The sequence below is a fragment of the Streptomyces sp. A1136 genome (assembly GCF_004795055.1).
Classification (GTDB): domain Bacteria; phylum Actinomycetota; class Actinomycetes; order Streptomycetales; family Streptomycetaceae; genus Streptomyces.
In genome coordinates this window covers 1-115,343 of the sequence record NZ_SSBJ01000009.1, presented here as the reverse complement: position 1 = coordinate 115,343, position 115,343 = coordinate 1, and the positions used below count along the sequence as shown (strand labels likewise).

At 70.5% G+C, this 115,343-nt stretch carries 100 protein-coding genes, 4 tRNA genes and 1 pseudogene (1 of these 105 running past the window's edge); 31 read left to right on the top strand and 74 right to left on the bottom strand.

Annotation, left to right across the window (positions count from 1 at the left end; all coding sequences use genetic code 11):
• The 6 genes from rplB to E6R62_RS11270 all read right to left on the bottom strand — a co-directional run.
• Nucleotides 1–795, bottom strand: the 5' portion of a protein-coding gene (gene rplB / locus E6R62_RS11295) for a 50S ribosomal protein L2 (protein ID WP_136213227.1). It extends 42 nt beyond the left edge of the window; 795 of the gene's 837 nt are visible here — the first part of the coding sequence; it begins with the start codon at nt 793–795; the stop codon falls past the left edge of the window.
• 40 nt (nt 796–835) lie between these two features.
• On the bottom strand, nt 836–1,159 hold the full coding sequence (gene rplW, locus E6R62_RS11290; protein ID WP_037792012.1) for a 50S ribosomal protein L23: 324 nt from the start codon (nt 1,157–1,159) through the stop codon (nt 836–838).
• Nucleotides 1,159–1,809 carry a 50S ribosomal protein L4 gene (gene rplD / locus E6R62_RS11285; RefSeq protein WP_031152736.1) on the bottom strand — a complete coding sequence of 217 codons (651 nt, stop codon included), beginning with the start codon at nt 1,807–1,809 and terminating at the stop codon, nt 1,159–1,161. Before rplD ends, rplW begins: the two co-directional genes overlap by 1 nt.
• Nucleotides 1,810–1,814: 5 nt before the next feature.
• Nucleotides 1,815–2,459, bottom strand: coding sequence for a 50S ribosomal protein L3 (gene rplC, locus E6R62_RS11280; RefSeq protein WP_007265899.1), 645 nt, complete (start codon nt 2,457–2,459; stop codon nt 1,815–1,817).
• 14 nt (nt 2,460–2,473) lie between these two features.
• Nucleotides 2,474–2,782, bottom strand: a complete 309-nt coding sequence (gene rpsJ / locus E6R62_RS11275) for a 30S ribosomal protein S10 (protein ID WP_003948644.1) — start codon at nt 2,780–2,782, stop codon at nt 2,474–2,476.
• Nucleotides 2,783–3,243: 461 nt separating this feature from the next.
• Nucleotides 3,244–4,452, bottom strand: a complete 1,209-nt coding sequence (locus E6R62_RS11270; protein WP_136213226.1) for a hypothetical protein — start codon at nt 4,450–4,452, stop codon at nt 3,244–3,246.
• A 148-nt stretch (nt 4,453–4,600) separates the two neighbouring features.
• Here E6R62_RS11270 and E6R62_RS11265 point away from each other — a divergent pair, with 148 nt between their 5' ends.
• The 5 genes from E6R62_RS11265 (at nt 4,601) to E6R62_RS11250 (ending at nt 12,288) form a co-directional block, all read left to right on the top strand.
• A complete protein-coding gene (locus tag E6R62_RS11265; protein ID WP_136213225.1) occupies nt 4,601–5,224 on the top strand; it encodes a hypothetical protein in 624 nt (207 codons plus the stop codon).
• Complete coding sequence (locus tag E6R62_RS11260) at nt 5,224–9,801, top strand: putative T7SS-secreted protein (RefSeq protein ID WP_240801609.1); 4,578 nt, start codon at nt 5,224–5,226, stop codon at nt 9,799–9,801. The genes E6R62_RS11265 and E6R62_RS11260 overlap by 1 nt, the downstream gene beginning before the upstream one ends.
• 431 nt (nt 9,802–10,232) lie before the next feature.
• Nucleotides 10,233–10,667 carry a hypothetical protein gene (locus E6R62_RS11255; RefSeq protein ID WP_136213224.1) on the top strand — a complete coding sequence of 145 codons (435 nt, stop codon included), beginning with the start codon at nt 10,233–10,235 and terminating at the stop codon, nt 10,665–10,667.
• Nucleotides 10,664–11,113, top strand: coding sequence for a contact-dependent growth inhibition system immunity protein (locus E6R62_RS42175; protein ID WP_168714027.1), 450 nt, complete (start codon nt 10,664–10,666; stop codon nt 11,111–11,113). The genes E6R62_RS11255 and E6R62_RS42175 overlap by 4 nt, the downstream gene beginning before the upstream one ends.
• 302 nt (nt 11,114–11,415) lie before the next feature.
• A complete protein-coding gene (locus E6R62_RS11250; RefSeq protein WP_136213223.1) occupies nt 11,416–12,288 on the top strand; it encodes a helix-turn-helix domain-containing protein in 873 nt (290 codons plus the stop codon).
• Nucleotides 12,289–12,476: 188 nt separating this feature from the next.
• On the opposite strand, the gene tuf is transcribed toward E6R62_RS11250, so the two are convergent.
• The 4 genes from tuf to rpsL all read right to left on the bottom strand — a co-directional run bounded on the left by tuf (nt 12,477) and on the right by rpsL (nt 16,832).
• Nucleotides 12,477–13,670, bottom strand: coding sequence for an elongation factor Tu (gene tuf / locus E6R62_RS11245; protein ID WP_136213222.1), 1,194 nt, complete (start codon nt 13,668–13,670; stop codon nt 12,477–12,479).
• A 151-nt stretch (nt 13,671–13,821) separates the two neighbouring features.
• Entirely contained in the window at nt 13,822–15,948 is a 2,127-nt protein-coding gene (gene fusA, locus E6R62_RS11240; RefSeq protein WP_136213221.1) for an elongation factor G, read from the bottom strand.
• 39 nt (nt 15,949–15,987) lie between these two features.
• Entirely contained in the window at nt 15,988–16,458 is a 471-nt protein-coding gene (rpsG, locus tag E6R62_RS11235; protein WP_007265894.1) for a 30S ribosomal protein S7, read from the bottom strand.
• A 2-nt stretch (nt 16,459–16,460) separates the two neighbouring features.
• Complete coding sequence (gene rpsL / locus E6R62_RS11230) at nt 16,461–16,832, bottom strand: 30S ribosomal protein S12 (RefSeq protein ID WP_007265893.1); 372 nt, start codon at nt 16,830–16,832, stop codon at nt 16,461–16,463.
• A gap of 440 nt (nt 16,833–17,272) precedes the next feature.
• On the opposite strand from rpsL, the gene E6R62_RS11225 reads away from it, so the two are divergent.
• Nucleotides 17,273–19,720 (top strand): YfhO family protein, encoded by a 2,448-nt coding sequence (locus E6R62_RS11225; protein ID WP_168714026.1) that lies wholly within the window; start codon nt 17,273–17,275, stop codon nt 19,718–19,720.
• A 72-nt stretch (nt 19,721–19,792) separates the two neighbouring features.
• On the opposite strand, the gene E6R62_RS11220 is transcribed toward E6R62_RS11225, so the two are convergent.
• The 10 genes from E6R62_RS11220 to E6R62_RS11170 all read right to left on the bottom strand — a co-directional run bounded on the left by E6R62_RS11220 (nt 19,793) and on the right by E6R62_RS11170 (nt 33,183).
• A complete protein-coding gene (locus tag E6R62_RS11220) occupies nt 19,793–23,692 on the bottom strand; it encodes a DNA-directed RNA polymerase subunit beta' (protein ID WP_136213219.1) in 3,900 nt (1,299 codons plus the stop codon).
• Between the two features lie 97 nt (nt 23,693–23,789).
• Nucleotides 23,790–27,272 (bottom strand): DNA-directed RNA polymerase subunit beta, encoded by a 3,483-nt coding sequence (gene rpoB, locus E6R62_RS11215; protein ID WP_136213218.1) that lies wholly within the window; start codon nt 27,270–27,272, stop codon nt 23,790–23,792.
• A 619-nt stretch (nt 27,273–27,891) separates the two neighbouring features.
• Nucleotides 27,892–28,278 (bottom strand): 50S ribosomal protein L7/L12, encoded by a 387-nt coding sequence (gene rplL, locus E6R62_RS11205; RefSeq protein ID WP_136213217.1) that lies wholly within the window; start codon nt 28,276–28,278, stop codon nt 27,892–27,894.
• Nucleotides 28,279–28,388: 110 nt separating this feature from the next.
• Nucleotides 28,389–28,919 carry a 50S ribosomal protein L10 gene (gene rplJ / locus E6R62_RS11200; RefSeq protein WP_030710304.1) on the bottom strand — a complete coding sequence of 177 codons (531 nt, stop codon included), beginning with the start codon at nt 28,917–28,919 and terminating at the stop codon, nt 28,389–28,391.
• A gap of 273 nt (nt 28,920–29,192) precedes the next feature.
• Entirely contained in the window at nt 29,193–30,074 is an 882-nt protein-coding gene (locus tag E6R62_RS11195; protein ID WP_240801608.1) for an LppX_LprAFG lipoprotein, read from the bottom strand.
• Between the two features lie 204 nt (nt 30,075–30,278).
• The gene (gene rplA, locus E6R62_RS11190; RefSeq protein ID WP_030154662.1) at nt 30,279–31,007 is read right to left on the bottom strand and encodes a 50S ribosomal protein L1; all 729 of its coding nucleotides are present in this window, start codon (nt 31,005–31,007) and stop codon (nt 30,279–30,281) included.
• An 87-nt stretch (nt 31,008–31,094) separates the two neighbouring features.
• Nucleotides 31,095–31,529 (bottom strand): 50S ribosomal protein L11, encoded by a 435-nt coding sequence (gene rplK / locus E6R62_RS11185; protein ID WP_136213216.1) that lies wholly within the window; start codon nt 31,527–31,529, stop codon nt 31,095–31,097.
• A gap of 165 nt (nt 31,530–31,694) precedes the next feature.
• Nucleotides 31,695–32,639 (bottom strand): transcription termination/antitermination protein NusG, encoded by a 945-nt coding sequence (gene nusG / locus E6R62_RS11180; RefSeq protein WP_136213215.1) that lies wholly within the window; start codon nt 32,637–32,639, stop codon nt 31,695–31,697.
• An 84-nt stretch (nt 32,640–32,723) separates the two neighbouring features.
• Nucleotides 32,724–33,005: a preprotein translocase subunit SecE gene (gene secE / locus E6R62_RS11175; protein ID WP_030298162.1), complete on the bottom strand. Its 282-nt coding sequence runs from the start codon at nt 33,003–33,005 to the stop codon at nt 32,724–32,726.
• A 105-nt stretch (nt 33,006–33,110) separates the two neighbouring features.
• Nucleotides 33,111–33,183: transfer RNA gene (locus tag E6R62_RS11170), tRNA-Trp, on the bottom strand.
• A gap of 202 nt (nt 33,184–33,385) precedes the next feature.
• Here E6R62_RS11170 and E6R62_RS11165 point away from each other — a divergent pair.
• Nucleotides 33,386–34,612, top strand: a complete 1,227-nt coding sequence (locus E6R62_RS11165) for a pyridoxal phosphate-dependent aminotransferase (RefSeq protein ID WP_136213214.1) — start codon at nt 33,386–33,388, stop codon at nt 34,610–34,612.
• 183 nt (nt 34,613–34,795) lie between these two features.
• Entirely contained in the window at nt 34,796–35,815 is a 1,020-nt protein-coding gene (locus E6R62_RS11160; protein ID WP_136213213.1) for an adenosine deaminase, read from the top strand.
• Here E6R62_RS11160 and E6R62_RS11155 read toward each other — a convergent pair.
• From E6R62_RS11155 to E6R62_RS11115, 9 genes are all read right to left on the bottom strand, one after another.
• Nucleotides 35,805–36,221: a hypothetical protein gene (locus E6R62_RS11155; RefSeq protein WP_136213212.1), complete on the bottom strand. Its 417-nt coding sequence runs from the start codon at nt 36,219–36,221 to the stop codon at nt 35,805–35,807. The two genes, E6R62_RS11160 and E6R62_RS11155, sit on opposite strands and share 11 nt — an antisense overlap.
• A gap of 15 nt (nt 36,222–36,236) precedes the next feature.
• Nucleotides 36,237–37,292 (bottom strand): UDP-N-acetylmuramate dehydrogenase, encoded by a 1,056-nt coding sequence (locus tag E6R62_RS11150; protein ID WP_136213211.1) that lies wholly within the window; start codon nt 37,290–37,292, stop codon nt 36,237–36,239.
• 118 nt (nt 37,293–37,410) lie between these two features.
• A complete protein-coding gene (locus E6R62_RS11145) occupies nt 37,411–38,916 on the bottom strand; it encodes an MFS transporter (RefSeq protein ID WP_240801607.1) in 1,506 nt (501 codons plus the stop codon).
• A gap of 88 nt (nt 38,917–39,004) precedes the next feature.
• Nucleotides 39,005–39,631: a TetR/AcrR family transcriptional regulator gene (locus tag E6R62_RS11140; protein ID WP_136213210.1), complete on the bottom strand. Its 627-nt coding sequence runs from the start codon at nt 39,629–39,631 to the stop codon at nt 39,005–39,007.
• Nucleotides 39,632–39,787: 156 nt separating this feature from the next.
• Entirely contained in the window at nt 39,788–40,216 is a 429-nt protein-coding gene (locus tag E6R62_RS11135) for a MaoC family dehydratase (RefSeq protein WP_136213209.1), read from the bottom strand.
• Nucleotide 40,217: 1 nt separating this feature from the next.
• Nucleotides 40,218–40,670, bottom strand: a complete 453-nt coding sequence (locus E6R62_RS11130; protein ID WP_136213208.1) for a MaoC family dehydratase N-terminal domain-containing protein — start codon at nt 40,668–40,670, stop codon at nt 40,218–40,220.
• Between the two features lie 95 nt (nt 40,671–40,765).
• Nucleotides 40,766–40,930 carry a 50S ribosomal protein L33 gene (gene rpmG / locus E6R62_RS11125; RefSeq protein WP_003956487.1) on the bottom strand — a complete coding sequence of 55 codons (165 nt, stop codon included), beginning with the start codon at nt 40,928–40,930 and terminating at the stop codon, nt 40,766–40,768.
• Nucleotides 40,931–41,019: 89 nt separating this feature from the next.
• Nucleotides 41,020–41,092 (bottom strand) — tRNA-Met (locus E6R62_RS11120).
• A gap of 48 nt (nt 41,093–41,140) precedes the next feature.
• A tRNA-Thr gene (locus tag E6R62_RS11115) sits at nt 41,141–41,213 on the bottom strand.
• A gap of 421 nt (nt 41,214–41,634) precedes the next feature.
• Between E6R62_RS11115 and E6R62_RS11110 the strand changes: the two genes are divergently transcribed.
• The gene (locus tag E6R62_RS11110) at nt 41,635–42,951 is read left to right on the top strand and encodes an amidohydrolase family protein (RefSeq protein ID WP_136213206.1); all 1,317 of its coding nucleotides are present in this window, start codon (nt 41,635–41,637) and stop codon (nt 42,949–42,951) included.
• 75 nt (nt 42,952–43,026) lie between these two features.
• Nucleotides 43,027–43,683: an SDR family oxidoreductase gene (locus E6R62_RS11105; RefSeq protein WP_136213205.1), complete on the top strand. Its 657-nt coding sequence runs from the start codon at nt 43,027–43,029 to the stop codon at nt 43,681–43,683.
• Nucleotides 43,684–43,797: 114 nt separating this feature from the next.
• Here the strand turns inward: E6R62_RS11105 and E6R62_RS11100 are convergent, their stop codons facing one another.
• Entirely contained in the window at nt 43,798–44,196 is a 399-nt protein-coding gene (locus E6R62_RS11100) for a DUF3574 domain-containing protein (protein WP_240801606.1), read from the bottom strand.
• Nucleotides 44,197–44,345: 149 nt separating this feature from the next.
• Between E6R62_RS11100 and E6R62_RS11095 the strand changes: the two genes are divergently transcribed.
• A complete protein-coding gene (locus E6R62_RS11095) occupies nt 44,346–44,861 on the top strand; it encodes a hypothetical protein (protein ID WP_240801605.1) in 516 nt (171 codons plus the stop codon).
• A 118-nt stretch (nt 44,862–44,979) separates the two neighbouring features.
• On the opposite strand, the gene E6R62_RS11090 is transcribed toward E6R62_RS11095, so the two are convergent.
• A tRNA-Tyr gene (locus tag E6R62_RS11090) sits at nt 44,980–45,061 on the bottom strand.
• Nucleotides 45,062–45,261: 200 nt separating this feature from the next.
• Here E6R62_RS11090 and E6R62_RS11085 point away from each other — a divergent pair.
• The 3 genes from E6R62_RS11085 to E6R62_RS11075 all read left to right on the top strand — a co-directional run bounded on the left by E6R62_RS11085 (nt 45,262) and on the right by E6R62_RS11075 (nt 48,948).
• Nucleotides 45,262–45,750: a YajQ family cyclic di-GMP-binding protein gene (locus E6R62_RS11085; RefSeq protein ID WP_136213204.1), complete on the top strand. Its 489-nt coding sequence runs from the start codon at nt 45,262–45,264 to the stop codon at nt 45,748–45,750.
• Between the two features lie 408 nt (nt 45,751–46,158).
• Complete coding sequence (locus tag E6R62_RS11080) at nt 46,159–47,592, top strand: SulP family inorganic anion transporter (RefSeq protein WP_136213203.1); 1,434 nt, start codon at nt 46,159–46,161, stop codon at nt 47,590–47,592.
• 33 nt (nt 47,593–47,625) lie between these two features.
• Entirely contained in the window at nt 47,626–48,948 is a 1,323-nt protein-coding gene (locus E6R62_RS11075; RefSeq protein WP_136213302.1) for an APC family permease, read from the top strand.
• Nucleotides 48,949–49,231: 283 nt separating this feature from the next.
• Here E6R62_RS11075 and E6R62_RS11070 read toward each other — a convergent pair whose 3' ends face one another.
• The 12 genes from E6R62_RS11070 to E6R62_RS11015 form a co-directional block, all read right to left on the bottom strand.
• Entirely contained in the window at nt 49,232–49,624 is a 393-nt protein-coding gene (locus tag E6R62_RS11070; RefSeq protein ID WP_136213202.1) for a YccF domain-containing protein, read from the bottom strand.
• The gene (gene htpX, locus E6R62_RS11065; RefSeq protein WP_136213201.1) at nt 49,621–50,484 is read right to left on the bottom strand and encodes a zinc metalloprotease HtpX; all 864 of its coding nucleotides are present in this window, start codon (nt 50,482–50,484) and stop codon (nt 49,621–49,623) included. The genes E6R62_RS11070 and htpX overlap by 4 nt, the downstream gene beginning before the upstream one ends.
• Before the next feature lie 213 nt (nt 50,485–50,697).
• Entirely contained in the window at nt 50,698–52,260 is a 1,563-nt protein-coding gene (locus E6R62_RS11060) for an NADH-quinone oxidoreductase subunit N (RefSeq protein WP_136213200.1), read from the bottom strand.
• On the bottom strand, nt 52,257–53,810 hold the full coding sequence (locus tag E6R62_RS11055) for a NuoM family protein (RefSeq protein WP_136213301.1): 1,554 nt from the start codon (nt 53,808–53,810) through the stop codon (nt 52,257–52,259). Before E6R62_RS11055 ends, E6R62_RS11060 begins: the two co-directional genes overlap by 4 nt.
• Before the next feature lie 38 nt (nt 53,811–53,848).
• Complete coding sequence (locus E6R62_RS11050; RefSeq protein ID WP_136213199.1) at nt 53,849–55,855, bottom strand: NADH-quinone oxidoreductase subunit L; 2,007 nt, start codon at nt 55,853–55,855, stop codon at nt 53,849–53,851.
• Nucleotides 55,852–56,226, bottom strand: coding sequence for an NADH-quinone oxidoreductase subunit NuoK (gene nuoK / locus E6R62_RS11045; protein ID WP_136213198.1), 375 nt, complete (start codon nt 56,224–56,226; stop codon nt 55,852–55,854). Before nuoK (E6R62_RS11045) ends, E6R62_RS11050 begins: the two co-directional genes overlap by 4 nt.
• Complete coding sequence (locus tag E6R62_RS11040; protein WP_240801604.1) at nt 56,226–56,885, bottom strand: NADH-quinone oxidoreductase subunit J; 660 nt, start codon at nt 56,883–56,885, stop codon at nt 56,226–56,228. The genes nuoK (E6R62_RS11045) and E6R62_RS11040 overlap by 1 nt, the downstream gene beginning before the upstream one ends.
• Nucleotides 56,882–57,490 (bottom strand): NADH-quinone oxidoreductase subunit I, encoded by a 609-nt coding sequence (locus E6R62_RS11035; RefSeq protein ID WP_136213197.1) that lies wholly within the window; start codon nt 57,488–57,490, stop codon nt 56,882–56,884. The genes E6R62_RS11040 and E6R62_RS11035 overlap by 4 nt, the downstream gene beginning before the upstream one ends.
• Nucleotides 57,490–58,458: a complex I subunit 1 family protein gene (locus tag E6R62_RS11030; protein ID WP_136213196.1), complete on the bottom strand. Its 969-nt coding sequence runs from the start codon at nt 58,456–58,458 to the stop codon at nt 57,490–57,492. The genes E6R62_RS11035 and E6R62_RS11030 overlap by 1 nt, the downstream gene beginning before the upstream one ends.
• Nucleotides 58,455–59,474: an NADH-quinone oxidoreductase subunit C gene (locus E6R62_RS11025; RefSeq protein WP_136213195.1), complete on the bottom strand. Its 1,020-nt coding sequence runs from the start codon at nt 59,472–59,474 to the stop codon at nt 58,455–58,457. The genes E6R62_RS11030 and E6R62_RS11025 overlap by 4 nt, the downstream gene beginning before the upstream one ends.
• Nucleotides 59,471–60,094, bottom strand: coding sequence for an NADH-quinone oxidoreductase subunit B (locus E6R62_RS11020; RefSeq protein WP_136213194.1), 624 nt, complete (start codon nt 60,092–60,094; stop codon nt 59,471–59,473). Before E6R62_RS11020 ends, E6R62_RS11025 begins: the two co-directional genes overlap by 4 nt.
• Nucleotides 60,085–60,492, bottom strand: a complete 408-nt coding sequence (locus E6R62_RS11015) for an NADH-quinone oxidoreductase subunit A (RefSeq protein ID WP_136213193.1) — start codon at nt 60,490–60,492, stop codon at nt 60,085–60,087. The genes E6R62_RS11020 and E6R62_RS11015 overlap by 10 nt, the downstream gene beginning before the upstream one ends.
• A gap of 157 nt (nt 60,493–60,649) precedes the next feature.
• Between E6R62_RS11015 and E6R62_RS11010 the strand changes: the two genes are divergently transcribed.
• The 5 genes from E6R62_RS11010 (at nt 60,650) to E6R62_RS10990 (ending at nt 67,618) form a co-directional block, all read left to right on the top strand.
• Nucleotides 60,650–61,876 (top strand): sensor histidine kinase, encoded by a 1,227-nt coding sequence (locus tag E6R62_RS11010; RefSeq protein ID WP_136213192.1) that lies wholly within the window; start codon nt 60,650–60,652, stop codon nt 61,874–61,876.
• Between the two features lie 369 nt (nt 61,877–62,245).
• Complete coding sequence (locus E6R62_RS11005; RefSeq protein ID WP_240801603.1) at nt 62,246–63,535, top strand: sensor histidine kinase; 1,290 nt, start codon at nt 62,246–62,248, stop codon at nt 63,533–63,535.
• Between the two features lie 173 nt (nt 63,536–63,708).
• On the top strand, nt 63,709–64,368 hold the full coding sequence (locus tag E6R62_RS11000; protein WP_136213300.1) for a response regulator transcription factor: 660 nt from the start codon (nt 63,709–63,711) through the stop codon (nt 64,366–64,368).
• A gap of 234 nt (nt 64,369–64,602) precedes the next feature.
• A complete protein-coding gene (locus tag E6R62_RS10995) occupies nt 64,603–66,552 on the top strand; it encodes a 2-oxoacid:acceptor oxidoreductase subunit alpha (protein ID WP_136213190.1) in 1,950 nt (649 codons plus the stop codon).
• Nucleotides 66,545–67,618 (top strand): 2-oxoacid:ferredoxin oxidoreductase subunit beta, encoded by a 1,074-nt coding sequence (locus E6R62_RS10990; RefSeq protein WP_136213189.1) that lies wholly within the window; start codon nt 66,545–66,547, stop codon nt 67,616–67,618. Before E6R62_RS10995 ends, E6R62_RS10990 begins: the two co-directional genes overlap by 8 nt.
• Before the next feature lie 52 nt (nt 67,619–67,670).
• On the opposite strand, the gene E6R62_RS10985 is transcribed toward E6R62_RS10990, so the two are convergent.
• The gene (locus E6R62_RS10985) at nt 67,671–68,033 is read right to left on the bottom strand and encodes a helix-turn-helix domain-containing protein (RefSeq protein WP_136213188.1); all 363 of its coding nucleotides are present in this window, start codon (nt 68,031–68,033) and stop codon (nt 67,671–67,673) included.
• Nucleotides 68,034–68,127: 94 nt separating this feature from the next.
• Between E6R62_RS10985 and E6R62_RS10980 the strand changes: the two genes are divergently transcribed.
• From E6R62_RS10980 to E6R62_RS10970, 3 genes are all read left to right on the top strand, one after another.
• A complete protein-coding gene (locus E6R62_RS10980) occupies nt 68,128–68,985 on the top strand; it encodes an SDR family oxidoreductase (RefSeq protein ID WP_136213187.1) in 858 nt (285 codons plus the stop codon).
• A gap of 133 nt (nt 68,986–69,118) precedes the next feature.
• Nucleotides 69,119–70,102: an EamA family transporter RarD gene (gene rarD / locus E6R62_RS10975; RefSeq protein ID WP_136213186.1), complete on the top strand. Its 984-nt coding sequence runs from the start codon at nt 69,119–69,121 to the stop codon at nt 70,100–70,102.
• Nucleotides 70,103–70,307: 205 nt separating this feature from the next.
• Nucleotides 70,308–71,660 (top strand): M28 family metallopeptidase, encoded by a 1,353-nt coding sequence (locus E6R62_RS10970; protein ID WP_136213185.1) that lies wholly within the window; start codon nt 70,308–70,310, stop codon nt 71,658–71,660.
• 46 nt (nt 71,661–71,706) lie between these two features.
• On the opposite strand, the gene E6R62_RS10965 is transcribed toward E6R62_RS10970, so the two are convergent.
• The 4 genes from E6R62_RS10965 to E6R62_RS10950 all read right to left on the bottom strand — a co-directional run bounded on the left by E6R62_RS10965 (nt 71,707) and on the right by E6R62_RS10950 (nt 74,889).
• Complete coding sequence (locus E6R62_RS10965; RefSeq protein WP_240801602.1) at nt 71,707–72,123, bottom strand: hypothetical protein; 417 nt, start codon at nt 72,121–72,123, stop codon at nt 71,707–71,709.
• Nucleotides 72,120–72,323 carry a hypothetical protein gene (locus E6R62_RS10960; protein ID WP_229873387.1) on the bottom strand — a complete coding sequence of 68 codons (204 nt, stop codon included), beginning with the start codon at nt 72,321–72,323 and terminating at the stop codon, nt 72,120–72,122. The genes E6R62_RS10965 and E6R62_RS10960 overlap by 4 nt, the downstream gene beginning before the upstream one ends.
• A 96-nt stretch (nt 72,324–72,419) precedes the next feature.
• On the bottom strand, nt 72,420–73,667 hold the full coding sequence (locus E6R62_RS10955) for a sigma-E factor regulatory protein RseB domain-containing protein (protein WP_136213183.1): 1,248 nt from the start codon (nt 73,665–73,667) through the stop codon (nt 72,420–72,422).
• A gap of 211 nt (nt 73,668–73,878) precedes the next feature.
• Nucleotides 73,879–74,889: a polyprenyl synthetase family protein gene (locus tag E6R62_RS10950; protein ID WP_136213182.1), complete on the bottom strand. Its 1,011-nt coding sequence runs from the start codon at nt 74,887–74,889 to the stop codon at nt 73,879–73,881.
• 282 nt (nt 74,890–75,171) lie between these two features.
• Between E6R62_RS10950 and E6R62_RS10945 the strand changes: the two genes are divergently transcribed.
• Complete coding sequence (locus E6R62_RS10945) at nt 75,172–77,205, top strand: CocE/NonD family hydrolase (protein WP_136213181.1); 2,034 nt, start codon at nt 75,172–75,174, stop codon at nt 77,203–77,205.
• Nucleotides 77,206–77,314: 109 nt separating this feature from the next.
• On the opposite strand, the gene E6R62_RS10940 is transcribed toward E6R62_RS10945, so the two are convergent.
• Nucleotides 77,315–78,133, bottom strand: coding sequence for an HAD family hydrolase (locus E6R62_RS10940; RefSeq protein ID WP_136213180.1), 819 nt, complete (start codon nt 78,131–78,133; stop codon nt 77,315–77,317).
• Nucleotides 78,134–78,273: 140 nt separating this feature from the next.
• Between E6R62_RS10940 and fahA the strand changes: the two genes are divergently transcribed.
• Nucleotides 78,274–79,497 carry a fumarylacetoacetase gene (gene fahA / locus E6R62_RS10935; protein WP_136213179.1) on the top strand — a complete coding sequence of 408 codons (1,224 nt, stop codon included), beginning with the start codon at nt 78,274–78,276 and terminating at the stop codon, nt 79,495–79,497.
• A 109-nt stretch (nt 79,498–79,606) separates the two neighbouring features.
• Here the strand turns inward: fahA and nuoN are convergent, their stop codons facing one another.
• From nuoN to E6R62_RS10865, 14 genes are read right to left on the bottom strand one after another with little or no spacing between them, the layout of a single operon-like run.
• Entirely contained in the window at nt 79,607–81,262 is a 1,656-nt protein-coding gene (nuoN, locus tag E6R62_RS10930) for an NADH-quinone oxidoreductase subunit NuoN (protein ID WP_240801601.1), read from the bottom strand.
• A complete protein-coding gene (locus tag E6R62_RS10925) occupies nt 81,259–82,878 on the bottom strand; it encodes an NADH-quinone oxidoreductase subunit M (RefSeq protein WP_136213178.1) in 1,620 nt (539 codons plus the stop codon). Before E6R62_RS10925 ends, nuoN begins: the two co-directional genes overlap by 4 nt.
• Before the next feature lies 1 nt (nt 82,879).
• Entirely contained in the window at nt 82,880–84,820 is a 1,941-nt protein-coding gene (nuoL, locus tag E6R62_RS10920) for an NADH-quinone oxidoreductase subunit L (protein ID WP_136213177.1), read from the bottom strand.
• A gap of 12 nt (nt 84,821–84,832) precedes the next feature.
• Nucleotides 84,833–85,132, bottom strand: a complete 300-nt coding sequence (nuoK, locus tag E6R62_RS10915; RefSeq protein WP_007265827.1) for an NADH-quinone oxidoreductase subunit NuoK — start codon at nt 85,130–85,132, stop codon at nt 84,833–84,835.
• On the bottom strand, nt 85,129–85,941 hold the full coding sequence (locus E6R62_RS10910) for an NADH-quinone oxidoreductase subunit J (protein ID WP_136213176.1): 813 nt from the start codon (nt 85,939–85,941) through the stop codon (nt 85,129–85,131). Before E6R62_RS10910 ends, nuoK (E6R62_RS10915) begins: the two co-directional genes overlap by 4 nt.
• Entirely contained in the window at nt 85,938–86,555 is a 618-nt protein-coding gene (gene nuoI / locus E6R62_RS10905; protein ID WP_136213175.1) for an NADH-quinone oxidoreductase subunit NuoI, read from the bottom strand. Before nuoI ends, E6R62_RS10910 begins: the two co-directional genes overlap by 4 nt.
• Nucleotides 86,548–87,915 carry an NADH-quinone oxidoreductase subunit NuoH gene (gene nuoH, locus E6R62_RS10900; RefSeq protein ID WP_136213174.1) on the bottom strand — a complete coding sequence of 456 codons (1,368 nt, stop codon included), beginning with the start codon at nt 87,913–87,915 and terminating at the stop codon, nt 86,548–86,550. The genes nuoI and nuoH overlap by 8 nt, the downstream gene beginning before the upstream one ends.
• A complete protein-coding gene (locus tag E6R62_RS10895; protein WP_136213173.1) occupies nt 87,912–90,419 on the bottom strand; it encodes an NADH-quinone oxidoreductase subunit G in 2,508 nt (835 codons plus the stop codon). The genes nuoH and E6R62_RS10895 overlap by 4 nt, the downstream gene beginning before the upstream one ends.
• On the bottom strand, nt 90,416–91,789 hold the full coding sequence (gene nuoF / locus E6R62_RS10890; protein ID WP_136213172.1) for an NADH-quinone oxidoreductase subunit NuoF: 1,374 nt from the start codon (nt 91,787–91,789) through the stop codon (nt 90,416–90,418). The genes E6R62_RS10895 and nuoF overlap by 4 nt, the downstream gene beginning before the upstream one ends.
• The gene (gene nuoE / locus E6R62_RS10885) at nt 91,789–92,556 is read right to left on the bottom strand and encodes an NADH-quinone oxidoreductase subunit NuoE (RefSeq protein ID WP_136213171.1); all 768 of its coding nucleotides are present in this window, start codon (nt 92,554–92,556) and stop codon (nt 91,789–91,791) included. The genes nuoF and nuoE overlap by 1 nt, the downstream gene beginning before the upstream one ends.
• A complete protein-coding gene (locus E6R62_RS10880) occupies nt 92,553–93,887 on the bottom strand; it encodes an NADH-quinone oxidoreductase subunit D (protein ID WP_136213170.1) in 1,335 nt (444 codons plus the stop codon). The genes nuoE and E6R62_RS10880 overlap by 4 nt, the downstream gene beginning before the upstream one ends.
• Nucleotides 93,887–94,609, bottom strand: a complete 723-nt coding sequence (locus E6R62_RS10875) for an NADH-quinone oxidoreductase subunit C (protein ID WP_136213169.1) — start codon at nt 94,607–94,609, stop codon at nt 93,887–93,889. The genes E6R62_RS10880 and E6R62_RS10875 overlap by 1 nt, the downstream gene beginning before the upstream one ends.
• Nucleotides 94,606–95,160 carry an NADH-quinone oxidoreductase subunit B family protein gene (locus E6R62_RS10870; protein ID WP_007265818.1) on the bottom strand — a complete coding sequence of 185 codons (555 nt, stop codon included), beginning with the start codon at nt 95,158–95,160 and terminating at the stop codon, nt 94,606–94,608. Before E6R62_RS10870 ends, E6R62_RS10875 begins: the two co-directional genes overlap by 4 nt.
• 15 nt (nt 95,161–95,175) lie before the next feature.
• A complete protein-coding gene (locus E6R62_RS10865) occupies nt 95,176–95,535 on the bottom strand; it encodes an NADH-quinone oxidoreductase subunit A (protein ID WP_030379754.1) in 360 nt (119 codons plus the stop codon).
• Nucleotides 95,536–96,311: 776 nt separating this feature from the next.
• On the opposite strand from E6R62_RS10865, the gene E6R62_RS10860 reads away from it, so the two are divergent.
• Nucleotides 96,312–97,163, top strand: coding sequence for a C40 family peptidase (locus tag E6R62_RS10860; protein ID WP_136213168.1), 852 nt, complete (start codon nt 96,312–96,314; stop codon nt 97,161–97,163).
• Between the two features lie 443 nt (nt 97,164–97,606).
• Nucleotides 97,607–97,921 (top strand): hypothetical protein, encoded by a 315-nt coding sequence (locus E6R62_RS10855; RefSeq protein ID WP_136213167.1) that lies wholly within the window; start codon nt 97,607–97,609, stop codon nt 97,919–97,921.
• Between the two features lie 8 nt (nt 97,922–97,929).
• Here the strand turns inward: E6R62_RS10855 and E6R62_RS10850 are convergent, their stop codons facing one another.
• On the bottom strand, nt 97,930–99,213 hold the full coding sequence (locus E6R62_RS10850) for a geranylgeranyl reductase family protein (protein ID WP_136213297.1): 1,284 nt from the start codon (nt 99,211–99,213) through the stop codon (nt 97,930–97,932).
• A 109-nt stretch (nt 99,214–99,322) separates the two neighbouring features.
• Here E6R62_RS10850 and E6R62_RS10845 point away from each other — a divergent pair, with 109 nt between their 5' ends.
• On the top strand, nt 99,323–99,853 hold the full coding sequence (locus tag E6R62_RS10845; protein ID WP_136213166.1) for a GNAT family N-acetyltransferase: 531 nt from the start codon (nt 99,323–99,325) through the stop codon (nt 99,851–99,853).
• Nucleotides 99,854–99,914: 61 nt separating this feature from the next.
• On the opposite strand, the gene E6R62_RS10840 is transcribed toward E6R62_RS10845, so the two are convergent.
• The 6 genes from E6R62_RS10840 to E6R62_RS10815 form a co-directional block, all read right to left on the bottom strand.
• Complete coding sequence (locus E6R62_RS10840) at nt 99,915–100,814, bottom strand: glutaminase (protein WP_240801619.1); 900 nt, start codon at nt 100,812–100,814, stop codon at nt 99,915–99,917.
• 98 nt (nt 100,815–100,912) lie between these two features.
• Nucleotides 100,913–101,605 carry a demethylmenaquinone methyltransferase gene (locus E6R62_RS10835; protein ID WP_136213164.1) on the bottom strand — a complete coding sequence of 231 codons (693 nt, stop codon included), beginning with the start codon at nt 101,603–101,605 and terminating at the stop codon, nt 100,913–100,915.
• Between the two features lie 116 nt (nt 101,606–101,721).
• Nucleotides 101,722–102,366 carry a hypothetical protein gene (locus E6R62_RS10830; protein ID WP_136213163.1) on the bottom strand — a complete coding sequence of 215 codons (645 nt, stop codon included), beginning with the start codon at nt 102,364–102,366 and terminating at the stop codon, nt 101,722–101,724.
• A 7-nt stretch (nt 102,367–102,373) separates the two neighbouring features.
• On the bottom strand, nt 102,374–103,573 hold the full coding sequence (mqnC, locus tag E6R62_RS10825; protein WP_136213162.1) for a cyclic dehypoxanthinyl futalosine synthase: 1,200 nt from the start codon (nt 103,571–103,573) through the stop codon (nt 102,374–102,376).
• A gap of 149 nt (nt 103,574–103,722) precedes the next feature.
• Nucleotides 103,723–105,477 (bottom strand): serine/threonine-protein kinase, encoded by a 1,755-nt coding sequence (locus E6R62_RS10820; RefSeq protein WP_136213161.1) that lies wholly within the window; start codon nt 105,475–105,477, stop codon nt 103,723–103,725.
• 357 nt (nt 105,478–105,834) lie between these two features.
• A complete protein-coding gene (locus tag E6R62_RS10815; RefSeq protein WP_136213160.1) occupies nt 105,835–106,698 on the bottom strand; it encodes a menaquinone biosynthetic enzyme MqnA/MqnD family protein in 864 nt (287 codons plus the stop codon).
• Between the two features lie 237 nt (nt 106,699–106,935).
• Here E6R62_RS10815 and E6R62_RS10810 point away from each other — a divergent pair, with 237 nt between their 5' ends.
• Nucleotides 106,936–107,139 (top strand): cold-shock protein, encoded by a 204-nt coding sequence (locus E6R62_RS10810; protein ID WP_007265804.1) that lies wholly within the window; start codon nt 106,936–106,938, stop codon nt 107,137–107,139.
• A 215-nt stretch (nt 107,140–107,354) separates the two neighbouring features.
• On the opposite strand, the gene E6R62_RS10805 is transcribed toward E6R62_RS10810, so the two are convergent.
• Nucleotides 107,355–109,067, bottom strand: coding sequence for a lytic transglycosylase domain-containing protein (locus tag E6R62_RS10805; RefSeq protein ID WP_206308707.1), 1,713 nt, complete (start codon nt 109,065–109,067; stop codon nt 107,355–107,357).
• A gap of 415 nt (nt 109,068–109,482) precedes the next feature.
• Nucleotides 109,483–109,866, bottom strand: coding sequence for a DUF4440 domain-containing protein (locus E6R62_RS10800; protein WP_136213159.1), 384 nt, complete (start codon nt 109,864–109,866; stop codon nt 109,483–109,485).
• Nucleotides 109,867–110,058: 192 nt separating this feature from the next.
• Between E6R62_RS10800 and E6R62_RS10795 the strand changes: the two genes are divergently transcribed.
• Together E6R62_RS10795 and E6R62_RS10790 are read left to right on the top strand one after the other, a co-directional pair.
• Entirely contained in the window at nt 110,059–110,841 is a 783-nt protein-coding gene (locus E6R62_RS10795) for an SDR family oxidoreductase (protein WP_136213158.1), read from the top strand.
• 40 nt (nt 110,842–110,881) lie between these two features.
• Nucleotides 110,882–113,458, top strand: a complete 2,577-nt coding sequence (locus tag E6R62_RS10790; protein ID WP_136213157.1) for a bifunctional FO biosynthesis protein CofGH — start codon at nt 110,882–110,884, stop codon at nt 113,456–113,458.
• A 22-nt stretch (nt 113,459–113,480) separates the two neighbouring features.
• Here the strand turns inward: E6R62_RS10790 and E6R62_RS10785 are convergent, their stop codons facing one another.
• Nucleotides 113,481–114,605, bottom strand: a complete 1,125-nt coding sequence (locus E6R62_RS10785) for a cation diffusion facilitator family transporter (RefSeq protein ID WP_136213296.1) — start codon at nt 114,603–114,605, stop codon at nt 113,481–113,483.
• A 188-nt stretch (nt 114,606–114,793) separates the two neighbouring features.
• Between E6R62_RS10785 and E6R62_RS10780 the strand changes: the two genes are divergently transcribed.
• A complete protein-coding gene (locus E6R62_RS10780) occupies nt 114,794–115,195 on the top strand; it encodes a ribonuclease domain-containing protein (protein ID WP_136213156.1) in 402 nt (133 codons plus the stop codon).
• Nucleotides 115,196–115,241: 46 nt separating this feature from the next.
• Here the strand turns inward: E6R62_RS10780 and E6R62_RS40790 are convergent.
• A pseudogene (locus tag E6R62_RS40790) lies at nt 115,242–115,343 on the bottom strand (tyrosine-protein phosphatase); the annotation flags it as partial.

The window sequence follows — 115,343 nt, the reverse complement described above, 5'->3', positions numbered from 1 at the left end:
GCTCGAAGCCTTCTTCGGCGAGCGAGTACGACCCTCCTTCTGACCCCACGGGGAGACCGGGTGGCGACCACCGCTGGTCTTGCCCTCACCACCACCGTGCGGGTGGTCAACCGGGTTCATCGCGACACCGCGGACGGACGGGCGAACGCCCTTCCAGCGCATGCGGCCGGCCTTGCCCCAGTTGATGTTCGACTGCTCGGCGTTGCCGACCTCGCCGACCGTGGCGCGGCAGCGCGCGTCGACGAGACGGATCTCACCGGACGGCATGCGGAGGTGGGCCATGGTGCCCTCCTTCGCCAGCAGCTGCACGGACGCACCCGCGGAACGGGCGAACTTCGCACCGCCGCCGGGACGCAGCTCGATCGCGTGGATGGTCGTACCGACCGGGATGTTGCGCAGCGCCAGGTTGTTGCCGGGCTTGATGTCGGCCGTCGGGCCGTTCTCGATCCGGTCACCCTGCTGCAGACCGCGCGGCGCGATGATGTAGCGCTTCTCACCGTCGGCGTAGTGCAGCAGCGCGATGCGCGCGGTGCGGTTGGGGTCGTACTCGATGTGCGCGACCTTGGCCGGCACGCCGTCCTTGTCGTGACGACGGAAGTCGATCACGCGGTAGGCGCGCTTGTGTCCGCCACCCTGGTGGCGAACGGTGATCCGACCGGTGTTGTTACGGCCGCCCTTGCTGTGCAGCGGGCGAACCAGCGACTTCTCCGGCGTGGACCGCGTGATCTCGACAAAGTCGGCGACGCTGGAGCCACGACGGCCCGGGGTCGTCGGCTTGTACTTGCGGATACCCATTTCTCAGTCCTCGTCCGATTCCGGACGACTCAGGACTCCGTTAGGAGGCCTGGCCGCCGAAGATGTCGATTCGGTCGCCCTCAGCGAGGGTCACGATGGCGCGCTTGGTGTTGGCGCGCTTGCCGAAACCGGTCTTGGTGCGCTTGCGCTTACCCTGACGGTTGATCGTGTTGACCCCGGTGACCTTGACCGAGAAGACCGCCTCGACGGCCTGCTTGATCTGGGTCTTGTTGGCGCCAGGCGCGACGATGAACGTGTACTTGTTCTCGTCCAGCAGCGCGTAGCTCTTCTCCGAGACAACCGGCTTGATCAGCAGGTCGCGCGGGTCAGTGAAGGTCTTGCTGGTAACGGTCGCCTCGGACATCAGGCGTCGCTCCCTTCGGTCTCATCGGCCTTGGGGCCAGACACGAAGGACTCGAGCGCGGCCTGAGTGAAGACCACGTCGTCAGAGACGATCACGTCGTACGTGTTCAGCTGGCCCGGCTCCAGGATGTGAACCTGGGGCAGGTTGCGGGCGGACAGCCACGCGGCCTCGTCGGCGCGCTCGACGACCAGGAGCAGGTTCTTGCGCTCCGAGATCTTGCCGAACAGCGTCTTGGCGGCCTTCGTGGAGGCGGCACCCTCGACCACGCCGGTGACGACGTGGATGCGGGAGTGACGCGCGCGGTCCGAGAGGGCACCGCGGAGGGCGGCGACCTTCATCTTCTTCGGGGTCCGCTGCGAGTAGTCACGCGGCTGCGGGCCGTGGACGACGCCACCGCCGGCGAACTGCGGAGCGCGGGTGGAACCCTGACGCGCGCGGCCGGTGCCCTTCTGGCGGTACGGCTTGCGGCCACCACCACGGACTTCGCCACGGGTCTTGGTCTTGTGCGTGCCCTGACGGGCAGCGGCCAGCTGTGCGACGACGACCTGGTGGATCAGCGGAACGCTGGTCTTCGCGTCGAAGATCTCCGCGGGGAGCTCGACGGTACCGGCCTTGTCGCCTGCCGGCGAAAGGATGTCAATGGTGCTCATTAACCTCAAGCCCCCTTGGCCGCGGTACGGACCAGGACGAGGCCGCCGTTCGGACCGGGGACTGCGCCCTTGATGAGGAGCAGACCCTTCTCCGCGTCTACCGCGTGGATGGTCAGGTTCTGGGTGGTGACGCGCTCGTTGCCCATACGACCAGCCATGCGCATGCCCTTGAAGACACGCCCAGGGGTGGCGCAGCCACCGATCGAACCGGGGGAGCGGTGCTTGCGCTGCACACCGTGACCGGCGCCGAGGCCCCGGAAGTTGTGCCGCTTCATGACACCGGCGAAGCCCTTGCCCTTGCTGTTGCCCGTGACGTCGACCTTGACGCCGGACTCGAACACCTCGGCAGTGATCTCCTGGCCGAGCGTGTACTCGCTGGCGTCGGAGGTGCGGAGCTCCACCAGGTGGCGGCGCGGGGTCACGTCGGCCTTGGCGAAGTGGCCCTTGAGGGGCTTGTTCACCTTGCGCGGGTCGATCTCGCCGAAGGCGATCTGGACCGACTCGTAGCCGTCGATGTCGTTCGTACGGACCTGGGTAACGACGCAGGGTCCGGCCTTGACCACGGTCACCGGGACGACACGGTTGTTCTCGTCCCAGACCTGGGTCATGCCGAGCTTCTCGCCCAGGACGCCCTTGATCTGCTTTGCCATCTTCTCGACGCCTCTCAGAGCTTGATCTCGATGTCAACGCCGGCCGGAAGGTCCAGGCGCATCAGCGAGTCAACGGTCTTGGGGGTCGGGTCGAGGATGTCGATCAGGCGCTTGTGCGTGCGCATCTCGAAGTGCTCGCGCGAGTCCTTGTACTTGTGCGGCGACTTGATGACGCAGTACACGTTCTTCTCAGTGGGCAGCGGCACCGGGCCCGCGACCGACGCACCAGTGCGCGTCACCGTCTCGACGATCTTCTTCGCCGAGGAGTCGATGACCTCGTGGTCGTAGGCCTTGAGCCGGATGCGGATCTTCTGTCCCGCCATGGCTACTCCGTAGTCCTGTCTGTTGTGGAAACGCTCTGGCTCCCGGGCGGCTGTGGATCTCTCCACCGCTTCCCTCCGACCCACGCGGTCGGGCGTGTCGCACTCCCTCTACAGAAAATTCCCATACGGAAATTCCCTCGTCCAAGGGGGTGCGGTCCCAGGACCGCGCTTCGGGGGAGAAACACCCACCGGGTGCCTGGTGGGCCCCGTGCTGACACTTCCCAGAAGATTCCCGTACGTCCGCCACCATTGCTGCCCCGAGGGACAGATAGAGACGACGAGTACTGTGGGACTCGCTTCCGGTCCTCCCGGCGGGAGGCGCGCAGCATCGGCACTCAACCGAGCAACTTGAGTAGTCTGCCACATGAGACACGTACTGCGCCAATCGGGCGCAGAACAATACCCCGCCGCGCGGACACGTCAAACCTGCCACGCGACGGGGAGCCCTTGCGGGGCCCGGGTCAGGAGCGGGAGACCGTCCCGCACTCGTCCTGCGAACCCTCGCCGATGCTCTTGCTGCGGTCGTACGGATCGACGCGCGGGCCGGAAGGCGCCTTCTCCGACCCCGCCGGCTCGGCCGGGTCGGAGAAGAACGAGGGGTGTACGTACCCGTCGTACCGGTCGCAGGCGCTGTTGCCGAGGTCCTGCCGGTAGGACGTGAGCCGCACCGTGCCGGGCGTCACCCGCCACTGGCCCGGGTCGGCGACCGTCAGGGTGAGTTCGCGCCGCACGATGGTCCGAGCGACGTCCTCCGGGTTCCCGCCCACCTTCACGAAGGGGTGGACGAAGGAGTAGTCCGCCTTCACGTCGGCCCGTCCGGGCTCCTTCCCCGGCTCCACCCACATGCGTCCCCGCACCTTGACCACGTCGCCGACGGGCTTCAGTTCGGCCGGGTTGTACCGGGTGAACAGGCTCAGCGGGTCCCGTTCACGCGTCGGCTGCGCGAGGGAGGCGTCCAGATGCTGCCGCAGCTCCTCGTCCTGCGGGTCCAGAAGTCTCAGCGCCGCCTCCGGGCGCTCACCGCGCAGCACCGCGGGGTCCAGGTTGGTCGCGACCAGGAACTGCTTCGCCTTCGCCAGCGCGTCCGCGACCTGGCCCACGGACATCCCCCCGACCGCCGTCGCCTCCGGAACCTCGATACCGGCGGCGCCGTCCGCCCACTGCGACGCCGGTGAGCCGCGGAAGGGCTCGCGGAGGGTCGGTCGGTCGGGGTACTCCTGCGAGGGCGCGGCCGAGGGTCGCGCCGTCTCGGCGGCCGGCGGGGCGGCGTTCGCGGCCTTCTCCCGGGCCTCGGTCTTGCCCGTGAGCCGGTCGATCACCAGCTCCGGCCGTACGGCCACCAGCGCGAGCGCCGCGATGGCCACGATCGCCGCGGTCGCCTTGAGCCGCCGCTTGCCCTTCCCGCGGCCTTCCCTCTCCTGCCAGGCCGGCCCGGACCGCCATCCGGCGGGCTCGGCCGCCTGCCGGGCCTTGCGGGCCTTGCGCCCCTTCCAGCCCCACTCCCGCGCGACCCGCTCCTCGTCCTGGCGGCGCAGCCGCTCGGTCACCATCCGCGCCCGCGCCGACGGCTCCTTCGGGACCTCCCCCACCCCGGCCTCGGCGTCCCGCACGAACCGCGCCCACTCCTCGTCGGAGACGCCGGTTCTGCCCGCGTCGTCGTTGCTCCCCATAACCCCACCTTGAGATGTCCACACCATGCGCTGCGGAGCCTCTCACACCCCCGGACCAGCCGTTTTCCGCCCCTGACCAAATACGCACCTCCTGACAGCCGCCTGTCCGAGGCGCCGCTTACCCTTGCTCGAACCATGGGGGTGGATCTTGAACGCCGACAACGGCAAAGACCTGGAGATGGACCCGGTCGCCGTCAAAAACCTCACGGACGGACTGCGCGGGGCGATCGCCGAACTGCGCGAGTTCGCCCCGGACGCCGGCGCGACGGTGGGCGCGGGGCTCGAAAAGCTCACGCTGACCGGCATGGAGGCCGGCCACCCGGACGTCACCGCCGTCTTCCACGACCTCTGCACGCGCTGGGACTGGGGAGTGCGCGCCCTCGTCGAGGAGGTCAGTGGCCTGACGGCCGCGCTGAACATCTCGGCGGGAATGATCTGGGAGGAGGACCAGTACCGCAGGGGCACGTTCAAGGTCGCGGCCAACTCCCTGATCGGCGATCCGCACGCCGACGAGGACACGGTCGAGAACACGTCCTGGGACGAGATCAAGGCACCGTTCGGCCAGGAGACCCCGGAAGAGGCCAGGAAGGCACGCGACGAGTTCCGGCAGCAGTGGGAACAGGCCAAGCGGGACGCCGTGACCAAGGGCAACGGTGCCCGCTTGTTGGACGGGGCGGCCGATCTCGGCCGGCTGGACCCCGCGGCCCTCGCCCTCGTACGGGAACGGGCGCGCCAGGCGGAGCACGGCGCCCCGCAGCCGGGTGAACGCTGATGGGGCGCGACCTGCAAGGGTGGCTGGACGCCGGTAAGAAGGCCGTGGGCGAGGGCGTCGAATGGGTGGGCGACAAGACGGGGGCCGGGCTCGACGGAGTAGGACTCCACGAGGCCGCCGATGTCGTACGGGACGGCGCGGACAAGGTCGCGAACCGGCTCGGCGCGGAGGTCGAGGAGGCCGAGCTGGGCCACACCGACGACCCGGAGAAGCTGATCCACGGCAGCCCATCCAAGCTCCGGGCGACCGCCTCGCACCTGGCGGACTTCCAGGCGGCCTTCGACAAGACCGGCGAGGGCCTCAAGGGCCTCGACGAGGACGGCATAAAAGGTGGGACCGCCGAAGGCTTCCGACTGCTCGCCCAGAAGCAGCCGCCGAAGTGGTTCAAGGCCGCGGACGCCTTCGAGTCGGCCGCGGGGGCCTTGAACCACTTCGCGGACACGGTGGAATGGGCCCAGGGCCGCGCCAAGGAGGCGTTGGACGAGTACGAGACCGCCGTCAAAGCGTCCGAGGCGGCCCGCGACACGTACAACAAGCGGGTCGACACGTACAACGCGGCGATCCGCACCAAGCAGGACCCGCTGCCGCCCCGCCCGACGGGCTTCACCGACCCCGGAGCCGACGGCATCAAGGCGGCCCGGGAAAAGCTCGCCGAGGCGCGCTACCAGCGCGACGAGGCAGCCCGAACGGCTGTCCAAGCGCTGACGAAGGCGCGGGATGCCGCTCCGCCCCTGCCGTCCTTGGCCAAGCAACTGGTCTACGAGGGGGCCATTCGGGGACTCGGGCTGGAACACCAGGGCGGCGGGTTCATCAAGGGGCTGGCGGGCACGGTCGACTTCTTCCGTGCGGTCGACCCCCTGGACCCGTACAACCGCATGCATCCGACCGAGTACAAGATGCGGCTCAGCGGCCTGGGTGTCGGCATGTTGACGATGGCCAACGACCCCGTCGGCGCCGGTTCCCTGATGTACGAGCAGTTCATGAAGGACCCCGACGAGGGCGTCGGCAAGATCTACGGCGAGTTCGCCGGATCGAAGGGGGCGAGCTCGGTCACCGGCGCCCTCCGCAAGTCCTCCGTCCTGAGCCGGCTGGCGAACGGCAGACTGCCCAAGCCGCCCAAGCTCCCGGAAGCGCCGGAGGCCGGACACACCCCCTCGACCCGTGAGGCGCTCAACGGGAACGAGGGGCCCGGCGCCCGCGAGAAGAGGAACGTCCCCTGCGAGGGCGACCCGGTCGACGTGGCGACGGGCCGGATGCTGCTGCCGCAGACGGACCTCGTCCTGCCGGGCTCGTTCCCGCTCGTCTTCACCCGGACCTTCGAGTCCTCGTACCGCTCGGGCCGCTGGTTCGGTCCCACCTGGGCGTCGACGGTCGACCAGCGCCTGGAGATCGACGCCGCGGGCGTCATCCTCGTCTGCGAGGACGGCAGCCTGCTGGCCTACCCGCACCCGGAGCAGGCCGGCCCTCCCGTCTTCCCCTCCCACGGCCGACGATGGCCGATGACCCTCGACCCGGACGGCGACTACACGGTCACCGACCCCGAGTCGGGCCAGGTACGCCATTTCGCGGAGGACGGCCTCCTCACCCAGCAGGACGACCGCAACGGCGCCTGGATCGCGTACACGTACGACGACACGACGGGCACCCCGCTGTCGATCTCCCACAGCGGCGGCTACGAGCTGCGCCTGACCTCCTCGGACGGTCGAATAACCGGCCTGGCCCTGGCGGACGGGACCGAGGTCCTGCGCTACGGCTACACGGACGGCCACCTCACCGAGGTCACCAACTCCTCCGGCCGACCCCTGCGCTTCGGGTACGACCCACTGGGCCGGATCACCTCCTGGACCGACACCAACGACCGACGCTTCGACTACGTCTACGACGAGCGCCACCGGTGCATCGCCCAGTCCGGTACGAACGGCCACCTGAACATCAGGTTCGCCTACGAGGACGGCGTCACGACGCTCACGGACTCCCTGGGCCACCGCAAGCGGTACGTCACCGACGACCGAGCGCAGGTCGTCGCCGAGATCGACCCAGCCGGGGCGACCACACGCTTCGCGTACGACCGCTACGGCCGCCTGCTTTCCCGTACGGACCCTCTGGGCCACACGACCCGCCTGACGTACGACGAGGCCGGTCACCTGACGTCCGTGACCCGCCCGGACGGCAAGGTCTCGCGGGCTCGGTACAACGCCCTGGGCCTGCCGGTGACACTCGTGTCGGCGGACGGTACGACGACGACCCACGCGTACGACGAGCAGGGCAACCGCACCTCGACCACCGACCCGTCCGGCGCCACCACGCACTTCGCCTACGACCCGCGCGGCCACCTGTCCTCGGTGACGGACGCCTTGGGACACACCACGACGTTCCGTTTCGACCCGGCGGGCCTGCTCGTCTCGGCGACGGACCCTCTCGGCGCCACCACGACCTACACCCGCGACGCCTTCGGCCGCCCGGTCACCGTCACGGACCCCCTCGGACGCACGACCCACCACACCTGGAGCACCGAGGGCCGCCTGCTCCGCCGCGTGCACCCGGACGGCACGTCGGAATCCCGGACGTACGACGGCGAGGGCAACTGCCTGACGCACACCGACGCCGCGGGCAGGGTGACCGTCAACGAGTACGGGGACTTCGACCTCCTCACCGCCCGGACCGGTCCGGACGGCGCACGCCACACGTTCGGTCACGACACCGAGCTGCGCCTGACGGAGGTCACCAACCCGCAGGGCCTGATGTGGAGTTACACGTACTCCCCCACGGGCGAACTGTCCGCGGAGACGGACTTCGACGGTCGCACCCTCACCTACGAGTACGACGCGGCCGGTGCCCTCGCCGCCCGGACCGACGCACTGGGCGCACGCACCACGTACACCCGCAACGAGCTCGGCCAGGTCACCCGCAAGACGACGGCGTCCGGCTCGACGGTCTACGGCTACGACGCCCGCGACCGCTTGGCTTCACTGACCTCGCCGGAGTCCTCGATCACCTGGCTCCGCGACGGGACGGGCCGGGTGCTGGCGGAAACGGTCGACGGCCGCACGCTCACGTACGCCTACGACGCCCTGGGCCGCCGTACGACCCGCACCACGCCCAGCGGCGCCGAATCCCACTGGACCTACGACGCGGCCGGCCACCGCACGTCCCTGACGACAGCCGGCCGCACGATCACCTTCGAGCGCGACGCCGCCGGGCAGGAACTCACCCGCAGCCTCGGCCCCGCGCTATCCCTCACCCACGAGTACGACCTCCTGGGCCGGCTCTCCTCCCGGACGGTGGTCGGCCGGGACGGCCGTACCATCCGGCGCCGCGGCTACAGCTACCGCGCGGACGGCTACCTCACCGGGATCGACGACTCCCTGACCGGCCCGCGGACGTTCACCCTCGACGCGGCCGCCCGCGTGACGGCGGTGGACGCCGGCTCCTGGTCGGAGCGGTACGCCTACGACGAGGCGGGCAACCAGACCCACGCCAGCTGGCCCGAGCGCCACCCGGGAGCCGACGCCCAGGGCGGTCGCTCGTACACGGGCACCCGCATCACCCGCGCGGGGGCGGTCCGCTACGAGCACGACGCACTCGGCCGGGTCACCCTGCGACAGAAGACCCGGCTCTCCCGCAAGCCGGAGACCTGGCGCTACGAGTGGAACGCGGACGACCAGCTGTCGACGGTCACCACCCCGGACGGCACCCGCTGGCGGTACACGTACGACCCCCTGGGCCGCCGCACGGCAAAGCAGCGCCTGTCACCGGCCGGCGCGGTCGTGGAGGAAACCACCTTCACGTGGGACAGCGCCACCTTGTGCGAACAGTCCACCGGCCCGGTCACCCTCACCTGGACCCATCAGGGCCTGCACCCGCTCACCCAGTCCGAGCACATCGACGACGACACGGTGGACGACCGCTTCTTCGCCATCGTCACCGACCTCGTCGGCACCCCGACCGAGCTCCTCACCGAAGACGGCACCCAGGCGTGGCGCACCCGCGCCACCCTCTGGGGCACCACCACCTGGAACCGTGACGCGACGGCCTACACCCCGCTCCGCTTCCCCGGCCAGTACTTCGACCCCGAGTCGGGCCTCCACCACAACCTCTTCCGCACTTACGACCCCGAAACGGCCCGCTACCTCACCCCGGACCCCCTGGGCCTCTCCCCGGCCCCCAACCCCTCGACGTACGTCCCCAACCCCCACACCTGGTCCGACCCCCTGGGCCTGGCCCCCGACGGCTGTCCCGAGGAACTCGGCGATGTGACGCCCATTTACAAGGCCCCTCAAAGAGGGATGGGACACGTTCAGGAAACCCTGGGATTCTTGGAGGAGCACTTCCCAGGCGGTCCCCAAGACCCGTACATGAATGGACTAGCATATTTCGCCAAGGAACGAGAGCTGGCGGAAGTTTACGCCAGGCATTATGGTGAAGGAGTCATAGAAATAAGGATTCCGACAGCTGAGTACTTGAAGAGATTCGCCGGGTTCGAGCACCCTTACGAGGGCGGCCCCCTCACCGAACTCGAAATACCCAACAGCACCGTCGAGCAACTTAATGGATATTGGCGGAAGAGACACAAGTGACAGACGAGACAGGCTGGGAACAAATAAAGCAGACGCACCCTCTGGGCACCCATCTACGGGGCACGGTACGCGCCAGGTTTCCCTTCGGCGTATTCCTGGAAATCGCACAGGAACCGACTGTCAGGGTCTTTCTTGACGTCGCCTCGTATGCACCGGAGTCGCCCGCAAAGGGCGTTGTGCCACTACCTGAGGTCGGGACAATGGTGGACGGCGTAGTCGTGGATCACATCGACCGCGATCAGCAGATCCGCATCAGGGTTGGCCAGCCACCTTGGCAGGTCGAGCACGCGGGGCCATAACCGCCTCTGGGGTGGTCCTCAGCGGAACACCTTTCTGAAGACCATCCAGTGTGAGTGCCTCCCTGATCGTGGATCCACACGACGGTAACCGCATCAGCACCTCCTTTTCCCTCGGAAAGAGTCACACCCCGCATGCTCGTGCAATTCACCGTTCGACCGGGTCAGGGCGAGGCGAGCGGATTCGACCTCGGCGACATGCAGTGGACCGGCGAGCTGGGGGAATCTGGATCTGCAGGCCAGTCACCCGACCAAGGAATGATGATCTACCCTTCGGTCACCCAGCTCCTTGATTACCTCGGCAACCTCTTTGCAGGCCGGACACAGGTCGGGGTGTACACGGGCACCGACACCTCCTTCAAGCTGACGTTCAGAAGAATCAAGGAGGGCATCAGCGTCGCCGGTCCGTCCGGCCCCCTTTCGCTCCTCCCGCCCGACGAGCTTGCGGGGACCGTGCTTTCAGCGGCGGAGGAACTGGCACGGACGCATCTCGGCTCCCTGCCCTCAGACGGCGTGGCAGACGATTATCTGGCCGCCCTCAATGACTTCCGGCTGCTGGTGGCGCCATAAAGGTCGGGGCGAGAAAGGAGACAAACGTTTCGAACGGTCAACGCAAACCCGACCGCACCCTGGAGGAGCTCGACGGGCAACGCTGGGGGGAGCCTCCCGCCGATGCCACCAGCTTGGTGCGATCCGTGCACGGTCTGCGGCGCCGCCCCGTCGCCAGTCTGAATGCCGGCGAACTGGCGCGCTTGATCCGACAAGGCGTCGGGGTTCGATGGCTGTTGCCGGTTGCCCTGGGCATCTTGGAAGACACCGCCCCGAACCAAGCGGCGGGAGGGTTCTACGACGACGACCTCCTGTCGGCCGTCCTGACGTGCGGATCGACCACGTGGGCGGCGCAGCCCGAGCTCGTCAAGCGAATGCAAGAGGTTCTGGCGTCACTCCGGGACATATCTCCCTACCTCTGTGACGACGTAGAGCGATTCCAGAGGGATACCCGGCGGGGCCGCTGACGCCGCATGCACGAACCCCCGCATCGCGGGGGCCCGCGATGCGGGGGGCGGCGGGGTGGTGGGGTTAGAGGTATGGGGTGAGTACTCGGGAAGTGAAAGGACCTCGCCAGACCCCTCCAGCCTCCCGAGCGGGCGGCTGGGGGGCGCTTCGCTCGGATGGGTGAACCGGGCCAACTCGGCTGGCTTTCACGGGGGTTGCCGGGCATATGCTCGGCGCGACAACTCCAGACATACGTCGGCCCCCGACGGGACTCGCAATCCCGGTCGGGGGCCTGGCCAGCCAGGAAGCGAACGCCTTCCCGATGGATACCCAGAAGCCTAACCCCGTCGTGCTCGCCTCCGGGCGCAATCGCGGCGATGCACCCCGATCAGGTGTCGTCCACGTCAACGTGCGGCACACCCGCCGCTTCACCGTGGTCGGCAACCACCTCGCCCAGCACGCCGAGATGTCCCTCGTGGCGATCGGCCTGGCGCTCCACATCCAGTCGCTGCCCGCCGGCACCCGCATCGGCATCAAGGACCTCGCCGCCCGCTTCCCCGAGAGCGAGCACCGGATCGCCCGCGCTCTGCGCGAGCTGGAGGTGTACGGCTACCTGGAGCGGACCCGCGTACGGCTGCCCGGCGGGCAGGTGATCACCCGCACCGTGTCCTACAACCGCCCCGGGTGCGCGGAGGTCGACGAGAACCCCGCCCCGCCGCCCGCACCGGCGCCCGTGGCCGCGCCGGTGGCCGACCCCCCTCCCGCGGCGCCCCCGGCCGCCGCCCCCGAACCCCTCCCCCGGCCCCTGAACCGCGACAACCCCTGGCGCCACGAGGCCGCCGTCACCGTCCTGACGGACCTGCGCCGCCTCGACTCCCGCCTCCTGCTCGGCCGGCAGGACATCGAGCGCCTCGCCCCCGCCGTCGAGGCCTGGCTGGAGCGCGGCGCCCGCCCCGGCGGCATCACCGCCGCCCTCACGGCCAACCTGCCGCCGCAGCCCCGCAACCCGGCCGGACTGGTGGCGTACCGGCTCGCCGCCCAGTTGCCGCCGGCCCTGGCAGACGTACCCCGCCCGGCCGCCCACGTCCCGCCGGACCCCTTCCAGACCTGCGAGGACGAGGCCTGCGGCCTCGCCTTCCGGTCCCGGGAGCCGGGCCTGTGCGGGGAGTGCCGGGCGGAGGCGGGCGCCGCGTAGACACCGGGGCCCGGCCGCGTACGCACCCGACCGGGGCCGCGTACGCACCCGGCCGGGCCCCGCACAGCAGCCGGCAACGCCCCGCGGGTACGACGAAGGGCCCCTCCCCCACCGCCGGAGCGGTGGGGAAAGGGCCCCTCTGTCAAACGTGGTGCCCGCTCGCGCGAGCTACCAGGTCAGAACACGAATTACTTCGTGATCTTGGTGACCTGGCCGGCGCCCACCGTACGACCACCCTCACGGATGGCGAACTTCAGGCCCTCTTCCATCGCGACCGGCTGGATGAGGGAGACCGTCATGTCGGTGTTGTCACCGGGCATGACCATCTCGGTGCCCTCAGGCAGGGTCACAACGCCCGTCACGTCCGTGGTACGGAAGTAGAACTGCGGGCGGTAGTTGTTGAAGAACGGGGTGTGACGACCACCCTCGTCCTTCGACAGGATGTACGCGGCGGCCTCGAACTCGGTGTGCGGCGTGACCGAACCGGGCTTGATGATGACCTGACCGCGCTCGACGTCCTCGCGCTTGATGCCACGGAGGAGCAGACCGACGTTCTCACCGGCCTGGCCCTCGTCGAGGAGCTTGCGGAACATCTCGATACCGGTGACCGTGGTGGTGGTCTTCTCTTCCTTGATACCGATGATGTCGACGGTCTCGTTGACCTTCAGGACACCACGCTCGATACGGCCGGTGACGACCGTACCGCGACCGGTGATCGTGAAGACGTCCTCGACCGGCATCAGGAAGGGCTTGTCGGTGTCGCGCGGCGGGGTCGGGATCGACTCGTCCACGGCCTTCATGAGGCCGAGGAGCTTCTCGCCCCACTCCTTGTCGCCCTCGAGCGCCTTGAGCGCGGAGACCTGGACGACCGGCAGGTCGTCGCCCGGGAAGTCGTACTCGGAGAGCAGCTCACGGACCTCGAGCTCGACGAGCTCCAGGATCTCCTCGTCGTCCACCATGTCGGCCTTGTTCAGGGCGACGACGATGTAGGGGACGCCGACCTGGCGGGCCAGGAGCACGTGCTCCTTGGTCTGCGGCATCGGGCCGTCGGTGGCGGCGACCACGAGGATGGCACCGTCCATCTGCGCGGCACCGGTGATCATGTTCTTGATGTAGTCCGCGTGACCCGGGCAGTCGACGTGGGCGTAGTGACGCGCCTCGGTCTGGTACTCGACGTGCGCGATGGAGATGGTGATACCGCGCTGGCGCTCCTCAGGAGCCTTGTCGATCTGGTCGAAGGCCGAGGCCTCGTTCAGGTCCGGGTACGCGTCGTGCAGCACCTTGGTAATGGCGGCCGTGAGGGTCGTCTTACCGTGGTCAATGTGACCGATGGTGCCGATGTTGACGTGCGGCTTAGTCCGCTCGAACTTCGCCTTCGCCACGGGGGTCCTCCTGGAGAGTGGTTCTGGTACGCCTGACAGATCGGCGCCAGGTGATCTTTGCTGGGATGCCAGTCCCTCCGGGCAACAAGAGCGGTTGCTCCTGTTGCCCTAGAGGTACCGGTGACAAGCCTAAAGCGTGAGCTCCGAAGAGTTACTCGCCCTTGGCCTTCGCGATGATCTCCTCAGCGACGTTCCGGGGAACCTCGGCGTAGGAGTCGAACTGCATCGAGTAGCTGGCGCGACCCGAGGTCTTGCTGCGGAGGTCTCCGACGTAGCCGAACATCTCCGAAAGCGGCACGAGGCCCTTCACGATGCGAGCACCGTGACGCTCGTCCATGGCCTGGATCTGGCCACGACGAGAGTTGATGTCGCCGATGACCTCACCCATGTAGTCCTCGGGCGTGGTGACCTCAACGGCCATCATCGGCTCAAGGAGCACGGGAGAAGCCTTGCGCGCGGCCTCCTTGAAGGCCTGCGAACCGGCGATCTTGAACGCGAGTTCGGAGGAGTCGACCTCGTGGTAACCACCGTCGAGAAGAATGACGCGGACGCCAGTCATCTCGTAGCCGGCGAGGATGCCGAACTTCATGGCTTCCTGGGCACCGGCGTCCACCGACGGGATGTACTCACGCGGGATACGTCCACCGGTGACCTTGTTGACGAACTCGTAAGCCGCCTCGCCGCCCTCGATGGGCTCGATCGCGATCTGCACCTTGGCGAACTGACCGGTACCACCGGTCTGCTTCTTGTGGGTGTAGTCGTGACGCTCGACGGACTTGCGGATCGTCTCGCGGTAGGCCACCTGCGGCTTGCCGACGTTCGCCTCGACCTTGAACTCGCGACGCATGCGGTCGACGAGGATGTCGAGGTGAAGCTCGCCCATACCACCGATGATGGTCTGGCCGGTCTCCTCGTCAGAGTGAACCTGGAAGGAGGGGTCCTCCTCCGCGAGACGCTGGATGGCAACACCCAGCTTCTCCTGGTCACCCTTGGACTTGGGCTCGATGGCGACCTGGATGACCGGGGCCGGGAAGTCCATGGACTCCAGGATGACCGGGGCCTTCTCGTCGCACAGCGTCTCACCGGTGGTGGTCTGCTTCAGGCCCATGACGGCGACGATGTCACCGGCGCCCACCGACTCGATCTCCTCACGCTTGTTCGCGTGCATACGGTAGATCTTGCCGATGCGCTCCTTCTTGCCCTTGACGGAGTTCAGCACCGCGGTGCCGGCCTCCAGGCGACCGGAGTAGATCCGGACGAAGGTGAGCTTACCGAGGTGCGGGTCGCTCGCGATCTTGAACGCGAGGGCCGACAGCGGCTCGGAGTCGGCCGGCTTGCGCTTGACGACGACCTCCGCGTCCTTGACGTCGTGGCCCTCGATGGCCTCGACGTCCAGGGGGGAAGGCAGGTAGCGCACGACGGCGTCGAGCAGGGGCTGGACGCCCTTGTTCTTGAACGCGGTGCCGCAGAACACGGGGGTGACGGTGGTGTCGCCACCCTTGCCGGACGCGATGGTGATACGACGGACGGCGGCGTAGAGCTGCTCCTCGGTGGGCTCGGTGCCCTCCAGGAACAGTTCCATCATCTGCTCGTCGTTCTCGGCGACCGTCTCGACCAGCTTGGCGCGCCATTCCTCGGCGGCCTCGGTGTGCGAGGCGGGGATGTCGACGACGTCGTACATCTCGCCCTTGGAGGCCTCGGCGGACCAGACAAGAGCCTTCATGCGGACCAGGTCGACAACGCCCTGGAAGTCCATCTCGGAGCCGATGGGCAGCTGCATGACGATCGGGGTCGCGCCGAGGCGGTCCACGATCATGTCCACGCAGCGGTGGAACTCGGCGCCGGTACGGTCCAGCTTGTTGACGAAGCAGATGCGCGGCACGCCGTAACGGTCGGCCTGACGCCAGACCGTCTCGGACTGCGGCTCCACACCGGCGACACCGTCGAAGACGGTGACGGCACCGTCGAGGACGCGGAGCGAACGCTCCACCTCTACGGTGAAGTCGACGTGACCCGGGGTGTCGATGATGTTGATGGTGTGGTCGACCTCGTCAAGAGGCCAGTGGCAGGTCGTCGCGGCAGACGTGATGGTGATACCACGCTCCTGCTCCTGCTCCATCCAGTCCATCGTGGCAGCGCCGTCGTGGACCTCACCGATCTTGTACGACACACCGGTGTAGAACAGGATGCGCTCGGTGGTGGTCGTCTTGCCCGCGTCGATGTGGGCCATGATCCCGATGTTGCGGACCTTGGCCAGGTCAAGCGAAGTGGTAGCCATAAGGCTTCGGTCTTCTCTCGGTCTCGATGTGGGGTGGGACTACCAGCGGTAGTGCGCGAAGGCCTTGTTGGACTCGGCCATCTTGTGCGTGTCCTCGCGCTTCTTGACGGCAGCGCCAAGACCGTTGGAGGCGTCGAGCAGCTCGTTCATGAGGCGCTCGGTCATGGTCTTCTCGCGGCGGGCGCGGGAGTAACCCACGAGCCAGCGCAGCGCGAGGGTCGACTGGCGGCCCGGCTTGACCTCGACCGGAACCTGGTAGGTCGCGCCACCGACACGGCGGGACTTGACCTCGAGGGACGGCTTGACGTTCTCCAGCGCGCGCTTCAGCGTGATGACCGGGTCGTTGCCGGTCTTCTCGCGGAGGCCTTCCATGGCGCCGTAAACGATGCGCTCGGCGGTGGAGCGCTTGCCGTTCAGGAGGATCTTGTTGATGAGCGAGGTCACCAGAGGAGATGCGTAGACCGGGTCGATGATGACCGGGCGCTTCGGGGCGGGGCCCTTACGAGGCATTCTTACTTCTCCTTCTTGGCGCCGTAGCGGCTGCGGGCCTGCTTGCGGTTCTTGACAGCCTGGGTGTCAAGCGCACCGCGGATGATCTTGTAACGAACACCCGGCAGGTCCTTCACACGGCCACCACGCACGAGCACGATCGAGTGCTCCTGCAGGTTGTGTCCCTCACCCGGAATGTAAGCGGTGACCTCGATGCCGGAGGTCAGACGCACACGCGCGACCTTACGGAGCGCCGAGTTCGGCTTCTTCGGGGTGGTCGTGAACACACGCGTGCAGACGCCGCGACGCTGGGGCGAAGCCTCAAGCGCGGGGGTCTTTGTCTTCTCGACCTTGTCCTGCCGGCCCTTACGGACCAGCTGCTGGATCGTAGGCACTACTTCTCCGGTTTCTGTGTGCCGTGTAGTGAAGCTAACCTGGAACGTTGCCGACCCACGCGGTCGGGTGTGTCGGATCCGGTGGAGCTCCGCGCGAGCGGAGACACATGGATCGCGGTGGCTGATGTGGCTCTTATGCGGTTGATGGACACGCACGGGAGCCCAGGCACACCCCAGGCACAAGGTCTGAGCGTACCCACCGCATCCACTCCGGTCAAAACAAAAGCCCGGCGCCCCCCACCCGGCCTCCTCCCGACAGACCCGCAGGCCAGACGCGGCAAGGGAACGGGGCCCGGACCTGCCTTCCGCGCCGGCGCGGATGTGCGCGACCCGCGCGCATGTGGTACGCGATCGGCCGCTCCCGCGCCGCCCTAGACTGACGAGTCGGACAAACCGCCGGCCGGCGAAGTCGATCAGCAGGGAGCACCGCATTGGGAACCGTGGCCTCGGAGCCCACCACACAGGAGGCTCCCGCCCGGCGGCGGCCGACGGCGGCCCGACGCCGCCTCGCCCGACTCCGCGGCCCCCTGCTCGCCTTCCTCGTCACCTCGGGCGCGTTCTGCACCGCCTGGGCGGCCCGCGGCACCTTCCCCTTCGGGAACACCGGCCGCGCGCTCAACGACCAGGCCAACCAGTACGTCCCCTTCCACCGCGCCCTGTGGGACCTGGTGCACGGACAGGCCGCCGGCGACCTGCTGTTCAGCTGGCGCGGGGGCTTCGGCCAGCAGTTCCTGTCCGACTACTACACCTACCTCGGCAACCCTTTCTCCTGGCTCGCCGTCCTCGTCCCGCGCGCCCACGTCGACCTCGCGGTCTTCGTCGTCACCCCCCTCACGATGGGCACCGCGGCCGCCGTGATGACGGTGTACCTCGGCAAGCTGCACCCCGGCCCCTGGTGGCAGCGCGGGGTGCTCGGAGCGACGTACGGGCTGTGCGGGTGGGCGCTCAGCGACGCCTCGTACATCCCGATGTGGCTGTGGGGGCTGGTGGCGCTGCCCCTGCTCGGGATCGCCGTGGAGTGGTGCCTGGAGCAGCGGCGCTGGCCCGGCGTCGCGCTGTTCGTCGCGCTCGCCTGGTTCGGGAACTTCTACACCGCGATGATGGCCACGATGGCCGCCTGCGTGCTCCTGGCCGTCCGGCTGGCCACCCGCGAGATGTCGGGCGCCGAGCGGCTGCGCGCCCTGTGGCGGGCCGCCACGGCCACCGTGACGGGCATCTTCCTCACCCTGCCGCTCCTCCTGCCGTCCTTCCTGTCCAGCGGCGCCTCGCAGCCCACCCGAGCCGGCTCCTTCGAACCGGTCCGGATCGAGATCCTGCTCGCCGGGATGCTCCCCGCCACGCACCTGTGGGGCGGCCGGCCGCGACTGTACGTGGCCTCGCTGGGGCTGATCCTGGCGGGCACGTTCCTGTTCAACGGCGCGATCGCGCACAGGACCCGCCTGGTGTGGGCGGGCGCGACCCTGCTGGTGCTCGCCTCGTTCCAGTTCCCGCCGACCCAGTACGTGTGGCACGGCCTGGCGGTGCCGAACGGCAACCCGTACCGCGAGGCCTTCGTGTTCAGCGGCATGGTGGTGATCGCCGCCTGGCTGGCGCTCGCCCACCGCCCGCGCCCGGCGCACCTGGCGCTGTCGGCCGCCCTGCTGGTGGTGGCCACCTTCGTCCTGCGCCACACCGACGACTTCGGCGGCTGGACGTGGCCGGCCGTACTCGGCGGCGGGGCCGTCTCGCTGCTCGCCCTGGTCGCGCTCTCCCTCGGCCACAGGCACCGCTACCTCGTCCCGGTCGCCGCCGTGCTGATGGTCGGCGTCGTCTTCGCGGAGTCCACCGCCGCCGCACTCAACGCCGACACCCGACGGGCCCGCGAACGCTGGGCGGCGCCCGCCGCCACCTCCAACGAGTCGATCAGCCGCCACTTCGACGCCGTCCGGGCCGTCGACGGTTGGCCCGCGTACCGGACCGACTCGGGCGCGCCGCAGACCTCGTACAACGACGCCCTCGCCCTGCGCGCGGAGGGGCCGCAGTACTACAGCAGTTACCTCCCCGAGGCCACGTACCAGGCACTGGAGCCCCTCGGATACGGCTTCAAGAACGACGGCCGGACCTTCTTCGGCGCCGACAACCCGGTCCTCGACGCGATCTTCTCTATCGGGGCGCGCGTACGACCGGGGGCCGCGAAGAACAGCTGGACCGCCGCGAGGTTCCCCGCCCCGCCGCTCGTCACGCTGCGCGGCGGCCCCTACGCCTCCCCCAACCCGGCCGACAGCGTCTACGCCCGCCAGGAGAACGTCCTGGGAGCGACCGTCTACCAGGTCCCCCCGGTCACCCGGGGCGGCACCGCCACCGCCCAGACGTACGCGGCCCGGTGCGCCCCCGGCTCCGAGGCCTACTGGTACTCCCCCGAGCTCTACGGCACGCTCTCCCAGGGGCCACTCTCCCGCCCCCTGGAGGACCACATGAGCGGGGTCGTCCCGCTCGGCGAGGTCCCCGCCTCGGGCCGCCTGGACGTCACGGTCGCCACGCGCACCGCGAACGCCACCGCCGGCGCCCACCCCGTCGGCTGCCTGGACCGGGCCGCGCTCGACGCGACGGTCCACCGACTCACCGCCACCGGCGCCACGAGGGTCTCCGCGGACGGCCACACCATCGAGGCCACCCTCCCGAAGGGCGCCGGCGGCACCGCCGTCTTCGCGATGACCGCCGTCCCGGGCTGGCAGTGCTCCGCCCCGATCCGCCCCTTCCACGGCCTGGTATCCCTGCCCGTGGCGGCCGGTGCCACGAAGGTCTCCTGCACCTTCACCCCGAAGGGCCTCACCCCCGGCCTCGCCGCGGCCACCCTCGCCCTGCTGGCCCTCGCCTCGGTCACGGTCGCCTCCCGCCGCCGCCGCTGAGGTCCTCCCCGAACACGAAGAAGCCCCCCGCCACTCCTCTCGGAGCGGCGGGGGGCTTCTTCATACGAGCTCTCAGCCGTTGTACGGGCCGTAGTCGTAGTCCTCCAGCGGGACAGCCTGGCCGGAGCCGGTGCCGAAGGGCGAGTAGTCGATGTCGTCGTAGCCGACGGCCGAGTACATCGCGGCCTTGGCTTCCTCGGTCGGCTCGACCCGGATGTTGCGGTAGCGGGACAGACCCGTACCGGCCGGGATGAGCTTACCGATGATGACGTTCTCCTTGAGGCCGATCAGGGAGTCGGACTTGGCGTTGATCGCCGCGTCCGTCAGAACCCTGGTCGTCTCCTGGAAGGACGCCGCCGACAGCCACGACTCGGTCGCGAGCGAGGCCTTGGTGATACCCATCAGCTGCGGACGGCCGGAGGCGGGGTGACCGCCCTCGGTGACCACACGACGGTTCTCGGTCTCGAACTTCGACCGCTCGACCAGCTCGCCCGGCAGGAGCTCCGCGTCGCCGGACTCGATGATCGTCACGCGGCGCAGCATCTGCCGGATGATGATCTCGATGTGCTTGTCGTGGATCGACACGCCCTGCGAGTTGTAGACCTTCTGGACTTCGCCGACCAGGTGGACCTGGACGGCACGCTGACCGAGGATGCGCAGCACGTCGTGCGGGTTGGTGGCACCCATGGTGAGCTTCTGGCCCACCTCGACGTGGTCGCCCTCGTGCACGATGACCTTGGCGCGCTTGGAGATCGGGAACGCCGTCTCCTCGCTGCCGTCGTCGGGCGTGATGACGATCTTCTTCGTCTTCTCGGTCTCCTCGATCCGCACGCGACCGGCGGCCTCGGAGATCGGGGCGACACCCTTCGGGGTACGGGCCTCGAAGAGCTCGACGACACGCGGCAGACCCTGCGTGATGTCGTCACCGGCCACACCACCGGTGTGGAAGGTACGCATCGTCAGCTGGGTACCGGGCTCACCGATGGACTGGGCGGCGATGATGCCGACCGCCTCACCGATGTCGACCAGCTTGCCGGTGGCCAGCGAGCGGCCGTAGCAGAAGGCACAGGTGCCGACCGCGGACTCGCAGGTCAGGACCGAGCGGGTCTTGACCTCCTCGACGCCGTTCGCGATGAGGGCGTCGATGAGGACGTCACCGAGGTCCACGTTCGCCGGCGCGATGACCTTGCCGTCGATGACGACGTCCTCGGCCAGCATGCGGGCGTACACGGAGGTCTCGACGTCGTCCGCCTTGCGCAGGACACCCGCCTCGTCCTTGACACCGATCTTGAGCTTGAGGCCGCGCTCGGTGCCGCAGTCCTCCTCGCGGATGATGACGTCCTGCGAGACGTCCACCAGACGACGGGTGAGGTAACCCGAGTCGGCGGTACGCAGGGCGGTGTCCGCCAGACCCTTACGGGCACCGTGCGTGGAGATGAAGTACTCCAGGACGGTGAGGCCCTCACGGAAGGACGCCTTGATCGGACGCGGGATGGTCTCGTTCTTCGCGTTCGACACCAGACCACGCATACCGGCGATCTGTCGCATCTGCATCATGTTTCCTCGGGCACCCGAGTCAACCATCATGAAGATGGGGTTCGTCTTGGGGAAGTTCGCGTTCATCGCCTCGGCAACCTCGTTGGTCGCCTTGGTCCAGATCGCGATGAGCTCCTGCGTGCGCTCGTCCTTGGTGATCAGACCGCGCTCGTACTGCTTCTGGACCTTCTCGTCCATCGCCTCGTAGCCCGCGACGATGGCCTTCTTGGCCTCGGGCACGACGACGTCGGAGATGGCCACGGTGACGCCCGAACGGGTCGCCCAGTGGAAACCGGCCGCCTTCAGGTTGTCGAGCGTCGCCGCCACGATCACCTTGGGGTAGCGCTCCGCCAGGTCGTTGACGATCTCGGAGAGCTGCTTCTTGCCCACCGAGTAGTCGACGAACGGGTAGTCCTCGGGCAGCAGCTCGTTGAAGAGCGCGCGGCCCAGGGTCGTCTTCAGACGGAAGCTGTCGCCCGGCTGGAACTCCTGCTCACCCTCCTCGGCGACCGGCGGCACCCAGCCACGCGGCGGGATGGTGCCCACCGGGAAGCGGATGTCGACCTGCGACTGGAGCGCGAGCTCGCCGGCGTCGAACGCCATGATCGCCTCGGCCGTGGAGCCGAACGCGCGGCCCTCGCCCTTGGTGTCACGCAGCTCACCGTCGGTGGTCAGGAAGAACAGACCGAGGACCATGTCCTGGGTCGGCATCGTCACCGGACGGCCGTCGGCGGGCTTGAGGATGTTGTTCGAGGACAGCATCAGGATGCGGGCCTCGGCCTGCGCCTCCGCGGAGAGCGGAAGGTGCACGGCCATCTGGTCACCGTCGAAGTCCGCGTTGAACGCGGTGCAGACGAGCGGGTGGATCTGGATGGCCTTGCCTTCGACCAGCTGGGGCTCGAAGGCCTGGATGCCGAGACGGTGCAGCGTGGGCGCACGGTTCAGCAGCACCGGGTGCTCGGCGATGACCTCTTCGAGCACGTCGTAGACGACCGTGCGGCCGCGCTCGACCATGCGCTTCGCCGACTTGATGTTCTGCGCGTGGTTCAGGTCGACCAGGCGCTTCATCACGAACGGCTTGAAGAGCTCCAGCGCCATGGCCTTGGGCAGACCACACTGGTGCAGCTTCAGCTGCGGACCGACGACGATCACGGAACGCGCGGAGTAGTCCACGCGCTTGCCGAGAAGGTTCTGACGGAATCGACCCTGCTTGCCCTTGAGCATGTCGCTCAGGGACTTCAGCGGACGGTTGCCGGGGCCCGTGACCGGGCGACCACGACGGCCGTTGTCGAAGAGGGCGTCGACCGCCTCCTGGAGCATCCGCTTCTCGTTGTTCACGATGATCTCGGGCGCACCGAGGTCGAGCAGACGCTTCAGACGGTTGTTGCGGTTGATCACGCGGCGGTACAGGTCGTTCAGGTCGGAGGTCGCGAAGCGGCCACCGTCCAGCTGCACCATCGGACGCAGGTCCGGCGGGATCACCGGCACGCAGTCGAGCACCATGCCCTTGGGGCTGTTGCTGGTCTGCAGGAACGCGGAGACGACCTTGAGGCGCTTGAGCGCACGGGTCTTCTTCTGGCCCTTGCCGGTACGGATGATCTCGCGGAGGCGCTCGGCCTCCTCCTCCAGGTCGAAGGACTCCAGGCGCTTCTGCAGCGCCGCGGCACCCATCGAACCGTCGAAGTAGGTCCCGAAGCGGTCGCGCAGCTCGCGGTAGAGCAGCTCGTCGCCCTCCAGGTCCTGGACCTTGAGGTTCTTGAAGCGGGACCAGACCTCGTCCAGACGGTCGATCTCGCGCTGCGCACGGTCGCGCAGCTGCTTCATCTCGCGCTCGGCGCCTTCGCGCACCTTGCGGCGCACGTCGGCCTTCGCGCCCTCGGCCTCAAGCTCGGCCAGGTCGGTTTCGAGCTTCTTGGCACGGCCTTCGAGGTCCGCGTCACGGCGGTTCTCGATCTGCTGGCGCTCGACGGAGACGTGGGCCTCCAGCGACGGGAGGTCGCGGGTGCGGCGCTCGTCGTCCACGAACGTGATCATGTACGCGGCGAAGTAGATGACCTTTTCGAGGTCCTTCGGCGCGAGGTCCAGCAGGTAGCCCAAGCGCGACGGGACGCCCTTGAAGTACCAGATGTGGGTGACGGGAGCGGCAAGCTCGATGTGGCCCATCCGCTCACGACGCACCTTGGCGCGCGTGACCTCGACGCCACAGCGCTCACAGATGATGCCCTTGAAGCGGACACGCTTGTACTTGCCGCAGTAGCACTCCCAGTCCCGGGTCGGACCGAAGATCTTCTCGCAGAAGAGTCCGTCCTTCTCGGGCTTGAGGGTGCGGTAGTTGATGGTCTCCGGCTTCTTGACCTCGCCGTGCGACCAGGTTCGGATGTCGTCCGCGGTGGCAAGGCCGATCCGCAGCTCGTCGAAGAAGTTGACGTCGAGCACTGTGCGTCAATCCCTCTTTCGGGGTCGAGTCTCAATCATGGTCTGAACGGTCCCGGGGATGACGGGGGGCTCTTGAGCGAGCCCCCCGTCAGGCCCGTCAGACCTCTTCGACGCTGCTCGGCTCACGCCGGGACAGGTCGATACCGAGCTCCTCCGCCGCGCGGAAGACGTCCTCGTCGGTGTCGCGCATCTCGATGGACATGCCGTCCGAGGACAGCACCTCCACGTTGAGGCAGAGCGACTGCATTTCCTTGATGAGCACCTTGAAGGACTCGGGAATGCCCGGCTCGGGGATGTTCTCGCCCTTGACGATGGCCTCGTAGACCTTCACGCGGCCGGTGACGTCGTCGGACTTGATGGTCAGCAGCTCCTGGAGGGCGTAAGCGGCGCCATAAGCCTCAAGCGCCCACACCTCCATCTCACCGAAGCGCTGGCCACCGAACTGCGCCTTACCACCCAGCGGCTGCTGCGTGATCATCGAGTACGGACCGGTCGACCGGGCGTGGAGCTTGTCGTCGACCAGGTGGTGGAGCTTGAGGATGTACATGTACCCGACCGAGATCGGGTCCGGGAACGGCTCGCCGGAGCGGCCGTCGAACAGACGCGCCTTGCCGGACGGCAGGACCAGGCGGTCGCCGTCGCGGTTCGGGATGGTGTGCTCGAACAGGCCGGCGAGCTCGTCCTCGCGGGCACCGTCGAACACCGGGGTGGCGACGTTGGTGCCGGGCTCGACGCGGTCGGCGCCGATCGCCTTGAGGCGCTCGGCCCACTCCTCCGCGAGGCCGGAGACGTCCCAGCCGCGGCTGGCGAGCCAGCCGAGGTGGATCTCCAGGACCTGTCCCGGGTTCATTCGGGACGGGACACCCAGCGGGTTCAGGATGATGTCGACCGGGGTGCCGTCTTCCAGGAAGGGCATGTCCTCGATCGGAAGGATCTTGGAGATGACACCCTTGTTGCCGTGACGGCCGGCGAGCTTGTCACCATCGGTGATCTTGCGCTTCTGGGCGACGTAGACGCGGACCAGCTGGTTCACGCCCGGAGGAAGCTCGTCGCCCTCCTCGCGGTCGAAGACGCGGACACCGATGACCTTGCCGATCTCACCGTGGGGGACCTTGAGCGAGGTGTCACGCACCTCGCGGGCCTTCTCACCGAAGATCGCGCGGAGCAGACGCTCCTCCGGGGTCAGCTCGGTCTCACCCTTGGGCGTGACCTTGCCGACCAGGATGTCGCCGGCGACGACGTCCGCACCGATGCGGATGATGCCGCGCTCGTCGAGGTCGGCGAGGACCTCCTCGGAGACGTTCGGGATGTCCCGGGTGATCTCCTCGGGGCCGAGCTTGGTGTCACGGGCGTCGACCTCGTGCTCCTCGATGTGGATCGAGGAGAGGACGTCGTCCTGTACGAGGCGCTGCGACAGGATGATCGCGTCCTCGTAGTTGTGGCCTTCCCACGGCATGAACGCGACGAGCAGGTTCTTGCCGAGGGCCATTTCGCCCTCTTCGGTGGCCGGGCCGTCGGCGAGGACCTGGGCCTCGACGATCCGGTCGCCCTCGTTGACGATGACCTTCTGGTTGACCGAGGTGCCCTGGTTCGAGCGGGAGAACTTCGCGACGCGGTACGTGGTGTACGTGCCGTCGTCGTTGGCGACGGTGATGTAGTCGGCCGAGACCTCCTGGACGACACCGTCCTTCTCCGCCTTGATCGAGTCGCCGGCGTCGACGGCGCAGCGGTACTCCATGCCGGTGCCGACGAGCGGCGCCTCCGCCTTGATGAGCGGAACGGCCTGGCGCATCATGTTCGCGCCCATGAGGGCGCGGTTGGCGTCGTCGTGCTCCAGGAAGGGGATCATCGCGGTCGCGACGGACACCATCTGGCGCGGGGAGACGTCCATGTAGTCGACGTCGTCGCCGGCGATGTAGTCGATCTCGCCACCACGACGGCGAACCAGGACGCGGTTCTCGGTGAAGCGCATCTCATCGTTCAGGGCGGCGTTCGCCTGGGCGATGACGAAGCGGTCTTCCTCGTCGGCGGTCAGGTAGTCGACCTCGTCGGTGACGACACCGTCGACGACCTTGCGGTACGGGGTCTCGACGAAACCGAACGCGTTGACGCGACCGTAGGACGCGAGCGAGCCGATCAGACCGATGTTCGGGCCTTCGGGGGTCTCGATCGGGCACATGCGGCCGTAGTGCGACGGGTGGACGTCACGGACCTCGAAGCCGGCCCGCTCACGGGACAGACCACCGGGGCCCAGCGCCGACAGGCGGCGCTTGTGGGTCAGGCCCGACAGCGGGTTGTTCTGGTCCATGAACTGCGACAGCTGGCTGGTGCCGAAGAACTCCTTGATGGAGGCGACGACCGGCCGGATGTTGATCAGGGTCTGCGGCGTGATCGCCTCGACGTCCTGGGTCGTCATGCGCTCGCGCACGACGCGCTCCATACGGGCCAGACCCGTACGGACCTGGTTCTGGATGAGCTCGCCGACGTTGCGCAGACGACGGTTGCCGAAGTGGTCGATGTCGTCGGTCTCGACGACGATCGAACGGCCCGACTCACCGGTGGTCTCGGTCTCGCCCGCGTGGAGCTTCACGAGGTACTTGATCGTCGCGATGATGTCGTCGGTGGTGAGCACACCGGCGTCCAGCGGCTCGTCGGCGCCGAGCTTCTTGTTCACCTTGTAGCGGCCGACCTTCGCGAGGTCGTAGCGCTTGGGGTTGAAGTAGAGGTTCTCGAGCAGCGTCTGAGCGGCCTCGCGGGTCGGCGGCTCGCCCGGGCGCAGCTTGCGGTAGATGTCGAGCAGCGCGTCGTCCTGGCCCTGGGTGTGGTCCTTCTCCAGGGTGGCGCGCATGGACTCGTACTCGCCGAACTCCTCCAGGATCTGCTCGGTGGTCCAGCCGAGGGCCTTGAGGAGGACGGTCACGGACTGCTTGCGCTTGCGGTCGATGCGGACACCGACCATGTCGCGCTTGTCGACCTCCATCTCCAGCCAGGCACCCCGGGACGGGATGATCTTGGCGGAGAAGATGTCCTTGTCGGACGTCTTGTCGATGGAGGAGTCGAAGTAGACACCGGGGGAACGGACGAGCTGCGACACCACGACACGCTCGGTGCCGTTGATGACGAAGGTGCCCTTGTTGGTCATGAGCGGGAAGTCGCCCATGAAGACCGTCTGAGACTTGATCTCTCCGGTCTCGTTGTTCGTGAACTCGGCGGTAACGAAGAGCGGCGCCGCGTACGTGAAGTCGCGCTCCTTGCACTCGTCGACAGAGTTCTTCGCAGGCTCGAAACGGTGGTCGCGGAAAGTCAGCGACATCGACCCGGAGAAGTCCTCGATCGGCGAGATCTCCTCGAAGATCTCTTCAAGACCGGACTTGGTGGGGACGTCCTGTCCACTCTCGAGAGCCGACTCGACGCGAGCCTTCCAGGCGGCGTTGCCGAGCAGCCAGTCAAAGCTCTCGGTCTGCAGCGCCAGGAGGTTCGGAACCTCGAGGGGCTCCTTGATCTTTGCAAAGGAGATGCGCAGCGGGGCGGTGCTGGCACCGTTGTTCGTATTGGTCGAGGCGTTGCGCGAGGCGGCCAAGAGGGGGTCCTTCCGAGGGCTCGGACTCACTACGCGCGTACCGGTCCCAGCCGACACAGAAGACAGACGCTTTCAATCTGGCCGAAAGACCAGGTCAGGGCGGATCAGTCAGGTGTGCTCGAGCGTGGGCATGCCCCTGGCGACGGGCAGGGGGCAGCTAACAGGCAGCGCAAAGGGTCAGTGTAGCCACTTGGCTCACTGATGTCCAGACCAGGTTTCCGGAAACCGGCAACAGGCCTTCCCCACTCGATCAACCAACACCATGTTCAACCAACACGGTGCCCAACTTTGCCGCGCCCGTAAACAGAGCGCGTATCAGTACTGCCCTCTTCGTAGTCGATCCATGCCTCGGACCGCAGATCCGTGACCGCCGATCCAGGCCTCGGGCCGGAGCGGTGCGGGGGGATCTCCCACGACGGGTCTGAGAATTGCGCGCCGCCGCCCGTTCGTCAAGGCCCCCTGCTCCGAGCGGATCACCTCCGGCCCCCGCTCCAGGACGACGAAGATCACCCTACTCCCCAACGAGAGCAGGGCAAATCAGGCACTCCGGGTGCGCCAAAGGGCGACCACCCTTACGGGTGACCGCCCTTTGAAGAGGCCCCTGGGAGCCTCAGAGGTGTTACTTGACCTCGACAGCCGCGCCGGCAGCCTTGAGGGACTCGGCGGCCTTGTCAGCGGCCTCCTTGTTGACCTTCTCGAGGACCGGCTTCGGGGTGCCGTCGACGAGGTCCTTGGCCTCCTTCAGACCCAGGGAGGTCAGCTCGCGCACGACCTTGATGACCTGGATCTTCTTGTCGCCCGCACCGGTGAGGATGACGTCGAACTCGTCCTTCTCCTCCTCGACGGCGGCGTCGCCACCGGCGGCACCACCCGCGGGGGCAACGGCGACGGCCGCGGCGGCGGTGACGTCGAACTTCTCCTCGAAGGCCTTCACGAACTCGGAGAGCTCGATGAGGGTCATCTCCTCGAACTGGGCGAGGAGGTCGTCCTGAGAGAGCTTCGCCATGATGGGCGATCCTTCCACTAATTCGGCAGGTGCCGGATGTATAGAGAGGCGGGCGTAACGGCCCGCTACGACCCACGCGCTAGGCGGCGTGGATCAGTGCGCGAGCCGAATTACTCGGCACCGCCCTGCTCGGCGAGCTTGACGCGAAGCGCTTCCGCGGTGCGGACGAACTTCGACGGCAGCGCCTGGAAGAGCGAGGCAGCCTGAGACTGCTTGCCCTTGAACGCGCCGGCCAGCTTGCTGAGCAGAACCTCGCGGGACTCGAGGTCCGCAAGCTTCTTGATCTCATCGGCGGTGAGCGCCTTACCATCAAGGACACCCGCCTTGATGATGAGGTTCGGGTTGTCCTTGGCGAAGTCACGCAGGCTCTTCGCCGACTCCACCGGGTCACCGGTGATGAAGGCGACCGCGGTCGGACCAGCGAAGTGCTCGTCCAACGCGGTGATCCCGGCCTGGTTGGCCGCAATCTTGGTCAGCGTGTTCTTCACCACGGCGTACTGGGCGTTCTCACCGAGCGAACGACGCAGCGTCTTGAGCTGCGCGACGGTGAGACCCCGGTACTCGGTCAGCACGGCGGCGTTCGAGCTCTGGAACTGGTCCGTGAGCTCGGCTACCGCGGCAGCCTTGTCGGGCCTTGCCATAGAGCGTCGGCCTCCTTCCGGGTGATGAGGACCGCTCAGAAGGGGCTACATACAAAACGCCCCGGCGCAGGCGCCAGGGCGTAGCTCAACCGAATCGTGAAACTCGGGAACTTTCCTCAGTCACCTACGCGGGTCGTCCGCATCCAGCGGATCCTTCGGCCGCCGCACCCTTGCGGGCACGGCAACGACCAGCGGTCTTTGGCTTCTGGGGAACTGTACGTGAAGCACGCGACCCGAGGCAAATCGCCCTCGAACCGCCCCACCGCGCCGGGCTCAGCCCTGGGCGCCGCCGCCGTCCTTCGTCATCTCGGCGAGGTCCACGACGTGGTCGGCCGGGGGCGCCGTGATCTCGACCGGCTGGTTGTACTCGGTGAACTTGATCGTGACGTCCATCGGGCCCTTGGCGGTCTGGCCCTGGGTACGGACCTGCTTGGTGTGGTTCGCGGAGTCGATCCACATGTCCATCACCATGCTCCGGACGCCCTGGTCCTCCAGCTGCTTGACGCTCTTCTCCTGGCGCTCCTTGGCCTCCGGGGAACCCGCGGCCGCCGCGGCCTTCATCTGCTCCAGGCTGACCGTGCCGGTCAGGTGCGTGGTCTTCTGCCCGTCGACGGTCTCCTCGCCGAGCGACTTCAGGTCCTTGGCCCCGCTCAGCTGGTTCGCCCGGTCCCCCGGGTTCTCGCCACCCTGGCCGGCCTTGCCGAGCGCGTCCAGCTGGGCCGCCGCGCCCGGGTTCGCGTCCTTCAGGTCGATCTTGAGGTACTTGCCCTCGCTGCCCATGTACATCACGTTGCCGATGAGACGCAGATCGACGGTGCCGCCCTCCGCCTGTGGGGAGGCCATCTTCATGGACATCGCCACCTCCGGCTTGAGGCGCATGGCCACGTCCCCGGAGAGCGACTGGCCGGCCACAGTGCCGGACATGGTGTAGCGGAGCGAGGTGATGTCCTCGGAGCCCTTCTTCACCTGCTCCAGGAAGGAGGCGGGCTCCGCCTGCGCCGGCTTCTGGGCGCTCGGCGTGGCGGAAGCGCCCGTCGCGCTCTTCGCCGGAGCGGCGGCGCCGTCCTTCTTTCCGCCCTCGCACGCCGTGGCCCCGCCGGCCAGCAGTACGGCCGCGGCCACGGCGACGACCGTCTTCTTCCGATACGTGTTCACTTAAATTCCCCACCCCTGCGCATCACTGTGTGTTGCTGGTCAGAGCGACCTTACTGGGTGGTAGGGACATGGATCGCGCGGATTTACGCACGTTTCCGCCACGAACATGCGAAACGGGCCCCTCGCCGCCCTGTGAAGGGGGCGAGGAGCCCGTTCAGCGTTCAGCCACTCGGTGAGCCGTGACCGGAGTCAGGCCGCGACCGATCAGACAGCAGCCGGGTCTTCCTCGACGAGGAGGTTCCGGGTGCGGTTGGAGTCCAGCTGGATGCCGGGGCCCATCGTGGTGCTGAGGGCGGCCTTCTTGACGTAGCGGCCCTTGGCGGCGGACGGCTTCAGACGAAGGATCTCGTCCAGCGCGGCGCCGTAGTTCTCGACCAGCTGCTCATCGGTGAAGGAGACCTTGCCGATGATGAAGTGCAGGTTCGAGTGCTTGTCGACGCGGAACTCGATCTTGCCACCCTTGATCTCGGTGACAGCCTTGGCGACGTCCATGGTGACGGTGCCGGTCTTCGGGTTCGGCATCAGGCCACGGGGACCGAGCACGCGGCCGAGGCGGCCGACCTTGCCCATGAGGTCCGGCGTGGCGACAACGGCGTCGAACTCGTTCAGGCGGTTGCCCTTGGCGATCTCGTTGATCAGCTCGTCGTCGCCGACGATGTCGGCGCCGGCGGCTTCCGCGGCCGCAGCACGGTCACCGGTCGCGAAGACCAGGACCCGGGCGGTCTTACCGGTGCCGTGCGGGAGGTTCACGGTGCCGCGGACCATCTGGTCGGCCTTGCGCGGGTCGACACCCAGGCGGAAGGCGACCTCGACGGTGGCGTCGAACTTGGTCGTGGAGGTCTCCTTGGCGAGACGGACGGCCTCGAGCGGGGCGTACAGCTTCTCCCGGTCGACCTTGGCGTCCGCAGCGCGGAGAGTCTTGCTGCGCTTCACTTCTGCTCCTGTATTTCGGCTTCAGGCATGGAGTCGTGGTGCGGGCCAGCGCTTGGCCCTACCACTGGTGGTGCTGGGGTGGCTGAATCAGCCTTCGACCGTGATGCCCATGGAACGGGCGGTGCCGGCGATGATCTTCTCGGCGGCGTCGAGGTCGTTGGCGTTCAGGTCGGGAAGCTTGATCGTGGCGATCTCGCGGACCTGGTCACGCGTGAGCTTCGCGACCTTGGTCTTGTGCGGCTCGCCCGAGCCCTTCTCGATGCCCGCGCTCTTCAGGATGAGGCGCGCGGCCGGCGGCGTCTTGGTGATGAAGGTGAAGGAGCGGTCCTCGTAGACCGTGATCTCCACCGGCACGACCATGCCACGCTGCGACTCGGTCGCGGCGTTGTAGGCCTTGCAGAACTCCATGATGTTGACGCCGTGCTGACCGAGCGCGGGGCCGACCGGCGGAGCCGGGTTGGCCGCACCGGCCTTGATCTGGAGCTTGATAAGCCCCGTGACCTTCTTCTTCTTGGGAGGCATTGCTCTCTCCGGGTCCTAGTGAGAGTTTTTCGCCGCCAATCCGGTCATCCGGATGGAGGCATACCGCACCACGATAACGGGTATCGGTGCGGGGCTGAAAACCGAGCAGGTCAGACCGCCCTTTACGGGGCGTTCTGACCTGTTCGGAAGCGTGGAACCAGAAGATCAGTTCTTCTGGATCTGGTCGAAGCTCAGCTCGACCGGGGTCTCGCGACCGAAGATCTCGACGAGACCCTTGACCTTCTTCGAGTCCGGGTTGATCTCGTTGATCGTCGCCTGGAGCGTCGCGAACGGGCCGTCGGTGACGGTGACCGAGTCGCCGACCTCGAAGTCGAGGACCTCGATCTGGCGCTTGACGGCGGGCGCGGGCAGGCCGGCCTCTTCCGCGGCGGCCTTGGCGGCCTTCTCCTGCGCCTCCGGGGCGAGCATCTTGACGATCTCGTCCAGGGTCAGCGGGTACGGGTCGTAGGCGTTGCCGACGAAGCCGGTGACGCCCGGGGTGTTGCGGACGACGCCCCACGACTCGTTCGTCAGATCCATGCGGACGAGAACGTAACCGGGCAGCTTGTTCTGCCGGACGTTCTTGCGCTCGCCGTTCTTGATCTGGACGATCTCTTCCTCGGGCACCTCGGCCTGGTAGATGAACTCCTCGACGTTCAGCGAGACGGCGCGCTGCTCCAGGTTCGCCTTCACGCGCTTCTCGTAGCCCGCGTAGGTGTGGATCACGTACCACTCGCCGGGCAGCCGGCGGAGTTCGTCACGCAGCGCCTCGATGGGGTCGACCGGCTCGGCGGGCTCTTCGGCCTCGGCCTCGGCGGCGTCCTCGACGGCGTCTTCGTCGGCAGCGTCTTCGTCGGCGTTGGCGTCGTCGTCGGACTCGACCTCGGCGGCGTCGGCAGCCTCGACGTCGGCGTCGGCGTCGGCTTCCGCTTCGTCGGAGGCCTCGTCCTCGGACTCGACGTGCAGCGCGGCTTCCTCGGCAGCGGCACCCGCTTCGGCGTCGGCGGCCTCGGCCTCATCGACGTCCGCGTCCGCCGCCTCGACGATGTCGAGCTCGTCCTCGACGGACTCGACGGAGTCGTGGCTCGCGTTCAGGTTCGGGTCAGACACGGTGGCTGCTTCTTCCTGGATACAAAAGGTGGTCGAACATGCGAAAACGGGCGGCACCCATCAAGGGGCCGCCCTCCGCGGGGATCAGCCGAAGACGAACTTGATGGCTTCCTGGAACCCATAGTCAATCACGGTCACCAGACCGATCATGATGACGACGAAGACAATCACCACAGTGGTGTACGTCGTGAGCTGGTTGCGAGTCGGCCAGACAACCTTGCGGAGTTCCGCGACGATCTGGCGGTAGAACAGCGCGAGCCGGCCCAGAGGACCCTTCTTGCCGCGCTTGCCGCCCTTGCGGGCCTTCTTCTCGCGGGTGTCGTCCTCGGCGTCAGGCATGTCGATGGAGCCCAGGGCGTCCGTCACGTCTCTCACCTGAATCCGGGTCGTGGCCGTAGCCGCGCCCGGTTGCGCCGCACGGCGTTGCATCGAAGTACGTACCTGCGCACACGTCCGAGAAGGAGTGTGGAGCAGGGCCGGAGGGACTCGAACCCCCAACCGCTGGTTTTGGAGACCAGTGCTCTACCAATTGAGCTACGACCCTTTGCGTTCCCCAACCTACCGCATCCGGGCGAGTGCACGGAGTGCTCACGCTCTGGGGCGGTCGGTGAGGACCAACGACAGGTGAGTGTACGTGGTCCGGGCCCTGACGTCGAACAGAAGCCGCCGGGGGCGCATCCGGATCTCCCGCGTCCGCTCAGTGGAACGGTGTGCGGCCGCCGTTTGCGGTCTGGGACGATTGCCGTATGACCTCTGCAACGCCTTCCTCCGAGCGCCGGGTGTCCGCCCGTATCGGCGCAATCTCCGAGTCCGCCACCCTCGCCGTCGACGCCAAGGCCAAGGCCCTCAAGGCCGCCGGGCGTCCGGTGATCGGCTTCGGCGCGGGCGAGCCCGACTTCCCGACCCCGGACTACATCGTCGAGGCCGCGGTCGAGGCCTGCCGCAACCCCAAGTACCACCGCTACACGCCGGCCGGCGGTCTGCCCGAGCTCAAGGCCGCGATCGCCGCCAAGACGCTGCGCGACTCCGGCTACGAGGTCGACGCCTCCGAGGTCCTGGTGACCAACGGCGGCAAGCAGGCCATCTACGAGGCGTTCGCCGCGATCCTCGACCCGGGCGACGAGGTCATCGTCCCGGCCCCGTACTGGACGACGTACCCGGAGTCGATCCGCCTCGCCGGCGGAGTGCCGGTGGAGGTCGTCGCCGACGAGACCACGGGTTACCGGGTCTCCGTCGAGCAGTTGGAGGCGGCGCGCACCGAGCGCACCAAGGTCGTCCTGTTCGTCTCCCCCTCGAACCCGACCGGCGCGGTGTACAGCGAGGACGACGCGCGCGCGATCGGCGAGTGGGCGGCGGAGCACGGCCTGTGGGTCCTGACGGACGAGATCTACGAGCACCTGGTCTACGGCGACGCGAAGTTCACCTCGCTCCCGGTGCTGGTCCCGGCCCTGCGCGACAAGTGCATCGTCGTGAACGGCGTCGCCAAGACGTACGCGATGACCGGCTGGCGCGTGGGCTGGGTCATCGCCCCGAAGGACGTCGTCAAGGCCGCGACCAACCTGCAGTCGCACGCCACCTCCAACGTCTCCAACGTGGCGCAGGTCGCGGCGCTGGCCGCCGTCTCGGGCGACCTGGACGCGGTCGCGGAGATGCGGAAGGCCTTCGACCGCCGCCGCCAGACGATGGTCAAGATGCTGAACGAGATCGACGGCGTCTTCTGCCCGACCCCGGAGGGCGCGTTCTACGCCTACCCGTCGGTGAAGGAACTGCTCGGCAAGGAGATCCGCGGCAAGCGCCCGCAGACCTCGGTGGAGCTTGCTGCCCTGATCCTGGACGAGGCCGAGGTCGCGGTCGTCCCGGGCGAGGCCTTCGGCACCCCGGGTTACCTGCGCCTGTCGTACGCGCTGGGCGACGAGGACCTGGTGGAGGGCGTGACCCGCATCCAGAACCTCCTGGCGGAGGCCAAGGCGTAGGCCTTCGGCGGTCCCCCGGCACCACCCCCGAGCGGCGCCTCCCCCACCGGGAGGCGCCGCTCGGCCATTTCCGCGAGAGGGGTGCGGTGCGGAGCCCGGAAAATGTGGCGCCCGGGCGTTCGAGGGGCCCCCGATCAGGGAAACCCCCTCCCGCCGAGCGCGGCGGTACGGCAGGATCACCGGATGGAGCACGTACGCGATCTCACGCTTCTGCCGAAAGCCCATCTGCACCTGCACTTCACGGGGTCCATGCGGCCGTCCACCCTGCTGGAGCTCGCCGACAAGTACGGCGTGCGCCTGCCCGACGCCCTCACCGCCGGTGAGCCACCCAAGCTGCGGGCCACCGACGAGCGCGGCTGGTTCCGCTTCCAGCGGCTCTACGACGCCGCCCGCTCCTGCCTCCGCGAGCCCGACGACATCCGCCGGCTGGTCCGGGAAGCCGCCGAGGAGGACGTCCGCGACGGCTCGGGCTGGCTGGAGATCCAGGTGGACCCCACCTCCTACGCCCCCCTGTTGGGCGGCATGATCCCGGCCGTCGAGATCATCCTCGACGCCGTGGAGGCCGCCTCCCGCGACACCGGTCTCGGGATGCGCGTCATCATCGCCGCCAACCGCATGAAGCACCCCCTCGACGCCCGCACACTGGCCCGCCTCGCCGTCCGCTACGCCGATCGGGGCGTCGTCGGGTTCGGGTTGTCCAACGACGAGCGCCGCGGCATGGCCCGTGACTTCGACCGGGCCTTCGCCATCGCCCGTGAGGGCGGCCTGCTCGCGGCCCCGCACGGCGGCGAACTGACGGGCCCGGCCTCCGTGCGGGACTGCCTCGACGACCTGCACGCCGCCCGTGTCGGGCACGGCGTCCGGGCCGCGGAGGACCCCCGGCTGCTCAAGCGGCTCGCGGACCGGCAGATCACCTGCGAGGTCTGCCCCGCCTCCAACGTGGCCCTCGGGGTGTACGAACGGCCCGAGGACGTGCCGCTGCGCACGCTCTTCGAGGCGGGGGTGCCGATGGCGCTGGGCGCGGACGACCCGCTGCTGTTCGGGTCCCGGCTGGCCGCCCAGTACGAGATCGCGCGCCGCCACCACGCTTTCACGGACGGGGAGCTGGCCGAGCTGGCACGGCAGTCGGTGCGCGGTTCCGCGGCGCCCGAGGAGGTCCGGGCCAAGCTGCTGGACGGGATCGACCACTGGCTCAGCGGGTGAGCCGCAGGTCCCCCTCGTAGCAGTCGGCCCGTACCCGGTCGCCGTCGGCGAAACCGATCTCCAGGTGCGTGCGGCCGGTCTCGGGCGTGGCGTACTCGGCGACGGTGGCGACCGTCTCGCCGAGATGGCGCAGGAACGGATGGTCGCCGAGGTCCTCGCCGACCTCGATCCGGCCCCACTCCCCCATGTCGTACGGCTGGTGCGGGGTCTCGGACTCGACGATGAGGCACTGGTCGGAGCCCGTGGTGATGCGGGTGGACTCGCCGTCGCTGTCGAGGAGCCAGACGTCGAGCGGGGCCTCGGAGCGTTCGCCCTCGTAGACGTGCCAGGACGCGACGACCGCCTTGATCGCGCGACCCACCAGCCGGGTGGGGTCCGTACCGGCCCCGTGCAGGGGACATCGCATGGCGGCCGGTACTCCTCAGATGCTGACGCCGACCGTCACCGGTTCGTTGACCAGGGTGACGCCGAAGGCCTCGTGGACGCCCGCGACGACCTCGCGGGCCAGCGCGAGGAGATCCTCGGTGGTGGCCTCGCCCCGGTTGGTGAGGGCGAGGGTGTGCTTGGTGGAGATGCGCGCGGGGCCGGTGCCGTAGCCCTTGGTGAAGCCGGCCTTGTCGATCAGCCAGGCGGCGCTGGTCTTCGTGCGGCCCTCACCGGCGGGGTAGGCGGGCGGGGTGGTGTCGGCGCCGAGGCGGTCCTGGACGCGGGCGAGGAAGGCGGCGTAGGCCTCGTCGGTCAGGATCGGGTTGTGGAAGAAGGAACCGGCGGACCAGGTGTCGTGGTCGGCCGGGTCGAGGACCATGCCCTTGCCGGCGCGCAGGCGCAGGACGGTCTCGCGGGCGACGACGGCCGGTACGCGGTCGCCGGCCTCCACGCCGAGGGCGCGGGCGGTCTCGGGGTACTTGACGGGGGCGGAGAGCCCGCCGGCGTCTTCCAGGGCGAAGCGGACGCGCAGGACGACGTAGCGGCCGGGCTGGTCCTTGAAGGTGCTGTCGCGGTAGCGGAAGTCGCACTCGGCGGCGGTGAGGGTGACCGTCTCGCCGGTGGTGCGGTCGTACGCGACGACCTCGGTGATGGTGTCGCAGACCTCCTGGCCGTACGCCCCCACGTTCTGGATCGGCGTGGCACCGGCCGAGCCCGGGATGCCGGCGAGGCATTCGATCCCGGCGAGGCCGGCGTCGACGGTCCGGGCGACCGCGTCGCTCCAGTTCTCGCCCGCGGCGAGCTCCAGCCGGGTCCCGTCGAGGTGGAAACCGGTGGTGGCGATGCGCAGGGCGGTGCCGTCGAAGCCCTGGTCGCCGATGACGAGGTTGCTTCCGCCGCCGATGACGAGCAGCGGGGTGCCGGCGGCGTCCGCGGCCCGGACGGCGTCGATGACCTCGGCGTCGGTGGTCGCGGTGACCAGCCGGGCGGCGGGGCCGCCGAGCCGGAAGGTGGTCAGCGGGGCGAGGGGGGCGTCGTGGAGTTCCTGCACGGGGACAAGAGTACGGTCCGTGCCCCTCGCATCCTCGCGGGGCACGGACCGTGGCTCGGGGGGGTGGTGCGGCGGCCGGTTCGTCGCCGGTCGGGCGTCGGTTCGCCGCCGTTTAGGCTCAGCCCGCGGCGGGCACCTTCCGCGCGCCGGAGACGGCGCCGACCGCCGCGCCCTCGGCCGCGTCCTCGGTGGTGTCGGCCGCCGGGGCCGCCGACCGGGTCGCCGCCGGCTCGGTCTTCCCCTTGCGGGGCAGCAGTAGGGCCAGTGCGGCGGCGAGGGCCACGGCCCCGGCGCCGATCCACAGGGCGGGGACGGTGCCGTCGGTGAAGGCCTGCGGGGTCTCGTAGCCGCCCTGGGCGGAGAACACCGAGGCCAGGACCGCGACCCCGAGGGCGCCGCCGACCTCGCGCAGCGCGTTGTTGGTGCCGGATGCCTTGCCCTGGTCCGCGGGGGTGACGGTGGACATCAGCGCGTTGGAGGCGGGGGCGAAGTACAGCGCCATGCCGATGCCGCTGAGGATGAGGGCGGGCAGCTGGGCGGCGTAGGAGACGTCCGCGCTGAGGATCACCGCGAACCAGCCTAGGCCGACGGCCTGGAAGGCGAGCCCGGCGGTGACGACGGGGCGGCTGCCGATCCGGTCGGAGAGGATGCCGGCGATCGGCGCGACGATCATCGGCATTCCGGTCCAGGGCAGCATGCGCAGTCCCGCCTCGGTGGGCGAGTAGCCGGCGACGCCTTGGAGGAACTGGCTGAGCAGGAAGATCGACCCGAACATGCCGAGGAACATCAGGAGACCCGCGAGGTTGATCCCGAGGAAGCCGCGGTTGCGGAAGAGGCGCATCGGGAGCATGGCGTGCGGGTTGCCGGAGCCGTGCCGGATGAAGCCGCCGACGAGCGCGACGCCGAGGATCAGGCCGGTCAGGACCGGCGTACTGGTCCAGCCCTTGGCATTGGCGTTGACCAGGGCGTAGACGATCCCGAAGAGACCACCGCTGATGAGGAGCGTGCCGGGGACGTCCAGCCGGGCGTCGGGGGCGGTGGACTCGGCCAGGCGGAGTCGGGCGAGCGGGACCAGGGCCAGGCCGATCGGGACGTTGATCCAGAAGATCCACTGCCAGGAGACGTGCTCGGTGAGGCTGCCGCCGATGAGGGGGCCGCTGGCGACGGCGAGGCCGGTGACGGCTCCGTAGATGCCCAGGGCCATGCCCCGGCGTGCGGCCGGGACGGCGGCGGTGAGGAGGGTGAGGGTGAGCGGCATCATCACGGCGGCGCCGACGCCCTGGACGGCGCGGGCGGCGATGAGCTCGTCGATGCCGGGCGAGAGGGCGGCAGCGGCGGAGGCGAGGGTGAAGACCGAGAGCCCGCCGATGAACAGACGTCGCCTGCCGAAGCGGTCGCCGAGGGCGGAACCGAACATGAGGAGGACGGCGAAGGTGAGCGTGTAGGCGTTCACCGTCCACTCCAGGTCTTCGAGCTTGCCGCCGAGGTCCGCACGGATGGCGGGGAGGGCGGTGGTGACGACGAGGTTGTCGAGGGCGGCCATGAAGCTGGCGGCGCCGGTGATGACGAGGGCCCAGACGGCCGATCGACTGAGGGCGGGTGGTGCGGCTATCTGCTCGTTCACGGATTCCCCCTGGGAGACTTTGTTAGTTATTGCTGACTAACTTGACTGGGCAAATGAAAGGGCGAAGTGCGCAGCACCGAACCGGCGGCTACGCGTCCACCTCGCCCGGGTTCCCGACCCCGCCCGGACCCTCGCCTTCACCGCCGGCGGGAGACGCCGCCGCCGACTTCTTGCCGTTGAGGTAGCAGCCCGCCCAGACGCGGTGGTCGGGCGGGAAGCCGAGGGCCGTGAGGGTGTTGATGAGCATGCCGTGCGCCATGAAGTCGGTGGTCTGGTCGATGTCGGCCCCGAGGGCGAGGTGGACGGTGTCCCACAGCCTCATCCAGCCGGCCCGCACCATCTCCCCGAACTCGGCCTCGCCGGCGGCTTCGGCGGCGGCGACGGTGAGGCTGGCCTGGAGCTGCATCTGGAGCTTGTCGGGGTGCTCCGCGATGAGCCGCAGGTAGGCGTCCCCCATGGAATGGAGGGCCTCCTCGCTCGTGCACCCCGCGGCGGCCTCCTCGAAGACGACGCGGATGTCCTCGGTGCAGCGGGCGACGGCGGCGACGAAGATCGCCTGCTTGTTGGGGAAGAGCCGGAAGAGGTACGGCTGCGATACGCCCACGCGCTTGGCGATCACCTCGGTGGAGGTGCCGTAGTAGCCCCCGCGGGCGAACTCCTGCATCGCCGCGCGGATGACGCTCTCGCGTCGTTCCTCTGCGCTCATCCTTGCCATACGAGAAAGTTAGTGCTCAATCACTAACTTGGTCAAGCGGTGGTGGGCGATGACTTCCGCCCGAGGGGGCGGGAGCCGGGCGGGCCCGCCTCCCCCCGGGCCCCCCGCCCGCCCTACGCCTGCGCCTGCACTGCCGGCGCGCGCCCAGGCGTACGCCTACGCCAGCCGGACCACCGCGCGGGACATCCCGAGGACCTTCTGGCCCGCGCTCAGGGCCGTCAGGTCCACCCGGACCCGGTTGTCGTCCAGCTTGGCGGCGACCTTCGCGGTGACCTCGATCAGCGCACCCTGGTCATCGTTCGGGACGACCACCGGCTTGGTGAACCGCACCCCGTACTCGACGACCGCACCCGGGTCGCCCACCCAGTCGGTGACCACCCGGATCGCCTCGGCCATCGTGAACATGCCGTGCGCGATGACGTCCGGCAGCCCGACCTCCTTGGCGAACTTCTCGTTCCAGTGGATCGGGTTGAAGTCACCCGAAGCGCCGGCGTACCGGACGAGCGTGGCGCGCGTCACGGGGAAGGACGCCGCGGGCAGCTCGGTGCCGACCTCGACATCGGCGTACTGGATCTGCGCGGTCATGTCAGGCCTCCTCAGGGGCGCGGGACACGAGCTTGGTCCACGCCGTCACCACGTGCTCGCCGGATTCGTCGTGTACTTCGCCGCGGATGTCGATGATGTCGTTGCCGGCCATCGACTTCACGGCCTCGATCGTCGAGGTCACCGACAGCCGGTCCCCCGCCCGCACCGGACGGACGTACGCGAACTTTTGGTCGCCGTGCACGACGCGGCTGTAGTCGAGCCCCAACTGTGGGTCCTCGACGACCTGGCCGGCGGCCGCGAACGTGATGGCGAACACGAAGGTCGGCGGGGCGATCACATCCGGGTGGCCGAACGCCTTGGCGGCTTCCGGGTCGGTGTAGACGGGGTTTTCGTCACCCACCGCAACCGCGAATTCGCGGATCTTCTCCCGGCCGACCTCGTACGGATCGGTGGGCGGGTAGCTCCGCCCCACGAAGGTCTGGTCGAGGGCCATGGCTCACTACCTCCAGTTGAGGGGAAACGACACGAGGCCGCCCCCAATGAAGGGGACGACCTCATGACGGTGCCTGTGTTCGAGACTCGCCAGGATCAGCGGGTCTCGCGGTGCGCGGTGTGCGAGTTGCAACGCGGGCAGTGCTTCTTCATCTCAAGACGGTCCGGGTTGTTACGCCGGTTCTTCTTGGTGATGTAGTTCCGCTCCTTGCACTCCACGCAGGCCAGCGTGATCTTCGGGCGGACGTCGGTGGCAGCCACGTGAGTGCTCCTTGACGGACAATTGGGACGGATGAACGCATACAAGAGTAGCCGACCGGGAGACCGACCCCGCAATCGGCTACTGTGTGTAGCGGCGACCGGACTTGAACCGGTGACACAGCGATTATGAGCCGCTTGCTCTACCGACTGAGCTACGCCGCTTTGATGTGATCGACTCCCCACCCGAGGGTGGGGAACCTCTCTCACCAGAGCCCCAATGCGGAATCGAACCGCAGACCTTCTCCTTACCATGGAGACGCTCTACCGACTGAGCTATTGGGGCGAGCGATGAAGACATTACACGGTCGCCCGCCGATCGCCCAAATCCTTTGGGGCGACAGGGCTCGGAGGCCCTCCGGCCTTGATTCCGAATCGACTCGGGAACCCCTTCCGACCCGTTTTCCCCACCGATTCGGGGAGATTGTGGCGCGCTTCACACGGCGGGGAGGCTTCCTCGCGCGGCCGAGCGCCCGCCTCGTCCACCCGCCTCGTCCATCCGTCCCGCCGGCCCGCCCCGCCGGCCCGTCGCGCTCCGGGCCGTCCGCCGTCCCACCGGCCTTCCCGAGGCACCACACCGGTACGACTATTGCGCTCCTCCGTGAACCGGCCACCCCCGCGCCCTAGGCTCTGAGCACGCTGCGTGATCTTGGGCCGCGGGCCGGGAGCCGCGGCCCAGGAACCGCCCGAGCCACCGCAGGAGCGCGATGTCCGACAGCCAACCGCAGCAGCCCTCCCCTCCCCCGCGCGGTGGCCGGGGTGACGGCGGCGGGTACGGGCCCGCGCGGGGCGGTCCCGCCGGGGGGCCCGGCGCGGGAGGCGGCGAGGTGACCACACTGCTCCTCACCGGTGCGCGCCTCCCCGACGGCCGCTCCGTCGACGTCCGGCTGCGCGGTGGCCGCGTCCAGGCGGTGGGCGCCGTCGGCAGCCTGCCCTCCCCGGCACTCTCCCGCGTGGACCTGAGCGGCTACCTCCTGCTCCCCGCCCCCGCCGAACCGCACGCCCACGGGGACACCGCCATGACGGCGGACGTCGACGGCCCCGTCCCGTACACGACCGACGAGGTCCAGCGCCGGGCCACCGAGTCCGCCCTGCTCCAGCTCGGCCACGGCGCCACCGCCATGCGCTCCCACGTACGCATCGACGACGTCCACGGGCTCGGTCCGCTGGAGGCCGTGCTCCAGGCCCGCCGCTCGCTGCGCGGACTCGCCGACCTGACCGCGGTCGCCGTCCCCCGCCTGCTCACCGGTGTCGCCGGGGCGGACGGCCGCGCCATGCTGCGTGACGCCGTCAAGATGGGCGCCTCGGTGATCGGCGGCTGCCCCGACCTGGACCCCGACCCGGCCGGCTACCTCCACACCGTCCTGGAACTGGCCGGCGAGCAGGGCTGCCCCGTCGACCTGCACACGGACGGTGACGATCCGGCCCGCCTCACCCGGCTGGCGGCGATGGCGCGGGACTCTCGTCCCGGCGTGACCATCGGCCCTTGCGGCGGCCTGTCGCGGCTGCCGCTGGACGTGGCGAGCCGCGCCGCCGACGAGCTGGCCGCGGCCGGGGTGGGCGTCACCTGCCTCCCGCAGGGCGACTGCGCCGCCCTGGAGCGCCGGGGCCTGCGCACCGCGCCCGTACGCCTCCTGCGCAGCGCCGGGGTCCGTGTCGCGGCGGGGAGCGGGGCGCTGCGGGACGCGGGGAACCCGGTCGGTCGCGGCGACCCGCTGGAAGCCGCGTACTTGCTGGCCTCCCAGGGCGGTCTGCGCCCGGCGGAGGCGTACGAGGCGGTCAGCGCCACCGCCCGGGAGGTGATGGGCCTGCCGGAGGTGCGGGTGGAGGCGGGTTTCCCGGCGGAGCTGCTCGCCGTCCGCGGCGACCGCATCGCGGGGGTGCTCTCCCTGGCGTACAGCCGCATCGTGATCCACCGGGGGCGCGTGGTAGCCCGGACGAGTGCCGTACGGGAGTACTGCGACTCGGCGGTGGCGGTCGCCCTGGACCTGCCCAGACAGGGGCGTACCGAGTCCGGGCCCTGAGCGGCGGCGGACGTGCACCGACCGTTCGCCGGACGTTCGCGGGCGGGCGGGCCCGGCTCGTCGTACGGTCGGGTCATGCGCATCGTCATCGCGGGTGGACACGGTCGGATCGCGCTGCGGCTGGAGCGGCTGCTCTCCGCGCGCGGGTACGAGGTCGCGGGCATCATCCGCGACCCGGAGCAGGGCGACGACCTGCGGGAGGCGGGCGCCGAACCGGTGCTGTGCGATCTGGAGTCGGCCACGGTGGAGCACGTGGCGGGAATCCTCCAGGGCGCGGACGCGGCCGTGTTCGCGGCCGGCGCCGGTCCCGGCAGCGGCATCGCGCGCAAGGACACGGTGGACCGTGCGGCGGCGGTGCTCTTCGCCGACGCGGCCGAACGGGCGCGCGTACGACGCTTCCTGATGGTCTCCTCGATGGGGGCGGACGCCAATCACCAGGGCGAGGAGGTCTTCGACTACTACCTGCGCGCCAAGGGGGAGGCCGACGACCACCTCCGCACGCGCCTCGGCCTGGAGTGGACGGTGCTGCGCCCCGGCACGTTGACCGATGCCGACGGTACGGGGCTGGTCCGCCTGGAGGCGCGCACGGGGGCGGGGTCGATCCCGCGCGACGATGTGGCGGCGGTACTGGCGGAGTTGGTGGAGACCCCGGCGACGGCCGGTCTGACGCTGGAACTCGTCTCCGGGTCCACCCCGGTCGCGGTGGCCGTCAAGGCCGTGGCGGGCAACTGACCGGGGCGGCTCGGGCGGGCGCGACGGGGCGACTTCGGCGGGGCGGGCGGGCGCGACGGGGCGACTTCGGCGGGGCGGCCGGGCGCGACGGCCTCGTGTGCCGCTGCCGCCGCGCTAGAACTCGGCGGTGACCTCGTCGTCGGAGCGGCCGACGGAGTCCTGCTCGTACTGCCGCTCGTAGGCCTGCCGGATGTGCTCGATGCGCACGCTGCGGTCGTCGGCCTCCTTCTTCGGGTAGAGCAGCACCACCTCGTAGGACGTCTCGTGGACGATCGTCCCGCCCTTGCCGCGCCACTGGCCGTGCGCGTCCTGGACGGTGAGCCCTTCGGGGAACGCCGGGGTCACCTCGCGGTCGATGAAGCGGTTGAACTCCTCTTCCCCGACAGGGGCCTGACCGACCGGCCGCGCGGTGCCGAAGTAAAGCCGGGTCTCCTGGTACGGCGCCCCTACCCGGGGGTGCAGGGCTGCTCCGACCAGGGCCGGGATGCCCGCGCCGAGCAGGGCGATGAGCACTCCGCCGCCGACCTTGCCACGCGTATTCGATGTCCGATTCACGCCCCGTGAACGACGGCACGTGTTGATCGTTGCGCCCGGGGCGCCCGATAGGGTCACTGCGGTTCGGCCGCCGATGGCGGTCGTGCGACGTACCGGGGGGTGTGGGCGTGGGCGTGGGCGAGGGCGAATGGCGCCTGGGCGGGGCGAAGGGCGGCCGACTCGCCGCCCGGTGGTGGAAGTGGGCCATGTCGGCGCCGCGGGAGCACAGCCCCGTCTTCGATACGACGGGGCGCGAGGCGGGGTGGCGTCAGCCCGACGACCTCTGGTTCCTCGCCGGCTCCCACGGCGGCCGGGTGGTGCGGCGGTGCGCCGTACCGGCGGGCCGGCCGGTGTTCTTCCCGGTACTGAACACGCAGCGCGCGGCGGTGCCCTTCGTGACCGGGCCGTGGGCGCTCGACGTGGCGAGGGCGTCGGCGGCGCTGAACAGCGCTCCGCTGAGGGTGAGCGAGTTCAGCTCGAAGACCTTCTTGGTGCGCGGAGTGCCCCGCGTGGCCTGGGGCCTGTGGTGCGGCCTCACGCCGCTGCCGCCCGGCCATTTCGTGCTGGAGATCAACGCCGCCGCGACCGACGGCTTCACGGTCGACACGACGTACCACCTGACCGTGACGGACCCGGCGGGCTAGGACCCCCGCCGCGCCGCGGGGACTTGCCCCCGGGCGGGGACAACGCGGGGACACTGCGAGGACAACGAAGAAACCCCCGTCTTCTGCGTTTCCGCAGAAGACGGGGGCCTCACTCGCGTGGCGGCGCCAGGGTTCGAACCTGGGTAGGCTGAGCCGGCAGATTTACAGTCTGCTCCCTTTGGCCACTCGGGCACACCGCCAAGGGTTGTTGCCGTTTTTCCGCCTTACGGCGGCGCTCCGTGGCAACGACGTAAACAATACCCGATGACCGGGGGTGCTTCGCCACCGGATTGATCAGTACCGCACGGGAGCGCGGTGGCTAGGCTTTGCGGAGCGGTCCGGGGATGTCCGGCCGCGGCCCCACGGGGCACAGCCAGCCGACTTCAAGGAGCCACAGCACATGGCCGACTCCAGTTTCGACATCGTCTCGAAGGTCGAGCGGCAGGAGGTCGACAACGCCCTCAACCAGGCCGCCAAGGAACTCTCGCAGCGCTACGACTTCAAGGGCACCGGCGCGTCGATCGCCTGGTCCGGCGAGAAGATCCTCATGGAGGCGAACTCCGAGGAGCGCGTGAAGGCCATCCTCGACGTCTTCGAGACCAAGCTGGTCAAGCGCGGCATCTCGCTCAAGGCGCTGGACGCCGGCGAGCCGCAGCTCTCCGGCAAGGAGTACAAGATCTTCGCGACGATCGAGGAAGGCATCTCCCAGGAGAACGCCAAGAAGGTCGCGAAGATCATCCGGGACGAGGGCCCCAAGGGCGTCAAGGCGCAGGTCCAGGGCGAGGAGCTGCGCGTCAGCTCCAAGAGCCGCGACGACCTCCAGGCCATCCAGGCGCTCCTCAAGGGCAAGGACCTGGACTTCGCGATCCAGTTCGTGAACTACCGCTGACCAGCGCCTTCGCTCTGCCCGAGCGGGCCTGACGAGCGTGGCAGGGCGCAACGGGGGCACACCGCCGAGCAATGGCTCGACGGCTGCCCGCGCTGCGCCCTCGCCGTGCGCCGGACGTGATCGTGGGCTTCCCGCACCGGCCCTTCCCCCCGCACCGGTCCTTCCGCACCGGCTCCCCGCCCCCGTGCCGGCTCCCCGCCCGTACGCCGGACAGCGGGCGAACGCGCCCGGCGCCGGGGGCGTGACGAGGGCCGTCACTCGCGTTCCGCGCGGGGCGTGGGACGAGGGTGGGGTGCGCCGGGCGTGAGCGGCGCGTGCTCCGCCAGGGCTCCCGGTGGTCACTAGGCACCGGGCCGGAGGCCCGTCACGCTGAGTGCCATCCGTCACCGTGTGACAGGGAGTTCTCGTATGCCTGGGGCCGACACGTTTCGCGAAGACTTCGGGGCGTCCGTCGTCGTCGCGCTCGTCGCGCTGCCGCTCTGTGTGGGGGTGGCCGTCGCCTCCGGCGTGCCGGCCGAGCTGGGCATAGTGACCGGCGTCGTCGGCGGGCTGGTGACGGGCTGGTTCCGTGGGAGTTCACTCCAGGTCAGCGGGCCGGCCGCGGGGCTGACCGTGCTGGTCTACGAGGCGGTGCAGGCGTACGGCCTGGCCGCGCTCGGGGTGTTGGTGGCCGCCGCGGGGACGATGCAGTTGGGCATGGGGGTACTCCGGGTCGGGCGGTGGTTCCGGGCGATCTCGGTCGCCGTGGTGCACGGGATGCTGGCCGGGATCGGGCTCGTGCTGATCGCCGGGCAGCTCTACGCCCTGGGGGGTGTGGAGGCACCGGCGAAGACCCTGGAGAAGCTCTCCGGCGTCGCCGCGTTGGGTGGGCGGGCCGACTGGGGGGCCGTGGGGCTCGGGGTGGGGACCATTGCCGTCCTGGTGGTGTGGCGCCGAATGCCGGCCCGGCTGCGGCTCGTGCCCGGGGCGCTGGTCGGCGTGGCGGCGGCCACCGCGGTGGCGGGGCTGCTGCGGATGCCGGTCGAGCGGGTGCGGGTGACGGGCGTACTGGGAGCGGTGTCGCTGCCCCGATGGGAAGACCTCGGGGCGCTGGCGTCCGTGGGCGCGTTCGGGACGGTGGCGGCGATCGCGTTGATCGCCTCTGCGGAGACCCTGTTCAGTGCGGCGGCGGTGGACCGCATGCATGACGGACCCCGCACCGACTACGACCGGGAACTGGTGGCCCAGGGTGTGGGCAACCTGATGTGCGGGCTGCTCGGGGCCCTGCCGATGACGGCGGTGATCGTACGCAGCGCCGCGAACGTGGAGGCCGGGGCTCGGACCCGGGCGGCGCGGGTCATGCACGGCGGCTGGCTCCTGCTGTTCGCCGTGGCCTTCCCCGGCGCGCTGGAGGCGGTGCCGTTGGCCGCCCTGGCCGGGGTACTGCTGCACGCGGGATGGAAGCTGCTCCCCGCGAGGGCGGTCGCCGCTCTGTGGCGCACCCACCGGGGCGAGGCCGTGGTCCTGGTGGCGACGGCCACCGCGATCGTCGCCACCAACCTCTTCGAGGGCGTGCTGGTCGGTCTCGGACTGGCTGTCGCCAAGGCGGCTTGGGAGACCTCTCAAGTGCAGATCGAGGAGGTCTGGGAGGCGGAGGGGGACGTGCTGTGCGTGCGCATGGTGGGAACCGCCAGCTTCCTGCGGCTGCCCAAGATGCTGGACTCCCTCGACGGCCTGCCGCCGGGCCAGTCGGTGCGGCTCGACCTGACCGGATTGCGGCATCTGGACCACGCCTGTCTGACCGCCCTCGACGGCTGGGAGAAGCAGCGCTCGCCACTCCCGCGCCCCCGGGGCGTCACGTAGGGCGGTTAGCCTCCCGCCATGGACGACCTGCCCATGGAGGAGTCACCGGTGGACGAGCCGTCGGCCCACAAGCCGCCGCGGCACCCCGGGTTGAAGCGCACGCTCGGTGTCTTCGACGCCGTCGTGGTCGGCTTGGGCGCCATGATCGGCGCCGGGATCTTCGCGGCGCTCGCCCCGGCCGCGCGAGCGGTGGGCCCGGCCGGCGCGGCGCTCCTCACCGCCCTCGGCCTGGCGGCCGTCGTGGCCTACTGCAACGCGCGGTCCTCCGCGCGGCTCGCCGCCCGGTACCCGTCCTCCGGCGGCACGTACGTGTACGGGCGTGAGCGGCTCGGCCCGTTCTGGGGATATCTGGCCGGTTGGGGCTTCGTCGTCGGCAAGACGGCCTCCTGCGCGGCGATGGCGCTGACCGTGGGGGCGTACCTGTGGCCGGAGCGGCAGCACGCGGTGGCCGTGGCCGCGGTGCTGGCGTTGACCGCCGCGAGCTACGGCGGTGTGCAGAAGTCGGCCAGGATCGCCCGGGTGATCGTGGCGGCGGTGCTGGTGGTGCTGGCCGCGGTGGTGGTCGTCTGTCTGACCTCCCACGCGGCGGAGCCGGGGCGGCTCGGCGGCGGCCCGGCGGTGGACGGGTTGTGGGGAGTTGCGCGAGGGGCGGGCGTGGCCGGGCTGTTGCAGGGCGCCGGGTTGCTGTTCTTCGCCTTCGCCGGGTACGCCCGGATCACCACCTTGGGCGAGGAGGTGCGCGATCCGGAGCGGACGATCCCGCGCGCCGTGCCGATCGCGCTGGGCATCGCCCTGCTGGTGTACGCCGCCGTCGCCGTGGCGGTCCTGACCGTGCTCGGCGGCGGGGCGCTGGCGGGGTCCACGGCCCCGCCGGCCGACGCGGTACGCGCGGCCGGGTGGCCCGGACTGGCCCCGGTCGTCCGGGCGGGTGCGGCCTTGGCCGCCTTGGGCTCGCTGTTGGCCCTCGTGCTCGGGGTGTCGCGCACCGCTTTGGCGATGGCCCGGGACGGCCATCTGCCCCGCGTGCTGGCCGCCGTGCATCCCCGGCGGCGGGTGCCGCACCATGCGGAGTTCGCGGTGGGCACCGTGGTGGCGCTGCTCGCGGCCACCACCGATCTGCGGGGCGCGATCGGCTTCTCGTCCTTCGGAGTACTGGCCTACTACGCGATCGCGAACGCTTCGGCGTGGACGCTGGATTCAGGTGTCAAGGACCGGGCCGGGGCAGCGGTCGGGCTGGCCGGCTGTGTGGCGCTCGCGTGTGCGCTGCCCCTCGCGTCGGCGGTCGCGGGGGCGGCGGTCCTGCTGTCGGGCGCGGCGGTCTATGCCGTGCGAAGCCGTCGTGGGCACGCCATGTGAGGACGGGTCAGGCCGTCGCGCCGAGGTGGCGGGCGGGGTCCGCGGCAGCCGCCTATGGGGGCGGCGCGGGGCCGCGTACCGGTCTCCGGAGGGGCAGGCGAGGGCCGTGCGCGAGACTGCCCTCGCGCCTGCGGGGAGTTGGATTCCGAGTGGGGGGCTTGCTGTGGCAACCGCTTGGTCTCGTCCATGTGTTCATGGTGGACCACCCCACTGACAATCGTCCTGACCTGCGCCGATCACCCCGGCCCCGGCCCCGCGCCGACCCCTCGTCGGGCGAAGCCGCTCAGCTGGAGGCGAAGGGGGCGTCCGTCGGGACGATCTCGCGGCCCAGCGGCAACAGGGAGAGCGGGACCATCTTGAAGTTGGCGATGCCGAACGGGATGCCGATGATCGTGACGCACAGGGCGAGGCCCGTGACGATGTGGCCGATGGCCAGCCACCAGCCGGCCAGGACGAGCCAGAGCACGTTCCCCACGCAGGACGCGGCGCCCGCGTCCCGCCGCTCGACCGTGGTGTAGCCGAAGGGCCAGAGGGCGTACACGGCGATGCGGAAGGCGGCGATCCCGAAGGGGATGCCGATGATGGTGACGCAGAGGATCAGGCCCGCGAGGCAGTAGCCCAGGAACAGCCAGATGCCGCTGAGTACGAGCCATACGACGTTCAGGATGGTCTTCACTGGGTCCTGCCTGCCATCTGTTCGAGCCGGGCGATGCGCTCGGCCATCGGGGGGTGCGTCGAGAACATCTTGGAGAGTCCCTCACCCGGGCGGAAGGGGTTGGCGATCATCATGTGGCTCGCCGTCTCCAGGCGGGGCTCGGGCGGCAGCGGGAGCTGCTTGGTGCCCGCGTCCAGCTTGCGCAGGGCGCCTGCCAGGGCCAGCGGGTCCCCGGTCAGCTGGGCGCCGGAGGCGTCGGCCTCGTACTCGCGCGAGCGGCTGATGGCGAGCTGGATCACGGAGGCGGCCAGCGGCCCCAGGATCATGACCAGCAGCATGCCGAGGAGGCCCGGCCCCTCGTCGTCGTCGGAGCGGCCGATCGGGATCAGCCAGGCGAAGTTCACCAGGAACATGATCACGGAGGCGAGGGCTCCGGCGACCGACGAGATGAGGATGTCCCGGTTGTAGACGTGGCTCAGTTCATGGCCGATGACGCCGCGCAGCTCCCGCTCGTCGAGGATGCGCAGGATTCCTTCGGTGCAGCACACGGCGGCGTTGCGCGGGTTGCGGCCCGTGGCGAAGGCGTTGGGGGCTTCGGTGGGCGAGATGTAGAGCCGGGGCATGGGCCGGCGCGCGGAGGTGGAGAGCTCGCGCACCATGCGGTAGAGCGCGGGCGCCTCGAACTCGCTGACGGGACGGGCACGCATCGCGCGTAGAGCCAGCTTGTCGCTGTTCCAGTACGCGTACGCGTTCGTGCCGAGCGCGACGAGGACGGCGACGATCAGGCCGCCCCGCCCGAAGAGGCTTCCGATGAGGATGATGAGTGCCGACAGCCCGCCGAGGAGTACGGCGGTCTTCAGCCCGTTGTGCCGGCGGTGCACGGTACGCCCTCCAAATGGTGCGGCAGGGGGAACCCGTCCGGATGTGCGGAACGGAGGGTCTTCCGGTCCAGTGGACCCTCCCTTCCTGGTCAACGCGAGGTGGGCGCGCCAGGTTCCCGGGGCCGCGCCGCCCCCGGCGCCCGGGGGCGGGTGGGCGTGGGGCGAGCCGGGGCGTTGCTCCGTCCGGGCTACCGCGGAGGTGCCGACGTACGACTACTGCGGGAACAGGCTGCCCGAGGCGAAGCGCAGCACCAGCTGCGGCGCACCCGAGAGGACGAGGGCGGTGACCCCGGTGAGCAGGATCGCGACGGTGACCGGCCAGGGCGCGGGGGACGCGGCGGGAGCCTGCCCGGCGCCGGCGTCGCCGGTGGCCGCGGGGCGGAACAGCAGGGCCGTCCAGCGCAGGTAGTAGTACAGGGCGATGACCACGTTGACCGCCATGACCACGGCCAGCCACCCCAGGCCCGCGTCGACCGCGGACCGGAAGACGGTGACCTTGGCGAAGAGGCCGATGATGCCCGGCGGCAGGCCGGCCAGGCAGAGCAGGAAGAACGCCATGGTCAGGGCGGTCAGGGGCCGCTCGGCATACAGGCCGCGGTAGTCGTCGATCCGGTGCAGCGGCTTCGTACGGGCCACCAGCGCGGCCACGGCGAAGGCGCCCAGGTTCACGGCCCCGTACATGAGCGCGTAGGCGACGGTGGAGCCGATCTGGTCGCGCTCCGTGTACGCCGCCGCGGCGATCGGCACCAGGAGGTAGCCGGCCTGTCCGACCGAGGACCAGGCGAGCAGCCGTACGGCGCTGTTCGCGCGGTCGGCGGCCTGGCGCAGGGCGGCCACGTTGCCGACGGTCATGGTGAGGGCGGCGAGGACCGCGAGCGCGGGACCCCAGATTTCGGAGTACGCGGGGAAGGCGATGACCGTGACGAGGATCAGGCCGGTGAAGCCGACGGCCTTGCCGATCACCGAGAGGTAGCCGGCGATGGGCAGGGGGGCGCCGACGTACGTGTCGGGGACCCAGAAGTGGAAGGGGACGGCGGCCGTCTTGAAGGCGAAACCGACGAGGGTGAGGGCGACGCCCGCCATCGCGAGGGTGTCGAGTTGGGCGGGGACGTCTTCGAGGCGGTCGGCCACCTGGGTGAGGTGCAGGGAGCCGGTGGTGGCGTAGACGAAGCTGACGCCGAGCAGCGAGACGGCCGTGGCGGTGACGGAGGAGAGGAAGAACTTGAGGGCGGCCTCGGAGGAGAGCCGGTCGCCGCGGCGCATGCCGACGAGGGCGAAGGCGGGCAGCGAGGCGACTTCGAGGGCGACGATCAGGGTGGCGAGGTCGCGGGCGGCGGGCAGCAGGGCCGCGCCGGCGGCGGAGGAGAGCAGCAGGAACCAGTACTCGCCGGCGGGCATGCGCGTCTCGTGGACGGCGGTGACCGACAGCAGGGCCGTGACGAGGGCGCCGGCGAGGACGAGGAACTGGACGACGAGTGCGAAGTGGTCGGCGGTGTAACTGCACGCGGCGGCGTCGCCGGTGAGGCAGAAGGTGGCGTGGTCGCCGGCGCGCAGCGGCAGCAGGGTGGCGACCGCGGCGGCGAGCCCGGCCACGGACAGCCAGCCCAGCAGCGGCTTGTGCTTCGGCGCCGTGAAGAGGTCCGCGACCAGGACGACGAGGGCGACGGCGGCGGGGATCACGACGGGCGCGAGGGCGAGCCAGTCGACGGACTGGACGAGGCTGGGCGCGGAGGCCGGGCCGGGGGCCGTGACGGCCGCGACGGACAGGACCGTCATGAGTTGCCTCCTGCGAGGAGCTTCTGGACGGCCGGGTCGGTGAGGCCGAGGAGGACGGCGGGCCACAGGCCGGCGAAGACGGTGAGGGCGACGAGCGGGGTCCAGGCGGCGAATTCGTATCGCTGGACGTCGGCGAGGGAGAGTTCGGGGCCTTCCTTCGGGTCGCCCATGCACACCCGTCGTACGACGATCAGAAGGTATGCGGCGGTGAGCAGGGTGCCGAAGGCGCCGACGGCCGTGTAGGTGAGGAAGGCCGGGCGGGACAGGCCCGCGGCCGGGTCGAACGCGCCGAACAGGGCGAGCATCTCGCCCCAGAAGCCGGCCAGGCCGGGCAGGCCGAGGGAGGCGACGGCGGCGAAGGCGAGCAGCGCGCCGAGACGGGGGGCACGGCCGTAAAGGGCGGCGCCGGTGACTCCGGAGAGGGTGTCCAGGTCGGCGGTGCCGTAGCGGTCCTTGAGCGCGCCGACCAGGAAGAAGAGCAGGCCGGTGATCAGACCGTGGGCGATGTTGGCGAAGAGCGCGCCGTTGACGCCGGTGGGGGTCAGCGACGCGATGCCGAGGAGCACGAAGCCCATGTGGCCGACGGAGGAGTACGCGATGAGGCGCTTGAGGTCGCCCTTGTTGCCCTTGCGGGTCAGCGCGAGGCAGGCGAGGGACCCGTAGACGATGCCGACGGCGGCGAACGCCCCGAGGTAGGGGGCGACGGTGTGCATGCCGTCGGGGGTGATCGGCAGCAGGATGCGCACGAACCCGTACGTGCCCATTTTGAGGAGTACGCCCGCCAGGAGGACGGAGCCGACGGTGGGGGCGGCGGTGTGGGCGTCCGGGAGCCAGCTGTGCAGCGGCCACATCGGGGTCTTCACGGCGAGGCCGATGCCGATGGCGAGGACGGCCAGCAGTTGGGTGGTGTGGGTCAGTCCCCGGCCGTTGTCAGAGGCGAGTGCCACCATGTCGAATGTGCCGCTGTTCAGTCCGATCAGCAGCAGACCGAGCAGCATGACCACGGAGCCGAGGAGGGTGTAGAGGATGAACTTCCAGGCGGCGGCCTGCCGCTGAGCACCGCCCCAGCGGGCGATGAGGAAGTACATCGGGATGAGGACCATCTCGAAGGCGAGGAAGAACAGCAGCAGGTCGAGGACGGCGAAGGTCGCGAGGGTGCCGGACTCCAGGACCAGGAGCAGCGCGACGAAGGCCTTCGGGGAGGGGCCGTCGGGCAGCTTGAAGTAGCTGTAGAGCGCGCAGAGGAAGAACAGCAGCGCGGTCATCAGGAGGAGGGGGAGCGAGATGCCGTCGACGCCGAGGTGGATCCGGATGTTCAGCGCCTGGATCCAGCCGATGTCCGTCGTCGCCTGGAAGCGGGACGGGGTGTGGTGGTCGAAGCCCGCGGCGAGGGCGATCGCCGCGGCGAGGATCACGCCGGTCACGGTCACGCCGTGGCGCAGCACCGCCTGGTCGGGGCTCTTGCCCTTGAGTCCCGGCGGGGCGGGCAGCAGGGCCGCGACGGCGCCGAGGAGCGGTGCGGCCACGATGAACGCCAGAAGGAACTGCATCACGGATGGGCTGATATCAATCACGGCTGGCTCACGGCTCACGATCCGGCGTTGACGTTGGCGATGACGGCGGTGGCGATGGCCAGGACCACGGCACCGGCGAGCAGGGCGCTCAGGTAGCTCTGCAGGTTGCCGGTCTGGGCTCGGCGTACGAGGGTGCCGAGCAGCCGGGGGCCGGCGCCCGCGCCGCGGACGTACGTGTCCACCACCTCGCGGTCGAGGAAGCGGACCAGGCTGGCGGCGCCGCGGACGGGGCGGACGAAGAGCCGGTCGTAGACGGCGTCGAGGTGGAAACCGTCGGCGGCGTGGCGGTACAGCGGTCCGAGGAGGGCCTTGCCGGGGTCGGGGGCGGGACCGGCGGGCACGGCGGGGTGGTCGTGGGTGACCTCGGCGACCTCGGGGGTCTCGGCGGCCGACTCCGCGGCAGCGGCGGCGGCCGGCACCCCGGTCGCGGCGAGGCCGGCGCCCGCGGCGGCCTTGGCGGTGGCGCGCTGCCACAACCCGTAGGTGAGCAGGGCCCCGATGAACGCGGCGCCGGTGCCCAGGAGGGAGGTCGTCAGGGTCGGGGTGAGCCGCCGGCCGTCGAACCAGTCGGCGATCGGTCCGGCGGCGAGACCGAAGCCGATCGACGGGATCGCCAGCAGCCACAGCACGCCGGTCATGGCGATGGGCTCCCTGCCGTGGTCGGGGGCTGCGGCGCCGCGGCCGCGGAAGGCCATCAGCCACAGGCGGGTGGCGTAGGCGGCGGTGAGCAGGGCGGTCAGCAGGCCGGCGACCAGGACGACCCAGCCGGCGGCGCTGGGCGCGAAGTCGGAATGGCCGCCGGCGGTGTGTTCGGCGGCGACGAGGACGGCTTCCTTGGAGAAGAAGCCGGCGAAGGGCGGGATCGCGGCGAGCGCGAGGAGCGCGATCGTCATGGTCCAGAAGGCGTCGGGGATGCGCTTGGCCAGGCCGTCCATCCGGGACATGGCGGCCAGGGAGTTCGTACCTGCGGCGTGGATGATGACGCCCGCGCCGAGGAAGAGGAGCGCCTTGAAGGCGCCGTGGGACAGGAGGTGGAAGACGGCGGCTCCGCGGTCGCCGACGGCCAGGGCGCCGGTCATGTAACCGAGCTGGCCGATGGTGGAGTAGGCGAGGACGCGTTTGATGTCGTCCTGGGCCAGGGCGGCGAGCCCCGAGCCGAGCATCGTGACGGCCGCCATGACGGCCATGACGACCAGCGCGGCGCCGGAGGCCGCGAAGACGGGGAGGAGACGGGCGATGAAGTAGACACCGGCGGCGACCATCGTGGCCGCGTGGATGAGGGCGGAGACCGGGGTGGGGCCCGCCATGGCGTCGGGGAGCCAGCTGTGCAGCGGGAACTGCGCGGACTTGCCCGCGACCCCGGCCAGCAGGAGCAGCGCGATCAGCGTCGGGTGGCCGAGGCTGCCGGAGGCGACGGCGCCCAGGATCTTGGGGATCTCGAAGGAGTCGGCGTCGGCGGCGAGCGCGAACAGGCCGATGAGGAAGGGCACGTCGCCGAGCTTGGTGACGAGGAAGGCCTTGAGGGAGGCGGAGCGGGCCGCCTCGGTCTCCCAGTAGTGGCCGACGAGGAAGTAGGAGCAGATGCCCATGACCTCCCAGCCGACGAGAAGCACCATCAGGTCGCCGGAGTAGACGACGACCAGCATGGCGGAGGTGAACAGGGAGACCAGGGCGGCGTACGACGGGTAGCGCGGGTCCTCGCGCAGGTAGGCCGTCGAGTAGATCTGCACGCAGGTGGCGACGATCCCGACGAGGACGGCGACCAGTACGGCGAAGCCGTCGAGGTAGAGGGAGAGGTCGATCGGCACGGAGCCGGTCGGGGTGAGTCGGGTGGCGGCGTCGATGGGCGCGCCCCCGCCTTGGCGGACTGCGACGACCACGGCCAGGACGGCCGCGGCGAGCGTCGGCAGGACGGCCAGCGGCCGGACGAAGCCGGGGGCACGGCGGCCGAGGAGGAGTCCGGCGACGGCGCCGAGGAAGGGGAGGACGGGGACGAGGACCGCGAGGGTCGTGGTGCTCACGCGGTGACCTCGCTCTGCTGGTTCGCGGCGGTGGAGGAGTCGGGGGCGGCCGGGGGCGGCTCGTGCCCTTCGGCGGTGTCGCGCAGCCGGTCGATGTCCGAGCTGCCCCGGTTGCGGTACACCATCAGCACGATCGCGAGGCCGATGCCGATCTCGGCGGCGGCGATGGCGATGGTGAAGAGAGTCAGGGCCTGGCCGGCGTGCAGGGTGTCGCGCAGCCAGACGTCGAAGGCCACCAGGTTGAGGTTGACGGCGTTGAGCATCAGCTCGACGGACATCAGGACCAGGATGGCGTTGCGGCGGGCGAGTACCCCGTACAGGCCCGTGCAGAACAGCAGCGCCGCGAGCACGGCGGGGTAGGCGAGGTGCATCAGCGCTGCCCCTTGTTCTCGGCGCGGGCGTCGCGGGCGCGGGGGCCCTCGGCGCGGAGGTCGACGGGCCCGGCGGGGTCGAGGTCGGCCGGGTCGAGGTCGGCCGGGTCGGTCCGGCGGGAGAGCACGATGGCACCGATCAGAGCGGCGAGGAGCAGGACGGAGAGCGCCTCGAAGGGCAACACCCAGTGCCGGAAGAGGATCTCGCCGGAGACCCGGGTGGAGCCCTGGACGGGGCCGTCGAGGTCGATCCAGGTGGTGCGGAAGGCATCGACGACGACCCAGACGAGTGCGGCGGCGGCAACCGCCGCGACACCGAGGGCGACCGGGCGGTTGCGGGAGTCGGCGTCCGGGGAGGGGCCGATGGGGGCCTTGGTGAGCATCAGCCCGAACAGGAGGAGGACGACCACGGAGCCGAGGTAGATCAGCACCTGCACCCAGGCGATGAACTCGGCGGTCAGCAGCAGGTACTCGACGGCGATCCCGCCGAGCGCGACGACCAGCCACAGGGCGGCGTGCACGAGCTGCTTCGTCGTGACGGTGACGGCTGCCGCGCCGAGGGTGGCGAGTCCGACCAGGACGAAGGCGATCTCCACGCCGGTCGGGGACAGGAAGCCCGGTCCCGCAGTCGCGGCCAGGGTGTGGGCGGCGGGGCTCACGCGTCTGCCTCCGGCGTGCTGTCGGTGGCCGGCCCGGCGGCGGGCTCGGTGGGGGTGGCCGTCGTGGCTGCGGCCGCCGCGGCGGCGGCCTCGGCCTTCTCCACCGCCTTGCGGGCGGCGGCGACTTCCTTCGGCTCCTCTGCGGCCGGGTCGAGGGCGGGTGGCGCGGGCACGGTCCACATCCACTCGCGGAGCTTGTCGCGTTCGTGGGTGAGTTCCAGGATGTCCGTCTCCGCGTACTCGAACTCCGGCGACCAGAACAGGGCGTCGAAGGGGCACACCTCGATGCAGATGCCGCAGTACATGCAGAGGGAGAAGTCGATGGCGAAGCGGTCGAGGACGTTGCGGCTGCGCTCGCGGCCGCCGGGGGCCGCGGCCGGCACCGTCTCCTTGTGGGAGTCGATGTAGATGCACCAGTCGGGGCACTCACGGGCGCACAGCATGCAGACCGTGCAGTTCTCCTCGAACAGGCCGATGACCCCGCGTGAGCGGGGCGGGAGCTCGGGCTGCACCTCGGGGTACTGGGCGGTGTGCGAGCGCTTCGTCATCGTCCGCAGGGTGACGGCCAGCCCCTTGGCGAGACCGGATCCGGGGATGGGGGGCATTACTGGATCGCCACCTTAACGATGCCGGTGAGCGCGATCTGGGCGAGCGCGAGGGGGATGAGCACGGTCCAGGCGAGCTTCTGGAGCTGGTCCTCGCGCAGCCGCGGGTAGCTCACGCGGAGCCAGATCACCGCGAAGGCGAGGATCGCGACCTTGAGGAGGGTCCAGACCCAGCCCAGGCCGTCGGCGCCGAAGGGGCCGTGCCAGCCGCCGAGGAAGAGGACCGTGGTCAGTGCGCAGAGGACGACGATGCCGGCGTACTCGGCGAGCAGGAACAGCGCGAAGCGCAGGCCGGTGTACTCGGTGTACGCGCCGAAGATGATCTCGGAGTCGGCGACGGGCATGTCGAAGGGCGGCCGCTGGAGTTCGGCGAGGCCGGCGGTGAAGAAGACGACGGCGCCGATGATCTGCCAGGGCAGCCACCACCAGTGGAACGATTCGAGGATGCCGGGCAGGGACACGGTCCCGGCGGCCATGGCGACCGAGGCGGCGGCGAGCAGCATCGGCAGCTCGTAGGCGAGGAGCTGGGCGGCGGTGCGCAGGCCGCCGAGCAGGGAGAACTTGTTGGCGGAAGCCCAACCGGCCATCAGGCTGCCGAGTACGCCGACGCCCATGACGGCGAGGGCGAAGAAGAGCCCGGCGTCGATGACCTGGCCGACGGCGCCCGTACCGGGGCCGAGGGGGATCACGAGGAGGACGAGGAGGTACGGGAGCAGCGCGACGGCGGGGGCGAGCTGGAAGATCCGCCGGTCGGCGTTGGCAGGGACGATGTCTTCCTTCTGCGCGAACTTCACGCCGTCCGCGACGAGCTGGGCCCAGCCGTGGAAACCGCCTGCGTACATGGGGCCGAGGCGGCCCTGCATGTGGGCCATGACCTTGTGCTCGGTCTGCCCGACGACGAGCGGGAGCACGAGGAAGACGGCGAAGACGAGGACCAGGCGCAGGGCGACGTCGAGTACGTCGTTCACGCGTCGCCTCCATCGTTGTGGTCGGGGGTGGTGGGGCTGGTGGTGTCGGGCCGCTCGTCCGGCTCCGGGGCCGGGTCGCCCGCGGCGGGCTTCGGCGGGGCCGGTTCGTCGAAGGCGGGCTTGGGGTCGTGCCAGGGGGCGTCGCTCTTGGCCGGTGGTTTCGCGGTGGGGGCGGCTGCCCCCGGGGCGGGCGCCTGCCCGGCGGCCGGGGTATCCGGTCCGGCCTCCCCGGGCGGGGACGCCTGGCTCGCCGAACCCTCCGACACCGAACGCGTACGCCGGGCCGGACGCACGGCCGGGGTATCCGGTCCGGCCTCCCCGGGCGGGGACGCCTGACTCGCCGAACCCTCCGACACCGAACGCGTACGCCGGGCGGGGGCGCCCTCGCGCGCGGCGGCGGCGCGAGGGGTGCGGGCCGGGCGGGCCGGCGCGGGGGGCAGTTGGCCCTTGAGCGGACCCCAGTCGTTCGGGTCGGGCACGCCCGGCGGCAGCATCTGCCGTCGCTTCGGCGCGTCCGGGTCGTGGGCCTCGCCCGGCTCCTTGGCGCCCGGCCATGCCTTCGCCACGCGCGCCGCCAGGACGAAGTCCTTGCGCAGCGGGTGCCCCTCGAAGTTCTCCGGCAGCAACAGCGGCACCAGGTGCGGGTGGTCGGTGAAGGTCACCCCGAACATCTCGAAGGTCTCCCGCTCGTGCCACTCCGCGCCCGCGTAGACCGCGACCGCCGACGGCAGCGACGGGGCCGCGTGCGCGACCGTCGTCCGCAGCAGGAGGCGACGTACGCGCCGGCCCTCCAGCGCGACCACGTGCGCGCAGATCACGAAGCCGGTGCCCGGCTCGTCCACCGCGCTCAGCCAGTCGAAGTACGTGCAGCCCAGCTTGTCGCGGGCGATCTCCAGCGCGGGGATCCAGGACCCCACGGGCACGTCGACCGTGAGTACGTCGTACGCGAACGAGCCCACGGCCTCGGCTCCGAAGACCGTGGGGGCCGCGTCGGGCAGGGTGTCGTAGAGGTTCACTTCCCCGCCTCCTCGACGGCGGGCGGCGCGACCAGACCGCTGGTGAGCTGGGCGACCGACGAGCCGGCGCCGGCGTAGCGGTCGGCGAGCGACTCCCGCGCGATCTTCTCCTGGAGCTTGAGGATGCCCTGGAGCAGCGCCTCGGGGCGGGGCGGGCAACCGGGGACGTAGACGTCGACGGGGATGATCTGGTCGACGCCCTTCGTCACGGCGTAGGAGTCCCAGTAGGGTCCCCCGCAGTTGGAGCATGCGCCGAAGGAGATGACGTACTTCGGCTCCGGCATCTGCTCGTAGAGCCGCTTGACCGCCGGGGCCATCTTGTCCGTGACCGTCCCGGAGACGATCATCAGGTCCGCCTGGCGCGGACCCGGCGCGAACGGGATGACGCCGAGCCGGATGAAGTCGTGCCGGGCCATCGACGCGGCGATGAACTCGATCGCGCAGCAGGCGAGGCCGAAGTTGAAGACCCACAGGCTGTACCGGCGCCCCCAGTTGAGGACCACCTTCATGGGCTCGGGGGCCAGCCGGGAGAGCACTCCCAGCCTCTTCGGCTCGGGGAGGAGCTGCGGGGTGGTCGCGGCCGGAGGCAGGTCCGGTGTCACGTCCGGTGTCACGTCCATTCGAGGACGCCCTTCTTGTACGCGTAGAGCAGGCCGACGGCCAGGAAGCCCAGGAAGACGAACATCTCCACGAGCGTCGTGGCGCCGTAACCGGCGGCGGCGAAGACCGTCGCCCACGGGAAGAGGAAGATCGAGTCGACGGCGAAGATGACGTAGAGGAAGGCGTAGACGTAGTAGCGGACCTGGGTGTGGGCCCAGCCCTCGCCCACCGGGTCCACACCGCATTCGTACGTCAGCAGCTTTTCGGGGGTCGGGACCACGGGCCGCAGCAGGCGGCCGGCGCCGAAGGCCACGGCGACGAAGAGCACGCCGAGTACGGCGAGCAGTCCGACGACCGAATAGCTTCGGAAGTAGTCCGCCGCGAGCACGTTTACGGTCGATACCGTTGGGTCGGGCACGTCCGTTTCCTCGCTCCTCGGCCACTGTCGACGATCTGGGTGATCTGGTACGCACGGGAGTCTAGAGCCTGGGCCACAGCGGGTGGGGTTATCCCCCGTTCACTGCGGGCGGGCCACCCCATGGCATCCGGGCTGCGCACTTGGCACGCTGTGGCGCATGACCGCGAGCAGCCACACCCTCGATGACGACCGCCCTCCCCGTGTCCGGGGCGCCTTCGACGCCTCGACGTGGAAGGAGATCGCGTACCTGCTGAGCAATCTGCCGGTGGCGTTGATCGGTTTTGTTTACACGGTTGTCATGGTTGCGGCGATGGGTGGGCTGTCCGTGACCGCCGTCGGACTGCCGTTGCTCGCTTGCGGCCTGTGGGGCGCGCGCCGGCTCGGGAAGTCGGAGCGCGCGCGGGCGCGGGCGCTGCTCGGTGTCCGCGTGGACGAGCCGACACCGTTGCCCGGGCCGGAGCGCTCAGGCGGTTTCTTCCCCTGGCTGTGGACGGGAATCAAGGACGCGGTGGCTTGGCGGACCGTGTTGTACGCGCTGGTCCGACTGCCGTGGGCGGTACTGACCTTCAGTATCGCGCTGGTGGGGCTGTTCGTGCTGTGGCCGGTGTTGCCGTGGCTGGCGCGCGGCATGGCCCAGGTGGACCGGGCGATGGTACGGGGCCTCCTGTCGCCGTCCGACGGGCTGGAGCGGCGCATCGCCGAGCTGGAGTCCGGCCGGGGGGTGGTGGTGGACACGGCGGCGGCGGACCTGCGGCGGATCGAGCGGGACCTGCACGACGGGGCGCAGGCCCGGCTGGTGGCGCTCGCCATGGGGCTGGGGCTGGCGAAGGAGAAGCTGCTGGAGGACCCCGACGCCGCGGCGGCGATGGTGGACGAGGCGCACGGTGAGGTGAAGATCGCCCTCCAGGAGCTGCGCGACCTCGCGCGGGGGATCCATCCGGCGGTGTTGACGGACCGGGGGCTGGACGCGGCGCTGTCGTCGTTGGCGTCGCGGTGCGTGGTGCCGGTGAAGGTGGCGGTGGATCTGCCGGGGCGGCCGGCGGCGGCGATCGAGGGGATCGCGTACTTCGTGGTGTCGGAACTGCTGCAGAACGTGAGCAAGCACGCGCGGGCGACGGGCGCGAGCGTCGAGGTGTGGCGGACGGCGGGGCGGTCGGCGGGCCGGTCGACAGGGCGCGGTGCGGGGCGCGGTGCGGGGCGGCTGTTGATACGGGTGTCCGACGACGGGCGCGGTGGCGCCGATCCCCTGGCCGGGGGCGGGTCCGGGATGGCGGGGCTCGCGGAGCGGGTGGGGGCGGTGGACGGGGTCTTCGTCGTGGACTCGCCGGAGGGTGGGGGGACGGTGGTGACGGCGGACCTGCCGTGGCGCGACCGCGAGGCGTAGGGCCGCCGGGCCGGCTTTGCCGGGCTTGACGGGCTCCGCCGGGGGCGGTGACTGCACGGGCTGCACGGGCTCCGCCCCGGGGACGTGGGTGCGGCCCGTGGCGCGGGGCGGCCCCGGCTGCGCCGGGCTCCACGGGGCTCCGCCCCGGACCCCGCGCCTCAAACGCCGGCGGGGCTGGATGTACCGGGGCTGCGCTTCGAACGCCGGCGGGGGGCCGGGTGGGCCGGGGCCGCGCTTCGAATGCCGGTGGGACCGGGCCCCGGGGGTGGGGCTAACCCCCCGGGCGGGAGACCCACATGCCGGATGGTTCGGGGGTGGGGGCGGCGGCAGGGTGGAGGGGTATCGGGAAGACGCGAAGGGGTGGGGAACATGGCTGAGGGCAGTGGGGTCGGACGAGTGGTGCGGGCGCCCCTGGCGGGTCGGACCTGGCGGGAGTTCGGGTATCTGATCACCGGGCTTCCGCTGGGCGTGCTGTACTTCGCGCTCACCGTCACCGGGCTCAGCGTCGGCGCCGGGCTGCTGGTGACCTTCCTCGGGGTGCCCGTGCTGGCCGGGGTGCTCTTGATGGGGCGGGGGTTCGGTCGGCTGGAGCGGGCGCGGGTGCGGGGGCTGCTGGGCGGGAAGGTCGGGGAGCCGGCGCCGATCCGCGCCCGCAAGCCCGGGGTGTTCCCCGCCATGGGGGCCGTGCTCAAGAGCGGGAGCGCCTGGCGGCACGTCCTGTACCCGGTGCTCCACTTCCCCTGGGCCGTGTTCGGGTTCACCCTGGCACTGGTGTTCTGGGTGTGCGGATGGTCCATGCTGCTCTATCCGCTGTGGTTCTGGGTCTTCCCGACCTTCACCGACCGGCGCGGGTTGGTCGTCTTCCAGAACGACAGCTACTCCTTCACCCTGGATACCCCCGCGGCCATCGCCGCCGCCGCCGTGTGCGGCCTCGCGCTCACCCTGGCGACCCCGTGGGTGATCCGTGCCCTGACCAGCGTGGACCGCGTCCTCGTGACCGCCCTCCTCGGCCCGTCCCGGCTGGACAGCCGCGTCAGCGAGCTGGAGTCCGACCGGGGGGCGGTCGTGGACACGGCCGCCGCCGACCTGCGCCGCATCGAGCGGGACCTGCACGACGGGGCGCAGGCCCGGCTGGTGGCGCTCGCCATGGATCTGGGCCTGGCGAAGGAGAAGCTGGCCGAGGACCCGCGAAGCGCGGCCCGGATGGTGGACGAGGCGCACGGCGAGGTGAAGGTCGCCCTCCAAGAGCTGCGGGACCTGGCCCGGGGCATCCATCCGGCCGTCCTCACCGACCGGGGGTTGGACGCGGCGCTGTCCTCGGTGGCGTCGCGGTGCGCGGTACCGGTGAAGGTGGCGGTGGAGTTGCCGGAGCGCCCGTCGGCCTCGGTCGAGGGGATCGCCTACTTCACGGTCTCCGAGCTGTTGCAGAACATCAGCAAGCACGCGGGGGCCCGTGCCGCGAGCGTCGACGTGTGGCGGGCGGGGAACCGGCTGCTGCTGCGGGTGTCCGACGACGGGCGGGGCGGTGCGGACGCGCGGGCGGGGACGGGGCTCGCGGGGCTCGCCGGACGGCTGGACGCGGTGGACGGGGTGCTGGTCGTGGACTCCCCGGTCGGCGGCGGCACCACGGTGACCGCCGAGTTGCCCTGGCGCGCGTAGCCGATCCGGGCGGGGAGGCTCCTCCTCCCCGTTCCCCCCGCGCCCCCGCGTTCCCCCAGTTGGCCCGGACTCCCCTGTTCCGGGCCATCGGGCTGGGATGCTTGGCTCAGCCAGGGATCACCGGGGTCCCGGCTACGAGTGGACGCGGGAGCTGCTGAGTCGTGGAAGACAGGGTGCGGGTGGTCATCGCCGAGGATTCAGTGCTGCTCCGTGAGGGCCTGACCCGGTTGCTGACCGACCGGGGGCATGACGTCGTGGCGGGCGTCGGGGACGCGGAAGCCCTGATCAAGACGGTGGCGGAGCTGGCCGCCGAGGGCGCGCCGCCGGACGTCGTGGTGGCCGATGTACGGATGCCCCCGACGCACACCGACGAGGGCATCCGGGCCGCCGTGCGGCTGCGCCGCGACCACCCCGGTATAGGTGTCCTCGTGCTGTCGCAGTATGTGGAGGAGCAGTACGCCACCGAACTCCTGGCCGGTTCCAGTACCGGGGTGGGGTACCTGCTGAAGGACCGGGTGGCCGAGGTGCGCGAGTTCCTGGACGCCGTGGTGCGCGTGGCCCGGGGCGGCACCGCCCTGGACCCCGAGGTGGTCGCCCAGTTGCTCGGCCGCAGCCGGAAGCAGGACGTGCTCGCCGGTCTGACGCCGCGCGAGCGCGAGGTGCTGGGGCTGATGGCCGAGGGGCGCACCAATTCGGCGGTGGCCAAGCAGCTCGTGGTGAGCGACGGGGCGGTGGAGAAGCACGTCGGCAACATCTTCATGAAGCTCGGACTGTCCCCCAGTGACGGGGATCACCGGCGTGTGCTGGCTGTTCTCACCTACCTGAAGTCCTGATCGACTGACACCCTGTCAGGTGGGGACGGGTCGGCGCGGGCTCCATCGGCGCACCGGCCGGTCTCCAGGACGGCACCGCCGACCGTTTGGCATATTCGCGTAATGCACGGCGTCTGTCGGACAGACCGTCCCCGAAACGACGGTCCAGAATACGGGCGACCCAGGGACGAGCGACCTGACGGACGTAGGGTTGCGCTTGGGAGCGAACGCCCGCCTCGAAGGAGGTCCAGTTCAGTGACCAGCCAGGTCAGTAGCCCAGCCGAGCAGGCCGACGGGGCCGGAGAGACCGTGGTCGGCGAGCAGCGCACACCACCTCGACCAGGTGGGGGTGGCAAGGAGGTCCGCCGTCTCGACCGTGTGATCATCCGCTTCGCCGGTGACTCGGGTGACGGCATGCAGCTCACCGGTGACCGCTTCACCTCGGAGACGGCGTCGTTCGGCAACGACCTCTCCACGCTGCCGAACTTCCCCGCCGAGATCAGGGCGCCCGCAGGAACACTGCCGGGCGTCTCGTCGTTCCAGCTGCATTTCGCGGACCACGACATCCTGACGCCCGGGGACGCACCGAACGTGCTGGTGGCGATGAATCCGGCGGCGTTGAAGGCGAACATCGGCGATGTGCCGCGCGGCGCGGAGATCATCATCAACACCGACGAGTTCACCAAGCGGCCGATGGCCAAGGTGGGCTACGAGACCTCCCCGCTGGAGGACGGTTCCCTCTCCGGGTACAACATCCACCCGGTGCCGCTGACGACGCTGACCGTGGAGGCGCTGAAGGACTTCGGGCTCTCGCGGAAGGAGGCCGAGCGGAGCAAGAACATGTTCGCGCTGGGCCTGCTGTCGTGGATGTACCACCGGCCGACCGAGGGCACCGAGGCGTTCTTGCGGAGCAAGTTCGCGAAGAAGCCGGACATCGCCGAGGCGAACGTGACGGCGTTCCGGGCGGGCTGGAACTTCGGGGAGACCACCGAGGACTTCGCGGTCTCCTACGAGGTCGCCCCCGCCACCCGCGCGTTCCCGACGGGCACCTACCGCAACATCTCGGGGAACCTGGCCCTCGCCTACGGCCTCATCGCCGCCGGTCAGCAGGCCGATCTCCCGCTCTACCTGGGCTCGTACCCGATCACCCCGGCCTCGGACATCCTGCACGAGCTGTCGAAGCACAAGAACTTCGGCGTACGGACCTTCCAGGCGGAGGACGAGATCGCCGGCATCGGCGCGGCCCTCGGCGCGGCCTTCGGCGGCGCCCTGGCGGTGACCACCACCTCCGGCCCCGGTGTCGCGCTCAAGTCCGAGACGATCGGCTTGGCGGTCTCCCTGGAGCTGCCGCTGTTGATCGTGGACATCCAGCGCGGCGGCCCCTCCACGGGTCTGCCGACCAAGACGGAGCAGGCCGACCTGCTCCAGGCGATGTACGGGCGCAACGGCGAGGCGCCGGTGCCGATCGTCGCGCCCCGCACCCCGGCGGACTGTTTCGACGCCGCCCTGGACGCGGCGCGGATCGCGCTGACCTACCGCACGCCGGTCTTCCTGCTCTCCGACGGCTACCTCGCCAACGGCTCCGAACCCTGGCGGATCCCGGAGGTCGCCGACCTGCCGGATCTGCGCACCCGTTTCGCCACGGGACCCAACCACACGCTCGCCGACGGCACCGAGGTGTTCTGGCCGTACAAGCGTGACCCGCAGACCCTGGCCCGCCCCTGGGCCCTGCCCGGCACCGCGGGGCTCGAACACCGCATCGGCGGCATCGAGAAGCAGGACGGCTCGGGCAACATCTCCTACGACCCGGCCAACCACGACTTCATGGTCCGCACCCGCCAGGCCAAGATCGACGGGATCGCCGTCCCGGACCTGGACGTCGAGGACCCGGACGGGGCCCGCACGCTCGTCCTGGGCTGGGGCTCCACCTACGGCCCCATCACCGCCGCCGTGCGCCGGCTGCGCGCCGCCGGTCTGCCCATCGCCCAGGCCCACCTGCGCCACCTCAACCCGTTCCCGGGAAATCTCGGGGAGGTCCTGAAGCGTTACGACAAGGTAGTGGTGCCGGAGATGAACCTCGGGCAGCTGGCCGGTTTGATCCGGGCGAAGTACCTGGTGGACGCCCAGTCGTACAACCAGGTCAACGGAATGCCCTTCAAGGCGGAACAGCTCGCGACGGTCCTCAAGGAGGCCCTCAATGACTGACGTGACCGACGCGCCGACCCCGTCACTGCTGTCGCTGGTGCCCAAGGCCCAGGCCAAGCAGTCGATGAAGGACTTCAAGTCCGACCAGGAGGTCCGCTGGTGTCCGGGCTGCGGCGACTACGCCGTCCTCGCCGCCGTGCAGGGCTTCATGCCCGAGCTGGGGCTGGCGAAGGAGAACATCGTCTTCGTCTCGGGCATCGGCTGTTCCTCCCGCTTCCCCTATTACATGAACACCTATGGGATGCACTCCATCCACGGTCGTGCCCCCGCCATCGCCACCGGTCTGGCCACCTCCCGCCGCGACCTGTCCGTCTGGGTCGTCACCGGTGACGGTGACGCGCTGTCCATCGGGGGCAACCACCTGATCCACGCGCTGCGCCGCAACGTCAACCTCAAGATCCTGCTCTTCAACAACCGGATCTACGGTCTGACCAAGGGCCAGTACTCCCCCACCTCGGAGCTCGGCAAGATCACCAAGTCCACCCCCATGGGCTCCCTCGACGCCCCCTTCAACCCGGTCTCGCTCGCGCTCGGCGCCGAAGCCTCCTTCGTCGCCCGCACCGTCGACTCCGACCGCAAGCACCTCACCGAGGTCCTGCGCCAGGCGGCCGACCACCGGGGGACCGCCCTCATCGAGATCTACCAGAACTGCAACATCTTCAACGACGGCGCCTTCGAGGTCCTCAAGGACCAGGAGCAGGCCCAGGAGGCGGTCATCCGCCTCGAACACGGACGGCCCATCCGTTTCGGGGCCGAGGGCCACAAGGGCGTGATCCGCGACCAGGCCACGGGCGACCTGGAGGTCGTGACCGTCACGCCGGAGAACGAGGCGCGCGTCCTGGTCCACGACGCGCACGCGGCGAGCCCCACCACCGCTTTCGCGCTCTCCCGCCTCGCCGACCCCGACACGCTCCACCAGACGCCCATCGGCGTCTTCCGCGACATCGACCGGCCGGTCTACGACACCCTCATGGCCGACCAGCTCGACGCCGCGATCGACCAGCGCGGCAAGGGTGACCTGACCACGCTGCTCACCGGCAACGACACCTGGACGGTGGTCGGCTGACCGCCGGGGCCCGCCCGGGCCCCGCCGCCCGGCTCGATGCGCCCGGACCTCGCTACGGGGTCCGGGCTTCGTCGTAGCGGACGCGCGCCGCCTGCACGTCGGGGGTCCGCCGCTCGGTCCAACGGGCCAGCGCCCAGACCTGTTCGGCCGCCTCGCGGCCGAGGTCGGTGAGCGAGTAGTCGACGCGCGGCGGGATCACCGGGTACGCCCGGCGGGACAGGAAGCCGTCGCGTTCCAGGGTCCGCAGGGTCTGGGTGAGCATCTTCTCGCTGACGCCGCCCACCTCCCGGCGCAGTTCGGCGAACCGGTACGGCCGCTCCACGAGTGCCGCGAGGACGAGGACGCCCCAGCGGCTGGTCACGTGCTCCAGTACCCCGCGCGAGGGGCACATCGGGGCCTTCACGCTTACGTCCATACCAGTACCTTACTTCAAAGTGTGTACTTACGAATAGTTAGCGCTCTCCCTAGGGTGGTGACATAGAGCGAACGTCGCACGAAGGAGAGCCGTCATGAGCCGCATCGTCGTCACCGGAGCCACCGGAGCCCTCGGCCGTCTGGTCGTCGCGGACCTGCTGGAGCGGGTCCCCGCCGGCCGGATCACCGCCGTCGTCCGGAACGAGCAGAAGGCCGCCGACCTCGCCGCGCGGGGCGTCGCCGTACGCGTCGCCGACTACGACGACCCGGCGAGCCTCGCCGGTGTCTTCGCCCAGGGCGACCGGGTGCTGCTGATCTCCGGCAGCGAGGTCGGGCGCCGCGTCCCCCAGCACACGGCCGTGATCGAGGCCGCGCAGGCGGCGGGGGTCGCCCAGCTCGCGTACACCGGCATCCTCGGCGGCCCCGAGGCCGACTTCGAGCTGGCGACGGAGCACAAGGTGACCGAGCAGGCGATCCTCGACTCCGGCCTGCCCTACACCTTCCTCCGCAACGGCTGGTACCACGAGAACTACACCGCCCAGCTCCCCGTCGTCCTGGAGCACGGCGCGGTCGTGGGCAGCGCCGGCGAGGGCCGGATCGCCTCGGCCGCGCGGGCCGACTACGCGGCCGCCGCCGCGGCGGTGCTGACCGGCGAGGGACACCTGAACCAGGTCTACGAACTCTCGGGCGACACCGCCTGGAGCCTGGAGGAGTACGCGGCCGAGGTGGCCGAGCAGTCCGGCCGCGAGGTCGCGTACGCGGCGCTCCCGGCCGACGCCCACCTCGACGTCCTCACCGGCGCCGGAGTACCCGAGCCGTTCGCGGCGATCCTGGTCGACGTCGACGCGGCGATCGCGCGCGGTCGGTTGGCCGGGTCGAGCGGCGACCTGTCCCGCCTGATCGGGCGGCCCACCACCCCCGTCGCGCAGGCGATCGCCTCGGCCCTGGCCTGAGTCCGCTCGCTCCCCGCTCCACAAGCGCTCCCGCGTGTCATGAGTATCTCGTGCTGACGGGCATGACATCCGGGCGTCGCGGCGCTACGGTCGTGAAGTTGTGAGATTGGCCGGAAGTCGCACTGGAGGGCCCGTGAAGGCGGAGAACGAGCAGCGCACGGGTTTGCTCTACGGATTCGGCGCATACGGGATGTGGGGGCTGGTCCCGCTCTTCTGGCCGCTCCTCAAGCCCTCCGGGGCGATCGAGATCCTCGCCCACCGCATGGTGTGGTCCGTGGTGGTGGTCGGAATCGCGCTCCTCGCGCTGCGCCGCTGGGGCTGGATCGCCGAGCTGGCGCGGCAGCCGCGCAAGCTCGGCCTGACCGCGCTGGCCGCCTGCGTGATCAGCGTGAACTGGGGCCTGTACATCTGGGCGGTCAACCACGGCCAGGTGGTCGAGGCGAGCCTCGGTTACTTCATCAACCCGCTCGTCACCATCGCCCTGGGCGTCCTCGTCCTGGGCGAGCGGCTGCGTCGGGCGCAGTGGGCGGCCGTTGGTATCGGCTTCGCCGCCGTGGTCGTGCTCGCCGTCGGATACGGGCGCCCGCCGTGGATCTCGCTGGTGCTCGCCTTCTCCTTCGCCGCCTACGGGCTGATCAAGAAGAAGCTCAACATGGGCGGCCTGGAGTCGCTGACCGCCGAGACCGCGCTGCTGTTCCCGCCCGCCCTGGCGTACCTGGTGTGGCTCGGGGTGCGGGGCGAGTCGACCTTCACCACCCGGGACCTCGGCCACAGCGCGCTGCTCGCCTCGACCGGCCTGGTCACGGCGCTGCCGTTGATCTGCTTCGGGGCCGCCGCGATCCGCGTGCCGCTCTCCACCCTGGGCCTGCTCCAGTACCTGGCGCCGGTGTTCCAGTTCGCGCTGGGAGTCGTGTACTTCCACGAGGCGATGCCGCCCGAACGCTGGGCCGGCTTCTCCCTGGTCTGGGTCGCGTTGGTGATCCTGACATGGGAAGCGCTGGGGACCTCGCGGCGGAACCGGGCACTGCTCGAAGCGGCCGCCGCGACGACACCCGCCGCCGCGACACCGGCCGCCGCGGCTCCCGCGGCCGTGGCCCCGACCCCCGAGTCCGCGTAACTCCCGCCTCCCGCGGCCCACCCCGATCCCCGACACGGACTCCCGTGCCGGGGATCGTCCGTTCACCGAACACCCGTGTCCGGATTGCGCTCTTGACGGATCGTCACACGCTCACTGAGCATCGGGCTCGCACTGACGCACGCACGCTCACATGCTCGATACCCGCACGTTCCGTCTCATCCCCAACGGAATCCGGAGCCCCCACATGAGCTTGTCCGTCTCCCCGCGCCTTGGCGCCGTGGCCGCGCTCGCGGTCGCGGCCACGGGACTGTACGCGGTCACGACCCCCGCCGCCCTCGCCTCACCGGCCGCGCCCCCCACGGCGGTCACGGCGGTCACGGCGGTCACGGCGGCGCCGACCCCGCCCGACATCCCGGTGGCCAACGTCAAGGCACACCTGGCACAGCTCCAGACCATCGCCGGCAACAACGGCGGCAACCGCGCCCACGGCAAGTCCGGCTACAAGGCGTCGATCGACTACGTGAAGGCCAAGCTGGACGCGGCCGGGTTCACCACGACCCTGCAGACCTTCACCTCCGGCGGCGCCACCGGCTACAACCTCATCGCCGACTGGCCGGGCGGCGACCCCGACTCGGTGCTGATGACCGGCGCGCACCTGGACTCGGTCAACGCCGGTCCCGGCATCAACGACAACGGCTCGGGCAGTGCCGCCATCCTGGAGACGGCGCTCTCCGTCTCCCGCGCGCGGCTCCAGCCCACCAAGCACCTGCGGTTCGGGTGGTGGGGCGCCGAGGAGCTGGGCATGGTCGGCTCGAAGTACTACGTGAACAACCTTCCCGCCGCCGAGAAGTCGAAGATCTCCGGCTACCTGAACTTCGACATGATCGGCTCGCCGAACCCCGGTTACTTCGTCTACGACGACGACCCGAAGCTCGAAGGGACCTTCAAGACCTACTTCGCCGGTCTGAACATCCCCACCGAGATAGAGACCGAGGGCGACGGCCGCAGCGACCACGCGCCGTTCAAGAACGCCGGCATACCGGTCGGCGGCCTGTTCTCCGGCGCCGACTACACGAAGACCGCGGCCCAGGCACAGAAGTGGGGCGGAACCTCCGGTCAGGCCTTCGACCGGTGCTACCACGCGTCCTGCGACACCTCCGCGAACATCGACGACACGGCGCTGGACCACAATTCGGACGCCATCGCGTACGCGGTCTGGACCCTCGGCGCGGGGGCGACGGTGCCGCCCGGCCCGTCCTTCGAGAACACGACGGACGTGGCCGTCCCGGACTCCCCCGCCCCGGCGGTGACGTCACCGATCACGGTCTCGGGCGTCGCGGGCAACGCGCCGGCGACCACCAAGGTCGACGTGAACATCGTCCACACCTACCGCGGTGACCTGGTGATCGACCTGCTCGCCCCCGACGGTACGGCGTACCGGCTCAAGAACTCCGACTCGGACTCGGGCGACAACGTCGTGGCCTCGTACACCGTGAACGCGTCGAGCGAGCCGGCCAACGGCGTGTGGAAGCTCCAGGTCAAGGACGTGGCGGCGCAGGACACCGGCTACATCGACAGCTGGCGGATCACCTTCTGACGGGCGGGACGCCACGGCTGCCACGGCACGCCGCGGACCGGCTTCGCTACGCGTCCTCACCGTGGGACCGCAGCGAGGCCGGGAGGGGTTCCCTGATGAGGGCCCGCAGTTCCTCCGCGACCGTCCCGATGTCCGCTCGACCGACCTTCGCCGCCTCCACCAGATCACCGAGCTCCTCCGGCGAAGGCAGTTGCTTCGCCCCCGCGACGCGCAGGTACGAGCGGGTCGCGGCGGCGGCGTAGAACTCGTTCATCGGGGATTCCAGCGCCGGGCAGACGGCGAGGGTGTGCAAAAACGCGGCGGCCCGCCACGCGGTGTCCGGGGCGGGCTGTTCGGGCACCAGGACGAGGTCGTTCTGGTGCCGGGCGACGGCGGCGGCCACCCCGGACGGGTCCCATACGGCGGGATCGGACGGCAGATGGTGGGCCAGAGCGGTCCAGGCCCACTCCATGGTGATCTTCAATGGCCGAACCGCTCCTGGAAGTAGCCCCAGTGGTCGGCGAACTCGTCGATGCCGGACAGGAACGACTTCCGGTCCTCGTCCAACTCGCGTTCGGTGACCTCGGTGATCAGCGCGGTGACCGTCGTACCCAGTGCCGCCGCGCGCGCCTTGAGGCGTTCGTGGAACTCTTCGTCCAGGCGGATGGTGACGTGTCTCGACATGTCCTCAACGGTACAGCGACCGCGCTGTACACAGGAGGGGAACGGCGCGAGGGTGGCCCGGGACACAGTCCCGGGCCACCCTCGCGCGCACCGCGGCTACTTGGCGGAGTCGGCCGTCCTCACGAGCGCGTCCTTGGTGACCGCGCCCACGTACACCTTGCCGTCGTCCGTGATCAGGGCGTTGACCAGACGGGTCGAGAAGATCCGGCCCGAGCCGAACGAACCGGTGACCTTGTCCCCGAGGGAGTCGAGGAACTGCTTGGCCTCCTTCGGGGCGTTCTTGTCCTTGGCCGCGCTCTCGGCGTCCTTGAGGCCCTTGCCCCCGGGTACGGAGATCTGCGCGACCGAGGCCCAGCCCTCGCCGAGCACCTTCACGTCGCCCTTGCCGGCTCCGACGGCGCCGCCGGTCAGGCCTTGGAGGCCGGGGAGGGACTCCAGGCCCTTCCACTCCTTGCCGTGGACGCCGTCCTTGCCGTCCTTGCCGTCCTTGCCTTCCCTGCCGTGCCCGTCGGCGCCCTCGATCACCTTCGCGCCCTTGGGCGCGGTGAAGGCGAAGGTGCCGGCGGCCGGCTTGGCGAAGTCCACCTTGGTGAAGCCCGCGTCCACGATCGGCTTGCCGCCCTGGCTGGACAGCACCTGCACGCGCAGCGGTACACCGTTCTTGGCGTCCACGGCGATCTGTACCGAGCCGACCGTCGAGCCGGCCTGCTTGGGCTTGAGCACGAGCTGGTAGGCATCCCGCCCGGCCACCTGGGCGGTGTCGCCCACGCTGACGTCGGTGGTGGGGCCGGCGGCCTTGAGGGCCTCCTGTGCCATCTCCTGGGGCGAGGCCGGCATCCGCTCCCCGGCCTTGCGCCCGGAGCCCGTCCCGGACCGGTCGTCCGTCTTGTGGAAGACCTGGTTGGACTTGCTGTCGTACCCCCACACGTCCTTGCCGTTGTGGGTGAGGCTGTACTCGTCCTTGCCGTCGAGGACGGTGAGCTTCTGCCGGTCCGGGCCGTCGGCGGCGACGCGGAGGGTGTGCGTGCCGGTCGCCAGCTGCGCGACCTTGTCCTGGGGGTCGGCCGAGCCACCCGTGACACCGCCACCGGCGCGGCCGCCCAGCAGGCCGCCGGCCAGGGTGGGCAGACCCAGGTCCGTGCTGATCTTGGCGCTGCCGGAGAGCTGCTGGACGTCCGAGGCCGCGATCTTCTCGATGAGCTGCTGGGCGGTCACCTTGGGCAGGTCCGGGTTCCCGGCGTTGGCGAAGGCCGGGACCATCGCGATGGTCGCGGCCGCCACGCCGAACACCGCGACCGGTACGGCGTACCGAGCGGCCTTGCGGGTCTTCGTGTTCGTTGCCATCTTCTCTGCCTGCCTCCGTAGATGCTTCGCGTCCACTCCCCGCCGCCACTCTCACCCGATCCGGTGGGGATGTGCCTCTATCTGACCAAAGGAGGGGGCCGAACGCGTCACTCCCCGGACTCAACCGGGCGTACACCCCAGGGATGACACGACACGGGCCCGGCATCCCCTACCCGTAGGGGATGCCGGGCCCGTCGACAGAGCCACCGGGTCAGCCCGCGCGGTGGACCACCGCGTCGCACAGCTCTTCGAGCGCCGACTTGGCGAAGCACTCCGGGAGCGGGGCCAGCGTGGCCCGGGCGTCCTGCGCGTAGCGGATGGTGTCGCGGCGGGCCTGCTCCAGCGCGGGGTGGACGCGCAGTCGGGCCAGGGCCTCGGCGTGCCGGGCGTCGTCGCCGAGGTCCCCGTCCAGGAGCCGTACGAGGTCCAGGTCGTCGGGGTCCCGGTCCCGCTCCGCCATCTCCCGCAGGCGCAGGACGGGCAGGGTCGGGATGCCCTCGCGCAGGTCCGTGCCGGGTGTCTTGCCGGACTCGTGGGAGTCGGAGGCGATGTCGAGGACGTCGTCGGCGAGCTGGAAGGCGATGCCGAGCCGCTCGCCGTACTGGGTCAGGATGTCGACCACCGACTCGTCGGCGCCGGCCATCAGCGCGCCGAACCGCCCGGAGACGGCGATGAGCGAACCGGTCTTGCCCGCCATGACGTCGAGGTAGTGCGCGACCGGGTCGCGGCCGTCGCGCGGGCCGGCCGTCTCCAGGATCTGGCCGGTCACCAGGCGCTCGAAGGCCTCGGCCTGGATGCGCACGGCCTCGGGGCCCAGGTCGGCCAGGATGTGCGAGGCGCGGGCGAAGAGGAAGTCACCCGTCAGGACGGCGACCGAGTTCCCCCAGCGGGTGTTGGCGCTCTCCACCCCGCGGCGCACGTCCGCCTCGTCCATGACGTCGTCGTGGTAGAGCGTGGCCAGGTGGGTGAGTTCCACGACGACCGCGGACGGCACGATCCCGGGGGCGTACGGATCTCCGAAGCGGGACGCGAGCAGCACCAGCAGCGGCCGGAACCGCTTGCCTCCGGCCCGAACCAGGTGCTGCGCGGCCTCGGTGATGAAGGGGACTTCGCTCTTGGTGGCCTCCAGCAGACCCGCCTCGACGGCGGCCAGTCCGGCCTGGACATCGGTCTCAAGAGCCTGGTCCCGCACGCTCAGTCCGAACGGCCCGACGACGGTCACGAGGGGTACTCCTGTCTGCTGACGATCACCTTGACGATCACATGGATTGTCGATGTGTCGCTGCCATCACTCAAGCCAGCGTATCCGGTCTGTTTTCGATCACCCAGAGCGCCTGCCCCGCCGCCACGCGCGCACCGCCCGATCCGCACCGGTATGTTCGTCAGGAGCCGAAACAACCTGAGAACGCCTTTTGCCCTCAAGTGTCACCGACACATACGAGCCGACCGATCCGGAGGCGGACGCCATGGCCGGGCCGGCCCCCGTTCACCGAGGCGGTCCCGCATGATCATCCGTACCGACTTCCCCTACGAGACCACCCGCGAGGATGTCCGGATCCCGCTGCCTGGGGGCACCTCCCAGGCCGAAGGCTCTGGGGGAGGGATCGAGCTGTACGCGCGGATCTGGCGCCCGGCCACCACCGAGCCCGTCCCCGCCCTGCTGGAGTACCTCGCGGACCGCCTCACCGACCGGACCGCCCCGCGCGACTCGCAGCGTCACCCCTGGTACGCGGGCCACGGCTACGCCTCCGTACGGGTGGACGCGCGCGGCCACGGCTGCAGCGGCGGCGTACCGGTCGACGCGTACGACGCACGGATGCCCGCGGACGGCGTGGCGGTGGTGGAGTGGCTCGCGGCGCGGCCCTGGTGCACGGGCGCGGTGGGCGTGTTCGGGATCGGCCGGGGCGGCTCCGACGGCCTCCGGATCGCCGCCCTCGCCCCACCGGCGCTCAAGGCGGTCGTCACGGTCTGCTCCACCGACGACCCCTACGACAACGGCGGCCACTCCATGGGCGGCTCCGTCCCGGCCGTCGACATGCCCGCGCGGGCGGCGACGACCCTGGCCTTCTCCGCGCTCCCGCCGGACCCGCTGTACGCCGGCGACGGACGCCGCGAGCAGTGGCTCACCCGTCTGGAGGCCCTGGAACCGCCGATCCACACCTGGCTCGCGCACCAGACCCGCGACGCCTACTGGAAGCAGGGCGGCGTCCGAGAGGACTACGGGAGCGTCCGCGCCGCCGTGCTGGCGGTCGGCGGCCTGCACGACCCGCACCGGGACACCGTGCTGCGCCTGGTCGAGCGCCTGCCGCGGGGCCGGGTCCGGGGACTGATCGGCCCCTGGGCGCACCGGTACCCCGACCGGGAGGAGCCGCCGGGCCCCGCGATCGGCTTCCTCCAGGAGAGCCTGCGCTGGTGGGACCACTGGCTCAAGGGCGAGGACAACGGGGTGATGGACGAACCGCTGCTCCGCTCCTGGATCGGCGAGTCGCGCCCGCCGGCGACCGTGTACGGGCGGATGGAGGGCCGCTGGGTCGGCGACGCCGCCTGGCCCTCGCCTTCGGTCGTGCCGGTTTCCTACGGGCTCCAGGGCGCGCCGGTGACGGTCGCCTCCCCGCAGCACACCGGGCTGGACGCGGGCCGGTTCCGCCCCGTCGGCAACGACGCGGACCTCCCGCCCGACCAGCGGGAGGAGGACGCGAAGTCGGCGTGTTTCGAGTTCCCGGTGGCGCCGGGCGACCCGGTGGAGATCCTGGGCCGGGCACGGGTGACGCTGAGGCTGCGTATGGACGTCCCGTACGGGCAGGTGATCGCCCGGCTGTGCGAGGTCGCGCCGGACGGGGCCTCGACGCTGATCACGCGCGGCGCGCTGAACCTGTCGGCGCGGGGCGGGCCGGACCGGGCGGCGCCCTGGCCGGTGGGCTCGTACGAGGACGTCACCTTCGAGCTGAACGACATCGGGCACGCGTTCGCGCCGGGCCACCGCATCCGGCTGGCGCTGTCCTCGGCGTACTGGCCGTGGATCTGGCCGCGGGCCGGCTCGGAGGCGGGCTGGACCCTCGACCCGGCGGGCAGCACGCTGGAGCTGCCCTTGCGGACGGCGGGCCCGCTGGACGGCGGGATCGTCTTCGAGGCGCCGGAGCAGGCGGAGCCGCTGGGGGTCGTGTACCCGGCGACGCTGGACGAGCCGCGCCCGGAGCGGGTCGTCGTACGGGACGTCGCGCGCGGGACGTGGCGGCTGGAAGTGGCCCCCCGGGACGGGGGCACGCGGACCTACCCGGACGGGCTGGAGTTCGGGGAGGACGGGGTCGAGGAGTACGAGATCCGCTCGACGGACGCCCTCTCCGCGCGGGCCGGCTCGCGGTGGCGACTGCGGCTGCACCGGCCGGAGCCGCCCTGGGAGGTCACGGTGGAGACCCGCTCGGAGGTCTCCTGCGACGCGGGCGGGTTCCTGACGTCGAACGAGGTGGTGTGCCGGGAGGGCGACGAGGTGGTCTTCCACCGCACGTGGGAACGCCGCCTCCCGCGCACGGCGGGCTGACCGGTCCGCGGGCGGGCGCGTCGCCGACCGGCCGCGGAGTCGGGTGGCCGGCCGGCCGGCCGGTCGGCACGAGACGCGTCGGCTCGGCACGCGGTGGGCACCAGGCGGCTCAGCGGAAGAGTCGCTCCAGGACCACCGCGATGCCGTCGTCCTCGTTGGACAGCGTCACCTCGTCGGCCACCGCCACCAGTTCGCGGTGGGCGTCCGCCATCGCCACCCCGTACGCCGCCCAGGCGAACATCGGCACGTCGTTCGGCATGTCGCCGAAGGCGATCGTGGCCGAGGCGGCCAGCCCCAGGACGTCCGCCGCCCGGGCGAGGCCGCTCGCCTTGTCGATGCCCGGCGGCTGGAGCTCCACGGTGTGCTCGCCCGCCATCGTCACGTTGACGAGGTCCCCGACCACCCCCCGGGCGACCCGGGTCAGTTCGTCGTCGTCCAGTTCGGGATGCTGGAGCAACACCTTGTTGATCGGCGCCGACCACAGGTCCGCCCGGCGCCGTACCCGGACGGTCGGCAGGTGCGGGTGCGGCATCCGGTAGCCCGGCCCTATCAGCATCTCCGCGTCCACCCCCTCCTGGTCGACGGCCACGTACACCTCGCCGATCTCCGCCTCGATCTTGCCGAGGGCGACCTCCGCCAGCCCGCGGTCCATGCACACGGAGTGCAGCAGGCGCCCGCGCGCCGCGTCGTACACCTGCGCGCCCTGCCCGCACACCGCGAGCCCCGTGTACCCGAGGCCGTCCAGGACGTGGCGTACCTGTGGGACCGGGCGGCCGGTGACGATGATGTGCTGGGCCCCGGCGGCGCGGGCGCGCGCGAGAGCGGCGTGGGAACGGGCCGAGACGGTGTCCCCGGCGCGCAGCAGAGTCCCGTCCAGGTCGGTGGCGATCAAAGCGAAGGGAGGGGCCGAAGGCGGGGCGGAAGTCACGGCGCAAGGATACGGACCCCTTTGGACAAGTCCTACAAATAGCGCCCGAATCCGGCCTCCCGCACGCCCCACCAGCCACGTAACGTGTCAACGAGCCCCCGGGACACCCCCGGACCGCGTCGAAAGCGAGGCAGCAACCCATGCCCCAGCAGAGCCCCCTCGATGTCCCCGAGGGCGACCCGTTCGGACCGCACAACCTCCCCTACGGGGTGTTCTCCACCGCCGAGGACCCCCGACGGCGGGTCGGTGTGCGGATCGGCGGGCACGTCCTGGACGCCGGAGCGGCCGCACTCGCGCTCGGTTCCCCCTACGCGGGCCTGCTCGGGCAGCCCTCCCTCAACCCCCTGCTCGCCGCAGGGCGCACCGCCTGGCGCGACGTACGGCGCGCGCTGACCGCCTGGGTGACCGACCCCGGGCACCGCGCCACCGTCGAGCCGCACCTGACGCCGCTCGACGCGGTCACCCTGCACCTGCCGTACGAGGTCGCCGACTACGTCGACTTCTACGCGAGCGAGCACCACGCCACGAACGTCGGCAAGATCTTCCGCCCGGACGGTGACGCCCTCACCCCCAACTGGAAGCACCTGCCCATCGGTTACCACGGCCGCGCCGGGACCGTCGTGGTCTCCGGCACCGAGATCGTCCGCCCCTCCGGTCAGCGCAAGGCGCCCACGGACCCGGCGCCCGTCTTCGGCCCGAGCGTCAAGCTCGACATCGAGGCGGAGGTCGGCTTCGTCGTCGGCACCCCCTCCGAAATGGGCCGTCCGGTCGCGCTCGGCGAGTTCGAGGACCACGTCTTCGGTCTGTTCCTCCTCAACGACTGGTCCGCGCGGGACATCCAGGCCTGGGAGTACGTCCCGCTCGGCCCGTTCCTCGGCAAGTCCTTCGCCACCTCGGTCTCCGCCTGGGTCACCCCGCTGGAGGCCCTGGACGCCGCTCGGGTCGCGCCGCCCGCCCGCGACTTCCCGCTGCTGCCGTACCTGGACGACGCCGACGCCGACCGGCCCGGTGGTTTCGACCTGCGCATCGCCGTCTCCATCAACGGGCAGGAGGTGGCCCGGCCGCCGTTCGCCTCGATGTACTGGACCGCCGCCCAGCAGCTGGCCCACATGACGGTCAACGGGGCCTCCCTGCGGACCGGCGACGTCTACGGCTCCGGCACCGTCAGCGGTCCCGAGACCGACCAGCGCGGCTCCCTGCTGGAGCTGACCTGGAACGGCCGCGACGCCATCGAGCTCACCGACGGCAAGCGCACCTTCCTGGAGGACGGCGACACCGTCACCCTCACCGCCTGGGCCCCCGGCCCGGACGGCAGCCGCGTCGGCCTCGGCGAGGTCACCGGCCGTATCGTCGCCTCCCGCTGACCCGGTCCGGGTCGACGGACCAGGCGACGGCCGCCGCGCCGCCCGGGAAAGCCCGAGGGCCCGGCCCCCCTTCCGCGGGGGAGCCGGGCCCTCGGTCGTCCGCGCGGTGTCACCGCACGAACGTACTCGCGTGTCCCGCCAGGTCCAGGAAGTACTGCGGCGCCACGCCCAGGACCAGCGTCACCGCCACGCCGACCGCGATCGTGGTCATCGTCAGCGGCGAGGGCACCGCCACCGTCGGGCCGTCGGCCTTCGGCTCGCTGAAGAACATCAGCACGATCACCCGGATGTAGAAGAACGCGGCGATCGCGGACGAGATCACACCGACCACGACCAGCGTCCCGGCGCCGCCCTCCGCCGCCGCCTTGAACACGGCGAACTTGCCGGCGAACCCGGACGTGAGCGGGATGCCCGCGAAGGCCAGCAGGAAGACCGCGAAGACCGCCGCCGTCAGCGGGGAACGTCGGCCCAACCCGGCCCACTTCGACAGGTGGGTGGCCTCGCCGCCCGCGTCCCGGACCAGCGTGACCACGGCGAACGCACCGATCGTCACGAAGGAGTACGCGCCCAGGTAGAAGAGGACCGACTTGACGCCCTCGGCGGAGGTGGCGATCACACCGGCCAGGATGAAACCGGCGTGCGCGATCGAGGAGTACGCGAGCAGCCGCTTGACGTCGGTCTGGGTCACGGCGATCACCGCGCCCGCCAGCATCGTGACGATCGCGACGCCCCACATCACCGGCCGCCAGTCCCACCGCAGGCCCGGGAGCACCACGTACAGCAGGCGCAGGAGCGCGCCGAAGGCCGCGACCTTGGTGGCCGCCGCCATGAAGCCGGTGACCGGGGTCGGGGCCCCCTGGTACACGTCCGGCGTCCACATGTGGAAGGGGACGGCACCGACCTTGAACAGCAGGCCCATGAGGATCAGCGCGCCGCCGATGAGCAGCAGCGCGTCATTGCCCATGGTGGAGGCGAGCGCCGGGTCGATCTTCGAGACCGTGCCTTCCGCCACGTCCGCGATCACCGCGTACGAGACGGAGCCGGCGTAGCCGTAGATCAGCGCGATGCCGAAGAGCAGGAACGCCGACGAGAACGCCCCGAGCAGGAAGTACTTGACCGCCGCCTCCTGCGACATCAGCCGCTGGCGGCGGGCGAGGGCGCAGAGCAGGTACAGCGGGAGGGAGAAGACCTCCAGCGCGATGAACAGCGTCAGCAGGTCGTCGGCCGCCGGGAAGATCAACATGCCGGAGATCGCGAAGAGGGCCAGCGGGAAGACCTCGGTGGTGGTGAAACCGGCCTTGACGGCCGCCTTCTCGCTGTCGCTGCCGGGGACCGACGCCGCCTGCGCGGCGAAGGAGTCGACCCTCTTGCCGTGGGTGGCCGGGTCCAGGCGCCGCTCCGCGAAGGTGAAGACGGCGACGATCGAGGACAGCAGGATGGTGCCTTGCAGGAACAGCGCCGGACCGTCCACGGCGATGGCGCCCATGGCCGCGACATGCGCCTTGGAGCTGCCGTACCCGCCGGCCGCGAGGCCGACGACCGCCGCGAAGGCCGCGGCCGGCGCGGCGACGGCGAGGAACACCTGGACGTGGTAGCGGTACTTGCGCGCCACGAAGGCCTCGACGAGGACGCCGAGGACCGCCGCGCCCACCACGATGAGCGTGGGCGCGAGCTGCGCGTATTCGATGTGCGGGGCCGGGATCTTGGTGGCCGGGTCCGGGGCCGCCAGGGTCAGCAGGCCCTGGGCAGCAGTCAGCGTGCTCACTTCGCCGCCTCCCCGTTCTTGGCTTGGACGGCGACCTCGGGCTTGGGGTCCGTCTGCTTCACATCCGACATGGTGTGCTTCACCGCCGGGTCGACGATCTCGGTCAGCGGCTTCGGGTAGACGCCCAGACCGATCAGCAGCGCGATCAGCGGGGCGACGACCAGGATTTCCCGCAGGCGCAGGTCCGGCATCGCGCGGACCTCCTCCTTGACGGGGCCGGTCATCGTGCGCTGGTAGAGCACCAGGGTGTACAGCGCGGCCAGCACGATGCCGAACGTGGCGATGACGCCGACGACCGGGTACCTGGTGAAGGTGCCGACCAGGACGAGGAACTCGCTGACGAACGGGGCGAGACCCGGCAGGGAGAGCGTCGCGAGACCGCCGATGAGGAAGGTCCCGGCGAGGACCGGGGCGACCTTCTGCACGCCGCCGTAGTCGGCGATGAGGCGCGAGCCGCGCCGCGAGATCAGGAAGCCGGCGACCAGCATCAGCGCCGCCGTGGAGATCCCGTGGTTGACCATGTAGAGCGTCGCGCCCGACTGCCCTTGGGTGGTCATCGCGAAGATGCCCATGATGATGAACCCGAAGTGCGAGATGGAGGCGTAGGCGACCAGCCGCTTGATGTCCCGCTGGCCGACGGCGAGCAGCGCCCCGTAGACGATGCTGACGAGGGCCAGGACGAGGATCATCGGCGTGGCCCACTTGCTTGCCTCGGGGAACAGCCCGAGGCAGAAGCGGAGCATCGCGAAGGTGCCGACCTTGTCGACGACCGCGGTGATCAGTACGGCGACCGGGGCGGTGGACTCGCCCATCGCGTTCGGCAGCCAGGTGTGCAGCGGCCACAGCGGGGCCTTCACCGCGAAGGCGAAGAAGAAGCCGAGGAACAGCAGCCGTTCGGTGCCGGTCGCCATGTCGAGGCTGCCCGCGGCGCGGGCGGCGGTGATCTCCTGGAGGGAGAAGTTCCCCGCGACCACGTAGAGGCCGATGACGGCGGCCAGCATGATCAGGCCGCCGGCGAGGTTGTAGAGGAGGAACTTGACCGCCGCGTACGAGCGCTGCGCGGCCGCGTTCTCGTCGGCCCCGCCCGCCGCGCCCGCGGCCGATCGGGAGGACGTGGCCCGGTCGCCGAAGCCGCCGATGAGGAAGTACATCGGGATGAGCATGGCTTCGAAGAAGACGTAGAAGAGAAAGACGTCGGTGGCCTCGAAGGAGATGATCACCATCGCCTCGACCAGCAGGATCAGGGCGAAGAAGCCCTGGGTCGGCCGCCAGCGTCGGCTCGCGGTCTCCAGGGGGTCGGCGTCGTGCCACCCGGCGAGGATGATGAACGGCATCAGTACGGCCGTGAGCGCGATGAGCGCCACCCCGATGCCGTCCACGCCCAGTTCGTAGCGGACCCCGAAGTCGGGGATCCAGGCGTGGGATTCGGTGAGCTGGTAGCGGGCGCCACCGGGCTCGAAGCGGACCGCGACGAGCACGGCCAGCGCCAGGGTCGCCAGGGAGACGAGCAGCGCGAGCCACTTGGCGGCGCCCCGGCGGGCGGCCGGGACGGCCGCCGTCAGGACCGCGCCGACCGCGGGCACGACCGCCGTCACCGTCAGAAGCGGGAAACTCATCTCACACCGCCCTCATCAGCAGGGTCGCGGCGATGAGGATCGCCGTGCCCCCGAACATCGAGACCGCGTAGCTGCGGGCGTAGCCGTTCTGCAGCTTGCGCAGCCGGCCCGACAGTCCGCCGACCGAGGCGGCCGTCCCGTTGACCACCCCGTCGACCAGGCTGTGGTCGACGTACACGAGGGAGCGGGTCAGGTGCTCCCCGCCGCGCACCAGCACGACGTGGTTGAAGTCGTCCTGGAGCAGGTCGCGCCGGGCCGCCCGGGTGAGCAGGCTCCCCCGGGGGGCGACCAGGGGGACGGGCTTTCGGCCGTACTGCATGTACGCGAGGCCCACGCCGATCAGCAGGACCACGATGGTGGCGGCGGTGATCGCCCCGGCGCCCAGGGGCGGGTTCCCGTGCTCGAAGGAGGTCACGGGCTCCAGCCACTTCACGAACGCCTCGTTGATGCTGAACAGGCCACCGGCGAAGACCGATCCGAAGGCCAGCACGATCATCGGCAGGGTCATGGTCTTCGGGGACTCGTGGGGGTGCGGCATCCGCCCGGCCCGGTGTTCGGCCGCGGGCTCGGCGCTGGGCACGGCGTCCGCGTCGGGCGCCGGCTGCCAGCGCTTCTCCCCGAAGAACGTCATGAGCATCACGCGGGTCATGTAGAAGGCGGTGATCGCGGCGCCCAGCAGGGCCACCCCGCCGAGGATCCAGCCCTCGGTGCCGCCCTTCGCGAAGGCCGCTTCGATGATCTTGTCCTTGGACCAGAAGCCCGACAGGCCCGGGAAGCCGATGATGGCGAGGTATCCGAGGCCGAAGGTGACGAAGGTGATCGGCATGTACGTGCGCAGGCCGCCGTACTTGCGCATGTCCACCTCGTCGTTCATCCCGTGCATCACGGAACCGGCGCCGAGGAAGAGACCCGCCTTGAAGAAGCCGTGCGTCACCAGGTGCATGATCGCGAAGACGTACCCGATGGGGCCGAGACCGGCCGCCAGGATCATGTAGCCGATCTGCGACATCGTGGAGCCGGCGAGGGCCTTCTTGATGTCGTCCTTCGCGCAACCGACGATCGCACCGAAGAGCAGCGTCACCGCGCCGACCACGACGACCGCGGTCTGCGCGTCCGGCGCGGCGTTGAAGATCGCCCCGGACCGGGTGATCAGGTACACGCCGGCGGTGACCATGGTCGCCGCGTGGATCAGCGCCGAGACCGGGGTCGGGCCCTCCATGGCGTCACCGAGCCAGGACTGGAGCGGCACCTGCGCCGACTTGCCGCAGGCGGCCAGCAGCAGCATCAGGGCGATCGCCGTCAGTTTCCCCTCGGAGGCCCCGCCCACCGCGCCGAACACCGGCCCGAAGGCGAACGTCCCGAAGGTGGTGAACATCAGCATGATCGCGATCGACAGGCCCATGTCGCCGACCCGGTTGACCAGGAAGGCCTTCTTCGCGGCGGTGGCCGCGCTGGGCTTGTGCTGCCAGAAGCCGATGAGCAGGTACGAGGCCAGGCCCACGCCCTCCCAGCCGACGTACAGCAGAAGGTAGTTGTCGGCGAGGACGAGGAGCAGCATGGCCGCGAGGAACAGGTTCAGGTAGCCGAAGAAGCGGCGGCGCCGCTCGTCGTGCTCCATGTACCCGATCGAGTAGATGTGGATGAGGGTGCCGACGCCGGTGATCAGCAGGACGAAGGTCATCGACAGCTGGTCGAGCCGGAAGGCGACGTCCGCCTGGAAGCCCTCCACCGGAATCCAGCTGTACAGCAGCTGGTTCAGGGTGCGGTCGTCGGCGCCACGCCCCAGCATGTCGGCGAACAGGGCCACGCCGATGCCGAAGGAGGCGGCGGCGAGGAGGGTGCCGAGCCAGTGGCCGGCCTTGTCGAGGCGGCGGCCGCCGCACAGCAGCACCACCGCTCCGAGCAGGGGCGCCGCCACCAGCAGCGCAATCAGATTCTCCACTGTGAAGGCCCCTTACAGCTTCATCAGGCTGGCGTCGTCGACCGAGGCCGAGTGGCGGGTACGGAACAGCGACACGATGATCGCGAGGCCCACCACGACCTCCGCGGCGGCGACGACCATCGTGAAGAACGCGATGATCTGACCGTCGAGGTTGCCGTGCATCCGGGAGAAGGTGACGAAGGCGAGGTTGCAGGCGTTGAGCATCAGCTCCACGCACATGAACAGCACGATCGCGTTCTTGCGGATGAGTACGCCGGCCGCGCCGATGGTGAACAGCAGGGCCGCCAGGTACAGGTAGTTGACCGGGTTCACTTCGAGGCCTCCTCTCGGCCGAGTCGCTCCGCCGACTTCTGCTCAAGCGCCTTCAGGTCGTCCAGTGCCTCGCTCGACACGTCGCGGACCTGTCCGCGCGCCCGCAGCGTCTTGTTGACGGTCAGCTCGGACGGGGTGCCGTCCGGCAGCAGGCCGGCGATGTCCACCGCGTTGTGCCGGGCGTAGACGCCGGGGGCCGGCAGCGGCGGGAGTTGGACGCCCTCGCGCACGCGCCGCTCGGCCAGCTCGCGCTGGGTGGCGGCCCGCTCGGTGCGCTCGCGGTGGGTCAGCACCATCGCGCCGACGGCCGCGGTGATCAGCAGGGCGCCGGTGATCTCGAAGGCGAAGATGTAGCGGGTGAAGATCAGCTCGGCGAGACCCTCGACGTGCCCGGCGGAGTTGACCCGGCCCAGGCCGTTGAAGTGGGTGAGCTTGGCGTTGGCGATACCGGCGATCAGCAGGACGCCGAAGCCCAGCCCGCACAGGGCGGCCAGCCAACGCTGCCCCTTGAGGGTCTCGGTGAGCGAGTCGGCGGCGGTGACGCCGACGAGCATGACCACGAAGAGGAACAGCATCATGATCGCGCCGGTGTAGACGACGACCTGGACGACGCCCAGGAAGTACGCCCCGTTGGCGAGGTAGAAGACCGCCAGGATGATCATCGTCCCCGCCAGGCACAGCGCGCTGTGCACGGCCTTCTTCATCAGGATCGTGCACAGCGCGCCGATGACGGCGACCGTGCCGAGGACCCAGAACTGGACGGCCTCGCCCGTCGAGGTGGCCGAGGCCGCCGCGGCGATCGCGCTCATGCGTCCACCCCCTCGGGCTCCGCCGCGTCCCGCCCGGCGCCTTCGGCGACCTCGCCCTTGGACCGCGCGACCTGCCGGGCGGTCCCCGGGGCCGCGCCCGTCACCAGGCCGCGGTAGTAGTCCTGGTCGTCGGTGCCCGGGTACATCTCGTGCGGCGCCTCGACCATGCCCTCGGTCAGCCCCACCAGCAGCTGTTCCTTGGTGTAGATCAACGACGCGCGGCTGGAGTCGGCCAGTTCGAACTCGTTCGTCATCGTCAGCGCCCGGGTGGGGCACGCCTCGACGCACAGCCCGCACAGGATGCAGCGGGCGTAGTTGATCTGGTAGACCGCGCCGTACCGCTCACCCGGGGAGTAGCGCTCCTCCTCGGTGTTGTCCGCGCCCTCCACGTAGATCGCGTCGGCCGGACAGGCCCAGGCACACAGCTCGCACCCGATGCACTTCTCCAGACCGTCGGGATGGCGGTTGAGCTGGTGCCGCCCGTGGAAGCGGGGCGCGGTGGTCTTGTGCTGCTCCGGGTACTGCTCGGTGAGGCGCTTCTTGAACATGGCCTTGAAGGTCACGCCGAAGCCGGCCACCGGGTTCTGCCACTTCTCGTTCTCGGCGTCAGACATTCTCACCACCCTCCTCTCGGTCACTGTCGGTGTTCGCCCCGCCACTGACGATCAGCTCCCGCTGCCCGCGGGGCCGCCTGCGCGGTACGGGCGCGGGCTGCTGGCCGGGCTTGGGGGGTACGGGGAATCCGCCCGCCATCGGGTCGAAGGGTTCGTCCGCCGCGCCGCCGGCCGCGCCCCGGGCCTGCTCTTCCCGCTTGTTGCGGAACAGGTCGGCGACGAACGACAGGAGCAGTACGGCGATGACGGCGCCGCCGACGTAGAGCACGATCTGCTGGAAGTCGTAGTTCTCGTTCCGCAGCGCCCGGACGGTGGCGACCAGCATCAGCCAGACCACGGAGACGGGGATGAGGATCTTCCAGCCGAGCTTCATCAGCTGGTCGTAGCGCACGCGCGGCAGCGTGCCGCGCAGCCAGATGAAGAAGAACAGCAGCAACTGGACCTTGATGACGAACCAGAGCATCGGCCACCAGCCGTGGTTCGCGCCCTCCCAGTACGTCGAGATCGGAGCGGGAGCCCGCCAGCCGCCGAGGAAGAGGGTGACGGAGACCGCCGAGACGGTGACCATGTTGACGTACTCGGCCAGCATGAACAGCGCGAACTTGATGGAGGAGTACTCGGTGTTGAAGCCGCCCACCAGGTCGCCCTCGGACTCCGGCATGTCGAAGGGGGCGCGGTTCGTCTCCCCGACCATCGTGATCACATAGATGATGAAGGAGACCGGCAGCAGGACGATGTACCAGCGGTCCGCCTGTGCCTCCACGATCTTCGAGGTCGACATCGACCCGGAGTAGAGGAACACCGAGGCGAACGCCGCGCCCATCGCGATCTCGTACGAGATCATCTGCGCGCAGGAACGCAAGCCCCCGAGCAGCGGGTACGTGGAGCCCGAGGACCAGCCGGCGAGGACGATGCCGTAGATCCCGACCGAGGCCACCGCGAGGACGTACAGCATCGCGATGGGGAGGTCGGTCAGTTGCATCGTGGTGCGCTGACCGAAGATCGAGACCTCGTTGCCGGAGGGCCCGAAGGGGATCACCGCGATGGCCATGAAGGCCGGGATCGCCGCGATGATCGGGGCGAGGACGTACACGACCTTGTCGGCCCGCTTGACGATGACGTCTTCCTTGAGCATCAGCTTCACGCCGTCGGCGAGCGACTGGAGCATGCCCCAGGGGCCGTGCCGGTTGGGACCGATGCGCAGCTGCATCCAGGCGACGACCTTGCGCTCCCAGACGATGGAGAAGAGCACGGTCACCATCAGGAAGGCGAAGCAGAACACCGCCTTGACGACGACGAGCCACCAGACGTCCTTGCCGAAGAGGGACAGGTCCTCGGCGGCGAGCTGTACCGGATTCACGCGTCCACCTCCGCGGTGCTGTGGCCCGCGCCGGCCGCGCCCGCCGGGCCGATGCGTACGAGGGCGCCCGGGCGGGCGCCGGTGTCGGCGAGGACGCCGGAGCCGGTGGAGTTCAGCGGGAGCCAGACCACCCGGTCGGGCATCCGCGTGATCCGCAGCGGCAGTTCCACCGTCCCGGCCGGGCCGGTGACCGCGAGGACGTCGCCGTCCTTGACCCCGGACTCGGCGGCCGTGGCGGCCGACAGTCGGGCGCTCGCCTCGTGCCGGGTGCCGGCCAGGGCGGCGTCGCCGTCCTGCAGCCGGCCCTGGTCCAGCAGGAGCCGGTGACCGGCGAGGACCGCCTCGCCCGCGCCGGGCCGGGGCAGGGCCGCGGTGTCCGCGCCCTGCTCGGCGGCGCGCTCCCCGGTCCACGGTCCGAGCCGGTCGAGTTCCCGCCGTACGGCGTGTACGTCGGGCAGTCGGATCGGCCGGTCCGCCGCGTCGGCCAGCATGTGCAGCACGCGGTGGTCGGCGGGGGCGAGCCGGCGGGTCATCTGGTCGGGCTTGAGCGCCGCCTCGAAGGGCCGCACCCGGCCCTCCCAGTTGATGAACGCGCCCGCCTTCTCGGCGACGGCGGCGACGGGGAACACGACGTCGGCGTGGTCGGTGACCTCACCGGGCCGCAACTCCAGGGAGACCACGAAGGCCTCCTGGAGCGCGAGGCGGGCCCGGGCCGGGTCGGGCAGGTCGTTCACCTCGACGCCCGCGACGAGCAGCGCGGACAGTTCGCCCCCGGCGGCCGCCTCGACGATCTGGCCCGTGTCGCGGCCGTAGCGGTGCGGGAGTTCGTCCAACCCCCAGACCGCGGCCACCTCCTCACGGGCCCGCGGGTCGGTGGCCGGGCGGGCGCCGGGCAGCAGCGACGGAAGCGCGCCCGCCTCCACCGCGGCCCGCTCCCCGGCCCGGCGCGGGATCCAGACCAAGTGCGCGCCGGTCGCGGCGGCCGCCCGTACGGCGGCGGTCAGCGCGCCGGGCACCCCGGCCAGGCGCTCGCCGACGACGATGACGGCGCCGGGCTCGCGCAGCGCTTCGGCGGCGGCGTGGCCGCCCTGCTCAAGGCCGCTCCGCGAAGCCAGCGCGGTCAGCCAGTCCGGTTCGGTCCCGGGGGCGGCGGCCAGCAGCGTGCCGCCCGTCTTCTCCAGGCCGCGGGTGGCGAACGGGGCGAGGCCGAAGGTCCGCTGCCTGTGCTTGCGGTGGGCCTTGCGCAGCCGCAGGAAGACCCCGGGGGCCTCCTCCTCGGACTCGATGCCGGCCAGCAGCACGGCGGGCGCGGCCTCCAGGGAGGAGTACGTCACCCCGTCGCCGGAGAGGTCCTTGCCGGTCCCGGCGACGGTGGCGGCCAGGAACTCGGCCTCCTCGGCGCTGTGCACCCGCGCCCGGAAGTCGATGTCGTTGGTGTCCAGCACCACGCGGGCGAACTTGGCGTACGCGTAGGCGTCCTCGGCGGTGAGCCGGCCGCCCGTGAGCACCCCGGCCCGCCCGCGCGCCGCGGCCAGCCCGTTCGCGGCGGCCTCCAGTGCCTCGGGCCAGCTCGCCGGGGCGAGCACCCCGTCGGAGCCGCGCACCAGCGGGGTGGTGAGGCGGTCGGGGCGCTGCGCGTAGCGGAAGGCGAAGCGGCCCTTGTCGCAGATCCACTCCTCGTTGACCTCGGGGTCCTCGGCGGCCAGCCGGCGCAGCACCTTCCCGCGCCGGTGGTCGGTCCGGGTCGCGCAGCCGCCCGCGCAGTGCTCGCACACGCTCGGGGAGGAGACGAGGTCGAAGGGGCGGGCGCGGAAGCGGTACTCGGCCGAGGTGAGGGCGCCGACCGGGCAGATCTGGATGGTGTTGCCGGAGAAGTACGACTCGAACGGGTCGCCCTCGCCGGTGCCGACCTGCTGGAGGGCGCCGCGTTCCAGCAGCTCGATCATCGGGTCGCCCGCGACCTGGGTGGAGAAGCGGGTGCAGCGCGCGCACAGCACGCACCGCTCGCGGTCCAGCAGCACCTGCGTGGAGATCGCTACCGGCTTCTCGTATGTCCGCTTCTTGCCCTCGAAACGGGATTCGGCGTTCCCGTGGGAGAGGGCCTGGTTCTGCAACGGGCACTCACCGCCCTTGTCGCAGACCGGGCAGTCCAGCGGGTGGTTGATGAGCAGGAGCTCCATCACCCCGCGCTGGGCCTTGTCGGCGACCTGCGACGTCAACTGCGTCTTGACGACCATGCCGTCGGTGCAGGTGATGGTGCAGGAGGCCATCGGCTTGCGCTGGCCCTCCACCTCGACGATGCACTGGCGGCAGGCGCCGGCCGGGTCGAGGAGCGGGTGGTCGCAGAACCGGGGGATCTCGATCCCGAGCTGTTCGGCGGCCCGGATGACCAGCGTCCCCTTGGGAACCGACAGTTCGATGCCGTCGATGGTCAGCGAGATCAGGTCCTCGGGCGGAACCGCCGCCCCGCCGCCGCCCGCCGGGGCGTTAGTGGTGACGGTCATGCGTTCACCTCCGTGTCAGCCCAGAGGGTCGACTTCTTGGGGTCGAAGGGGCAGCCCTTGCCCGTGATGTGCTGCTCGTACTCCGCGCGGAAGTACTTGAGCGAGGAGAAGATCGGGCTGGCGGCGCCGTCGCCGAGGGCGCAGAACGACTTGCCGTTGATGTTGTCGGCGATGTCGTTCAGCTTGTCGAGGTCGCTCATCACGCCCTTGCCGGCCTCGATGTCACGCAGCAGTTGCACCAGCCAGTACGTGCCTTCCCGGCACGGCGTGCACTTGCCGCAGGACTCGTGGGCGTAGAACTCGGTCCACCGGGTCACCGCGCGGACCACGCAGGTGGTCTCGTCGAAGCACTGGAGCGCCTTGGTGCCGAGCATCGAGCCCGCCGCGCCGACGCCCTCGTAGTCGAGCGGGACGTCGAGGTGTTCGTCCGTGAACATCGGGGTGGAGGAGCCGCCGGGGGTCCAGAACTTCAGCCGGTGCCCGGGGCGCATCCCGCCGCTCATGTCGAGGAGCTGGCGCAGGGTGATGCCGAGCGGGGCCTCGTACTGGCCGGGTCCGGCGACGTGCCCGGAGAGCGAATACAGCGTGAAGCCGGGGGACTTCTCGGTCCCCATCGCCTTGAACCAGTCCTTGCCCTTGTTCAGGATCGCGGGAACCGAGGCGATGGACTCGACGTTGTTGACGACAGTGGGGCACGCGTAGAGGCCCTCCACGGCGGGGAAGGGGGGACGCAGCCGGGGCTGTCCGCGCCGGCCTTCGAGGGAGTCGAGGAGCGCCGTCTCCTCACCGCAGATGTACGCGCCCGCTCCCGCGTGCACCGTGATGTCGAGCTTCAGTCCGCTCCCGAGAATGTCCTCCCCGAGGTATCCGGCCTCGTACGCCTCGCGCACCGCCTCGTGCAGGCGCCGCAGGACCGGCACGACCTCGCCGCGCAGGTAGATGAAGGCGTGCTCCGAGCGGATCGCGTAGCACGCGATGATCATTCCCTCGATGAGGGAGTGGGGGTTGGCGAAGAGAAGGGGGATGTCCTTGCAGGTTCCCGGTTCCGACTCGTCCGCGTTCACGACGAGGTAGTGCGGCTTCCCGTCGCCCTGCGGGATGAACTGCCACTTCATTCCGGTGGGGAACCCCGCGCCGCCGCGTCCGCGCAGACCGGAGTCCTTCACGTAGGCGATGAGGTCGTCCGGGGTCATCGCGAGCGCCTTGCGCAGGCCCTCGTAGCCCTCGTGCCGCCGGTAGGTCTCCAGCGTCCACGACTCGGGCTCGTCCCAGAACGCCGACAGGACGGGTGCGAGGAGTTTCTCCGGGCTGGTGCCGCCCCCGGCCTGCGGCCGGGAGTTCCCGTTGCCCAGTTCGGAAGACACGGACATCACTCCCCTCCCTCGGTGCCGGCGTCGCCGCGCGCTTCCCCGCGCGGGTGGACGATCGGGGTGTGCGGGGGCTCACCGCGGGCGATGCGCAGGCCGATCAGCGAGGCGGGGCCCGCGCCGCCGCCCGCCTCCACCGCGCCCTCGCGCTCGTCCGGGAACCCGGCCAGGATGCGGGCGGTCTCCTTGTAGGTGCACAGCGGCGCGCCCCGTGTCGGCACGACCTGCCGGCCGGCCAGCAGGTCGTCCACCAGGGCCTTCGCGGAGTCGGGGGTCTGGTTGTCGAAGAACTCCCAGTTGACCATCACCACCGGCGCGTAGTCGCAGGCCGCGTTGCACTCGATGTGTTCGAGCGTGACCTTGCCGTCGGGGGTGGTCTCGTTGTTCCCGACGCCCAGGTGCTCCTTGAGCTCGTCGAAGATGGCGTCGCCGCCCATCACCGCGCACAGGGTGTTCGTACAGACGCCCACCTGGTAGTCGCCGGAGGGCTTGCGCCGGTACATCGTGTAGAAGGTGGCGACGGCCGTCACCTCGGCGGTGGTCAGGCCCAGCGTCTCGGCGCAGAACCGCATGCCGGTGCGTGTGACGTGACCTTCCTCCGACTGCACCAGGTGCAGCAGCGGCAGCAGCGCGGAGCGGCTGTCCGGGTAGCGGGCGATGATCACGGCGGCGTCGGCTTCCAGCCGGGACCGTACGTCGGCCGGAAAGTCCGGGGCGGGCAGCTGGGGCATGCCCAGGCTCACCCCTTGACTGGGCGGATTGGCTGTCATCGGTCGACGCCTCCCATCACGGGGTCGATGGAGGCGACGGCGACGATGACGTCGGCGACCTGGCCGCCCTCACACATCGCCGCCATGGCCTGCAGATTGGTGAAGGACGGATCACGGAAGTGGACCCGGTAGGGGCGCGTGCCGCCGTCGGAGACGACGTGGACGCCGAGTTCGCCCTTGGGTGACTCGACCGCCGCGTACGCCTGCCCGGCGGGGACGCGGAAGCCCTCGGTCACCAGCTTGAAGTGGTGGATGAGGGCCTCCATCGAGGTGCCCATGATGGTGCGGATGTGGTCCAGCGAGTTGCCGAGGCCGTCGGGCCCCATCGCCAACTGCGCGGGCCAGGCGATCTTCTTGTCGGCGACCATCACCGGGCCCGGCTCCAGCCGCTCCAGGCACTGTTCGACGATCCGCAGCGACTGGCGCATCTCCTCCAGGCGGATCAGGAAGCGCCCGTAGGAGTCACAGCTCTCGGCGGTCGGGACGTCGAACTCGTAGTCCTCGTAGCCGCAGTACGGGTCCGACTTGCGCAGGTCGTGCGGCAGTCCGGCGGAACGCAGGATCGGGCCGGTGGCGCCCAGGGCCATGCAGCCGGTCAGGTCGAGGTAGCCGACGTCCTGCATGCGGGCCTTGAAGATGGGGTTGCCGGTGGCGAGCTTGTCGTACTCCGGCAGGTTCTTCCTCATGGTCTTGACGAAGTCGCGCAGCTGGTCGACGGCGCCCGGGGGCAGGTCCTGCGCCAGACCGCCGGGGCGGATGAACGCGTGGTTCATGCGCAGGCCGGTGATCAGCTCGAAGATGTCGAGGATCAACTCGCGGTCGCGGAAGCCGTAGATCATGATCGTGGTCGCGCCCAGCTCCATGCCGCCGGTGGCGATGCACACCAGGTGGGAGGAGAGCCGGTTGAGCTCCATCAGCAGGACGCGGATGACGGTGGCGCGGTCCGGTACCTGGTCGGTGATGCCCAGGAGCTTCTCGACGCCCAGGCAGTACGCCGTCTCGTTGAAGAACGGCGTCAGGTAGTCCATGCGCGTCACGAAGGTGGTGCCCTGCGTCCAGTTCCGGAATTCGAGGTTCTTCTCGATGCCGGTGTGCAGGTATCCGATGCCGCAGCGGGCCTCGGTGACCGTCTCGCCGTCGATCTCCAGGATCAGCCGGAGCACGCCGTGGGTGGAGGGGTGCTGCGGACCCATGTTGACGACGATCCGCTCGTCGTCCGCGCGGGCCGCCGACCGGACGACCTCGTCCCAGTCGCCGCCGGTGACGGTGTAGACGGTGCCCTCGGTGGTCTCGCGGGCGGACGCCTGCCGCGAAGTGTTCGGGGTGTTCATCAGCTGTACGACCTCCGCTGGTCGGGAGCCGGGATCTGGGCGCCCTTGTACTCGACGGGGATGCCGCCGAGCGGGTAGTCCTTGCGCTGCGGGAACCCCTGCCAGTCGTCCGGCATCATGATCCGCGTGAGGGCGGGGTGCCCGTCGAAGACCAGGCCGAAGAAGTCGTACGTCTCGCGCTCGTGCCAGTCGTTGGTCGGGTAGACGGAGACGAGCGACGGGACGTGCGGGTCGCTGTCGGGGACCGAGACCTCCAGGCGCAGCACCCGGCCGTGGGTGAGGGAGCGCAGGTGGTAGACCGCGTGCAGCTCGCGTCCCTTGTCCTTCGGGAAGTGCACGCCCGAGACGCCGGTACAGAGCTCGAAGCGCAGCGCCGGGTCGTCGCGCAGGGTGGAGGCCACGCGGACGAGGTGCTCGCGGGCGATGTGGAAGGTGAGCTCGCCCCGGTCGACCACCGTCTTCTCGATGGCGTTCTCGGGGACGAGGTCCTGTTCCTCCAGGGCGCCTTCGAGCTCGTCGGCGACCTCGTCGAAGTACGAACCGTAGGGACGGCTCGTCGCCCCGGGCAGCGCCACGGTGCGCACCAGACCGCCGTAACCGGTGGTGTCGCCGCCGTTGTCGGCGCCGAACATGCCCTTGCGGACGCCGATCACCTCGGGGCCGACTGAGCCCCGGGGAGCGGGAACGTTGTTGCCGTTGTCCACGGCGGGGTCGTCGCTCACCGCAGGAGCCCCTTCATCTCGATGGTGGGGAGGGCCTTGAGGGCCGCCTCCTCCGCCTCGCGCGCCGCCTCTTCCCGGTTCACGCCGAGCTTGGAGCCCTGGATCTTCTGGTGGAGCTTGAGGATCGCGTCCATCAGCATCTCGGGGCGCGGCGGGCAGCCGGGCAGGTAGATGTCCACGGGCACGATGTGGTCGACGCCCTGGACGATCGCGTAGTTGTTGAACATGCCGCCCGAGGAGGCGCAGACGCCCATGGAGATGACCCACTTCGGGGCGGGCATCTGGTCGTACACCTGCCGCAGCACCGGCGCCATCTTCTGGCTGACCCGGCCCGCCACGATCATCAGGTCGGCCTGGCGCGGGGAGCCGCGGAAGACCTCCATGCCGAAGCGGGCGAGGTCGTAGCGGCCCGCTCCGGTGGTCATCATCTCGATGGCGCAGCAGGCCAGGCCGAAGGTGGCCGGGAAGACGGATGACTTGCGCACCCAGCCCGCGGCCTGTTCGACGGTGGTCAGCAGGAAGCCGCTCGGCAGCTTCTCTTCCAGTCCCATGGAAAATTCAGCCCCTCAGTCCCATTCCAGGCCGCCGCGGCGCCAGACGTAGGCGTAGGCGACGAAGACGGTGAGCACGAAGAGCAGCATCTCGACGAGCCCGAAGATCCCCAGGGAGTCGAAGGTGACGGCCCAGGGGTAGAGGAAGACGATCTCGATGTCGAAGACGATGAAGAGCATCGCCGTCAGGTAGTACTTGATGGGGAAGCGGCCGCCGCCGGCCGGCGTGGGAGTGGGCTCGATGCCGCACTCGTACGCTTCTAGCTTCGCCCGGTTGTACCGTTTTGGGCCGATCAGCGTGGCCATGACCACGGAGAAGATCGCAAACCCTGCGCCGAGGGCGCCGAGCACGAGGATGGGCGCGTACGCATTCACGCTCCTCGCTCCTTCCAGTCGTCCTTGACCGTTGGACCGCTGTGCCGGCGCCAAGAGCCCCGCCTCGCGAAGATCTTGCTCATGTGAGGCAGTTCACAAGCCGGACTGCTGCGCATCTTATGCCTGCTGATCTGTGATCTGCGACACGGGTTACAACAACGAGTTTGTGATCTCCACCACCCGACGAACGATCATGAAGTCCGATGAGCGGTGATCTTCATACGCAAGGCATCCGCATGGTTACCAAAGGTGACATCCACCCCTGTTACCCCAGGTCGAAGTGGGGTTGCACTATCAAATGATGGCCATTACAGGCAAATTGGCCTCAGGGCGGGCCAGGTGATATGGGAATCCGCGTCGCCCGCGCGGGGGAGACCGTACGGACCGGAGTGGACGTGTGGGGTCGCCGGGGATGGCGGGGGAAGATCACCGGGCTCGCGAACCGCACATCCGCCCACCAAGCCCACGAGAAGCTCACAGCCCGGTCACGACCCGGTCACAGCACCCGCACAGCGGTAGGCGACTGTGACCTGCGCCACTCGGAATCCGGACCGTCGAAAGGGGGCTTGGCCATCTGTCGGGCGGGATGGTAGGCGCGGATCAATTCGGACTTAATGTAGAAAGCCCATGATCACAGGCTTGTGAGGGCGTGTCCGATTCGCCCGTTACGGCGTCAATATGCCGCGCGACGCGCCCGGTTAACCCGCCTCGCGCGCAACTGTGGCGCATACCACGTTTCTTGAAGCCAACCGCCGCGCCCTGATAGCGGTTGTCCCATGTCCCACACCGCTCACATACCCAGCCACCGGAAGCCCCGCCGCAGCGCCTCGAAGCTCGCGGTCCGCGCCGGAGTTGCCGGTGGCGTCCTCAGCACCCTCGCCATGGCCGGCACCGCGAGCGCTTCCCCGTCCCCCGAGCCCGTGGCCGAGACGACGCTCGAAATGCCGGTCCTGAGCCTGGACCTGACCGGCGACGTCGCCTCCGCGGTCACCACCGCGGCCGAGAACACCCGCGTCGCGGCAGTCGAGGCGGCGGTCACCGGCGAGCTGAACGCCCAGGAGGAGAGCGCCCGCAGCGGCGCCGCCGCCGAGGCCAAGCAGGCCAAGGAACAGGCCCAGCAGAAGGCCGAGAAGCAGGCGAAGGAGGAGGCGGACCGCAAGGCCGAGGCCGAGCGCGCCACCCGCAGCTCCGCCCGCTCGACCCTCCAGACCGCCTCCGCGTCCGCCGGCGCATCCGCCGACGACGGCGAGGGCACGGTCACCGCCCCGGCCACCGGCTCGGCCTCCGCCGTCATCAACTTCGCCCGCAGGCAGGTCGGCAAGGCGTACGTCATGGGCGGCACCGGCCCGTCCTCGTACGACTGCTCCGGCCTCGTCCAGGCCGCCTACCGCCAGGCCGGCATCTCCCTGCCGCGCACCTCCCAGGACCAGTCCTCCGAGGGCACGTCGGTGTCGCTGAACAACCTGCAGCCGGGCGACGTCCTGTACTGGGGCTCCCGCGGCAGCGCCTACCACGTCGCCCTGTACGTCGGTGGCGGCCGGTTCGTCGGCGCGCAGAACCCCAGCACGGGCATCGTCGAGCGCCCCCTGAGCTACGACATGCCGACGGGTGCCGTCCGCATCCTCTGACGCCGCCGAGGCCCTCCGGGCCTCCCCAAGGGTCCCAAAGGCCTCCTGAGCCGCTCTCAGGAGCCCTGAGGGGCCTTCCCGGCCACCCCGCGCACGACGAAGGGCCGGTACTCCCCCGCTCGGGGGTGGAGTACCGGCCTTTTCGCATGCCCTTGTCCGGTTTCACCCGGGATTGCGCCGAGGGGGCGTCAGGTCAGGTCCACCGCCGACCAGAAGCGGGCACCGCGCCACTCTTGTCGCCGTCGAGGCCCGGCTTCCGCACGGCCCCGCAGGGCGAACCGATCCACCCGTATCCGGACTTGTCATCTCACGCGCCCCATTTCCGGAGGGCGGCGACAATCCCGGGCTCTGTCCCGCATGGCGGGCGGCCCGCGTCGAACCGGCCGAAGCCCTGCGAAGATAGCGGGGGTGCAGCGCCCGATTCGCCCCAGGAGGTGTGGTCCGTGATCACCGAGCCGTACGAACGCCACGGCCCCGACGGCGACCCCACCGCCCTCCCCGCCGCCGGCGGGCTCGCCCTCCTCGCCCTGGGCGGCTGGCTGCTCACCACCACCCGCCCCTGGGCGAAGCCGGCGCACCCCGTGACGCTCGCCGTCGATTGGACTGCCTCGGGACTGATCCTGCTGTGGGCACTGGTCCTGCTGACCCGCTGCGTGCGCACGGTGCACGCGGCCCCGTACGACGACCTCCCCGCCCTCGGCGAGGGCGGGACGGGCCGGCCCGGAGACCACCCCGCCCGACCCGCCGACGCGAACTAGTACGGCCCTCAGGCCTTCGGCGCCACCTTCGAGAGGCCGTTGATGACGCGGTCCATCGCGTCACCGCCCGTGGGGTCGGTCAGGTTGGCCAGCATCTTGAGGGTGAACCTCATCAACACCGGGTGGCTCAGGCCGCGCTGCGCGGCGACCTTCATCACCTTCGGGTTGCCGATCAGTTTCACGAACGCGCGGCCCAGCGTGTAGTAGCCGCCGTAGGTCTCCTTGAGCACCTTCGGGTAGCTGTGCAGGGCCAGTTCGCGCTGCGCCGGGGTCGCGCGGGCGTGGGCCTGGACGATGACCTCCGCCGCGATCTGTCCGGACTCCATCGCATAGGCGATGCCCTCGCCGTTGAAGGGGTTGACGAGCCCGCCCGCGTCACCGACCAGCAGCAGGCCCTTGGTGTAGTGCGGCTGCCGGTTGAAGGCCATCGGCAGGGCCGCGCCGCGGATCGGCTGCGTCATGTTCTCGGGCGTGTAGCCCCAGTCCTGCGGCATGGACGCGCACCAGGCCTTGAGGACCTCGCGCCAGTCCAGTTCCCTGAACGCGGAGGAGGAGTTGAGGATGCCGAGGCCGACGTTGGACGTACCGTCGCCCATGCCGAAGATCCAGCCGTAGCCGGGCAGCAGCCGGTCCTGCGTACCGCGCCGGTCCCACAGCTCCAGCCAGGACTCCAGGTAGTCGTCGTCGTGCCGCGGCGAGGTGAAGTACGTACGCACCGCCACGCCCATCGGGCGGTCCTCGCGCCGGTGCAGGCCCATCGCCAGCGACAGTCGGGAGGAGTTGCCGTCGGCGGCGACGACGAGCGGGGCCTTGAAGGTGACCGGGGTCTTCTCCTCGCCCAGCTTCGCCCGCACACCGGTGATGTGGCCGGTGCGCGGGTCCCGGACGGGCTCGCCGACGTTGCAGCGCTCGTACAGCCGCGCGCCCGCCTTTTGCGCCTGGCGGGCCAGGGTCTCGTCGAAGTCGTCGCGCTTGCGGACGAGACCGTAGTCCGGGAAGGAGGCCAGTTCCGGCCAGTCCAACTGGAGCCGCTGCCCGCCGCCGATGATCCGCAGGCCCTTGTTGCGCAGCCAGCCGGCCTCTTCGGAGACGTCGATGCCCATGGAGACCAGCTGCTTGGTGGCGCGCGGGGTCAGCCCGTCACCGCACACCTTCTCACGCGGGAAGGCCGTCTTCTCCAGCAGCAGGACGTCCAGTCCCGCCTTGGCGAGGTAGTAGGCGGTGGTGGAGCCGGCGGGCCCGGCCCCGACGACGATCACATCCGCGGAGTGTTCGGAGAGGGACTCGGTCACTGCCTCGGTCACTGCGGGGTCTCCCGAAGGCTCGATAAGGGGTGCCCAACGGCACGGGACACGTGCAGTCTATGCAGCAGGAAAGACCGCGATCAGAAGGGCTACTGCGTTGACTGGCTCGACCACCTCGCCGACCCGGCCGCTCCCCGCCGTCCGGCTCCGAGTGCCGACCGATGAGGACGCCCGCGCGTGGCACGGCGTCTTCGCCGACTCCGACGTCATGGAGTTCCTGGGCGGCCCCGCCGAACTCTCGCTGTACGAGGAGCTCACCGCGCGGCAGCGGCTGCACGACGCACAGCTCGGCTACTGCCTGTGGACCCTGCTCGACGAGGAGGGGACGGTGATCGGCTTCACCGGTGCGCAGCCGTGGCCCCGGGAGTGGGGACCCGTGGGCGAGATCGAGATCGGTTGGCGGCTGGGGCGGGCGTCATGGGGAAAGGGGTACGCGTACGCGGCCGCGCTGGCCACCCTGGAGCGTGTGCGGGAAGCCGGGGTGTCGCGGGTGGTGGCGATGATCGACGCCAGGAACGCGCGTTCGGTGGCGGTGGCCGAGCGCCTCGGAATGGATCTGGCGGAGGAGCTTCTCTCCCCGGGCGGCAACCCGGCGCGTCGCTACGCCCTTTCGCTGCGGGACGAGTAGGCGCGGTCGCCCGGGCGCTCGACCGGTTTCCCCGGGCCACGCCGAACGGTGCGGGGCCGCGTCAGAAGACCGACATGCCCGTCAGGGTCGTGAACCGGTCGAGCGCGGCCACCCCCGCCACCGAGTTGCCGTGCGCGTCCAGCCCCGGACTCCACACGGCGAGGGAACACCGCCCGGGCACGACGGCGACGATCCCGCCGCCGACACCGCTCTTGCCGGGCAGGCCGACGCGGTAGGCGAACTCGCCCGCCGCGTCGTACGTCCCGCACGTCAGCATCACCGCGTTGATCTGCTTCGCCTCGCTGCGCGTCAGCAGCCGCGAGCCGTCCGCGCGCACGCCGTGCCGGGCGAGGAACCGGCCGGCACGGGCCAGGTCGGCGCAGCTCATCTCGATGGAGCACTGCCAGAAGTAGTGGTCCAACAGGGTCGGTACCGGGTTGTCGATGTTCCCGTAGGCCGCCATGAAGTGGGCCAGCGCCGCGTTGCGGTCGCCGTGCTCGTGCTCGGAGGCCGCCACCTCGGCGTCGAAGGCGACGTCCGGGTTGCCGCTCTCCTCGCGCAGGAACCGCAGCAGTTCACTGCTCGCGTCGCCCGTCAGCGTCTGGAGCCGGTCGGTGACGACGAGCGCGCCCGCGTTGATGAACGGATTGCGCGGGATGCCGTTCTCGTACTCCAACTGCACGAGCGAGTTGAACGGGTTGCCGGACGGCTCGCGGCCCACCCGCTCCCACAGGCTGTCCCCGCCCTCTGCCGCCAGTGCCAGGGCGAGCGTGAACACCTTGGTGATCGACTGCGTGGAGAAGGGCACCTGCCAGTCCCCCACCCCGAAGACCTTGCCGTCCATCGTGACCAGCGCCATCCCGAACTGCCCCGGGTCCACCGAGGCGAGGGCCGGGATGTACTCGGCGGGGGTGCCGGCGCCCACCAGCGGGGCGACGTCCCGCGCGATCCGGTCGAGCACGGCCTGGTAGTCGAACGGCGCGGTGTCGACGGGCGCGGGTGCGGCGGGCGCCGCGTCGGAAGAGGCAGTGTCCACCGGGTTCGTTCCTCCGTACGCCGCTACGCCTTGGTACCGCGGTGCAGCGCCACGATCCCGCCGCTCAGGTTCCGCCAGGCCACCTTCGACCAGCCGGCCTTCTGAAGCAGCGCCGCCAGCGCGGGCTGGTCCGGCCACTCGCGGATCGACTCGGCGAGGTACACGTACGCGTCGGGGTTGGAGGACACCGCTCGGGCCACCGGCGGCAGGGCGCGCATCAGGTACTCGGTGTAGACCGTGCGCAGCGGCGCCCACGTCGGCTGGGAGAACTCGCAGATGACCACCTGGCCCCCCGGCTTCGTCACCCGGTACAGCTCCCGCAACGCCTCGTCGGTGTCCTGGACGTTGCGCAGACCGAAGGAGATCGTCACGGTGTCGAAGACGCCGTCCTTGAACGGCAGCCTCGTCGCGTCACCTGCGGTCAGCGGCAGCCACGGCCGGCGCCTCTTGCCCTCGCGCAGCATCCCGAGGGAGAAGTCGCAGGGGACGACGTACGCACCGGTCGCGGCGAAGGGCAGCGAGGACGTCGCCGTACCGGCGGCGAGGTCGAGGACCGTGTGCCCGGGGCGCGCGCCGACCGCCTTCGCGACCTCCTTGCGCCACAGCCGGGCCTGGCCGAGGGAGAGGACGTCGTTGGTGAGGTCGTAGTTCGCCGCGACACCGTCGAACATGGAGGCGACTTCGTGCGGCTGCTTGTCCAGGGAAGCGCGGGTCACTGGCGTAGGCCCCTCGGTGCGGTGTGGCTCGGGTCGGTCGATACCGGCCCATTCTCGCAGGCGGTCCCGGTGCCGCCGCGTCCGGCTCGGCGCCGGCGGTGCGGCGGCCGGCGGGCTCAGCGCCGGCGGTGCAGCAGTCGGCCGGCGACGACGGTGGCCACGCAGCCGGTCGAGCCCTGCGCCAGGAGGTCCCGTGCGTCCGACGCGGCGAACACCGCGAACCGGGCGGGGGCGCCCGCCTCCAGCACGCCGTGGAACGCCTCCTCGGCCGCGGCCACCCCGGCCAGCGGGTCCAGGGACGGCGGAGCCCCGTACGGCAACGGCGGGAGGAGCGTCAGCCCGGAGCGGACCACCGCCGTCCGCACCGCCGGCACCGTCAACCGCCCGGCCACCGCCACCACCCCGCGCGCCAACAACTTCTGCGTGGCCCGCCGGGCACTGTTGCCCCGGCGGGACTCCGTCAGCCGCAGGTCGGCGAGCGCCTCGGCGCCGCTGATCGGGTCGGCCCCGAGCTCGGCGGTCTCGGACGGGTGGTCCGGGTAGTACGTCCGCTCCAGCAGCTCGTCCGCCCCGCGCACCAGCAGACCCGGGGTCAGCACCCCGGGCCAGCGGCGGACCCGGGCGTGCGCGAAGGCCGCGCCGAGCTCCTCGTACGGTCCCACCCGGGCGATCCGGTCGCCCTCGACGAGGACCGCCCCGCCGGGCAGCGCGGCGCGGCCCGGCCCGGCGACGAGGAGTTCGGCGGCGTGGAGCGTCAGCACGGCGGCGTCAGTTCGAGGAGATGAGCTTCAGCTCGGGGTGCGCGGTGCCGCCCTCGATCGCCGTCGACGAGATGTGCGAGACGACACGGTCGTCGACCGGGTCGTTCGCCGGGTCGTCGTGCACCAGGAGGTGCTCGTACGTCGTCGCGCGCTGCGCCGGGACCCGACCCGCCTTGCGGATCAGGTCGATGATCTCCTGGCGGTTCGAGCGGTGCTTGGCACCGGCCGAGGAGACCACGTTCTCCTCCAGCATGATCGAGCCCAGGTCGTCCGCACCGTAGTGCAGGGACAGCTGGCCCGCCTCCTTGCCGACGGTCAGCCAGGAGCCCTGGATGTGGGCGATGTTGTCGAGGAACAGGCGGGCGATCGCGATCATCCGCAGGTACTCGAACACCGTCGCCTGCGTCCGGCCCTTGAGGTGGTTGTTCTCCGGCTGGTACGTGTACGGGATGAAGGCGCGGAAGCCGCCCGTACGGTCCTGCGTGTCTCGGATCATCGCGATGTGCTCGATGCGCTCGGCGTTGGTCTCGCCCGTGCCCATCAGCATGGTGGAGGTGGACTCCACGCCCAGCTTGTGGGCGATCTCCATGATCTCCAGCCAGCGCTCGCCGGACTCCTTGAGCGGGGCGATCGCCTTGCGCGGTCGCTCCGGGAGCAGTTCGGCGCCGGCGCCCGCGAAGGAGTCGAGACCGGCGGCGTGGATGCGGCGGATTGCCTCTTCGGCGCTCACACCGGAGATCCGGGCCATGTGGTCGACCTCGGACGCGCCGAGGGAGTGGATGACCAGCTGGGGGAACGCCTTCTTGATGGCGGAGAAGTGGTGCTCGTAGTACTCGACGCCGTAGTCCGGGTGGTGGCCGCCCTGGAACATGATCTGCGTGCCGCCCAACTCCACGGTCTCCGCGCAGCGGCGCAGGATGTCGTCGAGGTCCCGGGACCAGCCCTTGGCGGTGTCCTTGGGGGCGGCGTAGAAGGCGCAGAACTTGCAGGCCGTCACGCACACGTTGGTGTAGTTGATGTTGCGCTCGATGATGTACGTCGCGATGTGCTCGGTACCCGCAAAGCGCCGCCGGCGCGCCGCGTCGGCGGCCTGGCCGAGCGCGTGCAGCGGGGCGTGCCGGTAGAGGTCGAGGGCCTCTTCCTTGGTGATCCGGCCCCCTGCGGCGGCACGGTCGAGGACAGACTGGAGAGCGGCCTGGTCGGTCACCGGTGCTTCACCTTTCGGCGGTGTGTCAAGGTCCGGACCGATCCAGCCTACGTCAGGGCCGCCCGCGGGCGGCTTCCAGGGGGAGTCGACCGGCGGGCTCCGCGAGAAGTCCACCGGCGGCTCAGGGGGGAGGGGCCCGGCGGACGGGCTCACGGGCTGCGGGTGAGGTCGCCCTCCGGGTTTCCGGCCGCCCGGTCGCCGGACCGGTAGTGGAGGGTGCCGTTCTCGTTGAGCGTGAAGCGCTCCTCGGCCGAGCCCTCGGAGCAGATGCCGGGGGCGGGGTTGGGGCCGCCCGACGTATCGAGGACCAGGGAGCGGTCGGTGGCGGAGGTCAGCTTCCAGTCGCCGCTGCAGTCGGTGTCGAAGAGGGGGATGACCGACTTGTCACGGGCCACCACCTCCCCCGTCCTGCCGCCCTTGATGGTGATCTCGAACCGGCCGGGGGCCCCGAGGTTGGTCGTGGTCGGCCCCTTCCAGGTGCCGATCAACTGCTTGGGCACGGTGTCACGGGTTCCCTTGGCGCCGGTCGACGGGGACGGGGAGGGTGAGGGTGAGGGTGATGTCGGGGTGGAGGGGCTCGCCGAGGTCGACGGTTTGCTTCCGGCGGGGAGCGGGCGCCCTTCACCGCCGCCGCTCCGGCCGGGCAGCAGGTCCAGCCCGTACAACCCGCCGGACAGCGCGGCCAGTACGGCGGCCGCGGCGACGACCACCGTGCAGCTCACCCGCCGACCCGAGGCCGTGACGCTGACGTGGCGGCCCTCGCGGCCGTCACCCGCGGCGGGGCCGGTACCGGAGTGGTGCCCGCCCCCGCCGGCCGTCTCGGTGGGCGCGTGCCCGGTGAAGGCGGCGTCGGCGGGCGGACCGTACGGCCCGTACGCGGGCCGGTCCGCGCCCGCGCTCGCGTACGAGGGGTGGACCGGGCCGAAGCCGCCGGCGGCCGGACCGCCGTCCAGGCCGCCTCCCGAAGCCCGGGTGAAGGGGACCGGCCCCGAGGCGGGGCCCTCCGCCGGCTGCGAGTCCAGGTGCAACAGCGCCACCGCAGCGCGGCTCGCCTCCTCCACCAACGACGCGGGCAGCCACCCCGGCGCGCGCAGGGCGCCGTCCAGGGCCGCGGCGATCGCCGCCGGGGCCGGGCGGTCGGCGGGCGCCTTGGCCAGGCAGGCCCCGATGAGCCCGCGCAGCTCGTCGGAGGCGATCCCGTCGAGTTCCGGGGGCTCGTGCACCACCTTGTAGAGCAACGCCGCGGAGTGCTCCCCGGTGAACGGCGGACGCCCGCTCACCGCGAAGGCCAGCACGGCGCCGAGCGAGAAGACGTCCGCCGCGCCGGTGACACCCTTGCCGACGATCTGCTCCGGCGCCATGTAGCCGGGCGAGCCGACGGAGACCCCGGTGGAAGTGAGCGAAGCCGTGCCCGCGGTGGCCCGGGCGATCCCGAAGTCGATCAGCCGGGGACCGGGGCCCTCCAGCGTCAACATCACGTTCGACGGTTTCACGTCCCGGTGTACGAGACCCAGCGCGTGCACCGCCACCAGGGCGCGGGCGAGACCCTCGCCGATGGCCCGTACCGACGCCTCGGGCAGCGCGCCGTGCGCGGCGACCGCCCGGTCCAGGGAGGGGCCTGCCACATAACCGGCCGCCACCCACGGCACCTCGGCCTCCGGGTCGGCGTCCAACACCGGGGCGGTCCACTCCCCGCCGACCCGCCGCGCGGCCGCGACCTCTCGGCGGAACCGGGCGCGGAACTCCGGGTCGGCGGCGAACTGGGGGTGCACGACCTTCACGGCGACGGTCCGCCCTCCGGCGCTCCGCCCGAGGTACACCCGCCCCATGCCGCCCGCGCCCAGCCGGCCGAGCAGCCGGTACCCGCCGATGGTCCGCGGGTCACCGGCTTCGAGCGGCTGCATCGCGTCCCTCCCCCGTTTTCGCCGTGTTCCCCTGCGTACCCCTGTGGTGCCTGTCCCGCCCTGCGGACCGCGTGGCGCCGCGTGTTGCCCGGTGGCGTAGCCAAGGAGCACCTTAGGGCGGGGCGGGCGGGAGCGGCCACGGTTACCGGTATCCGACCGCCGGCCCGGGGGGCGTCGCGGGGGCCCGGGCGGCTATGGGCGAGTTCCCGCGCCGTCGATTCGTACGCGTAAAGCGAAAAGGGGACGAATTCGAGGGGAACGGCATCTCTGGGAACGACATATTGCCGTTCCGCGATACGGAAAGGGGCGCGATCGCCGCCGCGTTCCCCTTCCGCACCACCTCAGGCATAAGCCGCGCTAATGACCGGGCGCGGTCGCCGCCAGCAGTTCCACGGCCACATCCGCCGCGTACCCCGAGGCGGAACCGGTACGGCGTGCGAATTCACGCACGCCCGCCAGCTGCTCCGGGCCGAAGCGGAAGTCGAGGGTGGTGAAGTACCGCTCCAGCAGCTCGGCGTCGAAGGCCTCCCAGCGCGCCGCCTGCTCGGCGACCTTGGTGACCTCCTCCAAGGAGACGTCCCGCGAGGCGAGGAAGGCCTCGTGCACCTTGCGGACCACGACGGGCTCGCGGGCGAGGTAGTCCTTCCGGGCGGCCCAGACGGCGAAGACGAACGGCAGTCCGGTCCACTCCTTCCACATCAGCCCCAGGTCGTGCACGGCCAGGCCGAGCCGGGGCGCGTCGTGCAGCGAAGCGCGCAGCGCGGCGTCCCCGATCAGGACCGCCGCCTCCGCCTCCTGCATCATCACCCCCAGGTCAGGGGGGCAGGTGAAGTAGTCGGGGCGCACTCCGTACTGCTCGGCGAGCAGCAGCTGGGCGAGCCGGACGGACGTACGGGAGGTCGAACCCAGGGCCACCCGGGCGCCGTCCAGCCGGTCCAGGGGGACCTGCGAGACGATCACGCACGACATCACGGGGCCGTCGCAGCCCACGGCGAGGTCGGGGAAGGCGACGAGCTGGTCGGCGTTGCGGAGGAACTCCACGAGGGTGATCGGCGCGATGTCCAGCTCTCCCCGGACGAGCCGTTCACTGAGCTTCTCGGGCGTGTCCTTCGTCAGCTCCAGGTCCAGCAGCGTGCCGGTTCTGGCCAGCCCCCAGTAGAGCGGAAGGCAGTTCAGGAACTGGATGTGGCCGACCCGGGGCCGGCTGCGATAGACGTCCACATCGCGAGACTAGCCCCCGGCGTCTCGTCAGCCTTCGGGCGGGTCTCAAACGTCCGAGTGACGTGATCTTTCCCTCTGGTCTCGGCCACAGGGTGCGTGCTAGGCTCGTCGCAAGTTGCAGTTTGGTTTCCCTTGCAGTACGAGGCCTGCGGAGAATGTGACCCGCAGGCTTTTGTAGTTTTCAGACTTCTTAGCAGGTTCTGGAGCAGGGCGACCCTTTGGCCCATAGGAGGGCTCATGGCTACCGGAACCGTGAAGTGGTTCAACGCTGAAAAGGGCTTCGGCTTCATCGCCCAGGACGGCGGCGGCCCGGATGTCTTCGTCCACTACTCCGCGATCAACGCCTCTGGCTTCCGCTCCCTCGAGGAGAACCAGCAGGTCAACTTCGACGTCACGCAGGGTCCGAAGGGCCCGCAGGCGGAGAACGTCACCCCGGCCTAGTCGCCTGGCCGACCGGATCGCGGTTGGATTAGCAGTACCCAAGGAGCCCTGCCTCCTCCGTGCGAGCGGAGGTGGCGGGGCTCCTGCCTTTTGTCGCCGCCTGTTGCCCGTTGTGCTTCTCCCGCGCCCCCTGCCGGCTTGCGCACGCGTCCGCACGCGTGAGCGCCCCCGGCGCCGTGGGTACGGTGCCGGGGGCGGCGCTTCGGGGCTCCGCCCTACGGCTTGGCGGCCGTGGGGGTGCGGGTGGGGGCCGGGGTGCCGGCCGATGTGGAGTTGGGCGTCGGGGTAGGGGTGGGGATGGGCGTCGCGGCGGCGGTGATCTTGAGTTCCAGGATCAGTTCCACCTTGTCCGGCGTGAGCACCCGGAGGAAGTAGGTGCCCGGCGCCACGTCCGTGGTGAACAACTCCGGAAGGGTGATCTTTCCGTCGGCGTCGCTCGGGTCGAGCTCCAGGGTGAACAGCTTCTTGCCGTCCTTGCCCTTGAAGTACGGGCCCGTCGCCTTCGCCGGGTCCACGGGAACCCAGGCGCCGCCCTCGCCCTTCGCGACCAGGTCCGCCGTGGCCTTCGTACCGGCGACCGGCTGGCCCTTGGCGGTCGCCACCAGCCCGAAGTCCTTGACGCTGGTACCGGCGACGGTCTCCAGCGGCTTCGTACCGTGGTCCGCGCGCACCAGCAGGTCCGCGACCGGCTTCGCGGTGACGGCGCCACGCAGCATCACCGTGAACTGGTTCGTGGCGTCGTAGGCCGAGGCCCGGAAGGAGAAGGTGCCGGCCTTCGGGCCCGCTGTGAGCGCGGGCACCCGGGCGATGCCCTGCGCGTCGGTGAGCACGACGACGTCGGCCTTCTTGGCGTCCTGGAAGAGCGTGCCACCGGTGGTGTCCGCCTCGACGACCAACACGACCTTCTGTCCGACGGCCGGCTTGCCGTCGGAGAGCACCGCCTTGACCTTGGCGTCCGGGGTGAACGCGGCCCCGACCTCGGCCCGGAGGTCCGGATCGCCGATCAACTCCAGTTTGGCGAGCCGGGGGGCCGACGGCTTCGGCTTCTCCGGCTCGGCCGGCTTGGACGCCGGCGGCTTGGTGGCGGGGGGCTGGGGGGCCGGGGGCCTCGGCGTGGGCAGCGGGGCCGTGGGCGGGGGCGTCGGGTAGTTGCCCGCGGGCGGGTTCGGTACGTCGGTGACGCCACCGTCCTGGTACTGGCGCATGTACCCCAGCACGGAGTTCACGTAGTCGCGGGAGCTGTTGTAGCTGAGGATCGCCTGGTCGAGCTTGGCCGGATCGGAAAGGTCCCGATCACCGGCGCAGAGGTAGAGACCGGCGCCCAGCGCGGCGTCGTAGATGTTGTTCGGGTCGCGCTTGCCGTCGGCGTTGCCGTCGGCGCCCCATGCCTTCCACGTCTCGGGGATGAACTGGAGCGGCCCTACGGCGCGGTCGTACTCGGTGTCCCCGTCCCACTCGCCGTGGTCGGAGTCCTTGATCTGGGCGAAGCCGTTGCCGTCGAGGCGGGGGCCGCGGATCGGCTTCTCGGTGTAGCCGTCGGACTTGAGCCCGTAGCCGGAGGCGTGCACGGACTCGACCCTGCCTATGCCCGCGAGCAACTGCCAGGGCAGGTTGCAGTGGGGCAGCGCGGCGGCCACCGACACCGCGCCGCGCTTGTAGGCGTCAAGGGCGGTCCCCGGTATCCCGCTGGCCCCCTCGGGGGCGGCGGCCCCGGGCGGCGGAGGCGGGTCGGCGACCAGGTCCGGCAGATCCAGCCGGGCGTCACCGCGGTCGGTGGCCTGTGGACTGTCGGGCGTGGGCTCGGACTCCCCCGCGCCCGCGGTCGGCGTGTTGGTCACGACCGCGGCGGTGGTCAGGCTGGCCGCGAGCGCGGCGGTGCACAGGACCTTGCGCGAGGTGTTGACTACGTGGCGGTGAAGCGGCTTCACGGTGCGGCGATCCCCCCAAGGCGGCCGACAGGATGTGTGGCTGGTCGAGCCGTGAATATTCTGTCTATCAGGTATTCGCCCGCGACTCGCCGTCACCCCGACAGATATGACACACCATTCGTCTCGCCTTCGCCACGTGTTCGACGGGGGCTTCCAGCGGAGGGCCCGGCGGTGGCCAACAGGGGGGCCAACGGCGGCGCCCTACAGGGGCGGGGTCGGGAGGTGGGCGGGGGCTTCGGGGGCGGTGTCCCGTTGGGCGGGGTCGGGGTGGTGCCGGGGGCTGGGAACGGCGGGGAGGGTCCGCGAGGGGGGCGGCGTATCCAGCCGCCGCCGGAGTGTGAGGGGCGGGGTGTGGGGCCGGAGTCCCGAAGGATGCCGAAGCGGCGAGGGGTACGGCCACGGCGCCGCCCGATCGCTACGTGGTCCCCGGGGGAACGGGGGTCGCCTGGTGGTAGTACATGCGCCATGTGTCGTCGTCATCGTTCCTGCGCCACAGCGAACTCCGCCGTGCCCGCTGCCCGTCGATCACGGTCGTGTACGTGAGATGCACCAGTCCCGGGGCCAACGCGACGCCGGTCATCTCCGACGGCTCGTAGCGCGGTCCGTCCTTCGCCGCACCCTCCATGTCGGGTAGCGCGGCCACCGTCTCGTCGTACGTCCAACGCCGGCCCGAGGCGCCGACCTCAACGAACTCCGGATCGAGGAGACGGCAGGTGAGCGCACTGGACGCGCGCACCTCCGGTTCCATCAACCGCAACTCACCTGAGATCGCCTCGCCTACGTCGTCTGCTTCAGTCATCGCCCCATCTTCGTCCGAGCGGTCAACCGCCGATCACATCGACATCAGGTCACGTAACCGACCGACACCCGCCCCGAAACCCCCGCCCAACCCAACCCACCCCACCCCCGCCTTCCCATCCACCGCCTCCGCCTCTACCCTGACGCTCCGTCAGAAACAGGGCGGACCGAGTCGAGAGCCACAGGAGGGCGCATGCTGCTTCGTGGGAAGACCGTCATCGTTTCCGGGGTCGGCGCCGGGCTCGGGCATCAGGTGGCCGCCGCCGTCGTGCGGGACGGCGGGAACGCCGTGCTCGGGGCGCGGACCGAGGCGAACCTCGTCAAGGCCGCCGCCGAGATCGACCCCGACGGCGCGCACACCGCCCACCACCCCACGGACATCACCGACGAGGCGCAGTGCGAAGCCCTCGCCGCGCTCGCCGTCGAGCGCTTCGGCGGCATCGACGCCGTCGTGCACGTCGCCGCCTGGGACTCCTACTTCGGCGGCCTGGAGGACGCCGACTTCGGGACCTGGCAGCAGATCGTCGACGTCAACCTCCTGGGCACCCTGCGCATGACCCGGGCCTGTCTGCCCGCGCTGAAACGGGCCGGCGGGTCTGTCGTCATCATCGGCACCCAGTCGGCCGTGGCCTCGCCGTCCCAGGTGCGGCAGGCCGCCTACGCCGCGTCCAAAGGCGCGCTGACGTCCGCCATGTACTCCCTGGCCCGGGAGCTCGGCCCGCACCGTATTCGCGTCAACACCGTCCTGCCGGGCTGGATGTGGGGGCCGCCCGTACAGGCCTTCGTGACCTTCACCGCCCACTCCGAGGGCGTGCCCGAGGCCGAGGTGCGCGCGCGGCTCACGGAGCGGATGGCCCTGCCCGAGCTCGCCACCGACGCCGATGTGGCGGACGCCGCCGTCTTCTTCGCCTCCGACCGGGCGCGGTCCATAACCGGCCAGTCCCTGCTGGTCAACGCCGGTGAGCTGATGCGGTGACCGCCCCCCGTCCGGTCGGCCGGATCGTATGCTCGGGCCCATGACCACTTCGAGTGACGCTCCGACCGACAACGCGATGCGCCGCGCGCTCCGGCGTGCCCGCGACGGCGTCGCGCTCGACGCGACAGAGGCGGCCGTGCTCCTCCAGGCTCGCGGCGCGGCCCTGGAGGACCTCACCGCCTCCGCCGCCCGGGTCCGCGACGCCGGTCTCGCCGCCGCGGGCCGGCCGGGCGTGATCACGTACTCGAAGAGCGTGTTCATCCCCCTCACCCGCCTGTGCCGCGACAAGTGTCACTACTGCACCTTCGCGACGGTCCCGGGCAAGCTCCGCCGCGCCGGTCACGGTATGTACATGTCACCCGACGATGTGCTCGACATCGCCCGCCGCGGCGCCGCGCTCGGCTGCAAGGAAGCGCTCATCACCCTCGGGGACAAGCCGGAGGACCGCTGGCCCGAGGCGCGCGAGTGGCTGGAGGCGCACGGCTACGACGACACGATCTCCTACGTACGGGCCATCTCGATCCGCATCCTGGAGGAGACGGGCCTCCTCCCCCACCTCAATCCGGGCGTGATGTCCTGGGCCGATTTCCAGCGTCTCAAGCCGGTCGCCCCGTCCATGGGGATGATGCTGGAGACCACCGCCACCCGCCTGTGGTCGGAGCCGGGCGGCCCCCACCACGGTTCCCCCGACAAGGAGCCGGCGGTCCGGCTGCGCGTACTGGAGGACGCCGGGCGCTCCTCGGTGCCCTTCACCTCCGGCCTGCTCATCGGCATCGGGGAGACGTACGAGGAGCGCGCGGAGTCGCTGTTCGCGTTGCGCCGTGTCTCGCGCGCCTACCACGGCATCCAGGAGCTGATCATCCAGAACTTCCGCGCCAAGCCGGACACGGCGATGCGCGGGATGCCGGACGCCGAACTCGACGACCTCGTGGCGACGATCGCCGTCGCCCGGCACATCATGGGCCCCTCGGCCTGCCTCCAGGCGCCGCCCAATCTGGTGGACGGTGAGTACGCGCGGCTGATCGGCGCCGGCATCGACGACTGGGGCGGCGTCTCACCGCTGACGCCCGACCACGTCAACCCCGAGCGGCCCTGGCCCCAGATCGACCTGTTGGCCGAGCGGTCGGCGGCCGCCGGCTTCGAGCTGCGCGAACGGCTCTGCGTGTATCCGGAGTTCGTGCGGCGCGGGGAGCCGTGGCTGGACCCGCGCCTGCTGCCGCACGTACGGGCGCTCGCCGATCCGGACACCGGGCTGGCGGACGAGACGGCCGGGGTGACGGGCCACCCGTGGCAGGAGCCGGACGAGAGCTTCACCGCGTACGGGCGCACCGACCTGCACGCCACCATCGACACCGAGGGGCGTACGGGCGACCGGCGCGAGGACTTCGACCTCGTCTACGGCGACTGGGACGCGTTGCGCGAGGCCGCCGCCCCCGGCATGCTGCCCGAGCGCATCGACACGGACGTACGGTCCGCGCTGGCGCAGGCGGCAGACGACCCGACGAGGCTGGGCGACGCCCAGGCGCTGGCGCTGCTGCACGCCGACGGGCCCGCGCTGGACGCCCTGTGCCGGATCGCGGACGACCTGCGCCGATCGGTGGTGGGCGACGACGTCACGTACATCGTCACGCGGAACATCAACTTCACCAACGTCTGCTACACCGGCTGCCGGTTCTGCGCGTTCGCGCAGCGCCGTACGGACGCGGACGCCTACACCCTCTCCCTCGACCAGGTCGCGGACCGGGCCGAGCAGGCGTGGGAGGTCGGCGCGGTCGAGGTGTGCATGCAGGGCGGCATCCACCCGGACCTGCCCGGGACGGCGTACTTCGACATCGCGCGGGCGGTGAAGAAGCGGGTGCCGGGCATACACGTCCACGCGTTCTCGCCGATGGAGGTGGTCAACGGCGCGACGCGCACGGGGATGTCCGTACGGGACTGGCTGACGGCCGCCAAGGAGGCGGGCCTGGACTCGATACCGGGCACGGCGGCGGAGATCCTGGACGACGAGGTCCGCTGGGTGCTGACCAAGGGCAAGCTGCCCACGGCGGACTGGATCGACGTCATCACGACGGCGCACGAACTGGGCATCCGGTCGTCGTCCACGATGATGTACGGGCACGTGGACCAGCCCCGGCACTGGCTCGGTCACCTGCGCACGCTGGCCCGCATCCAGCAGCGGACGGGCGGTTTCACGGAGTTCGTCACGCTGCCGTTCATCCACACCAACGCCCCCGTGTACCTGGCGGGCATCGCGCGGCCCGGGCCGACGGTGCGCGACAACCGTGCGGTGACGGCGATGGCCCGCATCCTGCTCCACCCGCACATCACGAACATCCAGACGAGTTGGGTGAAGCTGGGCGCGGAGGGCGCGGCGGAGATGCTCCGTTCCGGTGCGAACGACCTGGGCGGGACCCTGATGGAGGAGACCATCTCCCGGATGGCGGGTTCCGGTTACGGCTCGTACAAGTCCGTCCGGGACCTGGTCGCGGTCGCGGAGGCGGCCGGGCGGCCCGCGAGGCCGCGTACGACCCTGTACGGCGAGGTTCCACGGGAGCGCCGCCGTGCGGCGGCCGCCTCGGACGGGCACCTGCCGGAACTGCTGCCGCTGGTGGACTGAGTCCGGGCCGCGCGGCGCCCGCTCAGGCGGGCGTCGCGGGGCGGCCGATGGTCGTGTGGTGGGCGAGGGCCGCGTGCGGGTCGTCGCGGTCGTCGTCGGCGGTGTGGTCGGTGTGGACGGTGGCGGCCGTCAGCCGGGGCACGGCGTGGATGAGGGCGTGTTCGGCGGCGACGGCCAGGGCGTGGGCCTGCACGACGGTGAGGTGGGGGTCGACGACGATGTCGGCCTCGGCCCGCAGGGTGTGGCCGATCCACCGCAGCCGGACCTGCCCGAGGTCGCGTACGCCGACCACGCCGCGCAGCGCGTGTTCGGCGGTGTCGACGAGGGCCGGGTCGACGGAGTCCATCAGCCGGCGGTAGACCTCGCGGGCCGCGTCGCGCAGCACCATCAGGATCGCCGCGGTGACGAGCAGACCCACGACCGGGTCGGCTGCCCGCCAACCGAGCGCGGCGCCGCCCACGCCGAGGAGGACGGCGAGCGAGGTGAACCCGTCGGTGCGGGCGTGCAGTCCGTCCGCGACGAGGGCGGCCGAGCCGATCCGGCGGCCGGTGCGGATGCGGAACCGGGCCACCCACTCGTTGCCGACGAACCCGACCACGGCCGCGACGGCCACCGCCCCCAGGTGGCTGATCGGGCGCGGGTGCAGAAGCCGGTCCACGGCCGTGTGCGCGGCGAGCGCGGAGGAGGCGGCGACGGTCAGCACGACGGCGATGCCGGCCAGGTCCTCGGCGCGGCCGTACCCGTAGGTGTAGCGGCGGTTGGCCGCCCGGCGGCCCAGGACGAACGCGATGCCCAGGGGCACGGCCGTGAGCGCGTCGGCCCCGTTGTGGAGGGCGTCGCCCAGCAGCGCCACCGAACCGGAGAGGGCGGCGACCACGGCCTGGGCCCCGGTGGTCAGCCCCAGGACGGCCAGGGAGAGCCACAGGGTGCGCATGCCCTCGCGGGAGGTCTCCATCGCCGTGTCGACCTTGTCCCGGGTGTCGTGGCTGTGCGGGGTGAGGAGATGCGGCAGCCGGTGGCGCGGCCTCCGCGACCGGCGGGTGTCGTGCGCGTGGCCGTGGCCGTCGTCGTGGCCGTGGTGATGCCCCTGGCCCTGCGCGTGGCCGTCGTCGTGGTGATGCCCGTGGTCGTGATCGTGGCCTTCCAGCACGCGACCACCATACAAACGGCGGCCCCGTGGCGGCCGTTTCCCACGTCGGGCACCCGCGCCGGGTTGCCGATGTCTTAAGGCCGGACGGCGCCCCGGTTCCCACCGCCACTCACTCGGTGAACAGGTATGGAACACAGGGGAGTTGGTATTCCCGAGGCCGCTCTACGCGCGTCATCCTGGCCGGCATGAGGATCTCCCCACGCATCGCAGCCCTCGGCGCGGCCGCCGCCGTCGCCGCCACCCTCCTCGCGGGCCCGACCGCCTCCGCCGCGCCCGCCCCCGCCTCCGCCTCCGTCGCCTCGGTCGGCTGGATCTGTTACTCCGCCCTGCCTTCCCAGGCGGACGACACCCTCGACCTCATCGACCAGGGCGGCCCCTTCCCGTACTCCCAGGACGGCGTCGTCTTCCAGAACCGCGAGGGCGTGCTGCCCGCCCACAGCAGCGGGTACTACCACGAGTACACCGTCATCACCCCGGGCTCGCCGACCCGCGGCGCCCGACGCATCATCACGGGGCAGCAGACCGACGAGGACTACTACACGGCGGACCACTACGCCTCGTTCCGCCGCGTCGACTTCGCCTGTTGACCCACCACCCCACCGCCACGCCCGCGCCCGCGTCAGCCGCAAGGCCGTTGCTCGCCAGGTGGTCGGCCATGACCGTCTCCCACGGGACGCCGAGGGCCGTCAGGAGTGTGGCGCTCGCCCAGCCGGTGCGGTCCTTGCCGGCCGTGCA

What these genes read in the sequence shown, in the direction of transcription:
- E6R62_RS11085 (WP_136213204.1), top strand. Translation starts at nt 45,262, where the DNA reads ATGGCCGACTCCAGTTTCGACATCGTCTCGAAGGTCGAGCGGCAGGAG.
- E6R62_RS11055 (WP_136213301.1), bottom strand. Translation starts at nt 53,810, where the DNA reads ATGCAGTTCCTTCTGGCGTTCATCGTGGCCGCACCGCTCCTCGGCGCC.
- E6R62_RS10925 (WP_136213178.1), bottom strand. Translation starts at nt 82,878, where the DNA reads ATGAGTTTCCCGCTTCTGACGGTGACGGCGGTCGTGCCCGCGGTCGGC.
- E6R62_RS11080 (WP_136213203.1), top strand. Translation starts at nt 46,159, where the DNA reads ATGCCTGGGGCCGACACGTTTCGCGAAGACTTCGGGGCGTCCGTCGTC.
- E6R62_RS11130 (WP_136213208.1), bottom strand. Translation starts at nt 40,670, where the DNA reads ATGGCCCTCGACCAGACCTTCGTGGGGCGGAGCTACCCGCCCACCGAT.
- E6R62_RS10795 (WP_136213158.1), top strand. Translation starts at nt 110,059, where the DNA reads ATGCTGCTTCGTGGGAAGACCGTCATCGTTTCCGGGGTCGGCGCCGGG.
- rplJ (WP_030710304.1), bottom strand. Translation starts at nt 28,919, where the DNA reads ATGGCAAGGCCCGACAAGGCTGCCGCGGTAGCCGAGCTCACGGACCAG.
- E6R62_RS11260 (WP_240801609.1), top strand. Translation starts at nt 5,224, where the DNA reads ATGGGGCGCGACCTGCAAGGGTGGCTGGACGCCGGTAAGAAGGCCGTG.
- rplL (WP_136213217.1), bottom strand. Translation starts at nt 28,278, where the DNA reads ATGGCGAAGCTCTCTCAGGACGACCTCCTCGCCCAGTTCGAGGAGATG.
- rpsJ (WP_003948644.1), bottom strand. Translation starts at nt 2,782, where the DNA reads ATGGCGGGACAGAAGATCCGCATCCGGCTCAAGGCCTACGACCACGAG.
- E6R62_RS11250 (WP_136213223.1), top strand. Translation starts at nt 11,416, where the DNA reads ATGGATACCCAGAAGCCTAACCCCGTCGTGCTCGCCTCCGGGCGCAAT.
- fahA (WP_136213179.1), top strand. Translation starts at nt 78,274, where the DNA reads ATGCCCCAGCAGAGCCCCCTCGATGTCCCCGAGGGCGACCCGTTCGGA.
- E6R62_RS10985 (WP_136213188.1), bottom strand. Translation starts at nt 68,033, where the DNA reads ATGGACGTAAGCGTGAAGGCCCCGATGTGCCCCTCGCGCGGGGTACTG.
- E6R62_RS11010 (WP_136213192.1), top strand. Translation starts at nt 60,650, where the DNA reads ATGACCGCGAGCAGCCACACCCTCGATGACGACCGCCCTCCCCGTGTC.
- E6R62_RS10870 (WP_007265818.1), bottom strand. Translation starts at nt 95,160, where the DNA reads ATGGGACTGGAAGAGAAGCTGCCGAGCGGCTTCCTGCTGACCACCGTC.
- E6R62_RS10980 (WP_136213187.1), top strand. Translation starts at nt 68,128, where the DNA reads ATGAGCCGCATCGTCGTCACCGGAGCCACCGGAGCCCTCGGCCGTCTG.
- nuoI (WP_136213175.1), bottom strand. Translation starts at nt 86,555, where the DNA reads ATGTCTGACGCCGAGAACGAGAAGTGGCAGAACCCGGTGGCCGGCTTC.
- E6R62_RS10960 (WP_229873387.1), bottom strand. Translation starts at nt 72,323, where the DNA reads ATGTCGAGACACGTCACCATCCGCCTGGACGAAGAGTTCCACGAACGC.
- E6R62_RS10990 (WP_136213189.1), top strand. Translation starts at nt 66,545, where the DNA reads ATGACTGACGTGACCGACGCGCCGACCCCGTCACTGCTGTCGCTGGTG.
- rplD (WP_031152736.1), bottom strand. Translation starts at nt 1,809, where the DNA reads ATGAGCACCATTGACATCCTTTCGCCGGCAGGCGACAAGGCCGGTACC.
- E6R62_RS10800 (WP_136213159.1), bottom strand. Translation starts at nt 109,866, where the DNA reads ATGACTGAAGCAGACGACGTAGGCGAGGCGATCTCAGGTGAGTTGCGG.
- E6R62_RS11135 (WP_136213209.1), bottom strand. Translation starts at nt 40,216, where the DNA reads ATGACCGCGCAGATCCAGTACGCCGATGTCGAGGTCGGCACCGAGCTG.
- E6R62_RS10970 (WP_136213185.1), top strand. Translation starts at nt 70,308, where the DNA reads ATGAGCTTGTCCGTCTCCCCGCGCCTTGGCGCCGTGGCCGCGCTCGCG.
- E6R62_RS11060 (WP_136213200.1), bottom strand. Translation starts at nt 52,260, where the DNA reads ATGACGGTCCTGTCCGTCGCGGCCGTCACGGCCCCCGGCCCGGCCTCC.
- E6R62_RS11140 (WP_136213210.1), bottom strand. Translation starts at nt 39,631, where the DNA reads ATGGCAAGGATGAGCGCAGAGGAACGACGCGAGAGCGTCATCCGCGCG.
- E6R62_RS10895 (WP_136213173.1), bottom strand. Translation starts at nt 90,419, where the DNA reads ATGACCGTCACCACTAACGCCCCGGCGGGCGGCGGCGGGGCGGCGGTT.
- E6R62_RS11155 (WP_136213212.1), bottom strand. Translation starts at nt 36,221, where the DNA reads ATGCGATGTCCCCTGCACGGGGCCGGTACGGACCCCACCCGGCTGGTG.
- nuoE (WP_136213171.1), bottom strand. Translation starts at nt 92,556, where the DNA reads ATGACAGCCAATCCGCCCAGTCAAGGGGTGAGCCTGGGCATGCCCCAG.
- fusA (WP_136213221.1), bottom strand. Translation starts at nt 15,948, where the DNA reads ATGGCTACCACTTCGCTTGACCTGGCCAAGGTCCGCAACATCGGGATC.
- E6R62_RS11075 (WP_136213302.1), top strand. Translation starts at nt 47,626, where the DNA reads ATGGAGGAGTCACCGGTGGACGAGCCGTCGGCCCACAAGCCGCCGCGG.
- E6R62_RS11110 (WP_136213206.1), top strand. Translation starts at nt 41,635, where the DNA reads ATGTCCGACAGCCAACCGCAGCAGCCCTCCCCTCCCCCGCGCGGTGGC.
- E6R62_RS11005 (WP_240801603.1), top strand. Translation starts at nt 62,246, where the DNA reads ATGGCTGAGGGCAGTGGGGTCGGACGAGTGGTGCGGGCGCCCCTGGCG.
- E6R62_RS10910 (WP_136213176.1), bottom strand. Translation starts at nt 85,941, where the DNA reads ATGAGCGCGATCGCCGCGGCGGCCTCGGCCACCTCGACGGGCGAGGCC.
- nuoF (WP_136213172.1), bottom strand. Translation starts at nt 91,789, where the DNA reads ATGTCCGTGTCTTCCGAACTGGGCAACGGGAACTCCCGGCCGCAGGCC.
- E6R62_RS10860 (WP_136213168.1), top strand. Translation starts at nt 96,312, where the DNA reads ATGTCCCACACCGCTCACATACCCAGCCACCGGAAGCCCCGCCGCAGC.
- E6R62_RS10810 (WP_007265804.1), top strand. Translation starts at nt 106,936, where the DNA reads ATGGCTACCGGAACCGTGAAGTGGTTCAACGCTGAAAAGGGCTTCGGC.
- E6R62_RS11035 (WP_136213197.1), bottom strand. Translation starts at nt 57,490, where the DNA reads ATGCCCCCCATCCCCGGATCCGGTCTCGCCAAGGGGCTGGCCGTCACC.
- E6R62_RS10780 (WP_136213156.1), top strand. Translation starts at nt 114,794, where the DNA reads ATGAGGATCTCCCCACGCATCGCAGCCCTCGGCGCGGCCGCCGCCGTC.
- E6R62_RS10790 (WP_136213157.1), top strand. Translation starts at nt 110,882, where the DNA reads ATGACCACTTCGAGTGACGCTCCGACCGACAACGCGATGCGCCGCGCG.
- rpsG (WP_007265894.1), bottom strand. Translation starts at nt 16,458, where the DNA reads ATGCCTCGTAAGGGCCCCGCCCCGAAGCGCCCGGTCATCATCGACCCG.
- E6R62_RS11165 (WP_136213214.1), top strand. Translation starts at nt 33,386, where the DNA reads ATGACCTCTGCAACGCCTTCCTCCGAGCGCCGGGTGTCCGCCCGTATC.
- E6R62_RS11255 (WP_136213224.1), top strand. Translation starts at nt 10,233, where the DNA reads ATGCTCGTGCAATTCACCGTTCGACCGGGTCAGGGCGAGGCGAGCGGA.
- rplW (WP_037792012.1), bottom strand. Translation starts at nt 1,159, where the DNA reads ATGTCCGAGGCGACCGTTACCAGCAAGACCTTCACTGACCCGCGCGAC.
- nuoK (WP_136213198.1), bottom strand. Translation starts at nt 56,226, where the DNA reads ATGCACCTCGCCTACCCCGCCGTGCTCGCGGCGCTGCTGTTCTGCACG.
- E6R62_RS11105 (WP_136213205.1), top strand. Translation starts at nt 43,027, where the DNA reads ATGCGCATCGTCATCGCGGGTGGACACGGTCGGATCGCGCTGCGGCTG.
- E6R62_RS10820 (WP_136213161.1), bottom strand. Translation starts at nt 105,477, where the DNA reads ATGCAGCCGCTCGAAGCCGGTGACCCGCGGACCATCGGCGGGTACCGG.
- E6R62_RS10955 (WP_136213183.1), bottom strand. Translation starts at nt 73,667, where the DNA reads ATGGCAACGAACACGAAGACCCGCAAGGCCGCTCGGTACGCCGTACCG.
- rplC (WP_007265899.1), bottom strand. Translation starts at nt 2,459, where the DNA reads ATGGCAAAGCAGATCAAGGGCGTCCTGGGCGAGAAGCTCGGCATGACC.
- rplK (WP_136213216.1), bottom strand. Translation starts at nt 31,529, where the DNA reads ATGCCTCCCAAGAAGAAGAAGGTCACGGGGCTTATCAAGCTCCAGATC.
- E6R62_RS11160 (WP_136213213.1), top strand. Translation starts at nt 34,796, where the DNA reads ATGGAGCACGTACGCGATCTCACGCTTCTGCCGAAAGCCCATCTGCAC.
- E6R62_RS10945 (WP_136213181.1), top strand. Translation starts at nt 75,172, where the DNA reads ATGATCATCCGTACCGACTTCCCCTACGAGACCACCCGCGAGGATGTC.
- E6R62_RS10880 (WP_136213170.1), bottom strand. Translation starts at nt 93,887, where the DNA reads ATGAACACCCCGAACACTTCGCGGCAGGCGTCCGCCCGCGAGACCACC.
- E6R62_RS11270 (WP_136213226.1), bottom strand. Translation starts at nt 4,452, where the DNA reads ATGGGGAGCAACGACGACGCGGGCAGAACCGGCGTCTCCGACGAGGAG.
- E6R62_RS11020 (WP_136213194.1), bottom strand. Translation starts at nt 60,094, where the DNA reads ATGGACGTGACACCGGACGTGACACCGGACCTGCCTCCGGCCGCGACC.